We start from the raw sequence: 115,343 nt of genomic DNA on the forward strand, positions 1-115,343 counted from the left end.
ATTTTTGCCCAATTTGCTTGACCTAGAAAATGCGATGGATAGATTGGATCGCTTTTTTGCGAAAAAACGTAAGCAGTTTGGTACCGAGTAAATCGTCATACGTCATTAAAAAACGCTTATCGGCCTGATGCTGATAAGCGTTTTTTATGATGCTGAGATAAGCTTTATTGATGGAGTCTATAGCTTAAAAAATATTTACCAATATGAGATAGCTAATTGCAGACATTGAGGCTGCCGCAGGAAGGGTAATAACCCATGCTAGACCAATTGGCTTCATAAGCTTCCAGTTAGTGTCTCTATTGACGATACCGATACCCAATACTGCACCTACCAAGGTATGCGTGCTCGATACAGGCAGACCCATCGTTGACGCGCCCATTACGACAGCAGCGGCAGCCAATTCAGCTGAAAAGCCAGAAGCTGGATGCATCTTCGCCAGATTGGTACCAACGGTCTGAATCACTTCTTTACCGATGAACCAAAGACCCACAATCAATGCGACGCCAAAGGTTAGCATTACAGCTGGCGGAACGGCTGCCTGTGAGGAAATTTCATTGGTACGGATAACGTCCATAATGGCCGCAAAAGGACCTACCGCGTTGGCAATATCGTTTGAACCATGGCTAAAAGCAAAAGCTGATGCGGTAAATACCTGCATCCAGCTAAACATAATAAACGTGGCTTTGGTCAAATCTTCTTTATGCTTACCACGGATACTCTTGGTATAAATATAGGTTGCAAGCCATACTAGCGCCGCAATCATGCCCATGATTAAAAAGCCTTGAAGCGTCGTCATGTTATTATTGACGTTTTTCAGACCTTTAAAGACAACTAAAGAGGCCATGACCGCGCCGCCTAATGCAGCAATAATAGGTACCCATTGTTTCAGCGCTTTTAAGGTATCAAGATTGCTACGCTCATTTTCGATTTCATAAAGTTCTTTGTAGTAATCGGTTTCTAAATCTTCAACGACGCAATCATCATCTTTGTAGATTTCTTGGTCACGTAACATCGCTGAGGTATAAGCCAGCTGCTCCGACTCTGTCAGGCCATCCAAAAAGTCTTTATGATTTTGCTTTAACACCTTTTTATTGGCTTTAAGCTCAACAATATGCGCTTCTGTTTTATCATTATACTCAATGATATTTTTCTTGATCTGTCCATATAGCAAATAGGACAAAACACCGCCTAGTAGCGGTGATAGAACCCAAGAGATGGCGATAGTACCAATCTTGCCCCAATTGACAGTTGATAACGCCATTTCAGTTCCACCTAAGGTGATACCCAATACAATGGAGCTACCAACCACGCCGCCAATAATTGCGTGTGTGGTCGAAACTGGCAGACCTTTTTTGGTGGCAAATAACAGCCAAAAAGCAGCAGCAATGAGCGCTGAGAGCATGACATAAATAAACTGGTTGGGCTCGACTGAAAGGCCATCTAGATCAACAATGCCGCTCCGGATAGTATCGGTTACTTCACCACCCGCAAGTACGGCTCCCGAGACCTCAAATATCGCCGCTACTCCTAGCGCCTGAGGAATGGTCAACGTCCCTGCACCCACTGACGTACCAAAGGAGTTGGCGACATCGTTACCACCGATATTGAATGCCATAAAGACACCAAAAGCGGTTGCCACAATAAACAGCGTCGTTTGCTGACGCATTGTGTAATCTAGACCCCACCACAAGAAGTAGCTGGTCATCGCAATCAATAAAATGGCAAAAAATAGATTTATTCTCATAGAGCCGACTGATTTGGTTGGCTCTGTAGAACTGCTGCTAATACCCATACGTTAATACGTCCTGCGTAAGCTGATTGAAATTATAGGCGATTGATGACATTGCGCAGTTATCAATATGGATGTTGACATCTCACACTGAAATAACATTATATAAATGCGCAACATGCTTCTTAAACAATGGAGCTTTTAATATTTGTTTGCTATCGTATCCACAGTCAAGCATCACTATTTGACGTTTGATTTAAGCTGTCGATATATGCTCTTTACTAAAATACGTCATTTCACATATCACAAAGCCGCAAGTCATATTGCCAAATCATCTGATTACAGCATCTTGCGGCTTCACAACTTTATGGTGTTACGATTATTTCAGGTTGCTAATATTACTCTATTGGTCTACGCAGCAATATTTTTATATACTTCTGCATCAAACAAAATAACCGCTATCTGTTAGGATAATCGGTTGCGTCATAAAGACCATAATGCGCCTATTATATTAAATATAAGCACACAATGCATGATGATATTACAAAATTTGTAACCGCACGTTTATGTTGCTTATCTTATTCGTTTCATGGGGCAGATCAAATCGTTTTAGACAGTATAGTAATACTCTATAAAAGAGTGACCGCGTGAGCCGCGCTTGAAGTATCACCTATACATCTGTACTCGGTTGCCTTGACGCTCTTTTAAACTGAATCAACGATAGACCGAACAATCAGTATTTTACCAAAAAAACCTCAACATTCTTAGCTATCGAAGCGTATAAACGGTCAATAACGCTGAACCATCAATCAGGATACTATTTGTCTTTGGACAATAACGATAGCTGCTCAATAGCATGATCCAAAACATCCAAACGTGCTTGATATTTTTCGTTGGTCGCGATTATACACCATGGTGCTGTCTTTGTGTCTGTACGTGCGAGCATGTCAGCGGCAGATTGCACATAGTCCGACCATTTGTCACGGTTACGCCAATCATCATCCGTCAGTTTAAATTGTTTGTGCGGTGTTGCTTGCCGAGATTTGAAGCGTTTGAGTTGTTCTTTTTTATCAATAGCCAGCCAGTATTTTATGACGATTGTCCCTGCATCAGCCAAGTCTGCTTCAAAACGATTGATCTCAGCATAAGCGCGTTGCCATTCATCATCAGTTGCAAACCCTTCAACACGCTCAACCAGCACTCGCCCATACCACGTACGATCAAAAATAGCGATACGGCTGATATGATTCGTTTGCTCATCAGGCAACTTTGTCCAAAAGCGCCATAGATAAGGATGCTGCGTCTCATATAACATGGGGGCACCAATATTGTAAATCTGATACTCGCGTGGATCGAGCGGCGCCACCAACCTTTTGATTGCGCCACCTTTGCCAGCGGCATCCATGCCCTCAAAAGCAAAGACCACATGATGGCCGTCACGTGCACGTAACAGCTCAGCGAGGTGCGCTTGTTTCTCTGCTAGCGCTTTGCGATAGTCGGACTTACTTATTTTAGCGTCATCAATAGAGGTTAGTTGCTTAGGTATCGGTACAGGCTCAAACATGTCTTGTTGTGATTGTGATTCAGACTTTTCAGCTTTGAACTTACCCTTACGCTTGTTCTTATTTTTAGACTTAGCATGATTTTTTGTAGTGTCATGAGCTGCTATTTCACTGCTTGCCAATGCTGTTTGCATTGCATATAAAACCTCGTGACAAAAGTTATCCGCTGCCGTTGACTTATCGTCGCCATCAATGATAACCCAATCATCCTGCGTCTGTAGCAGTGTTGCAGCCACTTCGTTAAAGGTTTCAATCACTTGCTTGTTGTTCCAGTCAATTTGATACAAAAACTGTGGGTCTGCTTCAGTGTCCTTTAGACGGCGGCACAACATCTCTATATCGACATGGAACCAGCATTTCAGTAGTTTTGTTTGATTGGCTGCAAGGTCTTTCTCAAACGCTTTTAGCTCATTTAATTGCTGATGCAGATAGTCCTGCCATTTGACACTAGGCAATGCGGACGCATCAACCTGTTTGTTATTTTTTGGCTGATTCTTGGCTTTTTTATTATCCGACGTTGCTAGTCGCATGACATTGTATAGCAAGTCCGCATACCAATTGCCAAAGTACACCATTACCTCACCGTGACGCGGCAACTCACTGGTATGGGTTTGCCAAATAGGCTGATAACTTAGCGGTGAATGGCCAATGGTTGCCTCAACTTTAAGCAGTCTCGGATCGACCCATTCCCTCAGCTGCTTAACCGCCATACCCTTACCCGCCTGCTCCATACCATTGACGAGCACGAGAAGCCCTGTTGGCTTGTTTAGTGTCTTTGGCGTGGCTGTTGGGGTTTGTTGGCGAGTGGCTCGAAGGGCATACTGTGCGGTGACCAGTGCCAGTCTTAGGGCGTTCTCATCCATCGAAAACTGACTGAGCGGATTGGGCACTAAACGCCGCTCAACGACTTGCTCACTAAATTGTGCACTCACCCCTTGTGGTACCTTTGGTTCAGTAGTATCATTTTTTTGAGACATAATTGCACTCACCATAGTAATTGTTGTTGAGTTAACAGCGGTTATGGAGCTGTTTGGCTATCGTTTAATCATAGCACTGAGCCAATCGAGTAAATAATAGTGCTATGTAACAGTTTGGCATTTGTATTCTTATTTATTTTCTTTTATGGTGAACACCATTTTGCACACTTATTAGGATAGATAATCAAAAATCTATTACACTGTCCAGTACATCAAGTGACTTTAGCCAATTAACCTTCAATTCAAAAAATTATCTACTTCTATAGGATTTACTGCCATGACTGCTTTAGCTGATTTACAACAGCATTTGACTCGTTTTTGGGCCTTGCCACATCATCAAGATGACGAGCTAAACACCAAGCTCAAAGACGTACAATCATGGCAACAAGCACGACTTAAAAAAACGCATCGTGCCTTATTTGAACAACCAAAAAATCAGCTGATGGCAGAATATTTTCTCACACAATTATATGGTGGTGAAGAGTTCAAACTGTTGGCCGAGCAATTGGCACGTATTCTCCCAAAAGCCAAAAAGCTAGAACGTCTTGCCAAAGAGTCTGCGTTAGAGGCGGGAAGCATGGGTATACAAGCAGCGATTTATGCGATTGAGTTGGATCTGCATTTGGCGCAGTGGCTACTTGACCAAAACTTGCCAGTAGATGAAGACAACATGCTAGCTGCCTACCGTGCGGTCAATGAAGAAAAAGAGCGCCGAGTACAAATTGCCAATCTAAAGGATGTCTGTTATCGCACGGACAAACACTTAAATTCGTTTATGCTCAAAAAAGCCTTTGCATTAGCGAAGAGCACGGCCTACCGTCATGGCTATCAGCCACTTTATGATTTTATGGATGCAGGCTTTAAGGCCATGAAGCCGCTCAAAAGTGTCAGCGATTTCATCGAACCGTTTTGTGAGCGTGAGCTGATGATTATTGACCAAGTTCATGATACGGATAATGGCAGTAAGCCAGTAGTGTTTGATGTATCATAGGGTCAATACCTTATACTATGGTTTGCTCGGCTGATAAAACAGCTTGCACACCACCTGATACAGACAATCATAAAAAACAAATTCTAGGACTATGCAATGACCGACACTTCAAGTAACAACACTGCTAACTCTGAACATTCAGTGACGACCAATGGCCATCTGCAAGACAAGCTGGTCAAAGACAGTATCGCCCACAATCAGCAAATCAGCGCGCAAATATTACGTGCTCAGACAGCGGCATCTCATACAGATGATGGTCAATCTACTAGCAACAACGACTTTACCAAAGTTCAAGACCTACCAACCGGAACGCCGCAAGGCCAACAGACCACTATGCCAAACAGCAGTGAAAACAATACTTCTACTAATAGTGCTGCGCAAAGCATCAAACAAGCGCTATTTAACCAGCGTGATGACATCAATAATCCGCATACGCTAGAAACTGACGGTGCCGAAGAAACGCATTTTGGCTATAAAACAGTTAATAAAGCCGAAAAACAAGCCCGCGTGGCCGATGTCTTTACCTCTGTTGCTAAGAAATACGACATCATGAACGACTTGATGTCATTTGGTATTCATCGTCTGTGGAAACGCTATGCCATTAGCCTGTCAGGCGTGCGTGCTGGACAGCATGTACTCGATATCGCTGGTGGTACAGGTGATTTGGCCAAAGTGTTTAGCCGCGAAGTCGGTAGAAATGGTCATGTAGTATTATCCGATATCAATGCAGCCATGCTAGAAGTGGGCCGTGAGCGCCTGATCAATGCAGGCTGCAACAACGTCGATTTTGTGTTGGCGAATGCTGAAACATTGGCACCATTTGATGATAACAGCTTTGATTTGGTCACCATTAGCTTTGGTCTGCGTAATGTCACGGACAAAGATGCGGCGCTCAAATCCATGTACCGCGTCCTAAAGCCAGGTGGTCGTCTATTGATTTTAGAATTCTCAAAGCCAATATTTGAGCCACTATCTAAAGCCTATGACTTGTATTCGTTTACCGCATTGCCAGTGATGGGCAAATTGATTGCCAATGATTCTGAAAGTTATCAATACTTGGCAGAGTCAATTCGTATGCATCCTGATCAACAGACGCTCAAACAAATGATGCAACAAGCAGGTTTTGAGAACTGTGATTATCATAATTTAACTGCTGGCATCGTCGCTGTACATCGTGGCTTTAAAGCATAATGCATCATTAGCAAGGCCATATTAGACCTAACCTTAATACCTCATAACCCATGCGCTGATGCTGCTAATGCAGAGGCGCTCATTTTACGATGCGAGAGCTTTATGCTGACTGTCTTACTATTGGCTAGTGCCGAAAAGCTGATTAACATTGCCATTGCTAGTGATGAGATTACCAAAGTGGGCCTCGCACCGCTGGCAGGTAAAGTGTTGCGTCTCAATATGGGATTGCCTGATATTCATTTAGATGTACTATTCACTCACGAGCGTTTACGCTTTGAACCCGTTACAACGGAGAGCGTGTTTGAGCCAAGTGGCCAGATGAATGAACGCCAAAAAGCCAGTATGGAGCGCGCCCGTTTGGGTCATAGCCGTCCGGACTGTACCATCACCGTAGACAATCCCGCTCAACTGCTCAACCTGATGCGCGGCGCGGAAGGTAACTTGCCAATTGAGGGTGATTACAAAGTACTGATGCAGCTAAAACAGCTGGTGTCAGGCTTTGACCCTGATGTGGCAGGCCAACTTGAGCCTTTTATTGGCAAGCCAATGGCCAGCCAGTTGCATCTGCTCATCTCTCATCTCAAAGGCAGTTGGCGTCATAGTGCCAAACGTGCTTTTGACGATGTCAGTGACTGGGCCAATGATGTGGCAGGTAACAGTACACCTGATCCTACTGAAGTCGCTGAAGTAAATGACCTCAAACAGCAACTCCTAAAATTGCGTGCTGATGTCGAACGTGAAGAAGCCAAGCTTGCTGCTATCAAAGAAGAGCAAGCACGTTTTCTCAACAACGCGTTTCATCAGTAATCTGCTTTATTAGTAGCGTATTTGATTAATCGTAGGCAAACGCTATTACTGATAGTGTTGTCTATCGTTAAAAACAGTGTCTACCCTATTTTCGTTTTTGTCCAGAGTACCTAACCTCATGCTACTATCCCACCGTGCCCGTCTACTTGAACTTTGGCGTATTGCCGCGACGTATCGTATTGATACCCATTTTTCTGTCGAAGAAGCACCGCAGCTACAACCTTTAGCGCGCTTGATTCGGTCGCATCCTGCAGCATGGGGTAAGAAGCACCAACCAAATGCCATCAAGTACGCACTTGAGGATATGGGCACGCTGTTTCTAAAATTAGGCCAACTCCTCTCAACGCGTCGCGATTTGGTACCGCCTGAGATTATTGCTCAGTTGGTTCAATTACAAGACAAAGTTAAGCCTTTTGACGCTGATATCGCTGTTGCTCAAATCCAGCACCCTAAATATGGTCTCGGTCAGTCTATCGACACATTGTTTGCTCGATTCGATATCAAGCCACTAGCAGCTGCGTCTATTGCACAGGTACATACCGCAGCCTTGCATGATGGACGTGAAGTGGTTGTAAAAGTGGTTCGTCCTGATATCCGTACTGTGATTGTTTCTGATTTTGAGCTGCTACGAGAATTGGCAAGCTGGGCATCCGCGCGTATTGAAGCGGCGCGTGCTGTGCATATTATCGATATTGTCGAAGACTATCGCCAAGTCATGCTTAATGAGCTAGATTTGACGCTCGAAGCTGACAACACGACGCAGATGCGCAATAATTTCTTAGGTTCGGCATTGATGTATGTGCCTGAAGTCTATGATGCGGCCAAAAATGTGATGGTGATGGAGCGTATCCAAGGTGTGCCTATCTCGCAAGTTGAGATGTTCGATCAGTTAGGTTATGACCGTGCAGCACTCGCAAAAAAAGGCTTAACGATATTTTTCACCCAAGTCTTTCGTGATAATTTCTTTCATGCTGACATGCATCCGGGTAACGTGTTCGTAGAGACACCACCTGTGCAAACATTGCATGCAGGTATGGCAGCGGTTGATTTGGGTCATGAACCACGCTATATCGGACTTGATTGTGCCATCATGGGCACACTATCAAAAGACGATCAGCTCATCGTGGCGCGGATGCTGCTGGCAGTAATGAATAATAACTTTACTGCAGTGGTCGATATCGTGAGCCGTGCAGGCTGGATACCACCCAATGCCGATAAGCATGCTCTGATGCGTGATATGAAACGCACCGTTGGCCCTATGCTACAAAAATCAATTAATGACATTGATTTTGCAGGCGTGCTCATGCAAATTTTGGACATTGCTCGCAGGCATCATATGAGTATCCCGCCACAGCTAATGCTTTTGCTCAAAACTTTGGTCCATGTTGAAGGACTCGGCCGCGATTTATATCCTGATCTGGATATCTGGTCACTGGCCAAACCGATTTTGAGTAGCTGGATCAAAGAGCAGCTTGATCCTATGCGTAATCTTCAGCAGCTACGCCAGCAATTGCCTGAAATGCTATTGTCTACCACTGATATCCCCAAGCTACTGGACCAAGGGCTACAAAGCCTTGCTTCACAAGGGTCACGTCAGGACAGTCAACTTCGCGAAATACAGCAAATACGCGCCGATATGCTAAATGACCGTCGTCGCGATTGGCTAGCATTAGCAGGATTTGCCATCTTCATCGCTATCGCGACGCAAGTCGTCGGTTGGCTATCACCTATCTTTTATATATTGGCTATCTTGGTAGTGGTTTGGCGAATTTTGGCTTAAAGGTGTTAGCTTAAACGCCTAGCAGTCGCCTGTATTAAAGGCTTATCAACATGCTTGAGCGCATTTTTATGGTCGTTCACAATTGAAGCTTTAACGGCTTCCTTATCATACGATAGCAACCAGTATCCGAAAATAAAATTAAAGCTATAGAGTCAAAAAGAAGCCCCTGCTTTTGATTAAAAGCAGGGGCTTCTTTTTGACTGAATACTGAATACTGAATACTGAATACTGAATACTGAATACTATAACATCTGATCAATCGCCATTTGGGTCAATACGCGACCGCGAGCAGTACGCAGTACATAGCCTTGCTGAATCAGATACGGCTCGATCACATCTTCAAGCGTGCCTCGATCCTCAGCCATTGCCGCTGCCACTGCTTCAACACCAGCAGGACCACCATCGAAGCGCTCTTGTAATATCTCGATATAACGTCTGTCTAAGTGATCAAGCCCTCGTCTATCCACTGCTAACATATCTAGTGCACTACCTGCAATCGCACCATTGATGCTACCGTCGCCTCTCACTTCAGCATAGTCACGCACACGGCGCAATAAACGGTTGGCAATCCTTGGTGTACCACGTGCACGGCGGGCAATCTCAATCGCACCATCTTCACTCATGGGCACGCGCATCAAGCGTGCTGCCCGACTGACAATCGTCGTCAGATCAGCAATATTATAAAACTCAAGGCGCTGCACGATACCGAAGCGATCACGTAAGGGTGAGGTCAATAGCCCTGCTCTGGTCGTTGCTGCCACCAAAGTAAATGGCGGTAAATCAAGCTTGATAGAACGCGCAGAAGGACCTTCACCAATCATGATATCCAGTTGGAAATCTTCCATCGCTGGATAAAGAATCTCTTCAATAACTGAGCTCAAACGATGAATTTCATCGATAAAAAGTACATCGCCCTCTTCTAAGTTCGTCAGCATGGCTGCCAGATCACCTGGACGCTCAAGCACAGGCCCTGAGGTCGAGCGCAGATTGCCACCCATTTCACGAGCAATTATATTCGCCAGTGTGGTTTTCCCCAGTCCTGGTGGACCGAATATCAGCGTGTGATCCAGCGGTTCATTTCGGCCTCTAGCAGCCCCAATAAACACCTCCATCTGCTCACGTACGACCGGCTGACCAATATATTCAGCCAACAATGCTGGACGAATATTGGCATCAGGCGCATCGCTTGCGCCTTCTAGCGGGTTAATTAAGCGATCTTGCATCATAGAATTTATCATTATATTAAAAGTTTAGGTAACAAATAGCATAACCAAACGCTGCGCATAAGTCATGCAAAACCTCATCAAGCAGGTGCTAAAACGAAAATAAGCGACACTTAATGTCGCTTATTTATTCGATATGTATTAATGCAATCATTGATAGCAACATTAGCCAAAACTACTTAAACGTTGATAACTGCTGTAACGTGGCTTTTAATAAGCCTTGAGTATCAGCGAAAGTATCGCCATTACTCTTGGCCGCTTTAATCGCTAGCTGCGCTTCTTTTTCTTTGTAGCCCAGACTGATAAGCGCGCCCTCTACTTCAGCAATGATACTGCCTTCATGAGAAACCGTTACCATCTGAGGCGTCAGCTCAAGCGAGCTATTATCAACCTCGATGTTTTTTAGCTTATCTTTTAGCTCAATCAGCAAACGCTGCGCTGTTTTTTTGCCGATACCTGGTATGCGAGTCAATGCCGTTTCTGAGTCTTGCTCGACGTGCATTTTTAGCTCAGCCGCTGACATTGCAGACAGCATGGCCAATGCCATTTTTGCCCCAACACCATTGATCTTGATCAATTGGCGAAAGACATCGCGCTCTTTACGGTCGATAAAACCATAGAGCAATTGTGCATCTTCACGCACATGAAAGTGCGTCCAGATACTTGCCTGCTCGTTCAGCTGTAGTTGGCAAAATGACGGCAATGGTAGCTCGATATCATACCCTACGCCAGAGGTGGTCATGATACAGGCCATCGGTGCCATCAAGTACTGCACCTGCCCAGTAATCAATCCAATCATCGCTTGCTACCTCTTATAGGGATTATTATAAAAATGACACTCGCTACCATTACACGACATATAACTGAACCATATCAGCATAGCTTCACTATCAATATCGCTTAAATTAGCGGCGAGCTAGTAAAAGTTCACCATGCCTTCTAGGCTAATTGGGCGAATTTTGTGCGCCTGACCTGCCGAACCGAATGCTTCAAAACGATTGGTACAAATATCTGACATCGCGACCATAGAGGCTTTAAAGTATTTACGTGGGTCAAATTCGCTCGGATTTTCTGCAAGAAACTTACGAATAGCGCCTGTCGATGCTAGACGTAAATCTGTATCGATATTGACTTTACGAACACCGTGCTTGATTGCTTCTACAATCTGCTCAACTGGCACACCATAGGTCTCGCCGATATTGCCGCCATTTTCATTAATGACTTTTAGCCACTCTTGCGGTACTGATGACGAACCATGCATCACCAAATGGGTGTTAGGAATGCGTGCATGGATCTCTTTTACACGCTCAATAGACAAAATATCGCCTGTCGGTGGACGCGTAAACTTATAAGCACCATGACTGGTACCAATCGCAATCGCAAGTGCATCGACATTGGTGTCTTTTACAAACTGCTCAGCTTCATCAGCGCTGGTCAATAGTTGCTCGTGGTCTAGTACGCCTTCAGCGCCAGAGCCATCTTCTTCGCCTGCCATGCCTGTCTCAAGACTACCCAAACAGCCAATCTCACCTTCGACAGACACGCCGCACGCATGAGCCATCTTGACCACTTCGCGAGTGACATTTGCATTGTAATCATAATCCATTGGTGTTTTGCCATCTTCACCAAGTGAGCCATCCATCATCACTGATGAAAAACCGAGCTGGATTGAGCGTTGGCAAATAGCGGCTGACATACCATGATCTTGATGCATCACCACTGGGATATGTGGCCATTCTTCGATAGCAGCAATAATCAAGTGACGCAAAAATGCTGACCCTGCATAACTACGCGCTCCTGCACTGGCTTGAACGATAACAGGTGAGTCACAAGCATCCGCCGCCATCATGATTGCACGCATTTGCTCTAAGTTATTGACGTTATAAGCAGGAACACCGTAGCTGTGTTCAGCAGCATGATCTAGAAGTTGACGTAATGATATTAAGGCCATAAAACGCTCTCTGATTGGATTTTGAATGGTATTTAAAAAATGCTTAAAAGGCATACATGATAATAATCACGTCAACATCTACCCAGCCACACTGATGGTATATAGGTTCGTGATGGCTGAATTGATTTGGTTGTGATTATTATGCGCCAATTATAGCAAATATTACGTGCTCTTCGTAGCAGTTGCCTGACTATTTGTCAGTCTATACAGTCTTATCGCTCAAATTTAGTCTATATATTAGTCTTTATCGAACAGACTATCTAATTGGTTTTACCAAAACATATAACGCAAAAAGCCTTGGTAATCACCAAGGCTTTTTTAGTATTTTGAGGCTTATAAAGCACTAACAATGACTACTCGTAAAGGTACGCTATCGATAGCGCCCCAATAAATCAGCCATTATAGTGCTTAGTCATTGTATAGCTTAATACTGTTGCTCTGCATCAACTGCAACATCATTTGCGCCATCAGCAACAGCAGCAGCACCGTCAGCAACGGCTGAAGCAGTGCCTTCAACGGCAGTGTTAGTGCCTTCAGCAATAGTATCACCAGTGTTTGCTAGAGCGTCTGTTGCAGCAGCACCAGCAGTGTCAGCGCCTTCAGCGATTTCAGCACCAGCGTCTTGAGCAGCAGCTTCAGCTTCAGCAGCAGCGGCGTCTGTTTCAGCAGCAGCAGCATCAGCGTTAGCAGCGGCATCGTCGCCCGCAGACTCAACAGCAGCTTCAGTGTTTTCTTCTGTTTGTTGGCTACATGCAGTGATTGCAAAAGTACCAGCAAGTACACTAGCAAGTAATAAATGACGTTTTAACATAATAAACCTCTCGTAAAGAATGCATGTCAAAATACATGGTCGCGCTATTTTATAGAGTGCGAATAGGACATGCAATAATAATTTTCAGTATATAAACAAATAATTAACGCTTAATAATCAATGACCACCACTTTTTGCTCACCAAATAAATTCAGCAAAATGACAGTCAAAACATTACTTCCACAGACTACCTGAGATACCAAAGGTTAGTTGTACGTCTAATGTTACCAAAATCCTGAATATTGTTAGATGTTTAGGCATTGGTTTGCAGAGCTGCCACTGCAGGAAGTACTTTACCTTCAACGAATTCTAAAAATGCACCGCCACCCGTTGACATATAACTGACGCCATCCGCAACTTGATATTTATCAATAGCCGCCAACGTATCACCGCCACCTGCGATTGAGAATCCGTCGCTGTCTCTTACTGCAGTTGCTAGTATTTGTGTACCTTGACCAAAAGCATCGACCTCAAAAACACCCACTGGACCATTCCATAAGATGGTTTTTGCATTGATAATCGCATCGGCAAGCTGTGTTGCACTCTCTGGTGCAATATCCAATATCATGTCATTGTCACCAATCGCATCAACAGACTTGATCGTTGCCGCCGCCTTTTGCAAAGAACCCGTAAAGTCAGCAAAATCAATATCACTCTTATCAGCAACGACGACATACTCAGGCAATAAGATCTCCGTCTTGGTCATGATGTCACGCGCCGTATCGAGCAAATCTGCTTCGTATAGTGAAGCGCCAACGCTATGCCCTTGCGCTGCTAAGAAAGTATTGGCAATACCGCCACCAACGATAATCTGCGTGCAGACTTCAGCCAAGCTATGTAACACTTCTAACTTGGTAGACACTTTCGATCCACCAACGATGGCAATCATTGGCTGTGCGGGTGTTTCAAGTGCGAGGCTTAAAGCATCAAGCTCAGCGGCCAATAATGGGCCTGCACAAACCGTCTTATCTGCTTGACGCATTGCTTGGGTGACACCTTCTGTCGAAGCCTGCGCACGGTGAGCCGTTCCAAAAGCATCCATCACAAAAACATCGCACAAATCAGCATATTTTTTCGCTAAAGTCGCATCGTTTTTCTTTTCACCGTCATTAAAGCGTACGTTTTCTAGCAATACTACTTCACCAGATTTTACAGCGGCACCTTGCGTCAGATAGTCAGTATTAAGACGTACGGGTGTTGACAATTGCGAGCCTAATTTGTCCGTCAAATAATCAGCGACTGGTGCCAATGAGTATATGGCTTCAGGATTACCTTCTGTTGGACGTCCTAGATGTGAGCAAACAATGACAGCAGCACCTTTTTCCAGTGCCATTTTGATCGTAGGTAGGCTGGCTTGTAGGCGAGCATCACTCGTGACCTTGCCGTTTTTGATAGGTACGTTTAAGTCTTCTCTAATTAATACCACTTTATCGGTTAAGCTCAGCTCACTCATACGCAAAAAATTCATTACCTGCTCCTATGCATCACTATATCTGTTAATTGACGATTGCTATTATGATTGATATGACCTAACGATCATCTACCATATGTATTTTGACAATTGGGCTTATTACGCTTCATTTTTACTATTTTTATCACTGAGCTCTCATACTAATGATCCACGCACGTTACTGGATCAAATAAGTAACTAGAAATCAGCGGCGGTGTATTCTATCAGCTTTCTATCACAGGCTCATGAGCAACCTGCCAAAATTTTAGCAAGAATACTGTATTGAGCCGATATTTCTAGACCCTGATTTCAATGAAACGATTATAGTTAAAAGCGTTGGGATGATTCAATAAACAGTAACATTTCGTGGTGGTACTCAGCAGTCAGGCTCTTTATGATAGAGGCGTTGACAATAAAAATAATCCTTTAGGAGAACACAATGAGTATTAATTTAGACACTGCTAAGCAAAACCTATTAACACTCAAAGATGAATATGAGTCACGTATTGACAAAATTGAAGATCATATCCAAAACCCACAAGATGATCTCAATAAGCACTGGGAAGATCAAGCCATATCTTATCGTCAAAATGACATGCGCAAAAACTTAATGGCCGAGGCACGCCAGAGTCTAATTTATGTCGAAAATGCTTTGAGTCGTCTTGAAAGTGGTACTTACGGTGAATGTGAAGTATGCGGCAAGCAAATCGAAGAGCAACGCCTAGAAGCATTGCCCTATGCTACCTTATGTATGGAACATGCCGAATAAAGCGTCATCCTCCTTTAAAAGCACGTCTTAAGCAGGCGTATTCCATTTGGACAACGCCTGCTGCCATTCATTACAGCGCTGAGCTATTTTCTCAACTGGCAAATCCATAATATCTCCCACGACGGCTATCAGCGCAATTGGTAAGTCTGCCAGCTCCACGACGTTTTCTGCCGTTAATCCTCCTATCACACATATTGGTATGCCTTGTTGACATCCTTCGATGAGCTGCTGGCGCGAGATCGTATCGGCATTTGGTTTGGTGGTAGAGGCAAATATAGCGCCCATCGCAGCATAGCTTGCACCATCGTTTTTTGCGGCTCTTATTAGCTCAACATCCTCATGACAAGTACGACCAATGATTTGATGCGGCGCAAGCACTTGCAACGCATCATTTATCTGTCCGTCCGTCTGACCTAAATGCACACCAACGCCAAGCTTTGCCGCAAGCTCGATATCATCATTGATGACTACTGGCACATTATACATTTTGGCCAATTTGGTAATTTCCTCTGCTTCCTCAAAAATCTTCGATGCGCCATTTGGTAGAGCAAGCGTTTTTTTACGCCGAATTTGCAAGAGGGCAACCAGTCCGGTTGCTAGCGCCCTATCCAGTTTTTGATACAAAATAGCAAAATCGTCATCGTTGGTTAGCAGATAGAGCTTCGGTGCAGTAAGTGCGATTGGTGACTGAGTCATAATGTATGTCCTGATTTATTAAGTTCAACACATTGACTTCCTCCCCTCCCTAAAAATGAAGGGGATTCCTACTAAAGACGGTCAAGCCCGACCGCGAGTATATTTTTGGCTCCATTAACGTCGCGTTGATGGACAGTTTGACAAGAACTGCAAAACCATACTCTTACACCAAGCGCTGATCTACCTTTCGGACTGTCTTGGCGAGAACCGCAACACGAGCAGGTTTGGGTTGTGTACGCTTCATTTACTTCAATATAGTGGCAACCTGCGTTCGCGCATTTGTAATCCAGTTGCCGCTTAATTTCAAACCAACCAGCGTCATAGACGGATTTGGCTAGATTTGTTGAAGTGAATGATTTTGATTTTATCTTTCCAACAACGATTAAGTTATTGGCTTTAACTAATGTATTGGTAAATTTATGAATCAGGTCTTGGCGGGTGTTTTTAATCTTGGCGTGGATCGCCTTTACTCGCTTTTTATGCTTAGCGCGTTGGGCGATTGCTAGTTTTTCAGCGTACTTATGAGTCAGCTTAGTGGTCAAAACATCACCATCACTGGTGACTGCTGAATCTTTACAGCCTAAATCAATACCAACTTGACCAGTACCACCACAAGCGGTTTTTGGAAACTCTTTAACAGTGATGCAGGCGTACCAGTTGCCGCGAGAATCTTGCACTAATTCACACGTATTGATGCTGTAGAGCGAGAGGTTGTAGCTGTCCCACAAATCAATAATCAGCTTTTGACCTTTAGCTAAGCTGAATTGCAGGGTGGTTTTCAAGCTTTTCTTACCTGATTGACGGGTTGCCAAGTGTTTGATAGCCGTCTTTTTAAAAGGAATCCAACCAAGTGACTTGCGTTTGGCTTTTGGGTTATTGGTGCGCCAATTGAGTTTGGCTTTTTTAAACTGTTTACGAGACTTAGCGTGGGTTTCAGTTATAGCTTGCAAGGTTTGGCTGTGCAGGNAGTTATAGCTTGCAAGGTTTGGCTGTGCAGGTTCAGGTATTCACCTGCGCCTTTGGTATAAGCAGCTAGATCATAAGCTGAAAAGAAATGAGATGTGCGCTTAAGGTGTTTGAAACTCAACTCATTGACGTAATTCCAGACAAAATTAACCGCACCAGCCAATATATTTAGCTGATTGGCGTGTTTGTCTTTGATGCGTAGTTTGAGTGTTTTCATGAGTTAAGTATGGTTGTGTGTTATATCAAAATCAATAGCCATTAACAGCTATGCGACAACTACTGACGCCTGATATCCACGCCCTAGAAGTGACGTGGTTTTACGGCGCTATTTGATAATAAAAAAGCCGTTATATAATATAACGGCTTCTCATATATTCGAAATAGCAAGATATTTAAAGCATCAAACTTATACCGTACGGCGGGTGGCCAAACTGTTTAGAATATTTTTGGCATCGCCCCATCGTGTCGCTGAGCTGTTTGCGCCTAAAATCACAATAATTGCTGGACGGTTATTCACACGGGTCTCCATCACCACGCAACGTCCTGCTTCATTGATAAAACCAGTCTTTGAGATACCAATTGGGTAACTGCCATCACGAACCAACGAGCTGGTATTGTTGGCTTTGTAAGTACGGTTACCACTTGAGTAGTTTGAGACAAAGAAGTCATAGCTCTTGGTCGTCGAAAAACGACGAATCACATCATAGTTACCGGCTGCACGTACCATTTTTACCAAGTCATTTGATGAGGCAACGTTGCGCTTATCTAAGCCTGTTGGATCACCAAAAAATGCCGTATTCATACCCAAGTCTCGTGCTTTGCGGTTCATGGCACGCATAAAGGCATCATAACCACCTGGATAGTTACGCGCTAGGCTCTTTGCAGCTGGATTTTCAGACTTCATTAACGCCATCAATAAAATTTCAGCGCGGTTCATGCGATCACCAGATTTTAGGTTAGAGCTGGCACGCTTAGGACCGACAAAATCTTCTGGATCCAAAGTAATCTCTTCGCGCATATCAAGACCGGCATCAAGCACGACCATGGCGGTCATTACTTTGGTGATACTGGCCATGGGACGTGCGATATCAGCGTCTTTTTCATAGATCGATTCACCAGTTTCCGCATCAATCACAGCGACACTACGAGAGTCCGTGCTGATAGGAATCATATCGCTGCTACCAAAAGCACCACGATAGGTCGTGTTATAGCGATTACTGTTGCTATTGTTACTGCTACCAAAGCTGGTCGTATTTGTGATATTGGTCGTACCAAAGCCATTATCGACTTTCTTTATAGCAGAGCCGCTGGACGTATACATGATGTTGCGAGCTTCAGATAAGCTATCAGCACCGCCCCAACTCATACGGGCACTAGAGCCTGTATCAGCGCTACCATTAATAGTAAGTGCCGCTTGTGCAACACTGCCCAAACTCAATGAAATCATAGCAGCGATTAATTGCTGTTTGGTTAATGGTAGTTGCTTCATAATGTCTCCTGCTGTCGCTATTACGCCAGTTACAGTGACTGACGCCAAGAACGTACGTAGCGTTTATAGGTGTGTTTGTAAGTACTCACATAGAGTTTTTGTATTTTTAGTGTATCATGGTTTACATTTAAGTTTAATCTATCAAACTGATTTAACGGTTTTTTTTAGTGTCGTTCAAACTTTGCTACAACCACTTGATGTTATAGAAACATTGATTTACATCGTAGCAATATAAATTAACGTTGAACAGTATGCTTGTTGTTATGTTATGAACATTGGTCGCACGTAATTGTAAGTGTATTACTGACTCTGTTTCGCAATGAATATGGATAGTTTGCAAGCGATGTATGCAGATATACTGACCATTAATACTTAGTTTTACGATAGCTTAAACATCTTTTATATTTCATTTAACAGTTATAAAACATTCATTCTGACAAACAATAATAAAGAGTATGGTTATGATTAAAGTATTGGTGGTTGACGATCATGATTTGGTGCGAATGGGCATCAGCCGTATGCTGTCAGACAGTGCTGATATCGAGGTAGTTGGCGAGGCTGATAGTGGCGATATGGCGATCAAGATGGCCAAACAACTGCGTCCTGATGTGGTATTACTGGACGTCAACATGCCTAATATTGGCGGGCTTGAAGCCACTAAGCGTTTGATTCAACTTGATATGGGTATTAAGATCTTGGCCGTTAGTAGCATGTCCGCACAGCCTTATCCTTCCATGCTGATTAAGGCAGGGGTGAATGGTTATATCACTAAGGGGACGCCGCTCGATGAGATGATACGCGCGGTTAACAAGATTTATCAAGGAGGTCGATATTTTAGTCAAGATGTCGCCGAACAGCTGGCCGATGTCTTACTCTCTGATAATGCTAACTCTCCTTTTGACTTATTGAGCGATAGAGAAAAACAAGTGGCCATGATGGTTGTCAACTGTCAAAGCCCTCAACAAATCGCCGATCAACTTTTCGTTAGTGTGAAAACCATCAACACTTATCGCTACCGTATCTACGAAAAAGTCGGGGTTGATAGTGATGTCAAACTAACGCATCTGGCCATTCGTCATGGCTTGATTCAGCCATAAATCAGCTTGGTCATCACCCTATTATTATGGTCAATCTATGAAGCCTGCTAGCAGCCTTGTCTCTGCCATTATTCGTTATGCACATCATGATGACACTCTATCGCTGCCGCAATTACGCAAGCTAGGTATCATCTATAGCAGTTATCGATTCGTCGTTAGCCTGTTTTCGATGCTCATGCTATACATTGCAGCACGTGCTGATAGTAGCGCATCTTTGCCGAGTTTTTTGCAGCAGACGACGCTGAGCTTTTATGTACTTTTAAGCTTGATTTTGCTCGGTTTGTTCTATGTGGTTAGAACTCAGATGCGGCGGCAGCTAGCAGTTGGACTGGTCTTAGACGTCATTATATTAAGCTTGTTACTCTATACAGCAGGTGCACCCGATTTACAGCTGACTATGCTATATATGGTGGTGGTTGCCGCAAGCTTTATGTTATTGCATAGCTCACAAGCGCTTGTCATTACCTTGCTTGCGATCATCTTTGTTATCTATCAGCAGTTTTTTTATGCCATTGCCAATAGCATGAGCTTAAACAACTTGGGTGATGCCTTATTAATGTCAGCCAGTTTTTTGGCCGTTGGCGGCTTGAGCTGGTCGATCTCACAACGCTTAGTACAGCTAGAAAAAGTCGCGGCCAACCACGCTAAAGAGGTTGAACGACTGAATGTCATTAATCAAGAAGTCATTACTCAGATGGTCAATGGGGTCATTGTCATTGATCGACATCATATCGTCTTAGCAAATCTGGCCGCTCACCAATTACTCAGTATTTCACTCAGTCCACTGCGAGCCACTCGTAGTACGTCTAATAATGAAGACGAGATTCTAGACAACGCACAAAGCACGCTTTTATCTCACTTTGAACAGCAGCTTACCCAGCAACATTCGCAGCTGTTCAAAGCCTGTTTGTCTGTTGCGACAGGACAGTCGCGCACCTTCACCTACGATGTACCTGCCATAGCCAACGCTTCTATATTCGGTAAATTACGCGTCCAGATTATTCCACTAAAGGACGATAGCAAGTTAATCCTACTAGAAGATTTACGCCGTGAACAAGCCAGCGCCCAGCAACTGAAACTGGCCTCTTTGGGACAGTTAACGGCCAGTATCGCTCATGAAATTAGAAACCCCCTAGCAGCCATCTCTCAAGCCAGTCAGCTGTTAATGGAAGACATCGTACAAGTCGATGTAGAAAGCACAACAGATGATGGTCTATTGGCAAGCAGCATGCCTGTTGACCTGGCTGGCAATCATGAGCTTTATGAGATGATATTCTCGCAGACAAAACGGGTAAACCGCATTATTGAAGACATTTTGAAACTGTCGCGCCAGCAAACCGCCACTCAGCAGTCCATTGTTTTGGCGCAGTGGCTACCAGAGTTTTTGGACAATCATTTCCAAGGTCACGATATTTTTCTGCGTGTAAAGACCCAGCCAACCATATCATTTGACACGCATCAACTAGAACAGATATTAATAAATCTCATTAATAATGGACTGCGTTACAGCAGCTATGCCCATCCTCATGCCTACGTAGAGATGGACATTTACTGTGCAGACAACGATGTTATAATCGATGTATTGGATAATGGTCATGGTGTAAGCGAGGCGGACCTGCCCTACTTATTTGACCCGTTTTTTACCACAGACAAAGCGGGTACAGGGCTGGGGCTGTATTTGTCACAGGCATTTTGTGAAGCCAATCAAGCACGCTTACTCTATATCCCTGAACACCCAAAATCCTGCTTTCGTTTAGTGGTACCTGCCGTCAACCCTAAAGACAACGCTCAAATATCAGAGTAAGTTTTTAATTGATATATGGCTATTTTTAAAAACTCAGGATGGGGTTTTATTATGTGCTGCTATAGTAAATGGATGACAGGCCCTACCCTGAGTACCAATATTTTGTAACCATCGAACATAATGAGATGATGTATGACAACACGTGCGCTAGTCGTCGACGATGAAGTAGATCTGTGCAGATTGATGCAAATCACGTTGACCAAAATGGGCATCAAGAGTGATGTGGCCTATACTTTGTCACAGGCAAGATCATACTGGCAGGACAATGAGTATGATTTCTGTCTGACCGATCTAAATCTGCCTGATGGCTCAGGTCTGGAACTGGTCAAAGAGGTTAGCAGTAGCTCTAACACACCAATCGCTGTCATTACGGCCCATGGTAGTATGGATCTGGCCATAGAAGCCCTAAAAATTGGGGCTTTTGACTTCGTTAATAAACCGCTTGAGCTACCACGCTTACGTCAGTTAGTCGAAAATGCGCTAAAAGTCATGCATCAGGACAACAATGCGGAAGCCACGCCCGAATGCTCTCCTGAACAAAAAATGTTAGACACTAGGCTGATTGGCAACTCCGCTGTGATGCACCCACTCAAAAACACTATCTTAAAGCTGGCACGGTCACAGGCACCTGTTTTTTTATCGGGGGCTTCAGGTACGGGTAAGGAAGTCGTTGCCAGACTGATTCATGATCTGAGCCCGCGACGAGATGGTAGCTTTGTACCTGTCAATTGTGGTGCGATACCCTCTGAGCTGGTAGAGTCTGAGTTTTTTGGTCACAAAAAGGGCAGTTTTACAGGCGCCGTTACTGACAAACAAGGACTGTTTCAGCAAGCCAATGGTGGTACGTTGTTCTTAGATGAGGTAGCAGATTTGCCATTGGCGATGCAAGTCAAACTACTGCGTGCTATCCAAGAAAAAACCGTTCGAGCCATTGGTGACACCAAAGAAATACCCGTCGACATTCGTATCTTGTCCGCCACTCACAAAGATTTGAATCAACTGGTACAAGATGCTGCGTTTCGACAAGACTTGTACTATCGCATCAATGTCATTGAGCTAAAACTGCCTACTCTCAATGCACGCCGTGATGACATACCTGTTTTGGCAGAGCATTTTTTGACCATGATTGCTGCTGAGTGGCAACTTGAAGCAACGCCCTCGTTGACGCATGAAGCATGTGAGCGTCTACAACGTCATGACTTTGCTGGCAATGTGCGTGAGCTTCGAAACTTGCTTGAACGTGCAGTGACCCTTGCTGAGACCTCTCAGATTGATGTCAGTCAGTTGGGACTTGCTGATATTGAGCAACCGCTTGAAAACCCGCAACCCCAAAACGAAGTCACGCCTATTCATCAGACGCAACCGGCTGACCCTAGTATAGAAAACCTAAACCATCAGAGCAGCTCTCAATCAACACATCCTCTCAGTGGTCAATCTGCCAGCGATGCAATGAGCGCGCATACGAACCAAAGCACCACCAATTTACATCCCTATCGTACCAATACCAATCATTACCCTTCAATGATGCAGCGCTCATCATCTACGCACGCTAATGTTTCAGAAGCATCAACCAATCCAATCACGATTGATGAAAAAGAGCCAACCGTTGAAACTGCTCAATTTGCAGTCGATGATACCATCAATCTACAAGAGCTGTCAGATGGTCAACTGCCACCCAAAGGGTTAGAACATTATTTACAAGAGCAAGAAAAACAACTGATCATCACTGCCCTTAAGCAGACTGGTTGGAACAAAACCCAAGCAGCTGAATTGCTAGGAACCACTTTTCGCTCTCTGCGCTACCGTATGAAAAAACTAGATATTGATGAAGATCAAACTTGATGGCCATCTTTTGATTGAAAATTTGAATAATAAAAAAAAGCCTGATTACTAGAGATAGTATTCAGGCTCTTTTGATAGACAGATTAACAAGGTTAAGGTCTGTTGAGTTATTCACTACGTTTAAATCTGCCAGCGCTCCCTTAACTATCTTGTCCATCAAACTACGACTACTTATTTGTCATAATACGGTTTTAATAGTGAGCCATGCGCTACTTGACAGTCGGATCAATAGTCGTGGCCTTACGAATAAATCGAATACCTGAATCAAGGGCACGCGCTTTTAACAAGTCTAACGCCTGCTGCTCCCACGTGCTCTCACTACCTGATAAGGTCACATCAGGCGTGACACCGATACCATCAATCTGTTTGCCTGTCGCTGTCACATAGTTGGCAACCGTCAGTTTGACCGCTTGCTCATCATTTAGTGGTATCACTGACTGCACCGACCCTTTACCGTAACTGACTTCACCGACGATTATGGCGCGTTTTTGTGCCTGTAAACTACTAGATAATACCTCTGCTGCTGATGCTGAATAGCGGTTCTGTAACACCACCACGGGTAGCGGTTTGAGTATCGCAGTGCCTTGGGTGGATAGCACGCGCGCTTTACTCTGACGTGCTTGTACTTGTACCACATCCGTATCGCTCATAAACAAACTGGCGACACTCACCGCTGATGTCAGTACGCCACCTGGGTTATCGCGCATGTCTAATAAGATACCTGACACAGGCGCATCAAGATTAATCAGACTCTCTAGCACCCTTTCACGACTATTGTTTTGAAAGGCGGGCAGTTTAATAATCGCAATGCCGTCTACAATTTTGGTCTCAACAAGCTGAGGATGACTGTTATTTCGCTGTAATGTGGTCGTATGCTTACGTCGGCCAGCTTTAGAGGTCACGATGTCGACTTGTGTCCCAGCAATACCTGTCAACAGCTGCTCAACATCATTCACTTGTCGTTCCTCATCAAGCTTGAACTCATCAACTTGGTGTAAGTAATCGCCAACAGCGATGCCTTTTTTGTCCGCAGGTGAATCATCGATAACGTCTGTAATGATCCAATACCCATCCCTTGGCTGATAAGCAACCTTAATACCGATATCGCCTACATCACCCTCTGTAAAAGCGCGCAAGTTCTCATAAGCCTCTGCATCCAAAAACTCAGCATGGCTATCAAGCTTGGTCAACATACCGCTCATTGCATTGTTGAACAGCTCTTCATCATTGACCGCATCTACATACTGACGGCGTACTAAATCCACCACTGCCACAAAAGTCTTGAGCGTTTCAGGAGAAATCGCATTCAATGATACTTGTGCCACTTCTGCTGGAATACTGGTGTCAATCTCATTAGCATCATCGGTTAACGCGCTTTCATCGGCGATGCTGTCTATCGAATCATCAGGCTCATCAGCGACATCCAGCATATCTGCGATATCTGATAAGCTGTCATCATTCTCCTCTGCAGCGATCTCATCGGCATTCAAGCTAATAAGCTGTAAGCCATCTGTAGGGCTAGTGGCCTCTGTAGAAGTCGCCGCGTGGGCATGCATCGCAAGCGCACTGATGCCAAGCAGGCTGATGAATAAAGCAGGCTGACAGAGTGTCGTCATTATAGAGACCGTTGAGCGCTTGGCACAGATAAAAGACATAAAAAACTCATTTAAATAATAAAAAATATGAAGTAATAGTTGATTCAGTTTAAAAGAGAGTCAAGGTAACCGAGCGCAGAGGTAACTGTGATACCTTAAGTGAGGTTAACGCTGTCACTCTTTTATAGAGGATTGACTATATTATAATTATATATTGCCGCTTCAATATACGTAACATGTAAAGCGACCGAGTGGCCATGCCTCATTGCCTCATTATAATGCCCGTCGGAATATCTGATAAATCCAATGAAGAAATAGCGATATAAAATGTACCACAAAAAAGGAAGCGATAATTCATATCGCTTCCTTTTTATTTTTCATTCCAACCGACCTACTCTGACCATCGAGAGCCAAATTACGACATTGGAAGCAATAGCGTCTTTCCAGTCATCTCAGCAGGCGCATCGATATTCATGAGTGCTAAAATGGTTGGCGCAATATCACTCAGCTTACCACCCTGACGCACGTGCAGTTTTTGCTCACCCACATAAATCAGCGGCACATGCTCGGTTGTATGCTGTGTATGTACTTGACCGCTTTCATAGTCCTGCATCTGCTCACAGTTGCCATGATCTGCGGTGATCAGCATATCGCCACCGGCGGCTCGCACCGCTGATTCGATGCGGCCCACGCACACATCTAGCGCTTCTACTGCTTTTACTGCAGCATCAAAAATACCAGTATGCCCAACCATATCACCGTTTGCATAATTCACCACAAGCACATCATATTTACCAGACTCAATCGCAGCGACCAACTTATCAGTCACTTCCGGCGCGCTCATTTCAGGCTGCAAATCATAAGTAGCAACATCAGGAGAAGGTACTAAGATGCGTGTCTCGCCTTTGTACTCTTCCTCACGGCCGCCGCTAAAGAAAAACGTCACATGCGCATATTTTTCAGTCTCGGCGATACGTAGCTGTGTTTTACCTTGATTCTGTAGGTACTCTCCCAATGTATTGGTCAAAGACGTCGGATAATAAGCAATGCTGGTTTTTGCATTATCCGCCAAGACATCTGAATACTTAGTCAGCATCACAAATGCTGCAAGTTTTGGTTGCTTTTGGCGGGCAAATCCAGAAAACTCATGGTCTGGTAACACAAAGGCTTGAGCAAGTTCACGAGCACGGTCAGCACGAAAGTTCATAAATATCAGCGCGTCATTATCTTCAACAGTATATGGCACTTCATCACGACCAATAACGGTCGTTGGACTAATAAATTCATCCGTCTCACGGGCTTTATACGCGGCTTGAACCGCACCATCTGCTCGAGTTGACAAGCGATCAGCTTTGCCCTCAGTGATCAACTCATAGGCTTTTTGTACTCGATCCCAGCGGTTGTCTCGATCCATCGCATAATAGCGGCCAATGATACTGGCAATCTGTACGCGGCCACCTTCATAGTGTGCATTGAGCTTGTTGATGTGCTCACGCAAACGATTGATATATTTATCAGCGGATTTAGGTGGTGTGTCACGACCATCTAAAAAACAATGGATAAAGACGTTCTTGGCACCATGGACGAGCGCTGAATGGCACATTGCTTCGATATGATCTTGGTGCGAATGCACACCGCCATCAGAGAGCAGACCCATAATATGCACATTGCCGCCCAACTTATTGGCGGCTTTTACGGCATTGACCAATGCCTCATTTTTATAAAACTCACGATTGACAACCTCGCTTGAGATACGAGTAGAGTCTTGATAAAGAACACGGCCAGCGCCCAAGTTCATGTGGCCGACTTCTGAATTACCAAACTGACCATCTGGTAGACCCACGTCTTCCCCTGAGGCAGAAATCAATCCATGAGGATACTGCTGATAAATCTTGTCTAAATTTGGCATGTTTGCCGCCGCAATGGCATTGTCTTTATCTTCTTCACGATGACCAAAGCCGTCCAAAATCATTAAGACGTGCGGTGTTTTCTTGTTCTGTGCGCTATTGTTATCGTTACTAGCACTGTTGCTGCTAGTGCTATGCTGCGCTTGTGTATCATTAATAGATTCTGATGCTTGCTTGGTACTGGTCATATATTACCGCTCCTCACGTGAATGAACGCCTATCGTGCTGTATTGGGATATCGAAAGCCCTCTATATTAACACAAATCTCAAAATAGCTGAAAAACTGACAATCTTTCACTTATATGGGAATAATCCAATAGAGCAGCAATACCATGATAGCTATAATCAGCGCATTACCAACACTGCTGATAAGTGACGGTACGTATTAATCTGTAAATCATACTTGCAATCACTCATTTCATTGGTTAAGATAATTATATTCTGAAGTGTTGGCTAGTAGATGTTTATTCCCTGAGCCGATAATGCTTTACCAGGATGTGGTACCTATTGTCTCATTGTGTATGCCTGCACCGCTTGCGGTGTATCAGGAAACCTGCAGAGGTAATGACGCATCCGCCCTGAACTTCACGGTTCATGGGTCACCATCTTACAGCGGCACTTCGGTTGTTTCATTCGGTTTGTAATTATATTGCCTATAATCAATATGTTCACTGCCACTAAAAAGCCCCTTCCGTCATTGACGGAAGGGGCTTTTTTTATGTCTACTATTTGAGTTATTGACTACTCATCATTGGCAGACTTCGTGATTTTCTTGACATCTTTAGGAATATTTTTGGCAGTGCCATCAACCGTGGTATGTTGTTTGAACACATCACCAAATGGGTTTTGCTGCTGTTGACCAAACGGATTTTGACTATTCATACCATTTGCGCCGCCAAATGGGTTTTGTCCACCCATGCCACCAAATGGATTTTGACCGCCCATTTTTCCGCCCATCTGCTTTGCCATCATTTCCATCATTTTTTGTTGATTGTTCATGACATAATTATTAGCAAAATCTTTTAACTTCTTTTGTACTGGTGGCAATATCACCAATAGTGCGAGCAGATCACTGAGCACACCAGGGATCAGTAATAAAATACCAGCGGCAGCCATCGCGATGCTCTTAATCATGGTAGTCTCTGGCGGACGCATCGCAGGATTCATCATGCCACCCGCTTTCATCTGCTGGGCCATTGGATTGAGCGATGCCATGCCCTTACGTATGAGTGAGATACCAATGACGGCAGCGATAATAAACCACATGAACACCCACCAGCCACTCATAAATTGAGCAAGCAAATACCACAGTAGCATCTCGATAATAAACCAAACGATGGCTATACCAACTATCTGACCCATAAAGTGTCGTCCTATAAAATAAAAACCAATAAATTGAGCGCCATGCAAATTAAAATGGCTAACATATGATGTATATGGGGATTGGTTGCTATACTATCAAACTTAAGGCTAATTTTTAAGCCATAAAACAAAATGTAAGCAAGATGGAATACTATGGCAATTATTATCGGGATTGACCCAGGATCACGCATGACGGGTTATGGCATCGTGCAGCAGACGGGAGATAAGCTCACCTACATCGATGCTGGGACGATTCGCACAGATACCAAAGAAATGCCTGAACGTCTCAAGCGTATTTTCAATGGCTTAACGCGCATCACACAGCACCATTTAAAATATGCTGACGAACCCATTTATACGGCAATTGAGCAAGTATTTATGGCAGAAAATCCTGATTCTGCGCTTAAGCTTGGGCAAGCACGGGGTGCTGCGATTGCAGCCATGGTGGCATTGGATTTAGAAGTATCAGAATATACGGCTCGTCAGATTAAGCAAGCGGTATGCGGCTATGGTGCGGCGGCTAAAGAGCAAGTACAGGAGATGGTCTGCCGGATACTCTCACTAGACGTTGTACCCCAACAGGATGCGGCCGACGGTCTGGCCTGTGCCATTTGTCACGCACACTCAAGCCATTCCATGAATAAACTACTACTCAACAGCTCTATGCGAGGACGCGGTGGTTCTAAGAAAAAAGGACGCTGGCGTTTGACTGAGGAAGATTTGGGTAACCTACGCTAAAATTGGAATAGATAGGCAATAAAAAACACGCGCTATTGAACGCGTGTTTTTTTGTGAGAACAATCATGGTAGTTTTCAATCTTTAAAGTGCTAAATGATAGCAAATCACTCTGCGACTTCGCTTTCAATAACAGCGTCTAATACATAAGCATACTGTTTATCATCGGTATCATCTACTGATGACTCATCGATGGCTAATAAATTGCCATTGTCTAGCTGATAGCGCTGCACGCGTAACACTTCTTCATGCCTATTATCATGCTGATAGCCGTCAATTTCACCAGCAAACAGTCGCCATTCTCCTTCATGAATTTTGATGCCTTGATCGTTATAGGTGACGGGTTTAATTTGCAAGCACTGCTGGTCGCCATGCTCTTCACAAGCTAATTTTTTGGGGCTGACTGCCAAAAACACCGTCTCGCCCTTGCTATTGTATTTTGCTTGAGAGGTGAGCCTACCATTCCAAACCAAAGTGACATTCTCATTGGTAAACTGCGTCAATACTGGATGCTCACCTTGCTCAACTTTTATTTCACTGCTGCCTACCATCAACGTATTCAGAGTGCTTTCAGCTTTATCAAGATCGCCACAAGACATTTTGGTACTCATGCCATCCTCAATAGTCAAAGTCTGACCTTGTAGCTGATAGGCTGCACTAATCAAGTTACAACCTACGCTAAAACTTAGCGTGTCTTGCCCTTGATATTGGTTAAATGCGAGCGTTACCTGACCGTTAATCTTTGCAAACTCAGCCATAGAATTATGGTTCGCATCTATCGCACTCGTCAATGTCCAGCGATGTTGAGACAAAGTCGTTATCAGTTTTCTCTCAGGCGTGATTTCGGTCGAATCAACTGCACTTGTTATAGGACTCACATTAGATGCTAAGCTTTCGCTAGCCACCGCATCACTAGGGTCAGTGATACCTGATGCATCGTCTTCGCTAGATAATGATTCAGGTACTGTTTCTTTTTGACAAGCGCTTAGCATCAAACTTGCGGCCAATACGCTTGGCAATAAAAACAGGGTCATTGCTGATTGTTTGGCTCTACCTACCATATGATGTACCTCTTAGTAAGCGTGTATCACTTTTCTCTGTTGCTTTTCTCTCATACTTGCTTTTCTTTCGTCTCTCAAATGACTGTTTTGAATTATCATTAGAGCCTGTCTTCATTTTGAAAATGGTAATAAAAATGAGATAAATTGCCATCAAACAAGGAAAATAGCACAAATAATATCGAGATATTAGTCAGCTATTTGACGCCGTTTGGCAAGATTTAGCCGTTTTTAAACCAGTTAGATGTCTATCGATTGGATTGAAGACACTCCCTAGTATGATAGAGACAGACTAACCACTATAACCTTGACGCTATTACCTTATGTAATGAAATGTTGATTTTTATTATATTTCAAATAGGGAGAGTAACGCCGTAGCCGTTTAGTCGTTCTCTGACTGTATCTATCTATTGGTTAGCTAGTCATGTCATCAATAGAAAAGGAGAGCCAACATAAAGTGTTTGCTCCCCTTGATATCGTCTGTGACAAGTCATCCTCTAAATATGAGTCAATCTTGCCAGCTGTCTGTCTATTTATCTATTTAATCGTTGGCTACGGCAGGTTTGGCTTTTGCCATATTTTTAATACTGAAACGCTCATTCATCATTTGATAAAAACGGGCCAAGTTTTCACCTTGCTCATTCGGATTGACTTTCAATACTTTGCCAAAATCCAATCCCAAGTACAATACGATGTCAGCAAAGCTTAATTGCTCGCCCACCAAATACTCACGGCCTTCTAGTATATTTTCAAAATAAGCGAGTGTTTTAACTCCCCGTGCAATAGAGGGTGCAACGAACTCTGGCACTTGCTCAACACGCTGGGCTTTGGCTGGGTTACTGTGTTGAAACGCCAACATGAAATTATACAGTACTTCAAACTCGGCAATGCGGCGCATAGAGCACACTTGCGCGCGTTGTATGACATCATTGCCCATCACCGATCGCTCACCATAGACGCGGTCAAGGTATTCGCAAACGGCCTGTGAGTCATTAAGTACGGTGCCATCAGACAATTTCAACACTGGCACAGTACGCATAGGATTCATTGCAGTGAACTCGTCTGAGTTCTGTTCATTAGCGGCAAAATCAATATCAATGACATCAATGTCGTCCATGTCATCAACATCAATTCCTTTTGATGCTAATAAAATTAGTGCTTTGCGTGGGTTCGGTGCAGTACGAGTGACGTATAATTTTTTCATGGCAAACTCCTTGTAAGATGATTAAGCATTAACTTAATACAGTTAGTTTTTATGACTATTTTCTTATAGTGAATAACGCTTATCGAAAATATATCATTCAAAAACGATATTACCTAAAGATAATTGATGACTTTTTATCTTCATAGCAAAAAACCCCATAACGTCACGTTACAGGGCTTTTATTTTTAGCCAAAGGACAATAAGAGCTTTCAGCTTACTTGTTTGGCGCAGGTGTAGTACGTAGATAAGGCTTCACTTCTGTATAACCTTTAGGATATTTCGCAGCGATGTCTTCGTTTTTGACACTTGGTGGAATGATGACATCATCACCATCCTTCCAATCTACTGGCGTCGCGATGTTGTACTCATCTGACAACTGCATCGCATCAATGACGCGGATGATTTCATCAAAGTTACGGCCACAGCTGGCAGGGTATGTGAGCGTCAGGCGAACCTTCTTATTTGGATCAATGATAAAGACACTGCGTACGGTATGCGTGCTATCGGCATTTGGGTGCATCATGTCATACAATTCAGCGACTTTTTTATTCGGGTCAGCGATGATTGGGAAATTCATCTCTGTCCCTTGGGTCTCGCCAATATCACTCGCCCATGCTTTGTGGTCTTCTAAGCTATCGACAGAGATACAAATTGGCTTGACGTTGCGCTTTTGGAACTCGCCATTAAGGGCGGCTGCGCGGCCAAGCTCAGTGGTACATACTGGGGTAAAGTCTGCTGGATGCGAGAAGAAAACCACCCAATGATCACCTGCCCACTCGTGGAAATTGATATCGCCTTCTGTGGTTGCCGCGTCAAAATTCGGTGCGGTATCGCCTAAACGTAAATGTGCCATGCTTTATTCCTTAGCTATGTTGATGAGCGCTTGTATCGACCTGTGGCCTCGCGCTCTATTATTATCATCGACGTGCTCACCATAAAAAAGCAAAGCACATCCTTAAAAACTGACTTTATCTTATCAAACTGGTTATGAATGTCTTGTGACGGATTGTAATGCCATTATTCCGTTTGCAAATAAGATCACAATGAATGATAACGACTCATTAGCTTATCAGCGTATTACTCAATGCTAGCCAGATTTAAACATAGGCGCACCATTAATTTTTAACTCAACCTTATCACCCTTCCATGCCAACTGTGGCGTTGCCTCACTCATACGCTTACTGGTCTCCCCTGAATGTTGCAAGGTAATGCCCTGCTCATCAATAATGGCGATGCCAATGACGTAGGTATATACGAGATTGCTTTTGGCTTTAGGGGAAGCTTTTATGTTAAAGACACATTCTATAATTTGATCTTTATATTGCATTCGCATTTTGGGCTGCAAGGAGGCGATGGAGACTGCGCCATTGGATACAGCGGAATAGACTGAAAATACCAGCGCGACTCTGCCGCCATAATGTTTAGCAATGTCTGAGCTGACCAAAACGGTCTCTTTTCCTGGCTCATTGGCACTAGCAACCTTAATATCGCCTTGATGCTCAATATAAGGCATACGGCTCAAACTACCGCTTTGCTCTGGTGCATGGACATAGCTAATGGCTTTACCATTCTGTGCCAGTATGCCAACACGTAAATCCAAGTCATCATTATTGGCGCTGGCATCACCATTATCTATCCATATTGCTTCTACTATTAAGTGATCACTACTTCCTTTAGTAAGGTTAATTCGATGCTCACTACCAGGTTTGTCTAATGTGACTTTCTTTAAATTAAAAGGTTTTGACTGACTGTCGGGAATATCAGTAGACAGCGCGCTTTCTGAATGAGGCTGTGTCGAGCGACTATTATCATCCGCCACTTCACCACCGAAATGGGTGACCAACGCACTCAAGCCACCGCTAAAACCTTGGCCAATCGCGTTAATGCGCCAAACCTCATTTTTGCGATAGACTTGTAATAGCATGATGGCGCGTTCACTATCAAAGCCGCTGCCATCGAAATGGTAAGTGGCTAACGTTTGCCCTGCTTGCTCTAATATTACTTTACTAGCACCAAGCTCTCGCATGGTGGTTTGCCCATCAATGGTCGCGGTCAATACCAAATAATCTATCGTATTGGGCAGTTTATTCAGATCTATATCGAAGCGCTGCTGCTGATTTGTCGCTTGCCAACTGACTGCCCCACATGGCGTCTTTGGCTGATTATAAAAAGTCATATAATCATCACTTGCCAGCTTTTGCTGACTATCTAGCCCAAAGCAGGCTACGTCTATAACCGCGCTATTGGTCATCAATTCTACCACCAAAGTAAACTGCTGTGCGATTCCTACATCCGTAAACTTAGCTTTTTGACCCGTAATGAGATTGAGCATTATATTCATCCTAAAAATGAGGGTAAGTCCGTTTTAATATCTACTCTTAGCTAATTAGGGCGTGTCTTCATTTTAAAAATGGTAATAAAAATGAGATAAATTGCAGTCAAACAAGGAAAATAGCGCAAATAATATCGAGATATTAGTCAGCTATTTGACGCCGTTTGGCAAGATTTAGCCGTTTTTAAACCATTTAGATGTCTATCGATTGAATTGAAGACACGCCCTAATACTACGCCATTGAATCGACTGCTTTGTACTAATTTTAAAGACTTAAACCACCATTCCAGAATCCCATAAACAAAACTCGCCGTTATAATCATGTACAAAAAAACCCATCCCTAGCGTACTAGAAATGGGCTTATTTGCAAACTACTATTGTTCAGTATTATGTCAAAACATCTGTTTGAACAATGATATTTCTATATTGAACCAATACAAATTAAGCTGGCTTATAGCTGTCACGCAAGCTAACGATTTGGTTAAATACAGGTTCATCAGTGCTGTGATCTTCGCTGTCAGAGATAAAGTAACCCTCACGCTCGAACTGAAAGCGCGTGCCTGCATCCGCATTGACCAACGATGGCTCAACCACAGCATTTAGCTCAGTCAATGAGTTCGGATTTAACGCTTGATGGACGTCAGCGACGCTACTTGGGTCTTCAACACTGAATAGCTGCTCATACATACGCACGGTGGCTGGGACGCCTTGACTGGCCGATACCCAGTGAATCACACCTTTCACCTTGCGGCCTTCAGGATTTTGACCCAAAGTAGTCGGGTCAATCGTTGCTTTTAGCTCAACGACATTACCAGCGTCGTCAGTAACATGCTCGGTCACTGCAAGCACATAAGTATTGCGCAGGCGGATTTCTGGCTTTTCTGGTGACAAGCGCTTATACCCTGCTGGCGGCTCAATCTCGTAATCGCCTTGGTCGATATAGATGGTCTCAGTGAATGGAATTTCACGCTCGCCCATATCGACATTAGGATGATTCGGCTGAGTCAACCAAAGCGTCTGAGTTGCATCATCAAAGCGTGCAATAACGCTATCAGCTTTTTCAGATTCCCAGCTGCTAGCCGCTTCTGCAAAGTTCGTAATGGTCACTTTTAGTGGCTTTAAGACTGCCATGCCACGTCCCGTTGTCGTCTCTAACGACTGACGAACGCTAAATTCCAATAAGCGAAAATCAACCACGCTATCGGCTTTGGTCACACCTACACGCTCACAAAAATCACGCAAACCCTCTGGCGTATAACCACGGCGACGCATGCCAGCGACAGTCGGCATACGCGGATCATCCCAACCGCTCACGATACTTTCATCGACGAGCTGCTTGAGCTTACGCTTGCTGGTCAATGTATGGTCAACATTTAGGCGGCTAAACTCATACTGATGCGGCGGCACATCAAAGCCTATTTTTGCGATAACCCAGTCATAAAATGGACGATGATCTTCAAACTCAAGCGTACACAATGAATGGGTAATGCCTTCTAGCGCGTCAGAGAGCGGATGCGCAAAATCATACATCGGATAGATGCACCATTTGTCGCCCGTTTGATGATGTGATTGATGCATAACACGGTAGATAACAGGGTCACGCAAGTTCATATTTGGGCTTGCCATATCAATCTTGGCGCGCAAAATAGCCTTACCTTCCGCATACTTGCCTTCTTTCATATCATTAAAAAGTGCTAGGTTTTCCTCGACACTAGCATCACGCTGCGGAGACGGTGTACCAGCTTCAGTGAATGAGCCACGGTTTTCTTTGATCTGCTCAGCTGACTGTAAATCCACATACGCATCACCTTGCTTAATCAATTGAATTGCCCATGCATGCAACTGATCAAAGTAACCTGAGGCATGATGTGCATCCCCTGCCCACTCAAAACCAAGCCATTTGACATCGTTTTCGATATTATCGATGAAATCTTGCTTTTCGGCAGTCGGGTTGGTGTCATCAAAACGCAGGTTGCACACACCGCCGAACTCTTTGGCCACCCCAAAGTTTAGGCAGATAGATTTGACATGACCTAAGTGCAAGTAGCCATTTGGCTCAGGAGGAAAGCGCGTGACAATTTGTGGGTATTTTTGCGCACTGACATCATCACGAATGATATTACGGATAAAATCGTTTTTTGGTTCGTCTTTTTGTGCATTATTGTTTGAGTGTTCACTCATCGGGCATTGCTCCTAACGCAAATTATCAGCTCATGCTGCGTGCCATCACGTAGCACGAGACATTCAAACTAAAGTATTAAAATAAAATGGAAATATAAAAATTCAGACAGTGCGACCGCATTATCAAAATTCATCAGAAATGGGTAAAGTTGCGTTATTCTATCAGGTTTCACAAACGCATTAACAGCCTGATACATGACACGGGATAAAAAAGCCGTTAGACTACCCGTAACTTTTTATCCACCAACTTTTTACCCACCACTTGACAGTGTCATTTAAGGCGCTGCAATCAAAGAGGAATATCCCATGGTAGACATGCCACCAGTAGTAGAACTTGAAACCAATATGGGTGCGATCGTTATCGAACTCAACGAAGAAAAAGCACCAAAGACTGTCGAAAACTTTTTGAACTATGTAAAATCTGGTCAGTATGACGGTACCATTTTCCATCGCATCATTGATGGTTTCATGATTCAAGGCGGTGGAATGGACGCTGAGATGAATGAAAAACCAACCAACGCACCTGTTGAAAACGAAGCGGACAACGGCCTAAAGAATGATAAAGGTACGATTGCGATGGCACGTACGCAAGATCCGCATTCAGCGACTAGCCAGTTTTTTATCAATGTAAAAGACAATGACTTCCTAAACCACACTGGCAAAAACATGCAAGGTTGGGGTTACACCGTGTTTGGTAAAGTCACTAGCGGTATGGACGTTATCGAAAAAATGCGCGGCGTACCAACAGGCCGTTTCGGTATGCATGCTGATGTGCCAAAAGAGCCAGTCGTGATCACTTCAGCGACCATCGTTTCTGAATAACGATTGTTTCTAAAAGAGCATTGCCACAGCTACCTAGGTACATAGCGTTACCAAGGTAGCAACCATGATAAGGACACCAATAAATGCAAAGTTTTAATCATTTAATCACAACCCGCCCGCATCAGGTGCGGCAGGTATTGATTAGCGATTTGCATTTATCACCTGAAGAGCCTGCCTTAGTGCAGGCTTTTTTGGCGCTGCTGGATGACTGTCTTGCCCTGCCAGCGCTCAAACGCTTATTCATCTTAGGTGATTGGTTTGAGGTATGGCTGGGCGATGATATGTATCTGTCCCTATTAAAAGAGAAAGGGTCAGAGGACGAGCAGCCAGAGGGTGAACAAAAAGCGCATTGGCTGACCCCGCTTATCGTGAAGCTCAAGCAGTTACGAATCAATGGGTGCGAGATACTGGTCATGCATGGCAATCGTGATTTTCTCTTAGGTCAGCCGTTTTGTAGTCTGTTCGGTGGTGAGCTGATTTATGAGCCATACAACTTGACTGTTGGACAGCAGAACTATCGCTTGGAACACGGCGATGCACTCTGTACCGATGATAAAAAGTATCAGTTTTTTCGCAAAGTCATGCGCAACCGTTTGACCCAGTGGTATCTGCTCAATAAATCACTAGAAAAACGCTTGGCTATTGCAGACAATATGCGCCAACGAAGTCAGCAGAACAATGCCAATAAAGCGGCGCACATCATGGATGTGAACGATGAGGCCGTCCGTCAAGCCATCACGGCTAGCGATGCGCTATTACACGGACATACCCATCGTCCAGACATACATCAAGCGACCGCTGATAAAAAACGCTATGTGCTTGGCGACTGGCGCTTATTAGACAAAGATACTCGCCAGCCAAAGGTAAGCGCTGTGATTGGCACTGTGACAGCAGATGATGGTTTAGGTAATAACGACGCTCAGTTTGAGTTGTTTGAATTTAAATTTCTTACTTAAGAGCTGCCGTTATAAATAGCGTTTGGCTGTTTTTAACATAAGATAGTTTAAATAATATTCCTTGAACACAAAAAGGGTCTGTTGAATTGTCAACAGACCCTTTTTGTGTTGGTCATAGTAGAGGCTCATACGGCTTTGCCATCTAAAACCTTTCTAACTCGACTCTAAATTTACACAATTAATTTAAACAATCAATTTGAAAAAGTGCTGACGATAGTGCTTTAGCTCACGGATTGAATCGCGAATATCATCCAATGCTAAATGACTGCCACCTTTTTCAAAGTTTCTTAAGATGTCAGGACGCCAGCGGAAACACAGCTCTTTGATAGACGACACATCCAGATTACGATAATGGAAGAAGCGCTCGAGCTCTGGCATTTGGCGCGCCATAAACCGGCGATCTTGACAGATAGAGTTGCCACACATAGGCGACTTACCACTATCGACCCATTTATTCAGGAATTTGATGGTTTCCGCTTCCGCTTCTGCCAAAGTCACCGTACTACGGCGCACACGGTCGACCAATCCTGACTGACCATGTTGCTTGGTATTCCAATCATCCATCTTATTTAGGACTTGATCTGATACTTTGATCGCAAAAACAGGCCCTTCGGCAAGCACATTCAAATCTTCGTCAGTGACAACGGTAGCAATCTCGATAATCTCATCGTTTAAAGTATCAAGTCCGGTCATTTCTAAATCAATCCACACCAGCCCTTTTTTGCCTTGATTTCTGATTTTAATCTTATTGGGATGGTCACCGATGGTCATAAAATATCCTATGGTCAATAAATTGTGAGACAGTTTTAAAAAAATATACGGCGCAAAAATGTGGTGCGCAGACAGCATGATAAGCGTTAATGAGTGGCTAAAATCTCGCCGACATCTAAAACATTACAAAACCACTGCCTGTCACAGGCGCTTTAGGCTGTATGTTAGCAAATTTTCACGCTACACTTAGCAATATTTTTATAATAGGTTCAAACCCATGGCATTAATCCGGCAGCGCAAACTGACTAAACAACAGATTCGTCGCATTGACAAGCAGCAATTATTAAGTCAAGACAGTATCGACGACAGCTTGATGGATGGTGTGGTCATGGCGCATTACGGTAAGCAATTAGAGGTGCAAGTCACCAGTTTGCCTGCGGTGATACCTGAGCAGCCAGAGATTGGGCCTGATGATCCTGAGCCGTTTTGGCAAACGCTTGAGCTGGGTGATATTTGGCGTTGTCATGTGCGTACCAACCTGCCGATGCTAGCGGCAGGCGACCAAGTGCGCTGGAATGCTGACTCCAATACAGGCTTTGGCCGTATCGAGTCCGTCAAACCACGAACCTCGCTCGTCTCTCGCCCTGATCGTTATCATAAGCTCAAACCAGTCGCCGCCAACGTCGATATTTTGGCCATTGTCTTTGCCCCACTGCCTGCTGCTGCCCCCACACTGATTGATCGCTACTTAGTGGTTTGTCATCTTGCTGACGTAACGCCATTATTGGTGCTTAATAAAGCCGATTTACTGGCGCAAGAAAATGGCGTCGATACCAATGAGTTATTAGCGCAATATGCCGCACTCGGTTATGAGAGCGTCTTAACTTCCGTTGATTGTCCTGAAAACGTCGCGGATAGCGATGAGCAAGAAGGACTGGATGAGCTAAAACGCTACATAGATAAAAAGCTGGTTATCTTTGCGGGACAGTCTGGTGTTGGCAAGAGCAGTCTAATCAATGCGCTACTGCCAGAATCTGGTCAAGTGGTAAATATCATCTCTGAAAACTCGAAGCTCGGTCAGCATACCACCACCACCAGCCGTTTATTACCGTTTAATCCAGACGACTTGACCCAAGGTGGCATCGTCGACACCCCCGGTATCCGTGAGTACGGTATTTGGCATTTGAGTCCAGATGACATTATATCGGGCTTCGTCGAGCTGGCACCACTGGCTGGTTACTGCCAGTTCCGTGACTGTCGTCATACCCACAACAGCAAAGGCTGTGCGCTATGGGAAGCGGTGGCTGCTGGTGAAGTGTTACAGCGCCGTGTCGAAAATCTCGTTACATTGAGAGAAGAGGCTGATACTAAGCCCTATTAATCGCGACGTTATTAGCAGATGCTTTTTAGTCGATATTTTTAGTCGATATTTTTATGAGGCTCATAGGTAAAATTACTGCTCAGTTATCGCCCGTTTACTATAGATGACCTTATCGGTATAATAGCGCCTTGTTCGATATCGTTAGGCTGTCTGTTCAGCTTAACAGAACACTTATTTTTTGGAGGTATGGTTTGGATCGTGCGCTGGAATTTGTGGGCAACCACCCGTTTTTATTTGGTATATTGGCCGTACTTGCGATACTGTTCTTTACGATTGAGAACAAACGTAGCGGCAGAAAAATATCGCCCAACACCCTTGGCATGATGGTCAACTCTCAAAACGCGCAGCTGATTGACATCCGTGCCAAGAAGAAGTTTGAATCAGGCTATATTCAAGGCAGCCGCAACATACCTTTTACTGACCTCAAAGAGCGCTTAGAAGAAATTCGTGCGATTGAGCATCCAGTAATCATCATCTGCGACATGGGCGTGCAAGCAGGCGCTGCCATTCAGATGATTGGCAAAGCTGAAGTCTATCGCCTAGAGGGCGGTATTGGCGGCTGGCAAGGCGCTGGCATGCCATTGGTGGGTATCAAAGACGCCAAGTCAAAAACCAAAGGTAATACAAAACCAAGTCTAAGTAAATAGCGAATCAGTATAAGTGCTTGAATAAAACGTCTTTTATAAAGTTTTTGATTTAAGTACTTATACAAGATGCTCAGCTTATATTGCTACTGGCTCATTGACAACATAAAAAAAGACACCTTATAAAAGGTGTCTTTTTTTATGGCATTTTTAATGCTATAAAACGTTTTAAGTTAAGACGTCTTGAATTTGTCATGGCCATCCCCACTTTAGTAATGAGCATCACCGAATACCGTTGCACTTTATTGATTGATAACAGACTATATCTATAATCTCGCTGTTATCGCACACATTTATAAATAAGGATTTATCATGACTGTTTCTGTTAAAGTTTATACCACGCCAATCTGCCCATACTGCTCAAACGCCAAACAACTATTAAAAACCAAAGGCGTTGATTATGAAGAGATCGGCATGCACGACATGAGCCGTGAAGAGCGCCAAGCACTGATGGCCAAAACCAATAACTATCGCACTGTGCCGCAAATCTTCGTCGGCGATACCTTCGTTGGTGGTTTTGATGAACTCAATCAAATGAACCAGCAGGGCAAACTTGACGAGCTATTGGCAGGTTAATCTGCTACCTTGCTTTACTGTCTGTCTTTGTTTATACAAAGACAGACAGTAGCGAGAGTGGAAGTCATCAAAAGACATCAAGCTAAAAAATATCGAGACAATATCGAAAAATAGTCTCTACTTATATTACAATGACCTTTGATTAAAGTGACCTTTTCCCAATTATTTGATTCGATTTTAGAGGATTTATCATGGCTGAAGAACAAGCACAACCACAATTGGCACTAGAGCGTATCTACGTAAAAGATTTATCACTTGAAGTACCAGGCGCTAGCGTATTCACCAAAGAGTGGAACCCAGAGCTGGATATTAACTTGTCTAGCAATGCAGAAAAACTGGATGATGACCATTATCAAGTCATCTTGACCGTCAGCGTGACTGCAAAGAATGCTGATGAAGCGGCATTTATCGCTGAAGTGCATCAAGCAGGTATTTTCTTGCTAAAAGACATTCCAGAAGACCAAATCGGTCAAATCTTAGGTGCATACTGCCCGAACGTGCTATTCCCATACGCTCGTGAAGTCATCAGTGACATCGTGACACGTGGTAGCTTCCCGCAATTGCTACTAGCCCCTGTCAACTTTGACCAAGCTTACGCACAGAGCCAACAGCAAGCGCAAATCGATGCTGAAGGTAATGCATAAGTTTTAAATCATAAGTATGCTAGCGTTATAAATAGCATATTTTGATAAAAAGCCGTTTACTTTTTATAAGTGAACGGTTTTTTTGTGGCTGCTGTTTAAATAATTATTTAACTTTAGTCCAAGAGTTGATTTTATTCCAAGAACTGAAGAATAACTTTTAAATTAAGCATAAAAAAACCCTGCTAATAAACAGGGTTTTTTTATGTCTAATAGACTATCGATTATTTACAATCAACCATTAGCCTTTTAGTGCAGACAAGATTTGCTGCTTAACATCATCAATGCCTTGCGTGCCATCAAACTTATCATACTTAGGCGCATCAGCACCTTTGCTAGCTTTGTCTTGATAGAAACCAACGAGCGCTGATGTCTGCTCATGATACGTCGCTAAACGGTCACGAATGGTCGATTCTTTGTCATCTTCACGCTGAATTAACGCTTCACCAGTCACGTCATCGATACCGTCGACCTTTGGTGGATTGTGATGAACATGATACACACGGCCTGAACCTGGATGCTGGCGACGACCAGAGAGACGGTTGACAATTTCATCATCAGGTACGCTGATTTCTACCACGTGGTTGATTGCAACGTCAGCATCTGCAAGCGCTTGCGCCTGTGGAATCGTACGCGGGAAACCGTCAAAAATACAACCATTGACACAATCAGGCTTAGCGATACGCTCTTTCACTAGGTTGATAATGAGATCATCAGAAACCAGACCACCAGCATTCATGATATCTTTGGCTTTTTTGCCAAGCTCGCTGCCTTCTTGGATTGCTGCACGCAGCATATCGCCAGTTGAGATCTGCGGAATATCATATTCTTTAGAAATAAACTGGGCTTGGGTACCTTTACCGGCGCCTGGTGGACCTAGCAAAATAATACGCATCATTATACGAGTCTCCTCAATAGATAGGATTTTAGGGATTAATAAAACTTAGGGATTGGTTGTTTGCAAGGCTACCTTACCTTGTGGCTTTGCAAACCTCAAGTATTTTAATTATTGCTGCAGTGTGTGTCTATGACTTACCTGTTCATATAACGCAGTTGCGCCTTGATGGTCTTAGCAATGAAATCAATGGCATCAAGGCTATTAATGTCATGGGTTGTGTCGTTGGGTCACTTCAAAATTAATACTGTACTATCGGTATATTAATTTTATTTCGAACTTACTATATCAGCAACAAACCAATAAGCCTGTGGTCGGTCACATCTAAAAGAATGAAGCATCAACCGAATGCAGAGTTCATACTGCAAGCAAGGGCAACGCTGTCACTCTTTTATAGCAAGTTGGCTATAGCTATACTATGGGATTTGTTGATTAATCTCAACATTGACCTGAGTTTGATCAGCACTAATCACGACAGGATTGCCTGACAGATCTCCTGACTCAGCGCTCGCTGTCCCACTATGACTGATACGGGCGATGACCGCTAACTGTACCTTATCTGAGCGAGCAGATCCCAGCGTACGCTCTGGCATCATCGCATCCAAATCACTTAGGCTAATAACAACTTCACCTTGCTTAATAGCAGTAATCGGCAAGCGTTTGGCAGCAAATGGTGGACCACCGTTGACATCACGAATGGCCACAAACAGTACATCATCAGGTCTGACCAAGGGTAATAAACTTGCATCAATTTTAACCGTTACCTCGACACCTTCAGAGGCTTGCTGCTTCTGAACCGTCACATTAGCACTCAGCTCATCTAGGCTTGACAAGGCCTGCGTGTGATCGCCTGGTTTGGCAGAGATACTATCACGTAAGCGCTTGATCCAGCCCTGTGCTTGGTCAAAGTTACTGGCACGTGCTTCACCCATTGCCATCAGCATTTGCGCGCCCTCATGAGCTGGGTTCTTAGCCAGTACGTCTTCTAATACGCGGCGTGTATTGGCATCTAGCTGACCTTTATTGGCAAAGAAGCTAATCTGTGCGTACGTCGTGGCAATCTCTTCGTTATCAGGCGATAGACGATAAGAGCGTGACAGTGCCTCTAATGCCGAATCGGTGGCTTCTAACGATAAGAAAAGCTCTGAGAGGCGCATCCAGCGATTGTAATCACCTGCATGACGATAGACGTTGGTCTGCATGGCACTGATCAGCTGATTACCATCTTCGATGGCCCAAGCCGGTGGCTGATCAATTTTACCCGTTAATAAATCGTCAGCCACTTGACCGACTTTGTCCTCAGCCGCCCACAACTCAAATACAGGCGTACGATTACCAACCATGAGGTATGCCATTGCTGCCAGCACTGGTACCCAAACCATGATAATTAAACGGCTTTTTATACCTGGTGTGACCATTGGCGCAACTTCACGCTGAGCATCTAATAGCTGGCGTTCCAGCTCAAGCTTTTGGTTGTCATAATGATTGTCATCAATGATACCACTGTCTTTATCTGTTTTTAGCTCTGCTAGCCGCTCACGAAACACAGCGACATTGATGTCTAACAACTGATTGTCGACAGATTTGCTATGCGTGCGCGGGGCTCTTAGCCACGGTACGATCGCAATCATAGCGAGCACTAAAGCCATGAGTAAGCTTAACGCAATGAATAAGCCAATAGTAGAAAATATGGTCATTTTTTGCCCCCAAGGCTGGTAATATCGTGATCATCTGTATCGTTATCAGCACGTGATAATAGACGATCAAGTTCGGCTTTTTCGGCAACAGACAGTGCTTCTGATGGGCTATCTATCTTGCTCCCGCTTGCGCCACTAGCGACCAGCTGACGTCGTTTGCTTTGCCAAAACCACCCGACTAATAGAAAGATGAGCAACAATGGCGGGAAAAACCACAGGATCCATGTTGAGGGACGTACAGGCGGCTTATAACTGATAAAGTCACCATAGCGTTCCTGCATGTAAGCTCGAATCTCGCCATCACTACGACCCTCTTTTATTAGGTCATAGGTTTTCTGTTTTAAGTCTTGAGCAATAGGGGCGTCAGACCCTGCCAGATTTTGATTTTGGCATTTTGGACAACGTAGCTCTTCGATAAGGCCACGATACTGCGCCTCTTGTTGCACAGAGTCAAAATCATAAACATCAATCGCTGCAAAACTGGCCATACTAAAGAGACAGACGATGATAATGCTTGCGAGCTTTACCATTACAGATTTCATTTGATACGCTATCATTGACAAGCCTCCGCAACCTGACTCGGATCTGGGCTGACATTATTACTATTAGCGTCATTGAGCACCATCAAGCAAGGCGCGATACGACTTTGCCAATTGCTCTCATTGATCTCACCAATGATATGCTGACGAATAATGCCTTCTCCATCGACAATGAATGTCTCAGGTGCACCCGTCAGACCCAAATCAAGCGCAAACTGACCAGATAAATCTTGAATAGACATCGAAAACGGATCACCGCCTCGGTTCAAGTACCCAAAGGCATCGCCAATCTCATCTTTATAATTGACCCCTACTAGATTGACACCGCGCTCCTCAAGCTTCATCAAAAAAGGATGCTCGATGATACAAGTGGGACACCAAGAGCCCCAAATATTCATCAAAAACGGCTTATCAGGCAAATTGTCATTGGTCATGATACGACTGGTGTCTGACAATAATGGCAGCTCAAACGCAGGGACAGGACGCTCAAGCGCAGTATTGGTGACGATATCTGTCGGCTTACCCAAACGCATATATAGCATGGCAAGCAAACCAACAAAGATTACCAAGGGAATCAAAAATCCAATTTTCAGTGACTTTTTGCGTTTGACCTGAGTAGTACCACTCGCTTTATCATCAGGCGTGTTGTTTGAGGTAGTCATATTAACGCTCCCCTATCTTTGTAGCTGACGTATCCAAATCTGCAACCGTAGCAAAACCTGTTTTTTTGGCAGCGATTTGTGCTGGTGTTTTGGTTTTTTTGATACGGTAACGATGGTCTAGCATGCTGAGCAATGCACCAAACGCCATAATAAGCGCACCTAGCCATATCCAGCGAATCAGTGGTTTGACGTAGATACGAAACGCCCACTGGTTGCTGTCTTCAGCAATTGGCTCACCTAGGGCCACATACACATCACGCATGAGACTGGCATCAATTGCCGCCTCGGTCATTGGCATCATGCTGATAATATAATTGCGTTTTTCAGGATACAAGGTAGTGACATCTTGACCGTTTTTGCTGACCGTCACTTCTGCTTGTGTGGCATCAAAGTTACTGCCTTTCACTTCACTAAAGCCTTTAATCGTAAAATCGTAGCCTTGGACATTGACACTGTCATTTGGTCCTAGCGCTACATCTCGCTCAATACTCAACGTGCTCGTAAAGGCGATACCAATAACTGCCACGATGACACCGATATGGGCAGTCTGTTGACCCCAATAGCTGAGATGCAATTGACGTAGGCCCCTCAGTCGGCTTGGTGCATTTTTGGTTTTGTCTCTGAAATCGACCACCATCCATAGCAACACCCAAAAACTAATCGCCAAGGTCACGCCAATATTGAGCATGGCTGATGGGCTAGTAAAGTAGGCAATGATTGCGGCCAATACCAGACTGCTCGCTGCGATGACCATGCCGACGCCTAGTAAGGGTCGACTGTCTTTTTTCCAGCGGATGTTGGAGCCCATACCCATTGCCACTAGCAGCAGCCATGTCAAAGGAACAAACAGCGCATTAAAATAAGGAGGGCCAACGGATACCTGACCCAAGTTAAAGGAGTCAGCAATAATAGGATAGAGCGTACCGAGTAGTACCACTAAAGTTGCAATCAAGATAATGACGTTGTTAATCACTAAAAATGACTCACGTGAGATCAGTCGATACTGACTCTCAACGGTCAAACGCCAGCCGCGTACCGCGAACATCAATAGACCACCACCGATAATCACACCAAGTATGGCTAAAATGACTAGACCACGCGTTGGGTCAGCAGCAAATGAATGCACGGATGTAATAACGCCTGAGCGTACGAGGAATGTACCCAGCAAACTGAGTGCAAAAGCAAAGATTGCTAGCATAATCGTCCATGCCTTGAATACACCACGCTTTTCGGTCACCGCCATCGAATGAAGCAATGCCGTACCTGCCAGCCATGGCATCAATGAGGCGTTCTCTACTGGATCCCAGAACCACCAACCGCCCCAGCCAAGCTCATAATAAGCCCACCATGAGCCTAGCGCGATACCAACTGTCAAGAAGCCCCAAGCAGCTAGTGCCCATGGGCGCGACCAGCGAGTCCATACCGCATCCAAACGCCCTTCCCACAGTGCCGCCATACAAAAAGCAAAGGGCACAACCAAGCCCACATAACCCATATAGAGCATCGGTGGGTGAATAATGAGACCAAAATCTTGTAGCACAGGATTGAGATCGGCCCCATCCACAGGCAAATTGGGCAATGTGCGATCAAAGGGCGATGAGGTAAAGATCAGCATCGCCAACATCATCATCTGCACGCCTGCCAATATCACCAGCACGCGCGCGCGCATAGACAGCGGTAGACCACGGCTAAAATAAGAGACCAGTGCACACCAAGTGGCCATGATGGTCATCCATAGCAGCAATGACCCTTCATGCCCGCCCCACGTCGCTGACAGCTTGTAATACCAAGGCAGTAGCGTGTTGGAATGCTGAGTGACATAGACGAGACTGAAATCATTGTAATAAAAACCTGCCATCAGTGCAGCAAATGAGGTAATCATTGCCGCAAACTGCGCCCATGCTAGGCTTGGTGCCAAACGCTGCCAAGCCACGTGGTCACGCATGATGCCAACGGTTGGTAGTACTACCTGCAAGATCGCCAATATAAAAGCGGCCAGCAAAGCAAAATAACCCAATTCTGTGATTAACATACGGTCTAACCTTGTTTACCTTGGATACAATTAAAGGCTCACCGATGGCATTGCTAGCCACTGGTAAACGCTAAATAGTCCTTTATGCGGTCATAAGTTTACGATTAAAAACTGAGGTTTCAATGGCTATAGAAGCACCCAAAACCCGCTACTATCATGGTGATATATCAATATGAATAACTGATACAAACTGCTTGTCTGTCAGGGGTACTGATAATACTGACAGGGAGGTGCTAATACTAATGTGTTCGACAGTGTTCAACAATGTTAAATAGTCATCGACTAACGGTATTAAACTAAAAAAAACAATGTAAAATTGAGCAACAATAAAGGGCGATTAATGCCTCATTGCATTGAAGGAAAAAACACCAATACCAAATGCAACCAACCTGCCAAAAACCCTGTCAAGCCGCCCAATACAATCAAGGTCATCTCATCCTCACGAAAGGCTGGACGCAACAGGTTCTGAAACTCATTGGGTGTCAACGCACGTATCCTATCGCGGAACAAACCAAATATCTTACTGGCTCGGCTCTCATTTAGCTCAGGGTCACGTAATGGCACCATCGTTGCGACAATCGATTTATCAATGATGGTGTTCTTCAACTGACCATAATCACGGCGACCCAGTCCGACACGTAGCGTGGTACTGATCACTGGCGACTCTAGCACGTCGTACAAATGCGATTTCATGAGCTCACGGGTTTGCGCGGCTTTATCACCGTACATCATCTCATTCATGATGTTCTCTAAAGTGACCAAATCTCGTACGACAATTTCAGCGAAAACCTCAGAGACTTCCTCTTGGCGCTTCATAAAGCCGCCCTGCAAACGATATCGTGCGATATGCGGCATCACTGGCTTGATAAAGGGGAAACGACTCTGTACCGCAAACAACTTTAAATAAGGAATAAAGTGCGGCTCAACGGGATTAAAAACCATCCAAATCGCAATCCAGTTGGTGAGAAATCCCCAAATAGCTGCAAAAAACGGCACGGTCCAATGCTGCGGCACCACTAAAAATATAAACATTTGGATAATACCGAATATCAGACCAATCAGTGCACTGATATGCCAAATAAAATCAATTTCTTTTTGACCGACTTTTAGGAACATATTGACCATCAGACGACGGTCTTTTTCCATCGTATTGACGATCATTTTGCGCATATCGACCAAATCTTCGACATGGTGGGTCAAATCTATCACTAGCGACTGCATGATGCTAGGCAGCTCTTTATGCGCTTGGGCATAGACGCGGCGCTTTAACGCATAAGGCAAATTACCCCACAGTGCTGGTGAGTGATCGAGCATAATTTCATCAATCAGTGGCTCGAGATTTTTGTCCACGGTGTCGGTGACAAATATCGCCATTTGCTCAGGCTCCATCGCCTGAAAGAACTCATCGAGCGAGCCAAGCTTTGAGAGCGTCTGATCAACAATCACGCCAGATATCTTACCAGCCTTACGCGGGACGATACCCTGCCACCCAATACCCGGCAGTCCAAAAAATGGAAAATTGGGAATACGGATGCCCCAAAACTTAACAGGATAAAACAGCATTTTAAGCGCCATCCATACATGTATCCAAGTGACAAATGCCGTCACTGGAGGAATGGTTAGCATGGCGAAAAACTCTGGGTGTTCAGCTATCGTCTGCCACAATGAATTTACGTCCATGACTTAACTAGTCCCTGACAAGTTGATGGTCGTTGCTAATCAAATGTGCTTAGCAAAATTAGAACGTTTCAAATTGACGCTCTGCTCATAATAACCGCGATAAAATAAATCGCCTGATTTTAGCACACTTTGCCATTTATTAGCACCCTGTAGTAGTGCCTAGACAGCTGTGATCATTTGTGACTCAGGTGCCTATTTTATCAGTGCTTTCTATATGGCCGCTTTATGGCGGCGTTCCAATACGCCTACTCCTGCGACGATTTATACTGGCGTATAAAATAGCAACCTACTTACTGCGCCCTCGCATTTGTTCTGTTATAATTTGTAGTGAGACCACAAAGCGTTGATGTGTGTAAGCTGATGCTGTGCTTTTTGACTCAAATCATCCTATGTGATTGAAAACCTTTGATTTATCCTTTAAACTCGCCGCACTTTGGTTGACTCAACCATCCCTCCATATTTTTTACTGACTCATGTCTACTGACTCACTGACCGTTTGGGCGCTGACTTTCTATGAATAAACCGTTAACTCCCAACACCGAACAAGCCAATAGTGTTTTTACCAATCGTATTATTATTTTTGGCATAATCATATTGCTTGGTTTGGGCGGCTTGATAACGCGTTACGGTTATTTGCAGGTGTATGCTCATGATAAATACACCACGCAAGCAGACAACAATCGCATCAAACTGATATCTGCCCCACCTAGCCGTGGCTATATCTATGATCGTAATGGCGTGATACTGGCGGACAATCAGCCCGTGTTTACTGCCATGATGAGTCCTGACGAAATCGACAATCCTGAGCGCACACTGAATCTGCTTGCCCCTATCTTTGATTTGACAGAAGAAGACATCACCGATATTTTGGCGCGGCTGAGTAAGAACAAAAACGATCCCGTGACCATAAAAATCGATTTGACCGATGCACAATTGGCGCAGTTCAGTGAGCGTAAGCCTTTTTTTCGCGGTGTCTCTATTCAGAGTAAGCTGACACGTGACTACCCTTATGATGAGCTGTTTGCTCATGTAATCGGTTACGTCGGCCGTATTAACGATAAAGAGTCCAAGCGCATTGATAAAGACCGTTATGCTGGTACAGATCTGATCGGTAAAATCGGTATCGAAGACTACTATGAGGACATCTTGCTTGGGCAGCCAGGCTATCAATCGGTTGAAACCGATGCTCATGGCAATATATTACGTCAATTAGATACCAAGCCGCCAACCGCTGGCAATGATATCACATTGAGCCTAGATTACGGTTTACAGACGATCGCACAGCAGCAGCTGGATGGTCGCCGCGGCGCAATTGTAGCGATAGACCCCAAAAACGGCGATGTACTAGCGTTTGTTAGTAACCCAAGCTATGACCCCAACCCCTTTATATCTGGTATCTCCTTCAAAGACTATGACGGTCTGCGTGAAGATCTTGATCAGCCTCTATACAACCGTGCCCTGCAAGGCACTTACCCACCTGGCTCTACCATCAAACCATTTGAGGGTTTGGGCGGTATTCATTATGGTCTACGCAACTGGGATACCACCATTTATGATCCAGGCTATTTTAGCTTGCCTGGGGACTCGCATCGATTCCGCGACTGGAAACGCGGCGGTCACGGCACGGTAAACTTAAAGAAATCTATCGCGATGTCGGTTGATACTTATTATTATAAACTGGCTTATGAGATGGGCATCCAACGCTTGCATGACTGGATGGCGCAGTTTGGCTTTGGTGAAAAAACAGGTATCGATCTGCCTAACGAAAAATCAGGGATTATGCCATCACCGAAGTGGAAAAAAGACACCTACGGTAAGGGTTGGCTACCAGGTGAAACCATCTCCGTCAGTATTGGGCAGGGTTACTTTTTGGCGACGCCGCTACAGATTGCCAATGCAACCGCCATGACAGCCAATAAAGGCCATCATATCACCCCACATTTATTAAAAAGCAGCGATGGGGCCGCAGAGGTTAAAGTCATTACCAAACCAGATGGCAAAATTAACTATAACGGCAAACCCTCTGACTGGCTACGCATGCATGATGCCATGGAGAGCGTGGTAAAAGAGGGTACAGGGCGCGGTATATATACGCCGCGCTATCGTATCGCTGGCAAAACAGGGACGGCACAGGTAAAGTCTATCGCTCAGGGCAAACGTTATGACAAATCAGCAATCGATAAGCGCCACTGGGATCATGCGTGGTTCAATGGTTTTGCACCAGTAGAAGACCCAGAGATTGCACTTGCGGTCTTGGTCGAAAATGGCGGCGGTGGTAGTGCCGTTGCCGCCCCTATTGGTCGCGCCCTATTTGACTATTGGATGTTGCAGCGCAAAACCGACCCTATCCTGCCACCTTCTGCTGATGAGCTAAAAGTCATCAAACGTCAAAAAGCCTTTGACAAAGCATTACGGGATGCTATACGAGACAAAGAGGCCAAAGCATTAGAAGAAAAAGAAGCGGCAGAAGCAACAAAGCAAGAGAACATTGCTGAATAATAGTGCTGAACAATCATGACATCTAACTAACTCTATTTACCGATATTGAACTAATGTTACTGAGCCGAGCTAAAGATATTGAAATAGTTTGAGAGGCGCTAGCCTGAAACTACATAAGCAGCGCTATCTCAATAGCCATGGTCAAACAATATAAAGATAAATAATAAAAAGTGAGCGAGACACGATCATGAGAAAAACCGCAGGCATGAAGAGTACTGCAAACGGGCGCACAACGAAACATGGCACGACTGACAAAAAAGCAGCGGCAGGTGACGTACGTATCATCGGTGGGCAATTCAAACGTCGTGTCGTGAGTTTTATTGATGCCGATGGCTTGCGTCCCACACCAGATCGCCTACGTGAGACCTTATTTAACTGGCTACTGGCTGATATCCACGGCGCACATGTGCTCGATAGCTGTGCTGGCAGTGGCGTATTGGGGTTTGAAGCATTGTCTCGCGGCGCTGCACACACAACTTTTATTGAAGTAAATAACGCACAAGCTAAGATGTTACGTCAGAGTGCTGAGCAACTACGGCTCGATGAGACGGCTTATCAAATCATCACTGGTACTGCTGAGCAAGTACTGAGTCAAGGGCATCTGACTGCCCGCCCCTTTGACATCGTGTTCATCGATCCACCTTATGCTCAGGATCTGTGGCAGCCTATTTTAACTACTTTGATTGATCATGATTTAGTGGATGCCAATACGCTCATTTATCTAGAAGCGGACAAAGATTTGGCCACGCAGTTGCAGCAATTGGAAGAGACACTTAATAATAATCAAGATACCTCATCAGGTACTACTCAGCAAATAATCCGCTTTGAATGCTTGAAGCAAACCAAAGTCGGACAAGTTGTTGCTGGACTTTATCGCCTATCATCGTCATAATTGCCTAGTTAATGAAAGCCGTTAACGACTTTTATAAATGTTTAGAACCGCTAAAAACTGGCCAACGCTGCAGTTTAATGTATATAAGGCGAAAATAAACCCCAATGCAGCTTGCAAGCGTAGGCGCTACTGCTTATAATGTGCAGTCTGTTTTTTGAGAGCCCCGTTCCCAGCTAAACTCTCAACGAATTCTAATTTTAAGGTTTTATCATGAAAACACTTAGTGCAAAACCAGCTGAAGTGACCCATGACTGGTATGTCGTAGATGCTGACGGCAAAACCCTTGGTCGCTTAGCCACTCAAATCGCTAGTCGCTTACGTGGCAAGCATAAGCCTTCTTTTACGCCGCACGTTGACACTGGTGACTTCATTGTTGTCATCAACGCTGACAAAATCACGGTAACGGGTAAAAAAGCACAAGACAAAAAGTACTATCGTCACAGTGGTTACCCAGGTGGTATCAAAGAAACCAACTTCAGTAAGTTGCTTGCACATAAGCCTGAAGATGTTCTACACAAAGCAGTTAAGGGTATGCTTCCAAAGGGCCCTCTTGGCTATGCGATGATCAAGAAGCTAAAACTTTATGCGGGTACTGATCATCCACATGAAGCACAGCAACCTAAAGCACTAGACATCTAAGGATACACTTATGGAACGCAATTACGGAACTGGTCGTCGTAAGACTTCTACTGCTCGTGTCTTTTTATCAAAAGGTACTGGTAGCATCGTCGTTAACGGCAAGCCGCTTGACGAATACTTCAGCCGTGAAACTTCACGCATGGTTGTTCGTCAGCCATTAGAACTACTAAACTCTGGCAACGCATATGATTTATATGTAACTGTTGCAGGTGGTGGTATCAGTGGTCAAGCTGGCGCAATCCGCCACGGCATCACACGTGCATTGATCGAAGCTGACGAAACTTTGAAGCCTGCCCTAAAAGCAGCTGGTTTTGTTACTCGTGATTCACGTCAAGTTGAACGTAAGAAACTGGGTCTACGTAAAGCACGTAAACGTCCACAGTTCTCAAAACGTTAATCAAAACGTTCTCTTATTTCTTTGCTGCTGTGTGCTTTTTCTCGGAGCCAATGCAGCAATACTAAATAAGAGTACAGTTTTGCAAAACCTTATAAGCTGGTCACAGCTTATAAGGTTTTTTTATGTCTAGGTTTTTTATGCTTAATAGTCTCTAGCAATGCGATGGTCGAATGTTCATCACATCCTATCTTCTTATGCTGAGTGCTATTAATCAGTACGGTATAGTCAATAGCCCATCACATTCTAACTTGCAAAGCGTTTGACGCTACCCCATCATATTGATAACTTTTTATCATTAGCCGCGATGTTATAGACAATGCTGTAGAAGGATATTATGAAAGCGCCTGAACAATACGACCCAAGCAAGCCATCTACCGATGGCGTGCCACCAAAGAAACAGCGGTCTGCCCAGTCTCATAGGTCGCCCGCCATACCGGCTGGCACTCCAACGATTACGCAGAATCAAAAACGTACTGCTCAGGCAGATTACAAGCCTTTTCAGTGGCAGTTTTTATCTCCTAAATACTGGGGCATTTGGTTACTGTTTTTGGTCATGCTGCCGCTGATATATCTGCCGCTACGTTGGCAGTTCTGGTTAGGTCGCAAGCTTGGTATTTTGATTTATAATGCTGCAGGCTCTCGCAGACGCGACACGCTAATCAACCTCAAACTGGCTTTCCCAGAAAAGCCAGAAGCTGAACGCGAATTGATGGCCAAGCAAGTCTTTGTTAATCAAGGCATTGGCGTGTTTGAAACCTTGTGTGCTTGGTTTCGTCCCAATGTGTTTACCCGCACGGTTTCTATTTCGGGGTTACAGCATCTCGTCAATGCGCAAAATGAGCAGCGTCCAGTTATCCTGCTAGGTGCACACTATACGATGCTTGATTTGGGCGGATTATTATGTGCGCAGTTTTTCCCTGTAGACTGTATGTATCGCACGCAAAACAATCCTTTACTTGATTGGTTTATCTATAATGGTCGTACCAACATATTTGGTAAGCAAATCTCCAGCCGAGACATGCGAAACTTGGTGACCTCTATTAAGGCAGGACACGTTATTTGGTACTCGCCAGATCAGGACTATGGTCTAAAGCAAGGCGTCATGGCGCCATTCTTTGGCGTGCCTGCAGCAACGATTACCGCATCTCGTCGTATGGCAAAACTGGGTAGCAAAACGCATCCGCCTGCTGTTATGGCACTACATACCTACCGTCAGACACCTGACAATCTGCCACGTGGTAAGCGTCCACATTATCATCTGACGATTACGCCAGAGTTAGATCAGTATCCTAGCAATGACGAGGTCGCTGATGCCACTCGGGTCAATGAAGTATTAGAGGGGCTGATTCGTATCGATCCTACCCAGTGGATGTGGTTTCATCGTCGCTTCAAACATGGGCCTACAGGCCGCAGCAATATCTATAAGTAGCGCTTTATTTCCAAAAATACTGGTAAATTTTGCTATACTTTGCAGCTAATATTTAGTGTCTTAAATAGCGTATAAGTAGCAACGAACTGATAATAATTTGATAAACCAAATAACGGATTTTCCATGAGTACTAACAGCACCTCTGACAAGCAAGCTTCTGATATCTCAGCCCCAGTTAAACGCATTTTGACGGGCATCAAGCCAACAGGTACGCTACATTTGGGTAACTATGTTGGTGCAATACGTCCTGCCATCCAAGCTATTCAAAATAGTGATGATGAAGCGTTTTTCTTTTTGGCAGACTATCATGGCATTATTGGCTGCTATGACCCTGCGATTATTCATGAATCGACTAAAGCTATTGCCGCGACTTGGATCGCATGCGGTCTCGACCCTGAGCGTGTGACTTTTTATCGTCAATCAGATGTGCCTGAGATTCCAGAGCTGGCTTGGGTGTTAAATTGCTCATGTGCCAAGGGACTGATGAACCGTGCCCATGCTTATAAGGCGGCTGTCGATATCAATATGGAAAAAGAAGATGTCGATGCTGACCAAGGTATCAACATGGGGCTATTCGGCTATCCTGTACTGATGGCCGCGGATATCTTGATGTTCAATGCCACGCACGTCCCTGTTGGTCGTGATCAAATTCAGCACATTGAAATGGCGCGTGATATCGCTGGTACGTTCAATCACCGTTACAAAACGCTCTTTACTCTCCCTTCAGCGGTCGTTGACGATAATATCCCGCTATTAACGGGGCTCGATGGTCGTAAGATGAGTAAGAGCTATAGCAACACCATTCCCCTATTTGGTGATTCAAATCCGCAAGTGAGTGCTGAGAAACAAATGCACAAAGCCATTATGAAAATCGTCACCAACTCTCAGCTGCCTGATGAGCCAAAAGATCCTGATGACTCAGCCATCTTTGAGATTTATAAAGCCTTTGCCACCCAAGAAGAGATTGCTGATATGCGTGAGAAGTTTGTAGCTGGTATTGGTTGGGGAGACGCTAAGCAAGCGCTATTTGATAAAATAAATGATGAAATTGCCCCATTCCGTGCACGTTATGAGGAACTCATGGCCAATCCAAAAGAGCTGGAAGAAATCTTGCAGATGGGCGCAGATAAAGCCCGTCGCCATAGCCGTAAGCAATTAGACAAGACTCGCCGCGCTATTGGTATTCGCCCGCTTGCCAAACTTAAATAATTCATTGGATACGAGTCATTTTTCAAGTATGAAACCGGTATCTGTCGACAGCGTTCATGGTATGTCATTACGTATCTATCAGACACCGGTACAGCACCTGCCAGATGACCTGTATGTGCCACCGCAGGCCTTTGCAATTTGGTTAGAGCAGTTTGCAGGGCCGTTAGATTTTCTGCTGTATTTGGTCAAAAAGAACAATGTTGATTTGACGCAAATGCCAATACTACCAATCACTGAGCAGTACTTAGCCTATATCAGCGAATTGGATACCGAGCATTTTGAATTGGCAGGTGATTATCTGCTGATGGCATCAACGCTCATTGCCATCAAGACAGAGCTGCTATTACCAGCCCCTGAAACACCGACCGACGAGCGTGACCCAAAAGCAGAGTTGATTGAGCGCTTAGAAGCCTATGCGCAAATTAAAGTGGTTAGTCAGCGCTTAGATGATTTAGTACGTTTAGAACGTGATGTGTTCTTAGCGATGGTCAGTATGCCTGGCCAAGACATCATGAATGCAGAGTTACCAAACTACTCGGCCAATCTGCTGATTGATAGCTTGTTTAAGATGCAACTACAGCCCGACTATCAAATGCATACTATTAAGATTGATGCTGTACCACTTGCTGATCGCATTGCCAGCATCAGTCGGCAACTGAGTACTCAGGGTACGCGCTCCTTTTATGAGTTGCTAGATAAAGCACAAGGTAAAATAGGCGTGGTCGTGAGTTTCGTGGCGGTGCTTGAGTTAATCAAGCGGCAATTGGTTGGTGTGGTTGGCACCGGCGACCACCTTACTGATGCAGATGATATTGGTAATACCGCTGACAGCGCCAGTCTTAGTTTATCAAATCCAGACAATGAATCCTCAAAGCTTACCTTACAATGGCTTGCTTAGTAATCAAGGTTGACCTCAAAGGTTCGACCAGTTATTCGCTTTTGAAGATATAGTCGATAGAAGAGCCTACTCACGATGACAGATATTGACGATACAAAACTGCTTAATGATACGCCACCATCTATATCAATAGCCAAAAACCATGCTTTTTTTGAAGAGACAAGCAAGCATATTGAAGTGCTGCTGCACGCCTCAGAAGCGCCGCTCACTGCCCACGCCTTAAAAAAGCACTTGTCACTGTCTACCAAAGAGTTGCAGCAGGCATTAACGCTACTACAGCAACGCCTAGATGCAGGTGTACTCCATCTACATGAGACTGCCAGTGGCTATCGTTTGCAAATAGCGGATGACTATAGTCGATTGATTCAGCGTATATTCCCGCAGCGTCAGGAGCGCCTTAGCCAAGCCCTGCTTGAAACTCTGAGCGTCATTGCTTACAAACAGCCGGTGACACGAGGTGATATCGAACAAGTACGCGGTGTCACGCTATCGAGTAATATATTGCGGCAACTGTTTGATAAAGGCTGGATCTTAGAGAAAGGCTACAAAGACACGTTAGGTCGCCCTGCACTGCTGCATACCACGCCGCAATTCTTAGATGCATTTGGGCTCAGCCATTTAGATGAGTTACCACCACTGCCAAACATGGCCGCTATCAGAGCATTGCCATAGATACCGTCACAGCGTCTACTAACATAAATCTTATCTCACAAAAAAGGACAGACCGCATAGGATCTGTCCTTTTTATTAAATCACGTCATTAAATCACTAATATAAAGATATGCCCTAGCATGTCTCTACTGATTAATAACATCAACCCCTTTAGGCGGCGTAAATTTAAACTGGCTGCTGCTGATACTTGGATTGAGCTTAATGCCACTAAACTTGATAGAAGTTGTCTGACCTAAGCTATCGTTTAGTACCATCATGACAGGCTTACCACCACTAAAGCTCATTGATAAGCTCTTAAAACTGGCACTGTCTGATTTTGGATACAGCACATAGTAATTTTTGTTGTCGTATGGCTGAGTAATCTTAAAGTTTTTGTCAAGTTTACTTGGGTCGCCTGACAATAATAGCGCTGGCGTATTGCCCACTTGGCTGTCTACATTTTGCTTGGTGGCTTGCTCTAAATCTTTGTCATAGACCCACATAGAGTTGCCGTTGGCAATAATGAGCTGCTCTGATGGTGATTTGGTTTCCCAGCGGAAATTGTTTGGACGTTGAACACTCATAGAGCCGCTAAACGTGCCACTGCTTGCGCCTTTGGTCGTTTGGCTAAAATTGGCCGTCATGCTTTTCGTATTGGTCAGCAGTTTATTCAAACGTGTGGCTGCGGTGATATTGTCCGCTGGGGCTGCTGTAGCAGACTGGGTCAATGCCATCATAGGCGCTGCCACACCAAGCGATGTCATCAATACACCCGCTAGCGCACCACTCATCATTTTTTGTTTGGTTGATTTTTTCGTAGATAAGTTCATCATAAATCCTCTCTAAAAAAGCATAATCGCTTTAAAGTTGTTGCTAAAAATAAAATGTTCTATTGAAATTTTTGTTTTCTATAAATACTGACCTTACCAAGCTAAAACTGGTAACCGTCAGCAATGGCAACAGTGTGCCAGTTTTTTTATTACGCGCCTAGTCACGATTTGCAATCTTTACTACGGCTGCCATACACGCTTGTAACCAATGCCGTTACACAATAGCAATTTGCATATATACCAACAGCTATCACAGATATTGGACGCTTTGACATACTAACTATTTGACAGTATTAATATTAACCATTATCTATAAAAACAATAACCTTACAAACGTAAAAAACCCCTACTACCATAAGGCAGCAGGGGCTTTTTTAATTATCCAATCACTTCATTCAAAGAAGAAAATGATTTAAATAGATAATTATGCGTTTTCAACCGTCACATAACGACGGTTAAATTTGCCTTTGGTCGCAAACTTTACAACACCGTCATTCAGTGCAAATAAAGTATGGTCACGACCCATGCCAACGCCTTCGCCTGCGTGGAATTCTGTACCACGTTGACGAACGATGATGTTACCAGCTGTGATAGCTTGGCCACCAAAGATTTTTACGCCTAGCATTTTTGGGTTTGAATCACGACCGTTACGGCTCGAACCGGCAGCTTTTTTATGTGCCATGAGAAAATCTCCTTGTTAATTTGACTTACCGCTGATGCGATAACTCTTAAGCATTTAGTGCACTGTTTAGCAAAAATTGCTAAATGGGTAATTAGGCATTAATGGCTTTGATTTTTAACAAGGTATACCATTGGCGGTGACCTTGTTCTTTGTGATAATGCTTACGACGGTTGTGCTTGACGATACGGATTTTTTCGCCGCGACCATGCTCAACAACTTCAACTTCAACGCTAGCGCCATCAACAACAGGCTGACCGATTTTGACGTTATCGCCGTCAACAACCATCAATACGTCTTCAAATTTGATTGTTTCGCCTTTTTCTGCTTTTAGTAATTCTACTTTAAGCAATTCATCGACGACTACACGGTGCTGTTTACCACCAGTTTTGATTACTGCGTACATATATGACTCCGTTTAACCCGTGTGCCGTGGATGATATTATACCAACGCTTTTACGACGAACACGACAGGGAAAAATTAAAGGCAAGATTTTACGGCTTTTTGCTCAAAAAAGCAAGCCGCTCATCTCGTTTTTGTAAGGTGGTTATCTAAATAACGACCATCCATACTGCCGCCTATACGACAAATGATAGAGACGCCATCGATGGCGATCTACATCAGCACATATAAAACAGTCAATAAAAATAATAGCCTGTGCCCAACAGGGGCTATTATAACTTATGCAATCAGTTACTTACAGCCTTTTATCACTCATTTATTAAGCGCTCTATTCAATCAGTCAATTGGTCATTCTATGTCATGCCTGCGTTATGATTTATCAGTAATAATACCTATCAAAACGAGACGCTCATTTTATTTATGAGACGTTTTAACGCACAATTTTGAGATATAGCTATGCTATCATAAGTAAAATAATGCTTTCCTTATGTGTACTCATAGTGAAGGCAATAAAAACCTTCCTTATCATTATTAATATGACTATTTATTATGACCAGTATCTCTTTAAATAACACCCCTTCCAAATCTCCATCAACTCCTAGCTATGCTGATATCCAAGGTATCGTGGCAAATGACTTTGAGGTAATGGACAAGCAAGTATTCGGCAGTCTGAACTCAAAAGTACAACTCGTTATGAGCGTCTCTCAGCATGTGATCAATGCTGGTGGCAAACGTATGCGCCCGCTCATCACGTTGTTGTGTGCCCGCATGTTTGATGACAATCCATCAGAACAAGCGATGCATCTAGCTGCCATTACTGAGATGCTACACACCGCAACCTTAGTCCATGACGATGTGATTGATGAGTCAGGACAGCGCCGCGGAAAGCCAACGGCCAATGCCACTTGGGACAACGCCACTGCCGTACTGGTTGGTGATTATCTGATTGCCCGTGCCTTCAATCTGTTGGTTGGTTTTCAAAGCTTACCATTGTTGCAAGTGTTCTCAGACGGCACCTGTGACATTGCCGAAGGCGAAGTATTACAGCTACAGCATCAGCATAACCCTGCCGCGACAGAAGAAGACTACTTGCGCATTATCGATGGTAAAACCTCACGATTGTTTATGATGGCAACCCAAGGCGCTGCTATTTTGCAAGATAAAACAGAGCACATGGCGGCATTGGGCGATTTTGGTCAGCACTTTGGCAATGCCTTTCAGATTATCGATGATGTGCTTGATTATAGTGGTGATAGCGATGTGATGGGCAAAAACCTCGGGGATGATCTGGCAGAAGGTAAGCCCACGCTACCTACCATCAAAGCGCTTGAGTTACTAAAAGACAGTGATACCGAAGGCTATGAGCAGCTCCGTATTGCGGTGCAAACAGGTAAAACACCAAATGCAGCTCAGCTTATCGAGCTGGTCAGTAAATCAGGCTCATTAGATTATTGCAAACAGCGCGCGTTGGACGAAACCAAGTTGGCACAGCAAGCACTTAGCAGCTTGCCGGACAACCGCTATCGTCAAGGGCTATATCAACTGACAGAGCTTGCCAGCGCACGCTTAGTATAATTAAATAGGAGTCGTCTTTATTGTTGATCAGACGACTCCTTTTCTAACAACGTTTTTTAGTAGCATTTTCTAGTGATTAGCATATGAAAAGCCAACAACCAAAAAACCAGCCCTTTAAAGACTAATTTTTCAGCTAAATCGTTACCTTTCTTTAAGTTTCATAAATCCTTGCAGTACTATAATCGTGTAAGTGTTTTTTTGACGGTCGGATGATACTGGATCACGTTTAATAGAGACTTGCAGACAGTTACTTTTTATGGCTGTAATTAGGGGTTGCTAAAATTGTCATTTTGTTGACAAACCACTATTCTTACCACTTAAAGACCTTTATACACCTAGGGCTTTATAAAAATAACAAAAATTTACACTAAGCGGTAACAGTATCTTGTAGAGCCCTCTATTAGCTGTTAGCTAACGCGACACTTACCATAGCGGTATTTTTTGTATCCGTAAAATGTAATATGGCTGCCTCTTCCCAATCCCTCTCTCTTAAATCGCTTGACTGTGGGGTTACCCCAATAGTTTATAATATGTCACCAAATTTACGAATATACTTTGGGTTTTATCTACAACTTCGCTGCATAAAAACACCGCATTGGTGTTTGATGCATGGGTCTTTGATATATCAGTATTAGATACCCTACTATCGTCTCTCTACCAAGTTGATTTATCCAAAAATGCACTTGGCAGAGAGGTTATTGGTGCGTAGTCTAAATGAAACATAATAAATAGAGATTTCATACTCAATACATCAAAATTTATTGATTCACTTTTTATACAGTCATTATTTATATATTGCCGAGGACCTTGATGAAGCATTCTTATCTTGCGCTTGTAATAGCATCTGTACTATCTACAGCGGTACTGGTTGGCTGTGACAAAAACGATGACGCGGCTGGTGAGCAGGCCGCGCAGCAGCAAATGCCCCCTGCGGTTGTCAACGTTCAGACCGTCACTTTTGAGACCGTCCCTCAAGTACAGACTTTTTCTGGACGTACAGCAGCCTATCAAACTGCTGATGTACGACCGCAGGTCAATGGGGTGATTGACGAGGTGTTGTTCCGTGAAGGAAGCAACGTCAAAAAAGGACAGCCACTGTACCGTATTAATACGGACAACTATGCGTCTTCTGTCACAAGCGGACAGGCGTCAGTACAGCAGGCAGAGGCCAACTATCAAACAGCACTGGCCAACAATGCCAGTGCGAAAGCTGAAATGATCAGTCGTCAAGCGTCGCTAGCACAAGCACAGAACGATTTGCAGCGTTTGCAAGGCTTAGTCAGTATCGACGCCATCTCAAAACAGCAATATGACCAAGCACAAACGACCGTTCGTACTGCACAGGCCGCTGTTCAAAGCGCTGCAGCAGCTGTTGGACAGACACAAGCCGGTATCGAAAGCGCCAAAGCTGGTATTCAAACGGCAAAGTCAGGCCTAGATGCCAGCACCTTGGACCTTAATCGTACTATCGTACGTGCGCCTCTTACTGGTCGAACCGATCGCTCTAGCGTGACCGCTGGTACGCTGGTTAGCGCTGGTCAAGCTGATCCACTGGTGACCATCTCACGCCTAGATCCTATCTATGTCGATATCAGTCAGTCCTCATCTGAGCTGTTGAAACTACGTCAGCAGATTGCTGATGGTAGCGCTCAGGCAGGCATGAACTCTGTGGAATTGGTACTAGAGGATGGCTCAGTCTATCCCGTACGCGGCAAGCTTGCTTTGTCTGAAGCTAAGGTTGATGCGTCAACTGGCGCTGTCACCTTGCGTGCTATTTTTCCAAACAGCAACAATATCTTGCTGCCCGGTATGTATGTCACTGCACGCCTGACACAGAGCGTGATTACCAATGCAGCCCTTGTGCCACAGAGCGCGGTCACACGTACGCCTAAGAGTGAGACACAAGTTTATATCGTTGATGAAAACAACAAAATCCAAGTTCGTCCAGTCACCATTAATGGTACGTATGATGGACAATGGGTGGTCACTGATGGCTTAAAAGCTGGTGACAAGGTGGTTATCATTGGCGGATCTAAGGTCAAACCTGAGCAAGAAGTGGTCGCAAAGCCATTAGAAAGCGCAAATCCAGCACCATCTGTAAAAGCTGCGCCTAATGCTAAAACACCGCAACAAGCGGCAAAGACCGTGGATAAAAAGCCAGCTGGTAATGAGACTTCTAACGCAAAATCAACAGAAGCCGCTGCTAACTAATTCCATTCAAAGACAGGAAGACTTAGGGATATACTATGTCACGTTTTTTTATTAATCGCCCTATTTTTGCATGGGTGCTGGCTATATTGGTCATGCTCATCGGGGTGTTATCGGTTCTTAATCTGCCGATTGAACAGTATCCACGTATTGCACCACCGACGATTTCGGTCAGTGCAAACTATCCTGGTGCTAATGCAAAAACCGTTGAAAACTCAGTCATTCAGGTTATTGAGCAACGTATGAAAGGGCTTGATGGCCTGATGTACATGTCATCATCGAGCTCATCAAACGGTAGTGCGTCAGTGACGCTGACCTTTGAAAACGGTACAGACTCTGATACCGCTCAGGTACAAGTACAGAACAAATTACAAGCGGCAATGAGTGCCTTACCTGAATCGGTACAGCGTCAAGGTGTCAACGTCAATAAATCATCTAGTAGCTTCATGATGGTTCAGGCATTCATCTCTGAAGATGGCAGTATGGATCGATCAGATATTGCCGATTACATTAACTCCAATATCCTTGACTCAATCAGTCGTGTGGAAGGTGTGGGTGACGTTCAGGTCTTTGGTTCTACTTACGCAATGCGTGTTTGGCTTGACCCTTCGCGCTTGCGTAGCTACAACATGGTGCCGTCTGATGTCGTTGGTGCGATACAAGCACAGAACGCTCAAGTATCTGCGGGTCAGTTAGGACAAGCCCCTGCTGATACCGACCAACAGGTCATCAACGCGACCGTTACCGTTCAAAGCTATCTACAAACCCCTGAAGAGTTCAAAAACATTCTGTTAAAAACAGACACCTCTGGTGCACAAGTGCGCTTAGGCGATGTGGCTAGAGTCGAGATCGGTAGTGAAAACTACAGTGTTTTGTCTTTGTATAATGGACAAGAAGCAGCTGGTTTGGGTATCTCACTTGCTGGCGGTGCCAATGCGTTAGAGACTCGCGAGGCCGTTGGCGCGCGTATGGCAGAGCTTGAAAAGAACTTCCCAACAGGTCTTGCCTCAGTCGTTCCTTATGACACCACGCCTTTCGTACGCTTGTCTATCGAGCAGGTGGTCCATACGCTGATCGAAGCCATTGTCTTAGTATTCATCGTCATGTTCATTTTCTTACAGAACTGGCGTGCGACTATTATTCCAACGCTTGCGGTACCTGTCGTGCTACTTGGTACGTTTTCCGTGCTGTATATTGCAGGCTTTAGTATCAACGTACTGACCATGTTTGCCATGGTACTCTCCATCGGTCTACTGGTCGATGATGCGATCGTTGTGGTAGAAAACGTCGAGCGAATATTGGAAGAAGATCCTGATATTTCTATCAAAGACGCGACCACCAAATCCATGGGTGAGATCAGTAAGATCGTTATTGGTATTGCGCTGATTCTATCTGCAGTATTTGTACCGATGGCCTTCTTTGGTGGCTCAACTGGTGTGATTTATCGCCAGTTCTCGATCACTTTGATTACCAGTATGGTGCTATCAGCCATGGTTGCATTGGTGTTCACCCCTGCTCTATGTGTGACACTACTCAAACGTGGCAAGAGCCATGAAAAAGGCAGTACTGAAAAGCAAAAAGGCTTCTTTGGTTGGTTCAACCGCGGTTTCTTTAAACTTAGCCGCTCTTACGAAAACTTCGTTGGTAAAAGTATTCGTTTTAAATGGTTATATATGATTGGTTATGCAGCCATTATCGGCATCATGGCGGTTGTATTCTTACGTATTCCTGGTTCATTCTTGCCAGAAGAAGATCAAGGTATTATGTTTACCTTGGTTCAGTTGCCTGCTGGTTCTACATTAGATGAAACCCAAGACGTACTGGACAAAGTCAGAAACTATTACGACACCCAAGAAACAGACAACATCGCTTCTGTCTTTACCATTGCAGGCTTTAGTTTTGCAGGACAAGGACAAAACATGGGGCTGGCGTTTGTTCGTCTATCAGACTGGGAGGAGCGCTCTGGTGATGAAAATACTGCCCAAGCGGTGGCTGGACGAGCAATGGGTTATTTCTTTACCCAGTTAAACGAAGCACAAGTCTTTGCGATTGTACCACCTGCTATTACCGAGCTTGGTAATGCCAGTGGTTTTGATTTAATGCTCCAAGATAGCGGTAACCTCGGACACGATGGGCTACTTGAAGCCCGTAATATGCTACTGGGTATGGCCGGACAAAACGACCAAGTCGCGGGCGTCCGTCCTAATGGGCAAGAAGACTCACCACAATTAAAAATCAACATCAATCAAGAACAAGCCGCCGCTTATGGCTTGTCGCTAAGTAGTATCAACAGTGTCATCTCTACTGCGTGGGGCTCAAGCTACGTCAATGATTTCATCGACCGTGGCCGTATTAAGCGCGTCTATGTACAAGGTGAAGCGAGCAGCCGTACCAATCCTGATGACATCGGCAAATGGTATGTACGAAATGACATGAATAGTATGATTCCGTTCGATGCGTTTTCTAGCAGTGAATGGCAATCAGGCTCACCGCGTCTCACACGTTACAATAGCTTACCATCCATGAATATCCAAGGTAGTGCTGCGCCAGGCCTGAGTACTGGTGATGCAATGAGCTCGATGGAGGCGATGATAGACAAGCTCCCTGAAGGTATCAGTTACGAGTGGACAGGCATGTCGCTAGAAGAGCAAAAGTCAGGTGCTCAGGCGCCGATGCTTTATGCGCTTTCAATCCTAGTCGTATTCTTGTGTCTAGCAGCGCTCTATGAGAGTTGGTCTATCCCAGTCTCTGTCCTACTAGTGATACCACTTGGGGTACTGGGTGCGGTGATATTTACCTGGCTACGCGGTTTTGCCAATGATGTTTACCTGCAGGTCGGTCTATTGACTGTCGTCGGTCTGTCCGCCAAAAATGCCATCTTGATTATTGAGTTTGCAAAAGAACATCAAGAGGAAGGCTACAGTCTAAGAGAAGCGGTCATGACTGCGGCACGCCAGCGCTTACGTCCGATTATTATGACCTCACTTGCCTTTGGCTTAGGTGTTGTGCCATTATTCTTGGCAAATGGTCCAGGTTCAGGCAGTCAAAACGCTATCGGTACCAGTGTGGTTGGCGGTGTGGTAACCGCAACGCTATTGGGTATCTTTTTTATCCCAATGTTCTACGTCTGGGTACGTAGTGCGTTCCCGCACAAATACGACAACAACAAGCCAAATGACAGAGACGGTGGCAATACGCCTGACTCACACCCAACGACTTCTGAGAGTTATCAGCCTGCAAGCCTTGGAGACAACACACAATGAGTGCTCAAAAAACAATTACCTCTAACGCATCACCGGTCGCTATGACAGCGACCGTTGTTCAACCCGCATTATCTCGGATTCGCAGAAACAGCGGTCGTTTGCTAGGGCTAACCGCTCTTGCGATGAGTATGGCCGCTTGTAACACGATTCCAAAAGCGGACATGCGCCCTGTCCTAGCTGAGCCGAACATTGCGATGCAGCAGAGCTATGGCGCATTTGACAAAGAAACGGTCAGCTCAGTCGAACAGCCAAGTATTGCCAGTCAACGCTGGCAGAGCTTTTATAATGACGAACGCCTCAAAGGCCTCATCGCCTTGGGACTTGAGAACAACAAAGACTTTGAAAGTGCTCGTCTAGCGATTGAAAAGGCGCGTGCGCAGTATCAAATCACCGATATCAATGACCTGCCAGCCATCAATGGCAGTGCAGGTTATACGCGCCAAGCGCAAAATCATACGGATCGAAACGCCAACAGTAGCTACAACGTCAACCTAGGTCTTGCCAATTACGAGCTAGATTTTTGGGGTAAAATATCTAGCCTAAAAGATCAAGCACTACAGAACTTTTTGGCAACCACTGCGGCCAAAGACGCGACCCAAATCAGTCTGGTCAGCAATATTTCACAAAGCTATGCCAATCTAAGTTATAGCTTGGCTCAGCTAAAGCTGGCTGAAGCAACCGTTGAGAGTCGTGAACGTTCGCTGTTTATCGCAAACAAGCGTTTTGAAGCAGGTATTGATCCTAAGCTGCCATCACTGCAAGCCAGTGCGTCGCTTGAAAATGCCAGGCTTGCCGTATTGCGTGCACAAAGCAGTATCTTAAAGGCACGAAATGCACTGCAATACTTGGTCGGTGGTCCGATTCCAAGCGAGCTGATTCCGACGCCTGCTGTCAGCAATATCACCAATCAGCAGATCTTTAATGCAGGTCTGCCAAGTGAGCTGCTACGCTATCGTCCTGACGTGCTACAAGCAGAATATAGCCTAAAAGCGGCTGGTGCCAATATCGAAGTGGCACGCGCCTCTTACTTCCCCTCTATTAGTTTGACCAGTAGCGTGGGTGTCAGTAGCGGCAGTTTGAATGATTTGTTTAAAAATGGTTCTGTTGGTTGGTCGTTTGGCCCAAGTGTTAGCGTGCCGATTTTTGATGCAGGACGTCTAGACGCCAATTACGACGTGGCTCAGATCGAGCGTGACCAAACGCTGACAAGTTACGAAGCCTCTATCCAGACGGCTTTTCGTGAAGTGTCAGACGTACTGGCTACTCGTGCCACGCTTGGTGAGCAGTTAGAAGCTCAGTACCGCTTGCAAGATAATTTTGAGCAGACCTATCAAATAGCCGATGCACGTTTTAAAGCGGGTCTTGATAATTACTTAGACGTGCTCGATGCACAGCGCTCGTTGTTTTCTACGCAACAAGGCATCTTGGATTTAGAGCTACAAAAAATCGTCAGCCAAATCGAGCTATACCAAGCGTTAGGTGGCGGTGCCAATCTGGATGTACCAACGGCTATCCCTGTACCGCAGCATACCAATTTGGCTCAAATTGTCACAGGCTCTGTGACGAGTGCCAAAACCAAGGCGACAAATGCGATTAAGGCCGCAGGTTCAGCACGTGTGACCTCTACGCAAGAGGCTGTCGCCATTAAGCAATCGCAAGGGGTCGAAACCACGACCTTCAAACCGACTGCTATCGTTGATGTTAACGATGATGGTAGAAAAGATGCAGCAGTAGGTGTGATGACTGAAGAGACTCGCTATGATGGCAATATGGTCGAAGCGGTTCCTGTTACACAGATTGTTGAGCCATAAGAGTTTATGGTTTGTGGTTCATTGAGTCGTCATTCATGAAGTTATGAAACCATCACTTATGAAACTACTACTTCGTGATACCACAGTGTCATTATATTGACAGTCGATAAGTACAACTTGCCCTACCAGCTGAACGTGGTAGGGCTTTTTGCTTTTTATCACCGCTTTTGGGTATAGTGTAGCCCTCATCTGTTTACATAGAAGCCGTTTATACATCAGTGCTTTTTAACTACATTGTCTATAAATATATGACTGTTAATGTCCTATAAAATCGATATATCAATAGCGACATCTCTACCAAGCAATACCATAACTATTAAAAAACAGTAAGGAATTCATATGAGCTATACCTTTAATCGCCAATACCCTGCCACTCGCCTGCGTCGCCTACGTTATAACGATAATGTACGTGCCATGATTCGTGAAGTGGAGCTACATCCTAAGCACTTTATCGCACCCGTCTTTGTACTAGAAGGCCAAAATCAGCGCGAAACTATCGCTAGTATGCCAGGTGTTGAGCGTCTATCAATTGATTTGCTCATTAACTATGCCAAAGAGTTATTATCAGAGGGTGTCACGACCATCGATATTTTTCCTGTCATTGATAACTCACTAAAGACACCGGATGGCAGAGCTGCTTATGACGAAAACGCCCTGACTGCACGTACGATAAAAGCGGTCAAAGACGCCGTACCAGAAATGGTTGTGATGACTGACGTCGCTTTAGATCCTTATACCTCACACGGTCAAGATGGTCTACTCGATGACAGCGGTTACGTCATCAATGATGCGACTATCGAAGTATTGGTCAAGCAGGCACTGGTGCATGCTCGTGCTGGTGCTGATATCATCTCCCCTAGTGACATGATGGATGGACGTATCAAAGCCATGCGTGATGCGTTTGAAGCTGAAGGTTTTGTCAATACGGCTATCATGGCCTACTCTGCCAAATATGCGTCTGCTTACTACGGTCCATTCCGTGATGCCGTTGGCAGTGCTGGCAACTTAAAGGGTGGGCACAAAAAGCAATATCAAATGGACTTTGGTAATCGTGCTGAAGCCTTGCATGAAGTGGCCATGGACATCAATGAAGGCGCTGATATGGTGATGATTAAACCTGGTCAGCCGTATCTTGATTTGATTCGTGAAGTCAAAGACACCTTTGGCGTGCCAACCTTTGCCTATCAAGTCTCTGGTGAATACGCCATGCATATGGCTGCTATTCAAAACGGCTGGCTCAGTGATGCCGTCATTTTAGAGTCTTTGATTGGTTTCCGCCGTGCGGGTGCTGATGGCATCTTGACCTACTTTGCACTAGAAGCTGCCCGTCAGCTAAACAATGCTTAGTATTTAACCTACATTCTATATCTTAAAAAAGCCCCAGCTACTAACAAGCAGTTGGGGCTTTTTTTGTGCTGACACTCTATTAAAAGAAAAAGATTTATTGCGTGTACTAACTATGAGTATCTACAGCTGCTCACGATCATGCGCTGTCGTAAAATCAATCACAGGGCCGACAGGGACGATACGCGTAGGATTAATATTGGCATGACTGGTGTAATAATGCTGCTTGATGTGCGTCATATTTACGGTCTCTGCGATACCTGGTACTTGATACAAATCACGCAGATAGCCCCAAAGGTTTGGATAATCAACAATACGACGCAGATTACATTTAAAATGCCCAACATAAACGGCGTCGAAACGTACCAAAGTCGTAAACAGTCGCCAATCGGCCTCAGTGATCGTACTACCTACCAAATAACGCTGAGTTGCTAAGCGACCTTCAAGCGTATCTAGTGCTGCAAACAACTCAACCACTGCCTCTTCGTAGGCCTCTTGTGTGGTCGAAAATCCAGTTTTATACACGCCATTATTTATCGTAGAATAGACAAAGGTATTGATATCGTCGATTTCTTGCAATAACTCTGCTGGCACAAAGTTACCTGCTATTGCACCAACTTCATCGAAAGCTGAATTAAACATACGGATGATTTCTGACGACTCATTACTAACGATCGTATTGGTCTTCTTATCCCATAAAATAGGTACCGTGACGCGACCTGTATAATCTGGCTTGGCCTTGATATAGAGCTCATAGGCATTCGATGCATGGATATTCGGATCGCCAATCCCCCCTTCTCCCGCTGCAAATGTCCAGCCATACTCTCCCATAAAGGGATGCACTACAGATATCGGAATGATATCCTCTAAGCCTTTAAGCTTACGATAAATCAAAGCACGATGCGCCCAAGGACAGGCGAGCGACACATACAAATGGTAACGATTGGGTTCCGCTTTGAACCCTCCTACGCCCGACTGCCCTGCGCTACCGTCTACCGTGACCCAGTTCCTAAAACCGGCATCCTCACGTTTGAAGCGGCCACCATTGGCTTCTGTGTCATACCATTTGTCCTGCCACTGTCCATCGACCAATAAGCCCATGTTATTCTCCGACTATGTCTCGTTTCTATTCAACGCTGTTAGGCATGACTGACTCTAAGTCATTATTATTATGACTCTCATTTCAGTTAGAGAGATATCATACCAGTTATAGGCTCTTATCCATTAAGGTTCGCTCTCTTATTAACAATAAAAACTACACCAATTAAATTAAATATTTAGAAAAAATACACGAAAAGCTTTAATATAAGTCTCAGTATCAAATATTATGATAATAAATTAGAATTACGATAAAAAAGACTTGCAAAGTCTGAGAAACTTGCTAAAATGCTCAACCTAAATAGGCGTATAGCTCAGTTGGTTAGAGCGCTACCTTGACATGGTAGAGGTCAGCAGTTCGAGTCTGCTTATGCCTACCAAATATTTAGAAAGCCCCAATCGTGAGATTGGGGCTTTTTTTGTCTGTAATATATGGGCTGTAGGGGAAAATTCTTGCTTGCATCGACTCGTAATCATGATTATTTAATCAGCTTTAAATCATTTGAAAAAGCGACGGTGACCAAATGGTGACCAAAACGTGACCGACCCTTAAAAACAATTAAAATTAAAACCCTCTTTTTGACCTCTACTTCAAACTCTAGGCTAGAACCTATTTCTTAGTATTTTTCTCTTTATCCTCTTTTACATATTCAAAAATATCTCCTACCTCTACTTCTAAATAGTCGCAAAGCTTATCTATAGTATCGAAATCAATTCTAGATGATTGATCGTTATATATCTTGTGCAACGTCGTTTTGCTTACTCCTGTCGCTCGTACAGCATCCGCTACTTTTAGCCTTCTTTCAGCTAACAAGGTTGGTAGATGGTTAACTATCATCCCATAAACTCCAATTATAATTATAAAAAGTACTTGCATAGTTATAAATTTATGGTAAATTACAACCATGGTATTTAAAAGTACCATTATGGTTAAACTTTATATAAGGAACATATTATGTCACATACCTACCTAACTACCCAAGAGCTTTCTGAGCTCATCAAATACAACCCTCGTACTATCCGTAATGAGCTTAAAGATAGTGTGCTTATCGAGGGCATTCATTATATACGCCCGTTCGGTGGTCGTAAGATTTTGTACATTTGGGAGGAGATTGAAAAAGATATGCGCACTGGCGTCGCCGGTAGCATCAATGCCATGGCACTTCAATAAGGAGAAATAGGATGGCTAGTATCAGAAGTAGATACGGTAAGCTGGTTGTCGATTTTTATTACATGGGTATACGCTGTCGGGAGACGACAAACCTGACAGACACGCCAGCGAATCGCAAAAAGCTTGATAAGGTGATTGAGAAGATGGAAGCAGAAATCATCCTAGGTTTGTTCAACTACGCTAAGTACTTTCCCAAAAGTGACAAAGCAGCAGAAATGGTAGCATTGAACGATCGCAAGGAATGCATTAATACCAATACACCTTACTTTGAGCAATTTGCAAAATTATGGTTTTCTGAAAAAGAAATTGAATGGCGTGATACTTACAAGCGCAAAATAAAGGAGATTATTGATATGTACTTGATTGTTAAGTTTGGGACTAAGCCCATTCATCTCATAAAAAAGACAGATGTATTAGCCTTCCGTTCATCGCTCGCCAAAGTAACGTACGGAAAAGCTAACAAACATCTGTCAGCGGCACGCATCAATTCGATCATGGTACCTTTAGGTATGATACTAAAAGAAGCAGCTAAACGCTATCAGTTTGACAACCCTTACTACGATATCAATGCACTCAAACAGCCTAAGACAGATATTCAACCATTCACACTGAATGAGGTTTGGACGTTTATTAATGGTGTGAGAGCAGACTATCGCAATTATTATTTAGTACGTTTTTTCACAGGGATGCGTACGAGTGAAATTGATGGGTTGACGTGGGAGAACATTGACTTTGATCGACGTGAGATTGTGATCAAACAAGCTTATGTTAAAGGCAAAATTGTTCCTCCTAAGACTCAAGAGTCTTACCGTGCGATTCAAATGTCACCTTGGGTCTATGACGCTCTAAAAGAGCAACAAACGATTACTTATGGACGCTCTGATTATGTGTTTTGCGCGCATACCGGTGAACCACTTGATTATAACAATGTGAATAAGCGTGTTTGGCATCCTACTCTTAAGATTTTGGGTCTCAAGAAGCGTAATGCCTATCAGAGCCGTCATACCGCAGCAACGCTATGGCTAGCTGCTGGCGAAAGTCCTGAGTGGATAGCCAGCCAAATGGGACACTCTACGACCAAGATGCTATTCAACACTTATAGCCGTTACGTACCGAACATGACTCGGCAGGATGGTAGTGCATTTGAAGCATTGGTCAATCGCAGTCAGATTGCTCAGGTATCTACTGACAAGGAGACGTCACGATGAAAATGATTGATTACGATAAGCTGCATGCAACGTTCAAACCTAGTGGCTATGTCAGTAATGGTGCAGATAATATTGCTAACTATCTCATTTGTGAGCTCTGCATTCAGTCAGGTAGTGGTTTGGCTCGTTTCTTAAATGTGGATAGCTGCTTTGATAATCATATGGCGCTGCGCATATGGGTTCAGAAGCGCTTAGACGCTAATCTCGGCTATGCCGTTGATGATATGTGTAGTCAGCTACAGAGTGAGCTTTACGGACTTTTACCACACACTGGCTATGGATACTAAGGAGGATATTATGAGTATGAACTTCGTCTTTGGTTTAGCTCTAGGGGGTGCAGAAAAGCATTTGTGCCATGAGTATTGGTCTTATGTGTCCCCTAGTGATTATATAGCGCATTTGGAACTGCTTTGTTACGACCACGACATGGAGCTTGATGCATTGTTTGCTACGCTTACGAAATGTCAGGTTTATTTAGATGACATACACTGTGAGTACTGTGGTCGTCCCTATCAATTAGATGTCCCAGCAGATGTACCTTATGCAAGGAGATTAAACTCTTGGTTCTGTGACGGGTGTATCAGCTTTTCTGGTGGACAGCTTGTCTTAGGTAGGTAGAGCTTTAGATAGTGAGGAGTATCTGCTAGATTTGAATCAGAAAAATAAAAAAAGCCTCAGCTCATAAGTTGGGGCTTTTTCAGTTTAATCAGTTCAGCTATATTTTAACTAGAACTTTTATAAGATTACACTGTACAGACTACGCTAGCTTCTTTAGCCTTATCATAGACCCCGTAAGCATCTATGAGGAAGTCATACCATTACTAGATTGATTTGAATAACCTAAAAGACCCATCTCGGCTAGTACACTTATCGAAAAAATGGGTGCTAATTTCATTATCAATTCCTTTTGATAGTAGTCATAAGTTCATTAATTTAACTTACGTTTTTATAGTATTTGACGAGTAAGTTAAATACACCATTAGTAGTGGTTATACATAGGTAGGTCAATATGTACTTAATGTACACTTAAATACTTACCTGAAATTATCAACTAAAGTAATAGCTGTCAAATCATTTAATGACTATTCTCTGATGTTTATGCTAATGTAATATCTTACAAACATCGGCTATCTAGGCGATCTAAGAAATTCAGACGTTGCATACTTTTTCTGGTATCTAGATTCTTTTAACGCGTTATTTTAGTCATCCACTGCAAGCAATGTTTTTATAAAAAATGTATTGGAGATAAAGAAGTTTAATGAGATAAATAGGTGCCTAGTACCATTAAAATGCATTGATGCCTTATAAGAGGCTAATCGATATAAAAGCATTCTTACTGTGGCATTGATTGAATTTAAGAAAAAAATATCTAAGTGTATATATATCAAGGAAGAACAGAATGACAGGGATTGAATTCTATACTAATGGTCATATTCTCAGCGAAGCTGACAGCATGCGCCAAAAGCTAGGTGTTTTAGCAAAACAATATTCTGCAACATCAGCCATCATTATTACAGATGCTGGTATTTCCGAATTAGGCTATGTCGATATCGCTCAGCAATCCTTACAGGAAGCCGGTGTTAATGTCGTTGTGTTCGATAATGTCGTTGCAGACCCACCTATTGAAATTGTTGAAAGCGCTATTGAGCTTGCAAGAGACAATCAATGTGACTTGATCATTGGCTTAGGGGGCGGAAGCTCTATTGATACAGCGAAGATTGTCGCCTTGTATCCAAACGACTTTCAGTCCGTTAATGATATTTTGGATAAAGATATTAGTGGTTTCAAAAAACTGCCACTATTTGCCATACCTACTACTGCTGGTACGGGCGCAGAGTCTACCTTTGTCTCCGTGATTACCGCAAAAGATGGCAGTAAAAAAGCCATTTATACTCCTAAAATCCTACCTGACGTCGCCATTTTAGATGCAACATTAACACTAAAATTACCCCGTCATATCACTGCAGCAACTGCGCTTGATGCCATGGTGCATTGTATTGAAGCCTATACCAGTCGCACTAAAAAGAATCCTATTTCAGATGCACTAGCCCTAAAAGGCTTACAGATGCTTTGGAATAATTTTGAAAAAGTGTTAAACCAAGGTGACGATATTGATGCTCGTGCCGATATGCTGTTAGGTTCCACACTGGCAGGCATCGCCTTCGTCAATGCCTCTGTAGCCGCTGTTCACGGGCTCTCATATCCCCTTAGTATTAACTTCCACATTCCACATGGACATGCTAATGCACTCGTCATGTGCGGTGTTTTTACATTTAACTTATCAGAAGCTGCTCCTCTATACGCAGAGCTTGCTCGTGCTGTCATGCCTACTCAAACAGCTGGAATGGCAGATTTAGATGCAGCGACTTCATTTATTAGTCAACTAAAAATGTTTTTGGAAAACAGTGGTCTTAAATACCGTTTGAGTGAATTGGATATTACAAAGAACGATATTCCTGCCCTAGCCGACATAGTTATCAATACCTATGCACGGCTAATCGCAACCAATCCCAAAGACATGACTTTAGAGGAAGTCACTGCAATATATGAAGAAATAGCCTGATAAGAAATATTGTTTAAATAATTTTGTCTATCAATCAAGGAAGATGATTATGTCGAAATATGAAATAGAAGTGGCTGTTGATGGCTTTCACTATTTAGAAGGGCCTCGCTGGTATCAAAATGCGCTATGGTTTGTCGATTTCTATACTCAAGGCGTTTATCGAGTTAACGATGAAGGGGTAGCAGAGAAAATCATTCATGTTGAACAGCAACCTTCCGGTTTAGGATGGTTGCCTGATGGGCGTTTGCTGGTCGTATCGATGAAAGACCGCAAAGTCTTACGACTAGAAAATGATGGTAACTTGGTCATTCACGCTGATATTTGGGAGCATTGCGGTGGTCATGCAAATGACATGGTGGTTTCAGCCAATGGCAATGCCTATGTCGGCAACTTTGGTTTTGATTTGATGGGTGGCGCTGACCATGAAAACACAGGGCTTGTGTTGGTTAAGCCTGATGGAAGCTCACAGGTTGTCGCTGAAGGATTGGCATTTCCGAATGGCATGGTTATCTCTGCAGATCAAAAAACATTGATCGTTAACGAGCTATTTGGCAATAAAGTTACGCAATTTGATATCAAAGAAGATGGTAGCCTCGGAGAAAAACGTGACTTTGCTAATTTTGGAGAACTAGGTGATGAGCCGAATCTTGGTCTACGTATAGGAAATGCCAGCATATTACCTGATGGTTTGGCCTTGGATGCCGAAGGTGCTGTGTGGATCGCAGATACCATAAATCAGCGAGCAGTACGCATAGCAGAGGGTGGTGAAATTTTAGAAACTATCGATACTGCACCTGATGGTGTCTTTGCAGTCGCACTTGGCGGACAAGACGGCAAAACACTATTCATGTGCGCGGCGCCAGACTGGGATGAGGCCTCTCGCAAGGCAGAAACTAAAGGACGTATGTTAGCTGTGCAAGTTAAAGTGGGACATGCAGGTACGCCATAATTAGAAATTTTTTCAGAACATAAATAAAAAGCAAGCCACCTCTAGTGGCTTGCTTTTTATTTCTTAGTCTATATCTCCTGAACAATATATAAAAACGTACAACTAATATAGTTTTTTCTTATTTAACCTTCAAGATGTCGAAGGTCGATACTGACGGTATTTTCTATTTTAATAACTACATACCAATCTGAGTCACTAGGAAATATACAATAGTGCCTACATAATTTCCAATGACATAGCCTACCGTACCGATAACCAAGATAGGGCCTACTAAGTTAGTCCAACCCTTACTAATAGCTAACGCTGCCGCAGTCGTCGGACCACCAATATTGGCATTACAAGCCAGCACTACTTCTTCAACGCTAAACTTGAACAATTTACCCACACCCATGGTGATCGCTAAATTGACCATAGCAATTATCAAGACAAATACAAACAGCAGTGGTGCTTGAGTCACTATCAAACCAATTGATGCTGGAATGCCGATGACTACAAAGAACAAGTAAATGCAGTAAGTACCCAACTCTTGACTACCATTAAGCTTTTCAAAAGAGCTTTTAAAGATAGAAACTATTATAAACGTGATTGTCGTTAACAAAAGATACTTATCAGTAATCAAACTAATGATAAGGCCAACTACAATATTATCGCTAGTGCCCAATAGCGCCTGTAAAAATGCTGATAGCTTGAACGAAATTAATACGATTAGCATTGAAGCAGCTAAGCAAATCGCAATATCTTTTAAAGAAATAAGATTGGGCTTCCAGAATGCTTCCGACAATGTACGACTGTTTAACATTTCCGGATTTTTCTCAATTGCATCAGTATGTGGCGAACTCCATATGCGACGTACAATAGGTATTCCAGCTAAGCCAATTAATATCAAGAAGTAAAAAGCCATCATCATATTGTCAGCCACAATAGTAGCTGCATTGATGCTTTCACTTGGTGCTAACTTGGCTGACATGGCGGCGTAGTTCACCCCTCCACCACTGTATGACGCTGAAATCATGCCACTTACTTTGTCTAATTCTGGAATGTAATGACGTAGAGCCATAAATGCAAGAATAGTACCAACCATAGTTGCCATAGACGAAGCTAAAAACAACAGTAATAATTTCCAGCTCTCTTTAATAAGAGACTGTATATTGGTTTTGAACAATAGCAAAGGTATTGCTAGTGGGACAATATAACCCCAAACGATGTCATATGTAGGTGCATCTGTTGGGATGATTTTTAGGTTGGATGCGGCAATGGCAATCAATAGTGCAATGACCGCACCTGGAATTTTACTTGCCCATTTATAACGTTGTTCGATAAAAATAGCAGAGGTTGCTGCGACCATAACAAAAGCCCATAAGGCTAAATGATCATCTGCTTGAATCAATGTTTCCATAATGTCCCTCCTTGAACTTGATATAGATACGTCTCAAAATAGAGAAGTAGTAACCATTAATGGGTTACAGCATCCCAATGAGCGGCGCCATAAACGGCATGATTTTGTTGGTTATAATAGGCCCAAAGTGGATTTCCATAATCAAAATGCCACCATTCAGTGGGTAAGTTGGTGAAACCCACATTACTCATAACTGAATATAACAAGCGGCGGTTTTGACAAGCAGGATGCTCAGGCTGATCTTCATAGAAATGAGTATGTGAGCGTTCTGTAGGTTCATCAAAATCAGCACCCATATCTAGCCACTCACCTGTCTCACGCTCAAACAAAGTGATATCTACAGAGCCCCCTGTTAAGTGCGGGCTAATAAAATCTGCTCGCGCGGGCGCAACAAAATCTGATAGAAGCTGTTGTTGCTCACTGACACTAAGATGTGGGTACTTAATCTTAATAGTATTACCAACTTCTTCTTGAATGGCTTTTTGAACAGCTCGAGAACGCCAAGCATCAAGTACCAAAATACCTAGATGGTCAGGAAGTAAGTTAGCAGCTTGCTGTAATCTTTGGGTAACAGAATGCCTAGCAACACAAATATTGATGGCATGAGGAATATTATGATCAAAATAAATGGGAAATTGCTTTAGGTTTTCCGTATTTGGGATGGTTAGCAATGACTCATTTGATTCAATAATAGAAATATTTTCTATGTTTTTCCAGCTATGCTGGGTAGATGTAGGTATGGAAGATATAAGCATTTCATTTCTCGAAATAGTCTTGTAGCTGTTTTTCTAATAGCGCACTGTAAAGATGCAGCTGATACTTAGATCAAGTCAACTGGCAGTTATAAAGTAAGATAAAAAGAGCTGTTATAAGACAAAAGGTGAAATCAATTTAGCATTCATGATAATTTTCTAAGGGATCTAAAATTATCGCCATCAATCAACAATAAAGACATTTGTTTGTTCTTATACAGCAGGCAAGTATACCAATAATATATATATTAGTAACCTAGAAAAGGGAGGATTATAGAAAATTAGAATGCATTTTATGAAAATCTCGATAGATGGGACTGTCTATGATCCTAGAGTCATTGCTGTAGCAGCAATGACTAATACTCACTCATTCAAATAAAGCTCAGCCATTCCATCAAGCCTAGCTTTCACCTCTTTCCAGTTCGGCATTACTTGCATTAGTAACCGCCAGAAATGCTCGCTATGGTTGTGCTCAGCGATATGACAGAGCTCATGTAGTATCACGTAATCGATGCATTCCTTTGGTGCTTTAACCAAATGAGGATTAAGTATTAGATTGCCTTTAGTAGAGCAGCTACCCCACTGCTTTTTCATAACTAACAGTCTGAAAGCCGGCGTACCAGTTACCCACGCTGCTTTAGGTAATACCACCTCTCGGCGTTCTATAAAGATGAGCTTGGCTTTGTTTTTATACCATTCATCAATAAGGTCTTTAACTATCATAGCTCGTGCTTCGAGGTCTAATGTAGAATCACTTTGAGACAATTCTACATTTAACTTACCGCGACTGAGCTTCACCGTGCTGTTTATTCCATCAGCAGCTTCTGCATCCGTTATTATTTTTAACACATAACGACGACCTAGATAAAATTGGGTCTCACCGCTGACATAACGCTTGGGCAATACATGATCTTGTTGCTTGGCAAAATCCTGTAGGCTTTGCCATATCCAGCGAGCACGCTTCATCATGGCATCATAAATCATCTCATCCGTCGCATCGACAGGTGCAGTGACGACCACACGCTGATCAGGATGTACTTTGATGACTACTTTTCGAGGTTTGCTAGGTTTAGTCTTTTCAGTAATCAGCTCATCGCTTTCAGGCTGGTTTATCTTTTCTTTATCAGTTACTTCTTTACGCACAACTTCATAATCAATTTTATCTTGACCATAATAAAACACACCATTCTCAGTCATTGCCTACTACCCTCTTGCTGCTCTTAGGCTACTTGTCTCTTGAAAGTCCAAGACGGGTAATCTTTAGCACTTCCTCGATGAGCTGTTGCGCTTTATCGATACCCAAATCCATAAATAACATCGGTAGCAATTTGACACTAATAGCATTTTCTATTTCTGCTGGATTGATAGAATACTCAGCCACTGCTGTCTTGACGATCTTATCAATCTCAAAGGCATAAGCAACTAGCTTGTCGTTATCTAACTCTTTATCTATCAAGAAATCAGCATCAAATAAATGCTTAAACAAACCAAAATATGCCTGAGCATGTTTGTTTAACTTACCACTATCATCGATAAACTCATTTGGCACATCAGCGACCTCACGGTCTTTGACGGCTTGCTCAAAGTCAGCAAACATCATGTACTGCTTCACGGGTGCATCGAACATCGCCTTAGCTTCTTCAATGGCTTTTTTTAGGAGCTTAGAGAAGTACTCTTGCGCATACGGATCATCAGCCAGATCTTGTTCAATCATCTTAGTGACACGACCAGTGATTTTATCGGTTTGGTTACGAGCTTCATCGTCACTCATCGCTTCAGGCTTAACATCCTTACCTAAATTATCGACTAGGTAAACGCCCTTTGCTTCACGAACTTCGAGCCCTGCGATGTGCTTATCGAGTAAGCTACGAATATCAGCCTCATACTCATCGTAATCGATGGTTTCATCAGCATCTTCGCGCACTTGCTTGCGTAGATTAACAAAGGCTTTTAGATCTTGTTTATAACGATCACGTTTACTATCAAATGATTTGTCTTCAAAGAAAGACGCTGATTGTAGAGCAATTTTCATAGCGTTAGAAAACTCGGTCAAAGCCGCATAAAAGTCATCACGTTCTTTGAGCTTGGTATCAATTACTCTGCCATCTACTTCCTGCATCTTTGGCGCAAGCACTTGTCTTAACGCTTGCCCATCCTGTTTATTTTTCACCGATGAGAATATCGCCCACAGCTCACTATGCAGTCTAGGTAGCTGCTTGTACTCAGTATCCATCGCGTTATACAGACCTTTAAGGTCTTCGATATCAAAGCCACCTTGCGTACGTTCCGCTAAGTCTTGGTATTTCTCAATGGTGATATCCAGCTCTTTTAAAATGCCGCGATAATCAATCAAATAACCAAAACGCTTCTTCTCATGCAAGCGGTTTACCCGTGCAATTGCTTGAATGAGGTTGTGCTGTTTTAAAGGCTTATCGATATACAGCACGGTATTCTTTGGCTCATCAAAGCCCGTTAGTAGCTTATCAACGACAATCATAATGTCAGGGCCGTCATCCTGACTAAAGGCTTCTATGATGGCTTTGGTATAGGCTTTTTCATCACCGCCATACTCTTTGGCGACATTGGCTTGCCACCAGTTTTGTACGATGTCTTTTGATTCACCATCAACAGTGTCATGCCCCTCACGGGTATCAGGTGGTGACATGGCAACCACTGAGGTGACTTTGCCAATCTTATCTAACGCCATTTTATAGCGGATAGCTGAGGCTTTAGAGTCACAAGCCAACTGGCCTTTTAAATTCTGCTGTTTAAAGTTTTGGAAGTGATCAGAGATGTCATGAGCGATCAGCTCAATACGACCTTCAACCTGATAGATTTGACCTTTTTGGGAGAACTTACGCTTGAGGTCAGTTTTTTGATCATCGGTAAGCTTTTGGGTAATACGGTCAAACCATGCATCAATGGCTTGGTCATTGGTATTGAGTTCAGGAATACGCTCTTCGTATAACAATGGGGTAACGGTTTTGTCTTTGACCGCTTGCTGCATGGTATAGGAGTGAATGATGCTACCAAATTTATTCTCAGTCTTATCATCCTTTAGCAATGGCGTACCTGTAAAAGCAATAAAAGCAGCGTTTGGCAGTGCTTGCGCCATACGAATATTATTCTCACCGTTTTGGCTACGGTGACCTTCATCGACCATGACGATGATGTTTGGGCTGTCGTTATAACATTCATCATACTTAACGGCTGAACCAAACTTATTAATAATAGAGAAGATAACGCGCTCGTTACCGTGCCCGATTTGCTGCGCTAGACGGCGACCGGAAGTTGCCATGGCATCGGATTTATCGCGATCACTGAGCACACCACCAGAAGCAAAAGTTTGACTAAGCTGAGTTTCTAGATCGACACGGTCGGTGACGACAATGACGCGGCACTTGGCGAGATCCTCTAACCAAATAAGTGCTTTGGAGAAAAACACCATCGTAAAAGACTTACCACTGCCTGTGGTGTGCCAAATGACACCACCTTGCCGACTACCCGACTTACCATCAGGGCCATCAAAGGTACTGATACGTTCAATCAAGGCTTTGATACCAAAGACCTGCTGATAACGGGCAACAATTTTGCCCACCTTTTTATCAAACAAGGTAAACATGCGCGTCATCTCAAGCAGACGCTGTGGCTGTAAAAGGCTGATGATTAAGTGGTCTTGGTCGGTGACGACTAGATCACCGCCACCAACTAATGACTGATATTCCTCTTTGATAAAGGTAGGACGATCACCAAACAAATTCTCAATTTGCTTGGGACTGAGCGCTTGGTTCTTTAAACGATGAAACTCAGGCTCAGAGATTTCTTCTTCGACCCATTTTGCCCAAAACTTTTCAGGCGTACCGCAAGTGGCATACAAACCGTCATTACCATTGATGGCCAGTAATAACTGGCTATAGGCAAATAGATGCGGGATTTCTTTTTGATGTTGATTGCGAATATGCTGGGACACCGCTTGTGCATTGGTCGATTGCCACTCTCTACTGGAGTCAGGGCGTTTGGCTTCGATGACTACTAAAGGCAGACCATTCACAAAGCAGACGATATCAGGTCTACGACTACTCGTACCCTCACTATTGAGTACCACCAGCTCTTCGGTAACGTGAAAGCTATTATTGTCGATAATATTCCAATCTATCAAACTAATGGTCTGCGAGGTTTTTTTACCGTCGATAAACTCAGTCACCGTCACGCCATACAGCATAGCGTTATATAGCGCCTTATTTGCTGCCTGCAAGCCTAAGTTCATGGCAGGGTTCAGCTCATGCATGATCTTATCAATGGCGCTGTCTGATAAATGATACGCCTGACCTTCGAACATAAAGGTTTGCTTTGCTAAAAACGCACGCATGATGGGTAGTAACACCACTTGATTGGTGGCTTTGTTTGACGCTGCTTTTGAGCGCATGGCACTGCATTGGTTGGGCGAAATAAACTCGTAGCCTAAAGTAGTCAGCAAAGTTAAGGCAGGAAGCTTTGAGCTGAACTCTTCTGCAAAGTTGATGCTTGTACTGGCGCTAATATTAGAGATTGGATTGGTCATATCTACCACTTTAGACATATGTTTGTTTGGTTGCTTATTTAGTTATATCGATTGTAGCCGATACCACTGTAAAAAAGGCAACAAAAAACCGCCAATACTGCGCGTTACCCAAAGGGCACTAAGAGTGGCGGTTATGTGAAATGTTAGTGCTTATCTACCTTCTGGCCAACAGTCTGTTGAACCGCAAGGTCGACTTTTTTTCTTCCAAGGCCAGTGCCATCCTTCTTCTTTATCCATTTCAACATCATTTGAATTATGGATCGCTTTTGGTTTTTCGCCCATGTGGTCATTTTCATTGTGCATTTTCATGGTGGATGGTGCAGCATCATTGACACTCATCATAGAGGTTTCTGAGATACGTAAATTTTGGGTATCAATATCTTCAGCATAAGAGACAGCCGCTAACGGCAAAATACAAATGCTGACTAAAATAGCTTTTAATAGTTTCATCGTTATAGTCCTTTATAATTAATGAACTAACAGCACTTTGCTTTCTCTACATGTTTTACTTTTTTCTTTTGCCAAGGCCAACGCCATCCTTCTTCTTTATCCATTTCAACATCATTTGAATTATGGATCGCTTTTGGTTTTTCGCCCATATGGTCATTTTCATTGTGCATTTTCATGGCGGATGGTGTCGCTTGATTGACACTCATCATAGAGGTTTCTGAGATGCGTAAGTTTTGGGTATCAACGTCTTCAGCGTAAGAGACAGCCGCTAATGGCAAAATACAAATGCTGACTAGGATAGCTTTTGATAATTTCATAGTTATCGTCCTTTATGGTTGCTTAACTCCAATACATGAGATTAAAATCCATATAGCCAATTAATTTGATTAGTAAAACTAACCAAATTAATTAGTATAACTAGGTATATCAGAAATACTCATCATTTTCCATGAATATATTTTATGTGGTAGATATGGTTAACATGTCTGAAACCAGATAATAAAATGATGCGTTAACCTTACCCATCAATCAAAATCCGCTTCTTACCCGTCAACAAAACCTGCATCAGCGCCTTTTTCTCTTGCTGCAAATCAGCCAATTGCTGCTCAAGCAACTCTATTTCTTTATCGGCATTGGTTAATACGGTGGCGATTTTTTGTTGTTCTTTAACTGAGGGCAAGTTTATTGGCATTTTCTGGAACATTGGCAATCTCAAAGACTTAACAGTACTACCAACGGCTTGAGATAAGAAATAATGGCGATAATAACCAATGTAATAAAACAGGAATTTACCATAAGCATTTTCAAAATCCATAATGGCATAGGTACGTTGATGAAGGTCAAACTTACCCTCAAAATACTTTGGCACAAAATCTTGCCCTTCGCCACCTACAATTACTGCCTCAGCATCAAACAAAAATATTCCGCTAGTTCTAACATCAATAGAACGATCAAAAAAAGCATATTCACCTGTCAGGGAAGAATCTTCTCTGTTTGAGCTTCCAGTAGTGATATGACTTATATCGCCCAGTAATACACTGCTCCACTCACCATCAAACCTTTTTCCCGACTCATCAAGCAACCGCTTTTTCCCCGTTAGCAATTGCTGCATCAGGGCTTTTTTCTGCTGGGTACTATTTTCAATCAGGCGCTCAGTCGTGCTAATCGCTTTATCCCAAGTAGATAGGATTTTGGCGATTTTTTGTTGTTCTGAGAAAGGTGGAACGAGTAGTTCAACTTTAACCAAGTCTTTTTGACCAATATTTGCTCTAACAGCCCCTTGTCCAAGCTTTATAACTTGCTTTCGAAAATTACTATCTTGAAAAGCATATACAGTATATTTAGGGTCTAGATTATTTGTTAATGGTCGCCCTCTAATCACAAAACCACCAAAGGTTGCATCTGCATCATCTAAATACACAGCCGACATTGCTATTTCATCGAAGGTTTCTGAGGTTCTATTAAATAGTACATCCCCATACTCCAGTCTATTATCATCCAGCTTTTTGTCTGAAATACTAATTCGACCGATAATTTTAGGTTCGGTTAAAATATTATTTCCAAACACATCCATGACGTTAACAAATTTAACCCCCTGTCCATACTGGCTTTTATCAGCATTAATACCATTTCTAAAATCGAAAACCTCACCTAATAAAACATTCTCCCATCCATTAGGCACCATAACCCAACTCCTTTAAAAACCCTGCCATCTCAACTTCTAGCGTATCGAGTTCAGCTTTTAACTCAAGACGCTCAGTACGTACCGCATCCAAATCAATCTCCGCCTCTTCCTCAAATGTATCGACATAGCGTGGAATATTAAGGTTAAAGTCATTTTCTTTAATTTCATCAAAGCTCGCTAAATAAGCATATTTATCAACGCTTTCACGCGCCTTATACGTCTCAATGATCTTAGCAATATTATCTTCAGTCAGCTGGTTTTGATTTTTACCGGATTTAAACTCATTGCTGGCATCGATAAACAGTACCGTATCATCGGTCTTATTCTTTTTAAACAGCAAAATAGCGGCTGGAATACCTGTCCCAAAGAACAGCTTTTCGGGTAAGCCAATCACCGTATCGAGTAGGTTTTCTTCGATGAGTTGCTGACGGATTTTGCCTTCACTTGATGCGCGGAACAGCACGCCATGCGGTACGACCACACCCATACGGCCAGTGCTTGGCTTAAGCGTTTCAATCATATGACTGATAAAGGCATAGTCACCCTTGGTCTTGGGCGGTACACCGCGATGGAAGCGACCATAGGGATCGCTGCTGGCATCCTCATGACCCCATTTATCCAGTGAGAACGGCGGGTTGGCCGTCACCACATCGAACTGTAATAAGTGCTTGCCATCGTTACCCAGTAGCAGCGGATTACGGATGGTATCGCCCCACTCGATACGGTGGTTGTCCTCACCATGCAAAAACATATTCATCTTCGCCAGTGCCCATGTCGAGCCAATGGCTTCTTGACCAAATAGCGCATACTTTTTAGAGCCCGAGTTTTTGCGTACCATCGCCCCGCACTTGATGAGTAGCGAGCCTGAACCACAGGCAGGGTCACAGATTTGATCGCCCTCGACAGGCTCAAGGATAGTCGCTAGCAAATTGGACACTTCAGGCGGTGTATAGAACTCGCCAGCCGTCGCCCCACTACTGGCAGCAAAGTGTTTGATTAAGAACTCATAGGCATTACCAATCACGTCCAAGCTACCAACGCGCTCAACGCTTAGATTGAGGATGTCTTTGCCAAAATCTTCTAATAAATGGCGTAGCAGCTCATTCTTTTGCTTTTCTTGACCCAGTTTGTCAGTATTAAAACTGATGTCTTGGAAGACGTTTTTGAGCTTGGTACCGTTGGCTTCCTCTAACGCATGTAGCGCCTCATCGATGCGCTGACCATTGCCTGGCTGATGACGCTGCTCGTACAAGTCCCAAAAGCTCGCACCCTCAGGCAACACAAAACGCTGCTTGGACATCATGGCATGAATCAGCTCAGGATTGTCGCCATACTGCTCAACCAGTTTGTTGTACTCATCGCGGTAAACGTCTGACAAATACTTAAGGAACAGCATGGTTAAGATAAAGTCTTTATAGGTATCAGCGCTGATGACCCCGCGAAAAGTATCGCAGGCGTTCCATACGGCTTTATTGATATCGTCTTGATTGATTTGGGTAGTATGACTGGCAGTACTATCGGGCATTGGTTATTCCTTAACGCGCTGGAAAATTGCTGGTTGTTATAGTGATGTAATGATAGCAGGGTCTAAGATGGTTGGCAGATGTCATTGCTGAAAAATTCGATTATAGTAGATATTTATAGTAGGGCATGTCCTCAATTCAATCGATAGTCATCTAAATGGGTTAAAAATGAGGACACGCCCTAGTTGATCAAACAAACTGAAGGATGAAACCATGAAAACACTAGGATTGTGCATTGTAGCAGGACTAGGATTAAGTGCTTGTGCTAGTGGCATAGGTGGCGGGATGACGGTTAATACCAATCCAAACAATGTAGTGACTCAATACCCCGTTGAGACGGCTATGCTCAACATCTATACCAAACAACGTAGTGAAAAATTGGTTGCTATTGTAGACAATCAAAGTGCCTCGGCAGACATTCAAATCACTCCTAAGGGCAGCCTTCAATTCAATAATAAAGCGGTGCAGGGTGCCGAAGTAAACACCATCAATAAAGTGAATAATCGAATCACTAATCAGTCAGTCGCTATCAATTACTTTACCCTGAATCCACTCGTGTTTCATGGCTTTACAGAGAGCACGGGCACATACTCACTATCGAGCCAGACAACCGTCATTCCTAAGATGGCTACCGTCGGCGACTCAAGTAAGCTCATGACTGAAACCGTCTATGCCGGTAGCAGTATGCGTAAAAAAACAGGGTCGTATGAGCAAGATTGGTCTCTGACACGAGACACCAATAGCACGGCATGGCTCTGTATAGAAAACTCAAAGAACTTATCACTGAGCTCTGACCCTATAGGCAGTTCATCAGAGTGCTACAAGATCAATGCCAAAGGCGATGTCTTAGCGAGCAAGGTCACACTAAGTCAGCCATCTGCTAATGGTACTAAGACAGTGGTATTTACCAGTCAGTAATTTATGCATATATCGTTAAATATAGAATATGTATTGGATACTCATACACATGGTGCATTTACCTCTAAAATATGACCTTTCGTTAGTCTACACAGACAACCAATATTGACGCTGTTTGCTGCTATTGATATAGGGCAAACAGCGTCAATATTTTTAACCTCCTATAGTCGTCTCACCTCATATCATTTGTTTGACTATTTAGATGACACTTGCCTCGCTATAGTCAATCAATGTTAAAAATGGTACAAGGCGGACGAGCGCAAATACTACAGTAGTAGGCTAAGTGAGTATAACGCCGTAACACTTTAATAGTGGTTCGACTGTATGTCTAATTGCTGAGCCGCCACACGCACATCATCGTTGTTGCCAACTATATTTTTGATGGCTTCTGCTATTAATACAGCGCTGTAGCTTTGATTTTTCTTAATCATGGCAAACTCATCATCACATCATTAATTCACCAAATCTGCCTCTGTGATTGCTTCAGCATAGTGCAGTCTGCATAAAGCATCATGTACTACAACTTACTGTTTTATGAAGACTATAGTTTTCTAGATATCGCATGAAAATGAAGCGTTAATACTATTGTAGTGACAGTGTTAAAACTGAAACTTTGTTTTGCAATTTTATATACCTTTAACTATTATAACTTTCTTACGGGAAGCTAACGATAGGTAACAATATGCAAATTAATAAGTTATATGCCAGTATCGCATTGAGCAGTGTTTTAGTGCTCACAGGGTGCGGCGGTGATGATGATAACGGTGAATATATAGTAGGCAGTATCGATAATAGTGGCCCTATCATTGACAATGAGCTGAGCTACACGGTATTCGATGCTTTTACTGATGTGTCAAATAATGAATATATAGAGGGATGGGGCAAGCTTGCCTACAAATTTAGTAATAGTAGCTTTACAGAAACTGTCTCTACCGTTGTGGGTAGCTCAGCTACTGCCTATCAAAACAGTAGAGGTAGTGAGGAAGATAACTCAAACTACTATGTTGGTAATAAAGTATTTGTAAAAGTAAGTGATAATTTTGACAGCCGATTCCACAAGTTGAACTTCATCGATAATGACAGCTTTAAGTTAAGAATTCAGACCGATAACGCAGCCATTGACAGCATTTATGACATCGAAACTTTAGACCTTAGCGGCATTAAGAAGTTAGCTCACAATGCTGATACTGGTATTAGTACTGTCTTAGACTATGACTATTTCCCAGACAATATTGCTTTCCCTACTGGTTCTCAATGTTATATTTTTCAGGAGACACCGTCTCAGTCCTATTACTATTTTTATCAGCAAGCCTCTAGAGACGAAATTACTATCAGTGAATGGATCGCTGACCAAAAACAAGACAACGTGGTCAAAAATCTCGTTGAAGAAAAAGTTGGTCGTAATAACGAACTGTCAGCTGCTAGATATACTGATGAGGATGGAGATATCGTTGCGGCTGTTGAGTACAATGGTTTGGTCTATGATTCTAGTTTTTATCAAAAAGGCGTTAAAGAAGACAGTGATACAGACTTTACGGCCGATGTTGTCAATTGCGATCTGTACAATACTGTTGCGGCTGATTTTGTAGAACAACAAATCAAAGCCAATTATTAAAAACAGCTGTGTGTTGAGAGGTAGCTTTCATATCGCTAGTTTTTAGCACTAAGCAATCATGCTCTTGCCTCATAAAAATGAAATAAAAAATAGCGCCTACAATGGGCGCTATTTCAGTGAGTCTAGTAAGGACTCATTAATCACATTTATAAATATTCACAGTTAGACACCAGAATCACTACCGCTTCATTGATTACTTTTCTTTTTATACTCTATAAGCATACATCACCATAAGGGCTCAATGATTGGTCCTGTATATAGTTTTAAGCAGATAACGACTTCACTATTCTGATAGCGTGCCCACCACAAACTCATCCAAAAATACTTGCCAATCTAAATTCACATCATTTTCAAAAACTGATTATCCAAATCCAAGATTAAAGTTAAATGTATAGCAAACCTCAATAAGGGCGAATACTCGTAATTGGAGACTTCAATGTTGCTATTTTTCTTTGAATTCTTTTTGCTGTTCGGATTATGTATACCTAGACTAATAATATTATCTGGTTTATACGTTTCGAACTTTAAGCCAAAATAGCCTGCTAGCTCTTTTTTAAATAGTGAAATTATCTCTTTATTACCTCTTACAAGCCAGTACTTATCTTCTATAAGTTCAGCCCCAAGCTTTATAAAATCTACTGCTGCATTCATATCTTTTATAGAGAAATTGATACTAGGACGCGAAGTGCTCATTTTAGAAGCCGCAACTATAATAAACTGATTCCATTGTTCATTTTTTTGGTCTCTAACTGTAGTAGCGTTCGTAAAAAACTGACTTAAGATCTTCTGCTCACGACTACTCTTCAGTAATGATGGGGTTAACTTAATAGTATTTGTTTCAGCGAAAAACCGCTTTTGGCCTCTTGTTGATAGTATGTTATGGACATTCATAGCATTATCAAAATACTGCTGTGCGTGTAACCTATTAATATCATATTTTGCAGCTACGTTATCAACGTTTTTATCCTCTACCATATCTTCTAAAAATCCAATAACCCTTCGTAGACCATACTGCTGTAATAGTATGTTTCTACTATTATCTTGTGCATTCGCTACTACTGCATTATTGCGATTTTCTTGAATAGCAAACTGCTTTGGATTTCTATAATCTTTGTTCAATACTTGTCGATACAATAGTTTTCGTATCTTTTGCAGATCTATGTTATTGGTATCACCTTTATATCCATTCTCTTTTAATTGCTTTTTATCTATACCAGTAATATTTTTAAATGTGCTATAAGGCAATCGGATACTCGCTTGACTAAGACTATAAGACGCTATTAGCCAAGCGGTATGATTGTAATATTCGAAACCTCTATCAGGTGATAAGTGTCCAAAAAGATGAGCGCAGCTATACCACAAATCTGAACCACAAGTATTTTCACCCAGTAATCCCTTTTTAATACGTTCAATATCCTCTTTATTGTAATCAGTCATACTCATGACTAAGTCAGGATGACCTTGCATGACTAATGCTAGATTAGTCATCGCTGTATGCCTAAATCCATGAAACGTCATACCTATATGATCAGATCCTCCTATATCTTTATGCAGTAGCTTGAGCAGCTTGATTGGAACATGGTCAGCAAGAGGTATATGTGAGGATGACAGTGTAAAAATAAAACGCTGATCATTCTTCGTCTTGTTAACAGTAATAAACTTAATAAACAGTGCCAATTCAGATGGCTTTAACAGTGCAAATAGCGGTACCTCTCTGATGCTTTTGTCTGTTTTTATTGAACGATAATGATTTGGACGTATCATAACTGACGGTTTGTCACGCTGCATTCCCTCGATATCGGCATACTTAAGACCTAATATCTCTTTTTTACGCATGCCAGTACGATACGCGATAGTGAATAAAATAGTGAGCATATCGGCTTCAACAATATCAATACCAATACGCATTTGTTCTATAAGTGCTGAAAATAGTTGTGGAGAAAACCATTCAGAGCGAATTTTACGCTGCGATGACGTAAGAGGCACTTTAACCTTTGGGAATCCATATTCTACTTCAGCAAACTTATGTATTGCTTGTAGACGTTTTGCCGGGTAACTTAAATCTTTGACAGCCATATCATCAAGTATTTCATCATATAGCTCTTCAAAGTATTCAGTTGTCCAACTCTCAAGCGGTTGGTCTTTGGTAAACGTTAGCCATTCATAACCTATAGCGGTTATATACTTGCTAATAGACTCATTATTAATTCCCTTTTTTTCTACAAGAGATAATACCCAACGTATTAATATTTTATAGCTCAAACTTGAAGAATCATGTGATATTTTTAATAGTTCGTCGATTATGTTGCTTTGAGACTTGGACTTATTCTGATGCTCATACTTTTTATGTAGTATATTTTTAAGCGCTTTAATAAGATCAAGCTCATCATCCGCCTGACGGCGAGAGGGTTTATTTTCATCTTCAACATTGGAAGCAATGATTTCAAGATCCAAAAACTCTTTGTTCTCATATACTTTTTGAATAGGCTGGTACTTCTGATGAAGTAATCGTTCAAACGATTTTTTTGTGAGTCCAACGGTACCCTGCTTGCCTTTCATAACGGTTACTAATGCCTGATCTACATTCACATTAGGTAGCATCTCCCAAATATAGCTACTATTAGAGAGCATGAATGCCAACGTTGGTGTCTTGATACTCTGCTTAACTAGGAGTGGAGTTAAAGTGGTTTTTAATATACTTTCAATGCTCGTTTCAGTCAGCGTTTCGTGTATCAGCTCATCAAGCACTGATATCACCCTAGCTTTACTATGACAGTCATTTAACCGTATCAACCAACACCGTGTGACAGGATCTAAAACAATCTGCTGATTGCAATACAAGTCATCAGTAATATACTCGTTGCCATACTTTCTGTTCTTATAGTGTCCATGACTAATAATATTGAAATTTATAAAAGGCTGGCATTTTGTCGGTTCTCTAATAGTATTTATATAGCTTACAAGCGTCTTTTTATCATTGATTCCTCCATATATCATTGCTGAAAATATGAGCCACCCTATAACCTCGGTTTCCGTATAACAATCCGTATCTAACCAATGGCGATTAACAACTGTCAAAATACTACTCACTTTCTTACCGTTTTTAATCCAGTCAGAATCAAAACTTGAGGTATTGACTTTAGCTTTAACTGCTTTTGGAGGCATTGGGTATGCAGTCGTTTGGGTCTGAAAATTATTATTTTGGTAAGCGATAAATTCATTCAGCAGTGTATAGGCCTGTGTTAAAGGATATGCTTGATAGCAGTAGGTAGGGATACTCGACGTCATCTGACTATAAAACACTTCCAGGTCTTTATTAGTTATTCGCTGGCCTTTAGTTATTGGACACATTTTGGCCTTATCGAACAAAGTATCCCAATTTTCTTGAAACATTAGTAGAAGGCTACGTTTATTTAACTCTAGAGGTGTTAGCCGACTCTCTGAATCAATTAATTGATAGCCTGTAGATGATTTGATGAAAAATTTATCAGTAATTCGTTCATTTGGATTTATACAAACTCTAGGTTCTGTGGTTTGAATATCAGACATGTTAAGCATCTCTCAATTGTTTTAAGCGTTCTTCTACGATAGAGGCTAATGATTTTATGCCAATAGTTTGTGCAATAATTTCAAGAGTAGGACCTACTTTATGGATCTGCTGCTTAGAAATCGAAGAATACTTGTTCAACGCCTCTTGATCACGCTTTTCGTGGCCAATAATTGCATTGATCAGCGGTATTGGGGTGCTGAGTCTCTCTAGCTGAGTACGCACAAAATGCCGAACCCAATAGGGATCAATATCTAACTCATGAGGCGTCGCTTTAGTAATATCTCCACGTTTAATGGGATTTAACTGGTGCATAGACTCTAAAAGATTAATAACTGTTGATTCAACGTTATCATCTAGCGTCTCGGTGATAAGATCAAATAACTCTCTATTTTCAATAAAGGTCACCCTAAAGGTTCGTAAGAAAATTTTGTAGTCTATTATTAGTTGTTTGGCACTTGCACATAGAGGTATTAATCGATCTGTCTTACTACTACGATTAGGCTTGTCATCTACGATCAACCAGCCCATTTCTTCATCTATTTGATTGACTGAACCTGGAATACCGTTATTAGCTCGAATACCTGTGGACAAACAAATGGCATACCATGTATAGATACTATATCGATTAAATAGCTCAAATGCTGTTTCACTGTTAGAAACCCATAACATTAAATCTAAGACTAGGTTTTTGACATGTTCAATATTTAGCACCTGTAGGCTACCTGTAGAGAAATTTAGTACTGGCTTATCAAAGTAGCCAAGATTGTAAGTTGACCCTGCACTTAATGAGATCAAACAATCTTTATAAACAGAAATGATGTCATCGTTTGGATGGCTACTGTAATAAATTGCAGGTGCGATAGAGGCAGGTGTGCGGCAAATTAAATCTGCATAATGCTCATTGCCTGATGATGTAAATCGGCGGATATACATATGTAATATTTTTGATATGCGAGTATCAGTAAGATAAACAATTTCCAGCTGACTTTTCATGGCTTTAATAAACTCTTTTACTTTCTCCATCGTTAGCTCTGACGCACTAACCTCTGCTAACTTGCAGGTCAGATCTATAGGTAGTGGTAGATAAATGAGATCTGACTTATTTTCAAAACAAGAAGTCTTAAGCTCTACCCTATCACTCACGCCTAATCTATGCATAATAAACATCTGCTCGTTATCACACTCAAGCAATGTGCTTTTACTGAAAAAATCAGGAATCAATAATGTTTTGATAGGTAAACCAGTGATCAAAGAAAAAAGCAGGAGAGCTGCTATTGGTTGTTCGCTGTAGGTTACTAAATGATTAAACACTGCCTGACAGCTCACTTTTGAAAGATAGCGAACATTAGTAGCAAGCTCAAAATCATGCGCTGCCATGTAGGTTTGCTGTACCGACTCATCATAGTTATGAAGTGGTGCGGTACGTTTAGAGAGATCGGGCTGTGGATAGCTGAAAAAATAATCTGAATTATAAGCATCTACCAACTCTTCAACAGAAACACTTTCCTCAGAGAGAGATGGTCTTTCACAAAAAGATATCAATTCTGTTGGATTATTATCAATAGGATCAGAGACGTTGTTAGTATTGAAAGACCCATAAAAATGAGGCTGTGCGTTAACAGGTATAGGTTCAGCTTTAAGATTTTGCCAAGGTTTATCTTTTATTTTGTCAGGTTTATCTGGCTTAGAGTTGCTGTTATCAATCGTCCCTGCTTGCTCTTTGTCTTTTTTACTACTTCGTCTATATTTTCTTTCAGGATAGTATGCCCATTCTATTATCTGATTGATTTGCTCGATCTGACGCGCACGTTTCTTATAGTTATTAGTATCGTTTTTTTCCCACCGTGCATTCGCTAATACTTCAGCACGCTCATTAAGCTCGTCTATTAAGGCTTGTAAATATTGTGGGTCAAACTCTAGTCTTGAGAGTGGTAATATAGTTTGAAAAAATTCATGACTCCAAAACCACTGATAGTCTGCAGTTTGTGTATAACCATATATTTTAAATTTCTTTAATATGCTTCTAGCCTGTACAGGGTTTAGATGAATGTGTGATAACACACTAAGATAAATGACGAACCCTAACCACTCTCTAATCAGCTCATAGTTAATATTAGAGTCAGCTAAATCTTCAAAATTGTGTTTGATCAGGGCCAATAACCAGTGAATATCTGCTCTCTTATGATTTCTTCTGGGTCTATCATAATTTGGAAGAGTAGAAACTAAAGTATTGAAGTCTAAGCACTGATGAGTGTTCGAGTGGTAATGATAAAAGATACATCTAGCTACTCTGAACTCATCTATATTGTCGTAAGAAATATCGTGCGGTAGCAATTGCTGTAATGCAAAATCGATTTTAACTTCATCCATCGTACGACTCCTCTAAAGGAGTTTTTTTGCGCGAATTGTAGTAACCGGCTTCTGAGAGTCCAATTAAGTTGATAAATACCTTTGTCGTTAATTTCACACTGTTAAACAACCTCATACAATCATCCTCAGACAGCTGCTTTTTCAATTGCTGATGGCACTCGGTCAGATCTAATACACCCTTATACCTGATAATAAAAAATATTATCTCATTAAGAGCGTAATACTTAATTTGAGAGTCAGTTAATTTTTTGCTAACGCTAAAATTTAATTCGGATTCATAGATACTGATATCTTGTATATCGGTAGTGAGACAATAATTCAGAATAAAAAAATTGTCGTAGAATAAATATCCTCTACTACCTTGCTTTTCCACTTGAAGCACTTGCGAACACTGAATTCGAGTCCAAAATTCAATATCACTCTTTAACATGTAAGGCAAAATAAGTTGATTAAATATTTTATAGTAGCCAATATTATCTTTATGAACACTCAGCTTTTCTTGCTTTATATCTTTTAAGTAAGTCTTTATCATAAATAGTTAAATCCAATCATACTTGCTGAAATCTTATATAATTCAATCTACTATTATCTACAGAAATTGCAAGCAATTATTGGAAAATATTAAGTAATTTCAGTTACTTATACCAAAATATACCTGGATATACCAAAATACACCTATTTCATCTGAGTTTAGTTTCTACACTACATACTTTAAAAATAAATGATAACCATCCTGACATAAGAGGGTTGACGTAGCTGGTAATATCGATAAACGCAAAAAGCTACGATTCATATAGAGTCGTAGCTTTTATATTAAATTATTTTTTAGAAAGAACAGATTGCCAAAAAACTACTACCTTTGAAATGTTGGCTAATAAGTAGCGACGAAGCCTTATTTATGAGGACAATGTTATTTGTTGACTATCAAGACATTAAACAACAATCTAGTGATTCGATAAACGCTCTTCATATAGTTGCTGCTAGTTAGAACCACAGAGACCAGACGAATAGATAGCGATACTCACCTCTACTACAGTTTTTTGTGCATATGATGCTGATCACTGATGAAAAGCTACCTATTATGAAGTCAGTCTTTTATCTCAAAACTTTTTAACATAACGTCCGTTATGGGAACATGTTCCGCTTGCCATACAGGTAGTGAGGCATTGGCTATATAATTAGCATTCTTTCGTCTATCATCCTAAATTGTACGAAATTAATTGACCACAGACTTTGATCATAGGAAAGAAAATGTCGTTCTTTTATCCTAAAGATGTAGATTTTATGGAGATGTTTGGATGCGAGAGTCATATAGATAATGATGGTTTGCTAGAATCCACATTCATTGATACACAAAATAAAAAAATGGTTTTTTCTATCAGTGATATGCAGAACTCAATATCTGCTTATATATATCAAGATGAAGCATTGATATTTAAGATATATGAAGAAGGAGCGATGAGGGTCATGATATATGAAAATCAGATCATTATAGAATATCTGAATTATCAGGATTTATACGCTAAAAGACTGACTATTATTGATGTGTATCCGATATTTAAAATTGACCACTCTACTCTGATAGACAAGGATATGAGCCAACTAAACTAACTGTCTTAAAGGTATTGTCATATTAAGACATACCTACACCGAAACAATCAGGTACTTTTACTGGTTCGGTTCCCTAGTGAGGACTTGAAACTTGGGCTGTAGGCTAATGATATCGGTACATTTAGTTATTTAGGCAGTTGCAGTGTACTTCGTTGTGTACATACAGTGAGCTTTTGGATCATTATTTTTATTTACCATAAGCGCTGTTATGCTAAACGGTTTTGACTAAATTACTCTGAGACGAAGATCATATGAAACAAGAAGAAATTAGAGAAAAAATGACCATTCTTATTGATAAGTTATTATCAAATACTTTAAGTGAGCAAGAATATGACAAAGTTTTAGATGAAATCAGTCGAATTTCTCCATATCAATATTGGAGTGATTTAATTTTCTGGACTAACGACTACGTTGATGAGATTGATGGAAATCTTAAGTTAAAGCACGACGAGTTTTTTGATGAGGTATTTAACGGTTCTAAATTAAATGAAGAACAGAAAAAACAGAAAATCAAAGGACTGTTGGCACATTTAATAACAAATGATTTTTCAGGTTTGCCGATACAGTCTAGCATCGCTGTAAGCGCTGAAATTGATAGACTATCTCCTGATAAGAATTGGTGGGCAATCCTATATTCGAATACAGGTGTTTTGAATCCAGAGTTTTTGGATAGAGAAGGTGATTTTAATTATGAACTGTTTGTTGAAAAGCTATTTGATTAGCATGAGTTTATGATTTGAGAGCATAGTTTCCATGTAGGGTATCGAACCAGCGAAAGCACCCAATTGTTAGCCAGAGGTATATCCCAGCGGAACCATCTAAAAAGGCTCATTAATAAATTAATAGACTACTCATAGCAGACTACTATATTGGAACCACTTAATGAGCAGTGGTTAGTTTAGCTCTTTCCTTGGCCACATCAGCGATCAGATGCCGTGAGCACTTAGCCATTTTTTGAATATCAGAATAGCTATGACCTGATTCGAGTAGACTAGCGATGATCTTACGTTTTTCAGTATCTTTTCTACGTCCTAAATACTTACCTTCTGCCTTGGCACGAGCAATACCTTGCATCTGACGGTTACGGCGATCCTCATAATCTTTTCGAGCAATAGCTGCGAGCATATCTAGCATCATAGAGTTAATGGCCTGTAATATACTGCTCATAAATTCAGTGCTGCTTTCAGGTTGAAGTGCCATATATGAGGTCGGCAGCTCTTTTGATACGATTGATAGCTTTTTTTCTGATAGCATTCTTTTAAGTGTATCCCAATCAGCTTGGTTCAAACGCGCCAAGCGATCAATCTGCTCAACTAAGATAACATCACCCTTATGAGCATCTTCAATCAGTTGCATAAGCTTGGGTCGCACCAAGATAGCTCCTGATTCATTTTCGACATAGAAAGCGGCAATCTTGTGGCCATGGTCGTTGGCAAATGCTATGAGTTCGCTTTTGGCACGCTTAGCGTCTTGTTCTTTGGTAGACGCTCGTAGATACGCTCTAATAAACATAAACACCTAAAATAGTCTGTTATAAGTGGTTCCATTATACCAGTCTGTTTTAAGTAGTCTGTTAATGGGTTTAGAGTGTAAAATAGCTGGTTCCGCTAGGGTATACCCTGTGATAATAGGAAATCCATCGCGGATGATAAAACTTGTTTAGCTTCTAGACGTGATCGGCTTGTCGATAGTATGTAAGATAAGTCGGAAAAGTGAGTAGAGTGTTAGATTATTCATACTGGGACTAAATTGAATTTTTTTTTTGCGGTTAATTTCTGCTCGATGTGATTCATTTTTCGCCATAATGAATCATGGCGGCTTGTGAGTTAATCAGGAAAATTAATCTTGAGTAATAAGGTAGGCTTGCAGAATTTGCAGCAGGGTTTGTTCTAGACTTCTTTACTTACGCTTTTTTGTAGATTATTTTTTAGTAAATGATCAAATATAAACGGGCCAAACGGTAAGAGTGATCCGAGTACGCCCGCAGGTATTGCCCAAAGAGGCATTTTTATTTTTATGACTGAGCCTATAAGTATTATGACATAGGCAATAAATAATATACCGTGTGCCATACCGATGTATTTCACACCTTCTGGAATATCCATCATATATTTTAGCGGCATGGCGATACAGAGCAATAATAAGAAAGAGGTGCCTTCTAGGTAGCCTATAATGGTTAGGCTTTTTAACGCGGTCCTTTGTTTTTTTCTAAGGCTGTGAATTTTTTCAATAGTTGGCTGAGCCTGTGACACTATATTTTCCTTTTGTTATTATCAATAAATAATTTATGAGTTATTCAATGTCGCCATAATAATGGCTCTACGCAGAGCTTTGAAGTATTGTGTTTTAAGAGCTAAAATGAGTGAGTACCTATACCAGTCATACATTACCTTCCAGTTCACATTTTTATAAACATACTCAAGTATAAAAAGTATTTTTCCGTATAGAGCGACTAAGACGCTAGTTCATTTTGTTTGTGCTAATCGACATCAATATGCTTATTTATTACGCTTACTTTCAAAAAATATCATATCAATAATAATCAATGCGACACCGACACAAACACCTATATCTGCAATATTAAAAATAGGATAATTCCAGACATCAGCATAATGCACATGGATAAAGTCAACCACTTTGCCAATTCTTAAACGATCGATTAAGTTGCCAATCGCACCACCAAGCACTAAGGCTAACCCCACAGACAATAGCTTGGCTGTACGAGGCGCTTTGATTAAATAAACCGTCAAAAAGATAGCCATTATAAAAGCTAAGCCTGAGAAAAACCATTTCTGCCAACCGCCAGCATCGGCTAAAAAGCTAAATGCTGCGCCATAGTTATAAGCGAGTGTCCAGTTGAGAAAGGGTTCAATGACCGGTACGGGATCATTGAAAGATAACTTGGTTTGGGCCAACCACTTAGTCCCTTGATCCAGTATTAATACCATTAGCGCCAGCAAATACCAAATAAAAGCGCGACTGCCATTGGCAACCATTTTTGGCGTTTTGTCCAACTGACCTTTAAGCGTTATCGATTTGCCTGAAGTCACGTACGTAGCTTCAGGCGTATGACTCATAGTTTCAGAGTCAATCCGTTGATGAGTGCTATTCACAGCTGCTTTATTGTCAGCAATATTAGTACTAGTCGATTCAACGCTATTTAATTTAGTACTATCTAATCTGTCGATAGGTTTAGTCATAGTTGTTGTCTTTATCTGTGTTTATACAATGAACAATGTTAAACGTATATGTTTTTGGTATACGACTATTAATAGCGCCACTTTCAAAAACTGCTCCAATTACCGCTCTGGTATTATGAAACTTACGGTAATAATTTTTTATTAGGGAATCTGTTGGTTGATTTCAACATTAACCTGAGTCTGTTCAGCGCTAATCACTATCGGATTACCCGATAAGTCGCCTGACTCTGCTATGGCATTACCGCTATGACTAATACGAGCAACGACTGCTAACTGAGTTTTGTCACTACGGGCGGAGTTTAACGTGCGCTCCGGCATCATCGCATCAAGATTACTTAAGTGGATACTGGCTTCACCTTGCTTGATAACACTAATGGGTAAACGTTTAGCAGCAAACGGTGGGCCCCCTTTAACGTCACGAATAGCAATAAATAGCACATCATCACCCTTTACTAACGGCAATAAACTGGCGTTAATCGTCACTGTCACTTCAATACCTTCTAGTGCTTGCTTTTCTTGCGTGCTAACGTAGGCGCTTAACTCATCTAAGCTTGCTAAAGCTTTAGTATGGTCACCTGGTTTGGATATAATACTGTCTTGTAAACGTCTAATCCAACCTTGCGCTTGGGCAAAGTTACTACTGCGCGCCTCACCCATTGCCATTAACATTTGAGCTCGTTCATGCTGCGGATTTTTGGCTAATATAGCTTGTAATACACGGCGAACATTTGCGTCTAACTGACCCTTATTAACAAAAAATCTAGTCTGAGCATAAGTGATTGCAACTCCTTCGTCATCAGGCGCTAAACGATAGGCGCGCGACAAGGCTTCTAATGCAGAATCAGTCGCCTCCATAGATAAGAAAAGCTCTGATAGGCGCATCCAACGATCAGGATCATTAGCATTACGGTGGACATTGGTTTGCATAGCGCTAATCAACTGACGACCGTTTTCAGTCGCCCACTTTGGTGGCGTGTCGATCTTAGCCGTTAATAAGTCATCAGCTACTTGTCCTACTTTGTCTTCAGCCGCCCATAGATCAAACACGGGCGTACGATTGCCTATTAATAAATACGCCATCGTTGCCAATATTGGGATCCAAGCTGCGACAATTAGACGGCTTTTAACATTAGGGGTGACCATTGGCGCTATTTGACGCTGCGCATCTAATAGCTGACGCTCAAGCTCCAGCTTTTGGTTTTGATAATGGCTGTTATCAATAGTACCGCTGTCTTTATCTGTTTGTAGCTCAGCCAGACGTTCGCGAAATACCGCAACGTTAATGTCTAACAGTTGGTTATCTATCGGTTTGGACTGCGAGCGTGCGGCTCTTAGCCATGGAAAAATAGCAATCAGCGCAAATATAAGAGCAATCAATAAGCCTAGAGCTATAAATAAACCAAAAGTAGAAAATAGGGTCATTCTTTGTCCTTTGGGATAGTAATGTCGTGGTCAATATTCTCAGCTTGCGATAATAGACGATCAAGTTCAGCTCTTTCCGCAGGGGTTAGAGCAGTGGCAGTATGGTCTACTGTGACGCCGCCTTGACCACGAGCGACAACTTGGCGACGCTTGCTTTGCCAAAACCAGCCGATGACTAAGACGAGCAGTAATAATGGTGGAAAAAACCACAGTATCCATGTCGATGGTCGCATAGGCGGCTTATAGCTAATAAAGTCACCGTAGCGCTCTTGCATATAGGTGCGTATTTCAGCATCACTACGTCTATCTTTAATTAAATCATAGATTTTTTGCTTTAGATCTTGGGCGATAGGTGCATCAGAGCCTGCAAGGTTTTGATTTTGGCATTTTGGACAGCGAAGATCTTCTATTAGTCCACGGTACTGAGCTTCTTGCTGTGGTGAGTCAAAATCGTATACGTCAATAGCTGCATATGTCGTCATGCTAAGTAGACACGCTAGTATTAAGCTTGCTAGTTTTAAAACAATATTAGATTTAAGAGGAGCTTTCATTCGAGCAACGTTCATTTGCATACCTTTTCAAGTTGACTCGGATCGGGGCTATCGTTGTTCTTGTTAGCCTCATTAAGCATTGTTAGGCACGGCTTAACACGCTGTTGCCAATTGGCTTCATTGATCTCACCAAGAATATGCTGACGAATGATACCGTCTCCGTCCACAACAAAGGTTTCGGGCGCACCCGTTATGCCTAAGTCTAGAGCAAACTGACCCAATGAATCTTGAATAGACATAGAGAAAGGATCACCACCTCGGTTTAAGTAGCTGAGCGCATTGCCAATCTCATCCTTATAATTCACGCCAATGATATTGACGCCGCGCTCTTCTAATTGCATTAAGAACGGATGCTCGATAACACACGTTGGGCACCATGAGCCCCAAACATTGATCAAAAACGGCGTATCTGGCAAATCATCATTAGTAATGATACGGGTAATATCTGCTAATAACGGCAGCTCAAAAGCAGGAACCGGACGCTCAAGAGCGGTATTGGTCACAATGTTTGTTGGTTTACCTAAGCGCATGTACAGTATCACTACCAAACCAAAAAAGACGATAAGCGGAATTAAAAACCAGACTTTAAAAGGTTTGCTCTTTATTGTCTTATGACGACGTTTATGGTTTTGACTGATGTTTTGATTGGAGGAGTTATCAAGTTTGCTCATATTACTTTTCACCTACTGATGCGGCTGATATCTCAATTTTAGTAGACGTATCAGCTTCAACTTGATCTAGTGCTTTGGTCTTTTTAATGCGATAGCGCTTGTCAAGCATACTCAATAATCCACCTAAAGCCATAATAATTGCGCCTAACCAAATCCAGCGAATCAGCGGCTTCACATAGATACGTACGGCCCATTGATTGCTGTTCTCAGCGATAGGCTCACCAAGTGCTACGTATAAATCACGCATGAGACTAGCATCAATAGCAGCCTCGGTTATCGGCATCATACTGATAATATAGGTGCGTTTTTCAGGGTATAAAGTGGCGACCTCGCGACCCTCTTTCGTTATCTCAACTTGTGCTCGCGTACCATCAAAGTTACTTTCTTTAACTTCTTTAAAGTCAACAAGTTTGAAGTCGTAACCTTGTACATTGACTGTATCGCCAGGTGCCATCGCCACATCGCGCTCAATACTTAAGCTACTGGTAAACGCCACCCCAATAACTGCTATTAAGACACCAATATGTGCGGTTTGTTGACCCCAATAGCTGAGACGTAATTGACCCAAACCGCTAAATATATTGACCGAGTTTTTAGTCTTATCTCTAAAATCAACCACCATCCAAAACAGTACCCAAAAGCTAACCGCTAAAGTGACACCAATATTAAGCATAGATGATGGATTGACAAAGTAGGTGATAATTGCGGCTAACACCAAGCTAGCGACTGCTATAACCATTCCAACGCCTAATAAGGGACGGCTATCTTTTTTCCAGCGAATATTTGAACCCATACCCATCGCTATTAATAACAGCCACGTTAAGGGTACAAACAATGCATTAAAGTAAGGGGGGCCTACCGATACCTGGCCTAAATCAAAGGCGTCGGCAATAATTGGATAAAGCGTACCGAGCAGCACTACTAATGTCGAAATCAAAATGATGGCGTTGTTGATTACTAAAAAAGACTCACGTGAAATCAGCTGATATTGACTCTCAACGGTCAAACGCCAACCGCGAACGGCAAACATTAATAAGCCGCTACCGATGATAATGCCAAGAATAGCTAAGATGACCAAACCACGCGTCGGGTCAGCTGCGAACGAATGCACCGAGGTAAGAACTCCAGAGCGCACAAGGAACGTGCCAAGCAAACTTAATGCAAAGGCAAAAATAGCCAGCATAATGGTCCAAGCTTTAAAGACTCCTCGTTTTTCGGTGACTGCTAAAGAATGCAATAATGCCAATCCAACAAGCCATGGCATAAACGAAGCGTTCTCTACCGGATCCCAAAACCACCAACCGCCCCAACCAAGCTCGTAATAGGCCCACCATGATCCTAAAGCAATACCGACTGTCAGAAAGCCCCAAGCGGCTAGCGCCCATGGTCGTGACCAGCGTGTCCAAGCAGCATCTAAACGCCCTTCCCACAATGCCGCCATACAAAAAGCAAAAGGTACTACCATACCGACATAGCCCATATATAGCATGGGTGGATGAATGATTAGACCAAAATCTTGTAGGACAGGATTTAAATCAGCGCCATCGACTGCTAGATTGGGTAAGGTGCGCTCAAATGGTGACGAGGTAAATATCAGCATTGTTAGCATCATTAACTGCACACCGGCCAAAATCACTAATACCCGCGCGCGCATTGATAATGGTAGACCACGGCTAAAATAAGATACCAGTGCACACCATGTCGCCATGATGGTCATCCACAGCAGCAAAGAACCTTCATGTCCACCCCATGTCGCCGATAACTTGTAGTACCAAGGCAACAGAGTATTGGAATGCTGAGTGACATAAACTAGGCTGAAATCGTTGTAATAAAAGCCTGCCATTAAAGCGCCAAATGACGTTATCATAGCGGCAAACTGTGCCCAAGCAAGGCTTGGGGCTAAACGCTGCCAGGCCACTCGATTACGCATAACACCAACGGTTGGTAGAACCACTTGCAATATTGCCAACACAAAAGCAATCAGCAAGGCAAAATAACCTAATTCTGTAATTAACATACGGTCTAACCTTGTTCGCTTTAGTACAGTCACAGCTTACTGTGGCTAGCGCAATTTATAATATTAAAAGCATCCAAAATCTATAGCCAGTTATCGCCAATGGATCCTATAGACTTTCATTTAACTACTTTAGAAGGAGTTACCAGTGGAGGCGCGCCTTTAAAGCGCAGTAAACGCAGCGCATTGAGAGTGACGAGCACTGTTGCGCCAGCATCAGCCAGCACCGCAATCCATAGCCCAGTAATGCCGAATACGGTGGTGATTAGAAAAATGCTTTTAAGCCCTAATGAGAAAATGACGTTTTGATGAATATTGCGCATCGTTGCGCGCGACAGTGCAATCAGATGAGCCATGTCCGTGACCCGGCTTTTCAATAAGGCGATGTCGGCTGTTTCAATGGCCACATCAGTACCGCCACCCATCGCGATGCCGACATCAGCAGTTGCTAGCGCGGGCGCATCATTGATACCATCACCTACCATCGCTATTTTGCGATTATTCTTCATCTCGTTAAGCAGGCGCAGTTTATCTTCGGGCAACAGCTCCGCTTTCCACTCAATATCTAAATTACTGGCAAGCGCCTGAGCGGTTAAGCGGTTGTCGCCTGTCAGCATAACGGCGTTCACACCCATCGCTTTGAGCTGAGCCACCCCTTCATGAGCGTCGTCTCTTAACTCGTCTCGTAGGGCAATCAGTCCAAGCGCTGCTCGACTTTGCTCATCGAATAGAACTGAGACCGTCTTACCTTGATTTTGCAGCGCCTCAATTTGAGCCTGTTGTTCAACTGAAATTACCGCCTCATCAGCGGCATAGACGGGCGAGCCGATAGCTAGCGTGCGGCCTGACACAGTCGCATGCACCGCTTTACCCGCAGTAGTGGAAGCTTTAGAGGCCACAGGTATGACCACATTAGCAGCTTCAGCATGACTGACAATAGCTTCAGCAAGCGGGTGACTAGAACCGGTTTCCACACTGGCGAAGAGCGCCAATACCTTATCTTTACCTTGAGAACCCGCATACTCTTGAGTAAAGGCAATAATGTCAGTAACGCGTGGCTTACCCTCAGTTAAGGTGCCGGTTTTATCAAAAGCGACTGTCTCCACTTTGCCGATGGTTTCTAAAGCACTACCCCCTTTAATCAGCAATCCGCGGCGCGCACCGACCGCCAGACCAGAAGCAATAGCAGCTGGTGTTGAGAGCACAAGGGCACAGGGACAGGCAATTAGCAACAGTGCCAAACCGCGATACAACCAAGTTCCCCAATCGCCGCCCATGGCTAACGGTGGCACGACGATAATTAATGCGGCAATAGCCATCACTGCTGGAGTGTAATAGCGACTAAACTTTTCAATGAAACGGGCGGTAGGCGCTTTAGAAGCTTGTGCTTGCTCTACCAGTTCAATAATTTTTGCAATCGTATTATCGGCAGCCGTTTTCTCCACCCGTACTTGTAACACGCCATCGATATTAATCGACCCTGCAAATACATTGTCACCCGTTGTCTTGGCAACAGGGACCGACTCTCCGGTCACAGGCGAGTCATCTAGGCTAGATGCACCTTGAACAATCTCGCCATCGGCAGATACTCTATCGCCAGGACGGACGAGCACAAGATCATTCACTTGTAGTGAGGATGCTGGAACGTCACGTTGCCCCCCTTGCGCATCGAGTAAAATTGCAGTCTTTGGAACCAGCGATGCCAAGGCTCTGATACCAGCGCGAGCACGATCAGCAGCAATACTTTCAAACAGCTCACCAATCGAAAATAAGAAAACTACCGCTGCGGCCTCTTCAGCCTCACCAATGATAAGGGCACCAAGCACGGCGACGGACATCAGCGTTTCAATGGAAAAAGGTGAACCCGACTTAGCCAGTGCCACCGCTTTGCGCACAAATGGAAAGACGCCCACGATCACGGCGATGGCAAATATCCATACCCCGTAAGCGGGGAAAAGTAATGACAATAGGTAAGCACCGCCCATCAGAACACCGAGACCAACAACCTGTTTGCCTTTTTGAGTTTGCCACCAACGCTGACGTTGCGAGGTCAACGGATTGTCGCTGTCAATATCAATAGCCGATACAGTCTGTTGGCCTGTATTAGCAGAGATGCCAAACCCTAGGCTTTTAATGGTTTTTTCGATATCACTGACCTGAGTTATAGCCTCAGGGTCTAGCGTCAACTCTAGTGATTCTGTAGCAAAATTTAGCTTAATATCAGAAACCCCAGGCATACGTATCAAGGCTGTTTCAATCTTGCCGATGCAACTTGCACAGTCCATACCTTCAATACGATATTTCATAATATTCTGCCTTTCAAATAGTGTTATTATGAACCCTCTAGTAGGTTCAGAGTCAAGGGCTGTATCTACAGATTTATGAGTTTTATTTCTCCAACATCAAGCTTAAAAGTCACTTCAACGTTCTGAACCATCGAGGTTATTATGTTAATCAAAATTGGTGAGCTTGCTAAACGCACAGGTGCCACAGTAGAGACCATTCGCTATTATGAAAAAGAGCGTTTATTACCTGGGCCTGCTCGCAGCGAAGGAAACTATCGTTTATATAATGAGGAGCACATGGATCGTCTACAATTCATCCTACATTGCCGTATGCTTGACATGGCTTTAGATAAAGTGCGACTCTTACTTGATTTTTGGGAATCTCCTAGCGAGGACTGTGGCGATGTGAATACCTTGCTAGATGAGCAAATTCACGCCGTGGAAATACGGATGAAAGAGCTGACGCACTTAAAACAGCATCTCACGGTTTTACGTCATAAATGCACCAGCAGTGTACCAACGACATCCTGTGGCATACTCAATGCCCTTGCTGATAACTCTTGTCATTAATAGCATCTATTTTTACTAGTCAAATTCTGAAAGATTGAAAATGGCATAATAGCAAGCACAAAAAAACCCAGCAATGATAGTAAAATCACGACTGAGCTGGAGAAAAATCATAACTATGCTGCGTTAATTTATTAGGACTGTGTTGACTTATTAAATCTTATTTGTCAGCCATAGCAAGGTAGATGCCACGGTCCGATGCATCATCAACGAATTTTGAATCGCGCCATGTCGTATAAGCATAGACACCGCTGTATGGGCTGATGCCATTCTGACGAAAATCAGAAATCCAATTGGTACCATCAAAGATTTGGATATGACCATGCGGACGCTTTGATGAGCGATCATAGACGATAACGTCACCTACTTGGGTCGGCATGTCATTGCTGATTTTGCTGAAACCTGCTTTATCAAGTGTGCCACGAGTAGCATACTGATAGGCTGAAGGGTTCGGTGTAAACTCGTAACCTGCAGATTGTAGCGCTTTACGTACATAGCGGGCACAATATCCAGAGCTGCCAGATAAAGCGACTCGTGAAGCACGAGCGGCGGCGCGAGCAGGTGCTGAATTGCTATCAGGAACCGTATTGACTTGCTGCTGTTGTTCAGCATATAAGCGGCTGTTTAATGATGAAAGCTGATTCTCTTTTTGCTGGGCCTGCGCACTTAGATTGCTAATTGCTTGACTGATTTCGTCATTATTTGAGACATAAGCACCGCTTTTTGTGCTATAGAGGTTCTTTGATGAACCGTAGTTTGATGCTACAGAAGTATTAGTGATAGTATTATTGGTTTGAGAGATTGTTATAGCAGCACCACTCGTTTGTGCTATGCCCATACCCAGTGCTGATAAAATCAATAAAGCCTGTTTCATAAAGTTACTACCTAAGGTTGATACAAAATAGCCTGTCATCAATAACAGAGCAGTCAATTAAATTTCAACAACTCAAGCATATACACGTCATAGTGAGTAATACTTATGCTGCAAAATGCTTATCTAAAGCAGTTAGTAGTGCTGGCAACCTTGTTAAAGTCTTATGAAGCTATTGAAAATCAGGTGGTTAGCCAAAACACAAAGCCGACTTTAGCATAGGCTATAAGACATGTCACCACTAATAAAAATCTCAAAAACACTCTTGTATTACTGATGAGATGACCGAAGACCCCTATTTTACAATGTAAGTTTGTGTATCTTTTAAGAGATATAGCTAACCAATTCGATATGTTTTTTATTATTTTATGAGCAAAAAAAACGTCTGATTGTTAAATCCAAATTATGGATTTAACAATCAGACGTTTTTTTATTAGGTGAAGCAATCATGCTACATAGAGTTTAACCAATTATTATGATTATATAATATATTTATAGTGTAAATTTGAATCTTAATTCCCTACTGGCTTATGTAATATTACGTAATTGTTACGATACATCGTGTATTTCCTTGTATTAATTTCTTAGTAGTTAGCTACTCTGAAGGTAAATAGTCGATAAAACAGCTTACATTGTCATCAAAAGTTACAAATTCGAAGTTATTTTTGGCTTTTAAAGTCTCAGTAGCTAACGAATTTTTTGATAAATAGTTATTTTTATAAGCAATAGAACAGTCTTATACCTTTCTTATTTGCTCTTAACGCTAACACTATAGTCAATTATTCTTATTTTCGAACATCTTATAGTTGCTGTTCTACAGATTCAATATCAACATAAACTTGGGTCGTTCCGTCTTTATTAAGCTGCATGATCTGATAAGGCATGAATTTATTTTGATACTCCATACCTGGGCTACCTACAGGCATACCGGGCACAGCAAGACCCATTGCTTGTACTGGCGGATTTTCTAAAAATTGCTCCATATATTTAGCGGGTACATGACCTTCAAAGACATAGTCATCAGTAGTGACTACCGTATGGCAAGAACGCATCTCAGTTGGCACTTTGTAGCGGTCTTTAAGGGATGACAAGTCTTTTGGGTGCTCAGCCGTCGAGCTCAATCCATTACTTTGTGTATGGTCAATCCACCCCTTACAGCAACCACAATTGGCATCTTTATAAACCGTCGCTGAGACGTTTTTAAGTAAATCTGGATTACTTACTGGTGTTGTGATCATAGGGGCACTTTCAATTTTCGATTCAGCTTTCTCTAAAGCAATAGCCGCTGAATTTTCGGTTGGTACTGGTGTTGAGCTTGCATCAGATACGCCACTATTCGATTGATTACAAGCAAATAGTGATGTGGCGGCAAGTAATACCAGCGTACCACGCAACCCTTTAGACAAGTGACGATCAAACATAAGTCTATATTTTAGTTTTAAGATTGTCATAATGCTCTCTTATATATTGTGAATATTGTAAGCCATATAAGGCTAAGTGACCCTTCATATCGTTTGATAATGTAGCATAATAACCCATCAAATAAGGTATGCAAATTTATCCATTGAGTAGTGCGGACTGGTATTATAGGCAGATTTTATTTTGAAGTACTGTCTGTAGTAATAAAGAGTCTATCTAAGTCTTAGATTTTGACTGAGAATTTAAGACTCATATTTTTGGATAATTTGCGATGCGCCTGTCTACTATTAATCTACAAAAGCGTCTGAATACTAAGTCAAAGCCGCTGCCACTATTGCTTATGCTGACAACAGCCTGGCTTGCAGGGGCTGTTTTCTTATTAGCGCTAGCACCTTATGGGTTCTGGCCGCTAGCAATAGTGTCACCAGCGATTTTATATTCGCTATTAGTACCACAAATGAGTGGTCGCCGCGCTTTTATTATTGGTGAAGCTTACGGTATGGGACTATGGTGTGTCGGTGGCTTTTGGTTATATACAGCCATCCATGATTATAGCGATACCCCGACGTGGCTTGCGTTGATTCTGATTGCGTTGATGGGTCTCGGTATGGGGCTGTTTCATGGCTTTTTAGCACTAATCTTTAACCGAATGGTAGGCAAACAACCCTTTTCCTTTGCTGCGCTTTGGGTGTTACAAGAATGGCTAAAGACTTGGCTGTTCACAGGCTTTCCGTGGCTGTTTGTTGGTTATGCATTTACTGAAGAGTACTGGTTGTCGTCCTTAGCACCTATTGCTGGTGTTTTTGCCGTCTCTTTTGTTGCCATACTATTGGCTGCAAGTTTAGTGGAACTACTGCGTCGGCGCAGTAGTTATATCGTCGTTTCTGTAATGTTATTAGCCATTAGCACATCACTATGGCTAATCAATCCACAATGGACGAAACCTAAGGGCACACCTGATCTGTCTGTTTCATTGATTCAAGGCAATATTTCACAAGATATAAAGTGGCTGACTCAATATCAAGTAGAAACCCTAAAGATTTATGCAAAATTAACGCGCACTGAGTGGGGACGTGATGTTGTGGTATGGCCTGAATCATCTATTCCGATGTTTCAGGATGAGGCTACCGGCTTTATTAGTGAAATGGTAGAAATGGCTAATACAACTAATACGACATGGATAACCGGTATTCCTTATAAGGATAAAGCGGCTTTCAATGCTAGTACTGATGCCAATACTGACAACTATCCTCCATTTTATAATAGCGTGATGGCTTTGGGCGCAGAAGCCGATGGTCTCTACAAGAAGCAGCGCCTGGTACCGTTTGGGGAATATATTCCATTCGAAGGCGTGCTTGATGTTTTCCCTAATCTGGCTGGTAGTCAGGATATTAAGAGCTATAGCCGCGGGAGTGATCAACAATCACCGCTGCAGGTACGTGGACATACTATAGGTACGGCTATCTGTTATGAGGTCGCCTATCCAGATACCACGCGCAAAAACGCAATGAATACTGACTTTTTATTAACGGTCTCTAACGATGCCTGGTTTGGCACTTCAGCAGGCCCATTGCAACATTTGCAGATGGTACAAATGCGTGCGCTTGAGAATGGTCGCTGGTTTATACGTGCGACCAATACTGGCGTTACCGCTATTATCAACCACAAAGGACGTATCGTAAAACGCGCACCACAGTTTGAGCGTACTGTATTGCGCGGTGAAATACAGGCACGGGTTGGCAACACCCCCTTCATGATTATGGGTAATTACCCTATTTTGATAATAATAGCGCTGCTATTACTTCTAAGCTATCTTGGCAGGCGTTCAAAATCAACAAGAGATTGAAAGAGTATTTTTCATACTAAAAACTTATCTGAAGTAGTAAACGAAAAATAAAAACGTCTTAAAGGGTACTATTTTATTATGTTAGAGGTACTGTTACTAGCGCTAGCGCTAGCACTGGCTGCGGATGCGTTTGCCGCATCAGTCGGTATTGGCTCCACTCACAGGGTCGACTCTAAGCCGCAGTTTATAAAAATGACCTTACTGGTTGGTTTATATTTTAGGGTTGCTCAAGGAGTGATGCCGCTGATTGGTTATGTGCTTGGCTCTACCATGCTAGGCTGGTTTGCGGAAGGGGCGGCTTGGATTGCTTTTGTCATACTAGTAGTGCTTGGGATCAAGATGCTCTATGAGTCGCGTTCCGTTAACGATGATGATACTCGGATCAATTTAAGTCATAAAACATTACTGTCGTTGGCGATTGCCACCAGCCTTGATGCGATGGGCGCAGGATTAACTTTAAATCTATTACCAGTCAATGCTTATTTAGCATGTTTGATCATTGCACTCACGACAGCTATGTTAAGTGTTTTAGGCGCTTATATAGGACGTAAATCAGGAACATGGCTGGGTAGTTGGGCAGAAGCGCTAGGGGGTTTGGTTTTGATAGCCATTGGTAGTGAATATGGTGGTTTAAAGACAGTCTTATATTTAGGAGTTACAGCGACTAATTAAAAAGATGGATATGCCGCCATTTCATCTTGAAAGGTACACTGCTATGTACACTGAGCTGCTATAAGTAATTTTTACTACCGATACCAATAGCCTACAGCCTAGTATTCAAGTCCTCACTAGGGTACCGAACCAGCGAAAGCGCCTGATTGGTTCGCCATAGGCATACCCTGCGTCAATATAGGGAATAGCGGCATTCAATACGTTTATTAAATTAGTAACCAACATCAAAAAATCGAACTGACCCAGCTGGAACAGTAACTTTCATTTTATTATCCATTATATGAAAATCTTCTTTAGATAAAATATCCTTTACCCATTTAACTTGTTTATGAAAATGTATAGTTACATCTCTATCTTGAGGGTCAATATAGCCTTGATCTACTAAAATAATACGGCTATGTTTCTCGTCTAATTTAACCACAGACCAAGCAGATCCTTCGACACGTATAGGTAAATCCTGTGCTCCGAGATCAATAGATTTTTTCATCATTGGATAAAACTCTTCTGCAGCTATCTCTTTATCATCACTAAAACCGACTCTTCCATTTGATACAAAATAAGGGATATCTTGTTTTTTTAATTGCGCTGCTGATTCTATAGGGGCGATTGGGATCATACCATTAGGCATCGGCGGAATGAAATTCAACCATCTATAGGGTATACCTAAGGCCGCTCTAGAATAATCATATGTCGGCAAGTTAGTGCCCGCCCACTGAATTTGTCCCAAACTCATTACAGCATTTGAGTCATTTTCGCTATAGTGATTCATTTCATGATGATTGGTTATTGACTGCGCTAATTCTGCATCTACATCTTTTATTAGCATCCATGAACCAATTGATTGCATTGCATCTTTTTCAACAATGGGTAAGACACCCGATTTCATTAAGGCAAATAGAACATTTAGCCCTGGCTGCTCGGTGTAACGGCTATCAAAAATAATGCCCATTCTTGAACCGTACGCTGCTCTCAACACTGCAGATCTAAGATAAGGGGATACACTGCGCTGTCCACCGGGACTGAGAGGGCGCCAACTGGTTGGGTTATCATCCACAAGTCTCATTGCATAATCATTAACATAGCCACCTAAGAGCATGCCTACTCTACCGGTAAAATTTATATCTTGCGTACGTGATGTCGTATCTTCAGCAGATGGAACTAAAATATCAGCATACTTCCCAGAGAAAAACATATCTTTCCAAGGTTGCTGCTGAGAGGTTGTAGCCCAAAAAACATCTTTATATCTAAAATATAACTTTGCTTTACCTTGCTTACGCATCGCTTTGGCCAAACGTGGCATATACTCTGAGATAAAATAGAGTACTCTTGGATCTTTCGGGTCATGCATTTCAGCATACAAAAAGCCAAGAGCGGTATTCGGAGCCGCTTCTAATATAGCCTCCATTGTATCAATACTGACTCCAAATGGGTCTGTACCATGACCAGACCAAATAACAAAACTTTGTCCTCTGGTCTCAAATGCCTTCGCTTTTTCAATCAACTGTTCTCGCGTATCTTTGTATTTCTCTCGCCGATCTTGTTTAAGCGCAATTTTGCCTATTTCTTCGACTAATGGGGTACGATCCCATTTTTCAGTCCATCGTTCTTGGGTTACGCTAAGGAAATCTGCACCATCAAGTTTTGCCACATCACTATTTAGTTCTGCGGCAGTCAACATTACCCAAGGTTTATCAGATTTCTTTTGGTAACTTGGTATCTCAAAAGCTAAAGCTTGTTCATACAAATCATTAATATTTTTTTCAACTTGTGCTAAACGACCTGTTAATTGATGAGGAATGTCTAACCAATCTTTATTATTTAAATCAAAACTATAAATAGTATTGCCACCACCAACTTGGCCTGCCGCAAACAGCTTTTCGTGAGTGGCTGATAACTCTATATCATTAAAAATAAGGCCTTTGTATTTTTCACCAACTTGCTTTATTAACTTTCCTTTCGCATCGACTAAATAAGTAAGACCTCCAAATTGAAGTACTACTTCGTTATACTTAGGTAGTAGCGATGTGCCATACACATGCGCATAACGCTGTCTCTGTTCAGAGGGTATTTCAAAGTTTGCAATTTGTTTAAATTTGCTATTGTAACCAAAAAATGATGCAGCCGACTTTTGGCCACTTTTATGATCACCGAAAAGTAATAAATCGTCCAAACCATCCTGATCTAGATCTGCAACATCAATGTCCGTTATCATCATATTTTTAGAAATATCTTTAACATTTTGATCTGCTGTGCTGACTTCACTAATTACATTCTTTGATTTAGGGTCAATGAAGCCCATAAATTCCCAGCGATATTGATCATGCCCTAAAGTGAAAACAAATAAACTGTCTTTATCGCTAGATAGGAAATGGCCCGTTTCTATTTTGCGAACCACGCCTTCTAATTTTGTTTCGCTGAGAAGTTCACCTTTGCTATTTAATTCATACAAAACAGAGTTATTTCCTCCTGCATAAATTCGCTTCTCACCATCAACAAGCGCTACTGCCACTTCACTGAAACGAACTTTTTTAGGTGGAGTAAACTTCCAAAGAGGAGCTACATTGTTTTTAGATATGGTATCCCATGCATAAATGCTTCCATCAGCACTTGCTGCTATTAGCTCATCAGATTTGTCATTATTTAAATCCGCACTATTTATCTCAAAAAGCACTGCTTTCTCTTGAGTTGCGCTTCGCCACAGCTCTTTACCATCTGGACCATAACTTGCTACAGCACCATCTAATTCAGATGTATAAACAATGGGTTGACCATTCACTGTACCACTCGAAATTTGACGCAGACCATTGCCTTGTGTCGTAAAAGAGTCTTGTGAAACTTCAGTTGCAAAGCTGCTAACAGAAAAAAGTAACGTTATTGATGCTGCACTTAATTTATTAAAAAAAAATTTCATTTTTATATCCTCACCTTTAGG

General features: G+C 42.8%; 93 protein-coding genes, 1 tRNA gene, 1 other RNA gene and 2 pseudogenes (1 of these 97 running past the window's edge). 44 read left to right on the forward strand and 53 right to left on the reverse strand.

Features of this window, described 5'->3' with window-relative positions:
- On the forward strand, nucleotides 1-91 hold the 3' portion of the coding sequence (locus tag I6E86_RS10025) for an aminotransferase class I/II-fold pyridoxal phosphate-dependent enzyme (RefSeq protein WP_197177349.1). 1,538 nt of this gene lie to the left of the window's left edge; only the last 91 of its 1,629 coding nucleotides appear in the window; the start codon falls outside the window, past its left edge; the stop codon is at nucleotides 89-91.
- Between the two features lie 93 nt (nucleotides 92-184).
- Here I6E86_RS10025 and I6E86_RS10030 read toward each other — a convergent pair whose 3' ends face one another.
- Both I6E86_RS10030 and I6E86_RS10035 read right to left on the reverse strand, forming a co-directional pair.
- On the reverse strand, nucleotides 185-1,792 hold the full coding sequence (locus tag I6E86_RS10030) for an inorganic phosphate transporter (RefSeq protein ID WP_197177350.1): 1,608 nt from the start codon (nucleotides 1,790-1,792) through the stop codon (nucleotides 185-187).
- Nucleotides 1,793-2,546: 754 nt separating this feature from the next.
- Nucleotides 2,547-4,268 carry an ATPase gene (locus tag I6E86_RS10035; protein WP_197177351.1) on the reverse strand — a complete coding sequence of 574 codons (1,722 nt, stop codon included), beginning with the start codon at nucleotides 4,266-4,268 and terminating at the stop codon, nucleotides 2,547-2,549.
- 277 nt (nucleotides 4,269-4,545) lie between these two features.
- On the opposite strand from I6E86_RS10035, the gene I6E86_RS10040 reads away from it, so the two are divergent.
- The 4 genes from I6E86_RS10040 to I6E86_RS10055 all read left to right on the forward strand — a co-directional run bounded on the left by I6E86_RS10040 (nucleotide 4,546) and on the right by I6E86_RS10055 (nucleotide 9,037).
- A complete protein-coding gene (locus tag I6E86_RS10040) occupies nucleotides 4,546-5,259 on the forward strand; it encodes an FFLEELY motif protein (RefSeq protein ID WP_197177352.1) in 714 nt (237 codons plus the stop codon).
- A gap of 96 nt (nucleotides 5,260-5,355) precedes the next feature.
- A complete protein-coding gene (ubiE, locus tag I6E86_RS10045; RefSeq protein WP_197177353.1) occupies nucleotides 5,356-6,450 on the forward strand; it encodes a bifunctional demethylmenaquinone methyltransferase/2-methoxy-6-polyprenyl-1,4-benzoquinol methylase UbiE in 1,095 nt (364 codons plus the stop codon).
- Between the two features lie 102 nt (nucleotides 6,451-6,552).
- Nucleotides 6,553-7,257 carry an SCP2 domain-containing protein gene (locus I6E86_RS10050; RefSeq protein WP_197177354.1) on the forward strand — a complete coding sequence of 235 codons (705 nt, stop codon included), beginning with the start codon at nucleotides 6,553-6,555 and terminating at the stop codon, nucleotides 7,255-7,257.
- A 118-nt stretch (nucleotides 7,258-7,375) separates the two neighbouring features.
- Nucleotides 7,376-9,037: an ABC1 kinase family protein gene (locus I6E86_RS10055; protein ID WP_197177355.1), complete on the forward strand. Its 1,662-nt coding sequence runs from the start codon at nucleotides 7,376-7,378 to the stop codon at nucleotides 9,035-9,037.
- A 242-nt stretch (nucleotides 9,038-9,279) separates the two neighbouring features.
- Here the strand turns inward: I6E86_RS10055 and ruvB are convergent, their stop codons facing one another.
- The 5 genes from ruvB to I6E86_RS10080 all read right to left on the reverse strand — a co-directional run bounded on the left by ruvB (nucleotide 9,280) and on the right by I6E86_RS10080 (nucleotide 14,490).
- Nucleotides 9,280-10,260, reverse strand: coding sequence for a Holliday junction branch migration DNA helicase RuvB (gene ruvB / locus I6E86_RS10060; protein ID WP_194364158.1), 981 nt, complete (start codon nucleotides 10,258-10,260; stop codon nucleotides 9,280-9,282).
- Between the two features lie 175 nt (nucleotides 10,261-10,435).
- Entirely contained in the window at nucleotides 10,436-11,059 is a 624-nt protein-coding gene (gene ruvA / locus I6E86_RS10065) for a Holliday junction branch migration protein RuvA (protein ID WP_197177356.1), read from the reverse strand.
- A gap of 117 nt (nucleotides 11,060-11,176) precedes the next feature.
- Nucleotides 11,177-12,211 (reverse strand): class II fructose-bisphosphate aldolase, encoded by a 1,035-nt coding sequence (fba, locus tag I6E86_RS10070; RefSeq protein WP_194363904.1) that lies wholly within the window; start codon nucleotides 12,209-12,211, stop codon nucleotides 11,177-11,179.
- Between the two features lie 424 nt (nucleotides 12,212-12,635).
- On the reverse strand, nucleotides 12,636-13,022 hold the full coding sequence (locus I6E86_RS10075) for a hypothetical protein (protein ID WP_197177357.1): 387 nt from the start codon (nucleotides 13,020-13,022) through the stop codon (nucleotides 12,636-12,638).
- A 253-nt stretch (nucleotides 13,023-13,275) separates the two neighbouring features.
- Nucleotides 13,276-14,490 (reverse strand): phosphoglycerate kinase, encoded by a 1,215-nt coding sequence (locus I6E86_RS10080; protein WP_197177358.1) that lies wholly within the window; start codon nucleotides 14,488-14,490, stop codon nucleotides 13,276-13,278.
- Between the two features lie 421 nt (nucleotides 14,491-14,911).
- Here I6E86_RS10080 and I6E86_RS10085 point away from each other — a divergent pair, with 421 nt between their 5' ends.
- Nucleotides 14,912-15,241, forward strand: coding sequence for a TraR/DksA family transcriptional regulator (locus I6E86_RS10085; RefSeq protein ID WP_197177359.1), 330 nt, complete (start codon nucleotides 14,912-14,914; stop codon nucleotides 15,239-15,241).
- A 27-nt stretch (nucleotides 15,242-15,268) separates the two neighbouring features.
- On the opposite strand, the gene thiE is transcribed toward I6E86_RS10085, so the two are convergent.
- The 3 genes and pseudogenes from thiE to I6E86_RS10100 form a co-directional block, all read right to left on the reverse strand.
- Nucleotides 15,269-15,937, reverse strand: a complete 669-nt coding sequence (thiE, locus tag I6E86_RS10090) for a thiamine phosphate synthase (RefSeq protein ID WP_197177360.1) — start codon at nucleotides 15,935-15,937, stop codon at nucleotides 15,269-15,271.
- Nucleotides 15,938-15,961: 24 nt separating this feature from the next.
- Nucleotides 15,962-17,120, reverse strand: a pseudogene (locus I6E86_RS10095) (RNA-guided endonuclease InsQ/TnpB family protein).
- Between the two features lie 189 nt (nucleotides 17,121-17,309).
- Complete coding sequence (locus tag I6E86_RS10100; protein ID WP_197177361.1) at nucleotides 17,310-18,392, reverse strand: serine hydrolase; 1,083 nt, start codon at nucleotides 18,390-18,392, stop codon at nucleotides 17,310-17,312.
- A 461-nt stretch (nucleotides 18,393-18,853) separates the two neighbouring features.
- Here I6E86_RS10100 and I6E86_RS10105 point away from each other — a divergent pair, with 461 nt between their 5' ends.
- From I6E86_RS10105 to I6E86_RS10115, 3 genes are all read left to right on the forward strand, one after another.
- Nucleotides 18,854-19,489: a response regulator gene (locus I6E86_RS10105; RefSeq protein ID WP_194363898.1), complete on the forward strand. Its 636-nt coding sequence runs from the start codon at nucleotides 18,854-18,856 to the stop codon at nucleotides 19,487-19,489.
- Nucleotides 19,490-19,526: 37 nt separating this feature from the next.
- Entirely contained in the window at nucleotides 19,527-21,293 is a 1,767-nt protein-coding gene (locus I6E86_RS10110) for a sensor histidine kinase (protein ID WP_197177362.1), read from the forward strand.
- A 132-nt stretch (nucleotides 21,294-21,425) separates the two neighbouring features.
- Entirely contained in the window at nucleotides 21,426-23,135 is a 1,710-nt protein-coding gene (locus tag I6E86_RS10115) for a sigma-54-dependent transcriptional regulator (RefSeq protein WP_197177363.1), read from the forward strand.
- Nucleotides 23,136-23,344: 209 nt separating this feature from the next.
- Here I6E86_RS10115 and I6E86_RS10120 read toward each other — a convergent pair whose 3' ends face one another.
- Both I6E86_RS10120 and gpmI read right to left on the reverse strand, forming a co-directional pair.
- Entirely contained in the window at nucleotides 23,345-24,790 is a 1,446-nt protein-coding gene (locus tag I6E86_RS10120) for a S41 family peptidase (RefSeq protein ID WP_197177364.1), read from the reverse strand.
- A 355-nt stretch (nucleotides 24,791-25,145) separates the two neighbouring features.
- Nucleotides 25,146-26,825, reverse strand: a complete 1,680-nt coding sequence (gene gpmI, locus I6E86_RS10125; protein ID WP_197177365.1) for a 2,3-bisphosphoglycerate-independent phosphoglycerate mutase — start codon at nucleotides 26,823-26,825, stop codon at nucleotides 25,146-25,148.
- Between the two features lie 247 nt (nucleotides 26,826-27,072).
- Between gpmI and ssrS the strand changes: the two genes are divergently transcribed.
- A non-coding RNA gene (ssrS, locus tag I6E86_RS10130) (6S RNA) lies at nucleotides 27,073-27,268 on the forward strand.
- Between the two features lie 110 nt (nucleotides 27,269-27,378).
- Here the strand turns inward: ssrS and I6E86_RS10135 are convergent.
- Nucleotides 27,379-27,999: an FxsA family protein gene (locus I6E86_RS10135; RefSeq protein ID WP_194363893.1), complete on the reverse strand. Its 621-nt coding sequence runs from the start codon at nucleotides 27,997-27,999 to the stop codon at nucleotides 27,379-27,381.
- Nucleotides 28,000-28,152: 153 nt separating this feature from the next.
- Here I6E86_RS10135 and ruvC point away from each other — a divergent pair, with 153 nt between their 5' ends.
- The gene (gene ruvC, locus I6E86_RS10140; protein ID WP_068034835.1) at nucleotides 28,153-28,737 is read left to right on the forward strand and encodes a crossover junction endodeoxyribonuclease RuvC; all 585 of its coding nucleotides are present in this window, start codon (nucleotides 28,153-28,155) and stop codon (nucleotides 28,735-28,737) included.
- 105 nt (nucleotides 28,738-28,842) lie between these two features.
- Here ruvC and I6E86_RS10145 read toward each other — a convergent pair whose 3' ends face one another.
- The 5 genes from I6E86_RS10145 to I6E86_RS10165 all read right to left on the reverse strand — a co-directional run bounded on the left by I6E86_RS10145 (nucleotide 28,843) and on the right by I6E86_RS10165 (nucleotide 35,511).
- Nucleotides 28,843-29,796, reverse strand: a complete 954-nt coding sequence (locus tag I6E86_RS10145; RefSeq protein WP_227680622.1) for an META domain-containing protein — start codon at nucleotides 29,794-29,796, stop codon at nucleotides 28,843-28,845.
- A 538-nt stretch (nucleotides 29,797-30,334) separates the two neighbouring features.
- On the reverse strand, nucleotides 30,335-30,997 hold the full coding sequence (locus I6E86_RS10150) for a glutathione S-transferase family protein (protein WP_197177366.1): 663 nt from the start codon (nucleotides 30,995-30,997) through the stop codon (nucleotides 30,335-30,337).
- Nucleotides 30,998-31,211: 214 nt separating this feature from the next.
- Nucleotides 31,212-31,850, reverse strand: coding sequence for a peroxiredoxin (locus tag I6E86_RS10155; RefSeq protein ID WP_194363891.1), 639 nt, complete (start codon nucleotides 31,848-31,850; stop codon nucleotides 31,212-31,214).
- A 234-nt stretch (nucleotides 31,851-32,084) separates the two neighbouring features.
- Nucleotides 32,085-33,329, reverse strand: a complete 1,245-nt coding sequence (locus tag I6E86_RS10160; RefSeq protein ID WP_197177367.1) for a TerD family protein — start codon at nucleotides 33,327-33,329, stop codon at nucleotides 32,085-32,087.
- A 442-nt stretch (nucleotides 33,330-33,771) separates the two neighbouring features.
- Nucleotides 33,772-35,511, reverse strand: a complete 1,740-nt coding sequence (locus I6E86_RS10165; RefSeq protein ID WP_197177368.1) for a glutamine--tRNA ligase/YqeY domain fusion protein — start codon at nucleotides 35,509-35,511, stop codon at nucleotides 33,772-33,774.
- Between the two features lie 306 nt (nucleotides 35,512-35,817).
- Here I6E86_RS10165 and I6E86_RS10170 point away from each other — a divergent pair, with 306 nt between their 5' ends.
- Complete coding sequence (locus tag I6E86_RS10170; protein WP_194363888.1) at nucleotides 35,818-36,333, forward strand: peptidylprolyl isomerase; 516 nt, start codon at nucleotides 35,818-35,820, stop codon at nucleotides 36,331-36,333.
- A gap of 83 nt (nucleotides 36,334-36,416) precedes the next feature.
- Complete coding sequence (locus I6E86_RS10175) at nucleotides 36,417-37,289, forward strand: UDP-2,3-diacylglucosamine diphosphatase (protein WP_197177369.1); 873 nt, start codon at nucleotides 36,417-36,419, stop codon at nucleotides 37,287-37,289.
- Nucleotides 37,290-37,472: 183 nt separating this feature from the next.
- Here I6E86_RS10175 and orn read toward each other — a convergent pair whose 3' ends face one another.
- On the reverse strand, nucleotides 37,473-38,060 hold the full coding sequence (gene orn / locus I6E86_RS10180; RefSeq protein WP_197177370.1) for an oligoribonuclease: 588 nt from the start codon (nucleotides 38,058-38,060) through the stop codon (nucleotides 37,473-37,475).
- Between the two features lie 217 nt (nucleotides 38,061-38,277).
- Here orn and rsgA point away from each other — a divergent pair, with 217 nt between their 5' ends.
- The 4 genes from rsgA to secB all read left to right on the forward strand — a co-directional run bounded on the left by rsgA (nucleotide 38,278) and on the right by secB (nucleotide 41,245).
- Nucleotides 38,278-39,381: a ribosome small subunit-dependent GTPase A gene (gene rsgA, locus I6E86_RS10185; protein ID WP_197177371.1), complete on the forward strand. Its 1,104-nt coding sequence runs from the start codon at nucleotides 38,278-38,280 to the stop codon at nucleotides 39,379-39,381.
- Between the two features lie 191 nt (nucleotides 39,382-39,572).
- Nucleotides 39,573-40,028 carry a rhodanese-like domain-containing protein gene (locus I6E86_RS10190; protein ID WP_197177372.1) on the forward strand — a complete coding sequence of 152 codons (456 nt, stop codon included), beginning with the start codon at nucleotides 39,573-39,575 and terminating at the stop codon, nucleotides 40,026-40,028.
- 309 nt (nucleotides 40,029-40,337) lie between these two features.
- A complete protein-coding gene (gene grxC, locus I6E86_RS10195; protein ID WP_194363883.1) occupies nucleotides 40,338-40,601 on the forward strand; it encodes a glutaredoxin 3 in 264 nt (87 codons plus the stop codon).
- 188 nt (nucleotides 40,602-40,789) lie between these two features.
- Nucleotides 40,790-41,245 (forward strand): protein-export chaperone SecB, encoded by a 456-nt coding sequence (secB, locus tag I6E86_RS10200; protein ID WP_194364156.1) that lies wholly within the window; start codon nucleotides 40,790-40,792, stop codon nucleotides 41,243-41,245.
- Between the two features lie 238 nt (nucleotides 41,246-41,483).
- Here the strand turns inward: secB and adk are convergent, their stop codons facing one another.
- From adk to I6E86_RS10230, 6 genes are all read right to left on the reverse strand, one after another.
- A complete protein-coding gene (gene adk, locus I6E86_RS10205; RefSeq protein ID WP_194363882.1) occupies nucleotides 41,484-42,140 on the reverse strand; it encodes an adenylate kinase in 657 nt (218 codons plus the stop codon).
- Between the two features lie 413 nt (nucleotides 42,141-42,553).
- A complete protein-coding gene (ccmI, locus tag I6E86_RS10210) occupies nucleotides 42,554-43,834 on the reverse strand; it encodes a c-type cytochrome biogenesis protein CcmI (RefSeq protein WP_197177373.1) in 1,281 nt (426 codons plus the stop codon).
- Nucleotides 43,831-44,364 (reverse strand): cytochrome c-type biogenesis protein, encoded by a 534-nt coding sequence (locus tag I6E86_RS10215; protein ID WP_227680623.1) that lies wholly within the window; start codon nucleotides 44,362-44,364, stop codon nucleotides 43,831-43,833. Before I6E86_RS10215 ends, ccmI (I6E86_RS10210) begins: the two co-directional genes overlap by 4 nt.
- 23 nt (nucleotides 44,365-44,387) lie before the next feature.
- A complete protein-coding gene (locus I6E86_RS10220) occupies nucleotides 44,388-45,035 on the reverse strand; it encodes a DsbE family thiol:disulfide interchange protein (protein WP_197177375.1) in 648 nt (215 codons plus the stop codon).
- A gap of 1 nt (nucleotide 45,036) precedes the next feature.
- Nucleotides 45,037-47,067, reverse strand: coding sequence for a heme lyase CcmF/NrfE family subunit (locus tag I6E86_RS10225; protein WP_197177376.1), 2,031 nt, complete (start codon nucleotides 47,065-47,067; stop codon nucleotides 45,037-45,039).
- Between the two features lie 345 nt (nucleotides 47,068-47,412).
- Nucleotides 47,413-48,747, reverse strand: a complete 1,335-nt coding sequence (locus I6E86_RS10230; protein WP_197177377.1) for a hypothetical protein — start codon at nucleotides 48,745-48,747, stop codon at nucleotides 47,413-47,415.
- A gap of 513 nt (nucleotides 48,748-49,260) precedes the next feature.
- Here I6E86_RS10230 and mrdA point away from each other — a divergent pair.
- The 8 genes from mrdA to scpB all read left to right on the forward strand — a co-directional run bounded on the left by mrdA (nucleotide 49,261) and on the right by scpB (nucleotide 57,382).
- Complete coding sequence (gene mrdA / locus I6E86_RS10235; RefSeq protein ID WP_197177378.1) at nucleotides 49,261-51,246, forward strand: penicillin-binding protein 2; 1,986 nt, start codon at nucleotides 49,261-49,263, stop codon at nucleotides 51,244-51,246.
- 205 nt (nucleotides 51,247-51,451) lie between these two features.
- Nucleotides 51,452-52,138, forward strand: a complete 687-nt coding sequence (gene rsmD, locus I6E86_RS10240; protein WP_197177473.1) for a 16S rRNA (guanine(966)-N(2))-methyltransferase RsmD — start codon at nucleotides 51,452-51,454, stop codon at nucleotides 52,136-52,138.
- 210 nt (nucleotides 52,139-52,348) lie between these two features.
- Entirely contained in the window at nucleotides 52,349-52,777 is a 429-nt protein-coding gene (gene rplM / locus I6E86_RS10245; protein ID WP_194363875.1) for a 50S ribosomal protein L13, read from the forward strand.
- 10 nt (nucleotides 52,778-52,787) lie between these two features.
- Entirely contained in the window at nucleotides 52,788-53,174 is a 387-nt protein-coding gene (gene rpsI / locus I6E86_RS10250; protein ID WP_194363874.1) for a 30S ribosomal protein S9, read from the forward strand.
- Nucleotides 53,175-53,508: 334 nt separating this feature from the next.
- Nucleotides 53,509-54,603 carry a lipid A biosynthesis acyltransferase gene (locus tag I6E86_RS10255; RefSeq protein ID WP_197177379.1) on the forward strand — a complete coding sequence of 365 codons (1,095 nt, stop codon included), beginning with the start codon at nucleotides 53,509-53,511 and terminating at the stop codon, nucleotides 54,601-54,603.
- Nucleotides 54,604-54,726: 123 nt separating this feature from the next.
- A complete protein-coding gene (locus I6E86_RS10260; protein ID WP_227680624.1) occupies nucleotides 54,727-55,812 on the forward strand; it encodes a tryptophan--tRNA ligase in 1,086 nt (361 codons plus the stop codon).
- Between the two features lie 28 nt (nucleotides 55,813-55,840).
- Nucleotides 55,841-56,710 (forward strand): segregation and condensation protein A, encoded by an 870-nt coding sequence (locus tag I6E86_RS10265; RefSeq protein ID WP_197177380.1) that lies wholly within the window; start codon nucleotides 55,841-55,843, stop codon nucleotides 56,708-56,710.
- Between the two features lie 75 nt (nucleotides 56,711-56,785).
- Entirely contained in the window at nucleotides 56,786-57,382 is a 597-nt protein-coding gene (gene scpB, locus I6E86_RS10270; RefSeq protein ID WP_197177381.1) for an SMC-Scp complex subunit ScpB, read from the forward strand.
- A gap of 125 nt (nucleotides 57,383-57,507) precedes the next feature.
- Here the strand turns inward: scpB and lolA are convergent, their stop codons facing one another.
- The 3 genes from lolA to rplU form a co-directional block, all read right to left on the reverse strand.
- Nucleotides 57,508-58,194, reverse strand: coding sequence for an outer membrane lipoprotein chaperone LolA (lolA, locus tag I6E86_RS10275; RefSeq protein ID WP_413786999.1), 687 nt, complete (start codon nucleotides 58,192-58,194; stop codon nucleotides 57,508-57,510).
- Between the two features lie 421 nt (nucleotides 58,195-58,615).
- Nucleotides 58,616-58,873 (reverse strand): 50S ribosomal protein L27, encoded by a 258-nt coding sequence (rpmA, locus tag I6E86_RS10280; RefSeq protein WP_021813611.1) that lies wholly within the window; start codon nucleotides 58,871-58,873, stop codon nucleotides 58,616-58,618.
- 91 nt (nucleotides 58,874-58,964) lie between these two features.
- Complete coding sequence (gene rplU, locus I6E86_RS10285) at nucleotides 58,965-59,276, reverse strand: 50S ribosomal protein L21 (protein WP_194363869.1); 312 nt, start codon at nucleotides 59,274-59,276, stop codon at nucleotides 58,965-58,967.
- A 546-nt stretch (nucleotides 59,277-59,822) separates the two neighbouring features.
- Between rplU and I6E86_RS10290 the strand changes: the two genes are divergently transcribed.
- The 5 genes from I6E86_RS10290 (at nucleotide 59,823) to hemB (ending at nucleotide 69,477) form a co-directional block, all read left to right on the forward strand.
- Complete coding sequence (locus I6E86_RS10290) at nucleotides 59,823-60,848, forward strand: polyprenyl synthetase family protein (protein ID WP_197177383.1); 1,026 nt, start codon at nucleotides 59,823-59,825, stop codon at nucleotides 60,846-60,848.
- 810 nt (nucleotides 60,849-61,658) lie between these two features.
- Nucleotides 61,659-63,059, forward strand: coding sequence for an efflux RND transporter periplasmic adaptor subunit (locus I6E86_RS10295; protein WP_197177384.1), 1,401 nt, complete (start codon nucleotides 61,659-61,661; stop codon nucleotides 63,057-63,059).
- Nucleotides 63,060-63,094: 35 nt separating this feature from the next.
- On the forward strand, nucleotides 63,095-66,319 hold the full coding sequence (locus I6E86_RS10300) for an efflux RND transporter permease subunit (RefSeq protein ID WP_197177385.1): 3,225 nt from the start codon (nucleotides 63,095-63,097) through the stop codon (nucleotides 66,317-66,319).
- A complete protein-coding gene (locus I6E86_RS10305) occupies nucleotides 66,316-68,130 on the forward strand; it encodes an efflux transporter outer membrane subunit (RefSeq protein ID WP_197177386.1) in 1,815 nt (604 codons plus the stop codon). Before I6E86_RS10300 ends, I6E86_RS10305 begins: the two co-directional genes overlap by 4 nt.
- Before the next feature lie 339 nt (nucleotides 68,131-68,469).
- Complete coding sequence (gene hemB / locus I6E86_RS10310) at nucleotides 68,470-69,477, forward strand: porphobilinogen synthase (RefSeq protein WP_197177387.1); 1,008 nt, start codon at nucleotides 68,470-68,472, stop codon at nucleotides 69,475-69,477.
- A gap of 120 nt (nucleotides 69,478-69,597) precedes the next feature.
- On the opposite strand, the gene I6E86_RS10315 is transcribed toward hemB, so the two are convergent.
- Nucleotides 69,598-70,575, reverse strand: coding sequence for a glutathione S-transferase family protein (locus tag I6E86_RS10315; protein WP_197177388.1), 978 nt, complete (start codon nucleotides 70,573-70,575; stop codon nucleotides 69,598-69,600).
- Between the two features lie 300 nt (nucleotides 70,576-70,875).
- Between I6E86_RS10315 and I6E86_RS10320 the strand changes: the two genes are divergently transcribed.
- A tRNA-Val gene (locus I6E86_RS10320) sits at nucleotides 70,876-70,952 on the forward strand.
- 230 nt (nucleotides 70,953-71,182) lie between these two features.
- Here I6E86_RS10320 and I6E86_RS10325 read toward each other — a convergent pair.
- Nucleotides 71,183-71,410 (reverse strand): helix-turn-helix domain-containing protein, encoded by a 228-nt coding sequence (locus I6E86_RS10325; protein WP_197177475.1) that lies wholly within the window; start codon nucleotides 71,408-71,410, stop codon nucleotides 71,183-71,185.
- Between the two features lie 117 nt (nucleotides 71,411-71,527).
- Here I6E86_RS10325 and I6E86_RS10330 point away from each other — a divergent pair, with 117 nt between their 5' ends.
- The 6 genes from I6E86_RS10330 (at nucleotide 71,528) to I6E86_RS10355 (ending at nucleotide 76,463) form a co-directional block, all read left to right on the forward strand.
- Entirely contained in the window at nucleotides 71,528-71,743 is a 216-nt protein-coding gene (locus I6E86_RS10330) for a hypothetical protein (RefSeq protein WP_055123775.1), read from the forward strand.
- 11 nt (nucleotides 71,744-71,754) lie between these two features.
- A complete protein-coding gene (locus I6E86_RS10335; RefSeq protein WP_197177389.1) occupies nucleotides 71,755-72,951 on the forward strand; it encodes a site-specific integrase in 1,197 nt (398 codons plus the stop codon).
- On the forward strand, nucleotides 72,948-73,238 hold the full coding sequence (locus I6E86_RS10340) for a hypothetical protein (protein WP_197177390.1): 291 nt from the start codon (nucleotides 72,948-72,950) through the stop codon (nucleotides 73,236-73,238). Before I6E86_RS10335 ends, I6E86_RS10340 begins: the two co-directional genes overlap by 4 nt.
- Before the next feature lie 10 nt (nucleotides 73,239-73,248).
- Nucleotides 73,249-73,569: a hypothetical protein gene (locus tag I6E86_RS10345; protein WP_197177391.1), complete on the forward strand. Its 321-nt coding sequence runs from the start codon at nucleotides 73,249-73,251 to the stop codon at nucleotides 73,567-73,569.
- 781 nt (nucleotides 73,570-74,350) lie between these two features.
- Nucleotides 74,351-75,514 (forward strand): iron-containing alcohol dehydrogenase, encoded by a 1,164-nt coding sequence (locus I6E86_RS10350; RefSeq protein ID WP_197177392.1) that lies wholly within the window; start codon nucleotides 74,351-74,353, stop codon nucleotides 75,512-75,514.
- Nucleotides 75,515-75,563: 49 nt separating this feature from the next.
- Entirely contained in the window at nucleotides 75,564-76,463 is a 900-nt protein-coding gene (locus tag I6E86_RS10355) for an SMP-30/gluconolactonase/LRE family protein (protein ID WP_197177393.1), read from the forward strand.
- Nucleotides 76,464-76,638: 175 nt separating this feature from the next.
- Here the strand turns inward: I6E86_RS10355 and I6E86_RS10360 are convergent, their stop codons facing one another.
- The 8 genes from I6E86_RS10360 to I6E86_RS10395 form a co-directional block, all read right to left on the reverse strand.
- Nucleotides 76,639-77,859, reverse strand: a complete 1,221-nt coding sequence (locus tag I6E86_RS10360; RefSeq protein ID WP_197177394.1) for a DUF819 domain-containing protein — start codon at nucleotides 77,857-77,859, stop codon at nucleotides 76,639-76,641.
- Between the two features lie 56 nt (nucleotides 77,860-77,915).
- Nucleotides 77,916-78,614, reverse strand: coding sequence for a M15 family metallopeptidase (locus I6E86_RS10365; RefSeq protein ID WP_197177395.1), 699 nt, complete (start codon nucleotides 78,612-78,614; stop codon nucleotides 77,916-77,918).
- 360 nt (nucleotides 78,615-78,974) lie between these two features.
- Nucleotides 78,975-79,808 carry a M48 family metallopeptidase gene (locus I6E86_RS10370; protein WP_197177396.1) on the reverse strand — a complete coding sequence of 278 codons (834 nt, stop codon included), beginning with the start codon at nucleotides 79,806-79,808 and terminating at the stop codon, nucleotides 78,975-78,977.
- Nucleotides 79,809-79,836: 28 nt separating this feature from the next.
- Nucleotides 79,837-83,172, reverse strand: a complete 3,336-nt coding sequence (locus I6E86_RS10375) for a type I restriction endonuclease subunit R (RefSeq protein ID WP_197177397.1) — start codon at nucleotides 83,170-83,172, stop codon at nucleotides 79,837-79,839.
- 150 nt (nucleotides 83,173-83,322) lie between these two features.
- Nucleotides 83,323-83,622, reverse strand: coding sequence for a hypothetical protein (locus I6E86_RS10380; protein ID WP_197177398.1), 300 nt, complete (start codon nucleotides 83,620-83,622; stop codon nucleotides 83,323-83,325).
- 26 nt (nucleotides 83,623-83,648) lie between these two features.
- Entirely contained in the window at nucleotides 83,649-83,939 is a 291-nt protein-coding gene (locus I6E86_RS10385; RefSeq protein WP_197177399.1) for a hypothetical protein, read from the reverse strand.
- A gap of 200 nt (nucleotides 83,940-84,139) precedes the next feature.
- Entirely contained in the window at nucleotides 84,140-85,306 is a 1,167-nt protein-coding gene (locus I6E86_RS10390; protein ID WP_197177400.1) for a restriction endonuclease subunit S, read from the reverse strand.
- A complete protein-coding gene (locus I6E86_RS10395; RefSeq protein WP_197177401.1) occupies nucleotides 85,296-86,831 on the reverse strand; it encodes a type I restriction-modification system subunit M in 1,536 nt (511 codons plus the stop codon). Before I6E86_RS10395 ends, I6E86_RS10390 begins: the two co-directional genes overlap by 11 nt.
- Nucleotides 86,832-87,042: 211 nt before the next feature.
- Between I6E86_RS10395 and I6E86_RS10400 the strand changes: the two genes are divergently transcribed.
- Nucleotides 87,043-87,747: a hypothetical protein gene (locus I6E86_RS10400; protein WP_197177402.1), complete on the forward strand. Its 705-nt coding sequence runs from the start codon at nucleotides 87,043-87,045 to the stop codon at nucleotides 87,745-87,747.
- A 305-nt stretch (nucleotides 87,748-88,052) separates the two neighbouring features.
- On the opposite strand, the gene I6E86_RS13805 is transcribed toward I6E86_RS10400, so the two are convergent.
- Nucleotides 88,053-88,178, reverse strand: coding sequence for a hypothetical protein (locus I6E86_RS13805; RefSeq protein ID WP_265090686.1), 126 nt, complete (start codon nucleotides 88,176-88,178; stop codon nucleotides 88,053-88,055).
- Nucleotides 88,179-88,429: 251 nt separating this feature from the next.
- Here I6E86_RS13805 and I6E86_RS10405 point away from each other — a divergent pair, with 251 nt between their 5' ends.
- Nucleotides 88,430-89,362 (forward strand): hypothetical protein, encoded by a 933-nt coding sequence (locus I6E86_RS10405; protein ID WP_197177403.1) that lies wholly within the window; start codon nucleotides 88,430-88,432, stop codon nucleotides 89,360-89,362.
- Nucleotides 89,363-89,701: 339 nt separating this feature from the next.
- On the opposite strand, the gene I6E86_RS10410 is transcribed toward I6E86_RS10405, so the two are convergent.
- From I6E86_RS10410 to I6E86_RS10420, 3 genes are read right to left on the reverse strand one after another with little or no spacing between them, the layout of a single operon-like run.
- On the reverse strand, nucleotides 89,702-92,911 hold the full coding sequence (locus tag I6E86_RS10410; protein ID WP_197177404.1) for a site-specific integrase: 3,210 nt from the start codon (nucleotides 92,909-92,911) through the stop codon (nucleotides 89,702-89,704).
- A 1-nt stretch (nucleotide 92,912) separates the two neighbouring features.
- Nucleotides 92,913-95,282, reverse strand: coding sequence for a site-specific integrase (locus tag I6E86_RS10415; protein ID WP_197177405.1), 2,370 nt, complete (start codon nucleotides 95,280-95,282; stop codon nucleotides 92,913-92,915).
- A complete protein-coding gene (locus I6E86_RS10420; protein WP_197177406.1) occupies nucleotides 95,275-95,814 on the reverse strand; it encodes a hypothetical protein in 540 nt (179 codons plus the stop codon). The genes I6E86_RS10415 and I6E86_RS10420 overlap by 8 nt, the downstream gene beginning before the upstream one ends.
- 719 nt (nucleotides 95,815-96,533) lie before the next feature.
- Here I6E86_RS10420 and I6E86_RS10425 point away from each other — a divergent pair.
- Both I6E86_RS10425 and I6E86_RS10430 read left to right on the forward strand, forming a co-directional pair.
- The gene (locus I6E86_RS10425; RefSeq protein WP_197177407.1) at nucleotides 96,534-96,893 is read left to right on the forward strand and encodes a hypothetical protein; all 360 of its coding nucleotides are present in this window, start codon (nucleotides 96,534-96,536) and stop codon (nucleotides 96,891-96,893) included.
- Between the two features lie 251 nt (nucleotides 96,894-97,144).
- Entirely contained in the window at nucleotides 97,145-97,615 is a 471-nt protein-coding gene (locus tag I6E86_RS10430) for a hypothetical protein (RefSeq protein ID WP_197177408.1), read from the forward strand.
- 157 nt (nucleotides 97,616-97,772) lie between these two features.
- On the opposite strand, the gene I6E86_RS10435 is transcribed toward I6E86_RS10430, so the two are convergent.
- The 8 genes from I6E86_RS10435 to I6E86_RS10470 all read right to left on the reverse strand — a co-directional run bounded on the left by I6E86_RS10435 (nucleotide 97,773) and on the right by I6E86_RS10470 (nucleotide 107,057).
- Nucleotides 97,773-98,405 (reverse strand): recombinase family protein, encoded by a 633-nt coding sequence (locus I6E86_RS10435; protein WP_197177409.1) that lies wholly within the window; start codon nucleotides 98,403-98,405, stop codon nucleotides 97,773-97,775.
- 377 nt (nucleotides 98,406-98,782) lie between these two features.
- Nucleotides 98,783-99,145 carry a DUF3817 domain-containing protein gene (locus tag I6E86_RS10440; protein WP_110924233.1) on the reverse strand — a complete coding sequence of 121 codons (363 nt, stop codon included), beginning with the start codon at nucleotides 99,143-99,145 and terminating at the stop codon, nucleotides 98,783-98,785.
- Nucleotides 99,146-99,391: 246 nt separating this feature from the next.
- The gene (gene lspA, locus I6E86_RS10445) at nucleotides 99,392-100,093 is read right to left on the reverse strand and encodes a signal peptidase II (protein ID WP_110924232.1); all 702 of its coding nucleotides are present in this window, start codon (nucleotides 100,091-100,093) and stop codon (nucleotides 99,392-99,394) included.
- Nucleotides 100,094-100,234: 141 nt separating this feature from the next.
- Nucleotides 100,235-101,515, reverse strand: a complete 1,281-nt coding sequence (ccmI, locus tag I6E86_RS10450) for a c-type cytochrome biogenesis protein CcmI (protein ID WP_110924231.1) — start codon at nucleotides 101,513-101,515, stop codon at nucleotides 100,235-100,237.
- The gene (locus I6E86_RS10455) at nucleotides 101,512-101,997 is read right to left on the reverse strand and encodes a cytochrome c-type biogenesis protein (protein WP_245905729.1); all 486 of its coding nucleotides are present in this window, start codon (nucleotides 101,995-101,997) and stop codon (nucleotides 101,512-101,514) included. The genes ccmI (I6E86_RS10450) and I6E86_RS10455 overlap by 4 nt, the downstream gene beginning before the upstream one ends.
- 80 nt (nucleotides 101,998-102,077) lie before the next feature.
- The gene (locus tag I6E86_RS10460; RefSeq protein ID WP_110924229.1) at nucleotides 102,078-102,737 is read right to left on the reverse strand and encodes a DsbE family thiol:disulfide interchange protein; all 660 of its coding nucleotides are present in this window, start codon (nucleotides 102,735-102,737) and stop codon (nucleotides 102,078-102,080) included.
- A gap of 1 nt (nucleotide 102,738) precedes the next feature.
- Nucleotides 102,739-104,754: a heme lyase CcmF/NrfE family subunit gene (locus I6E86_RS10465; RefSeq protein ID WP_110924228.1), complete on the reverse strand. Its 2,016-nt coding sequence runs from the start codon at nucleotides 104,752-104,754 to the stop codon at nucleotides 102,739-102,741.
- A 116-nt stretch (nucleotides 104,755-104,870) separates the two neighbouring features.
- Complete coding sequence (locus I6E86_RS10470; RefSeq protein ID WP_110924227.1) at nucleotides 104,871-107,057, reverse strand: heavy metal translocating P-type ATPase; 2,187 nt, start codon at nucleotides 107,055-107,057, stop codon at nucleotides 104,871-104,873.
- Between the two features lie 141 nt (nucleotides 107,058-107,198).
- Between I6E86_RS10470 and cadR the strand changes: the two genes are divergently transcribed.
- Nucleotides 107,199-107,606: a Cd(II)/Pb(II)-responsive transcriptional regulator gene (gene cadR, locus I6E86_RS10475; protein WP_110924226.1), complete on the forward strand. Its 408-nt coding sequence runs from the start codon at nucleotides 107,199-107,201 to the stop codon at nucleotides 107,604-107,606.
- 157 nt (nucleotides 107,607-107,763) lie between these two features.
- Here the strand turns inward: cadR and I6E86_RS10480 are convergent, their stop codons facing one another.
- Complete coding sequence (locus I6E86_RS10480; RefSeq protein ID WP_110924225.1) at nucleotides 107,764-108,477, reverse strand: CHAP domain-containing protein; 714 nt, start codon at nucleotides 108,475-108,477, stop codon at nucleotides 107,764-107,766.
- Nucleotides 108,478-109,274: 797 nt separating this feature from the next.
- Nucleotides 109,275-109,925, reverse strand: a complete 651-nt coding sequence (locus tag I6E86_RS10485; RefSeq protein WP_110924224.1) for a DUF411 domain-containing protein — start codon at nucleotides 109,923-109,925, stop codon at nucleotides 109,275-109,277.
- A 239-nt stretch (nucleotides 109,926-110,164) separates the two neighbouring features.
- On the opposite strand from I6E86_RS10485, the gene lnt reads away from it, so the two are divergent.
- Both lnt and I6E86_RS10495 read left to right on the forward strand, forming a co-directional pair.
- Nucleotides 110,165-111,739: an apolipoprotein N-acyltransferase gene (gene lnt / locus I6E86_RS10490; protein ID WP_197177410.1), complete on the forward strand. Its 1,575-nt coding sequence runs from the start codon at nucleotides 110,165-110,167 to the stop codon at nucleotides 111,737-111,739.
- 78 nt (nucleotides 111,740-111,817) lie between these two features.
- Nucleotides 111,818-112,373, forward strand: a pseudogene (locus I6E86_RS10495) (manganese efflux pump MntP family protein).
- A gap of 249 nt (nucleotides 112,374-112,622) precedes the next feature.
- On the opposite strand, the gene I6E86_RS10500 reads toward I6E86_RS10495, so the two are convergent.
- Nucleotides 112,623-115,322 carry a hypothetical protein gene (locus I6E86_RS10500; RefSeq protein WP_197177411.1) on the reverse strand — a complete coding sequence of 900 codons (2,700 nt, stop codon included), beginning with the start codon at nucleotides 115,320-115,322 and terminating at the stop codon, nucleotides 112,623-112,625.
- Nucleotides 115,323-115,343 lie beyond the last annotated feature (21 nt).

Source organism: Psychrobacter sp. SWN149 (genome assembly GCF_015864565.1).
Classification (GTDB): domain Bacteria; phylum Pseudomonadota; class Gammaproteobacteria; order Pseudomonadales; family Moraxellaceae; genus Psychrobacter.

What these genes read in the sequence shown, in the direction of transcription:
- I6E86_RS10300 (WP_197177385.1), top strand. Translation starts at nt 63,095, where the DNA reads ATGTCACGTTTTTTTATTAATCGCCCTATTTTTGCATGGGTGCTGGCT.
- I6E86_RS10295 (WP_197177384.1), top strand. Translation starts at nt 61,659, where the DNA reads ATGAAGCATTCTTATCTTGCGCTTGTAATAGCATCTGTACTATCTACA.
- I6E86_RS10255 (WP_197177379.1), top strand. Translation starts at nt 53,509, where the DNA reads ATGAAAGCGCCTGAACAATACGACCCAAGCAAGCCATCTACCGATGGC.
- I6E86_RS10120 (WP_197177364.1), bottom strand. Translation starts at nt 24,790, where the DNA reads ATGTCTTTTATCTGTGCCAAGCGCTCAACGGTCTCTATAATGACGACA.
- lspA (WP_110924232.1), bottom strand. Translation starts at nt 100,093, where the DNA reads ATGACTAAACCTATCGACAGATTAGATAGTACTAAATTAAATAGCGTT.
- lnt (WP_197177410.1), top strand. Translation starts at nt 110,165, where the DNA reads ATGCGCCTGTCTACTATTAATCTACAAAAGCGTCTGAATACTAAGTCA.
- I6E86_RS10360 (WP_197177394.1), bottom strand. Translation starts at nt 77,859, where the DNA reads ATGGAAACATTGATTCAAGCAGATGATCATTTAGCCTTATGGGCTTTT.
- rpmA (WP_021813611.1), bottom strand. Translation starts at nt 58,873, where the DNA reads ATGGCACATAAAAAAGCTGCCGGTTCGAGCCGTAACGGTCGTGATTCA.
- I6E86_RS10085 (WP_197177359.1), top strand. Translation starts at nt 14,912, where the DNA reads ATGAGTATTAATTTAGACACTGCTAAGCAAAACCTATTAACACTCAAA.
- fba (WP_194363904.1), bottom strand. Translation starts at nt 12,211, where the DNA reads ATGGCCTTAATATCATTACGTCAACTTCTAGATCATGCTGCTGAACAC.
- rsmD (WP_197177473.1), top strand. Translation starts at nt 51,452, where the DNA reads ATGAAGAGTACTGCAAACGGGCGCACAACGAAACATGGCACGACTGAC.
- I6E86_RS10480 (WP_110924225.1), bottom strand. Translation starts at nt 108,477, where the DNA reads ATGAAACAGGCTTTATTGATTTTATCAGCACTGGGTATGGGCATAGCA.
- I6E86_RS10265 (WP_197177380.1), top strand. Translation starts at nt 55,841, where the DNA reads ATGAAACCGGTATCTGTCGACAGCGTTCATGGTATGTCATTACGTATC.
- I6E86_RS10225 (WP_197177376.1), bottom strand. Translation starts at nt 47,067, where the DNA reads ATGTTAATCACAGAATTGGGTTATTTTGCTTTGCTGGCCGCTTTTATA.
- I6E86_RS10355 (WP_197177393.1), top strand. Translation starts at nt 75,564, where the DNA reads ATGTCGAAATATGAAATAGAAGTGGCTGTTGATGGCTTTCACTATTTA.
- I6E86_RS10465 (WP_110924228.1), bottom strand. Translation starts at nt 104,754, where the DNA reads ATGTTAATTACAGAATTAGGTTATTTTGCCTTGCTGATTGCTTTTGTG.
- cadR (WP_110924226.1), top strand. Translation starts at nt 107,199, where the DNA reads ATGTTAATCAAAATTGGTGAGCTTGCTAAACGCACAGGTGCCACAGTA.
- hemB (WP_197177387.1), top strand. Translation starts at nt 68,470, where the DNA reads ATGAGCTATACCTTTAATCGCCAATACCCTGCCACTCGCCTGCGTCGC.
- I6E86_RS10150 (WP_197177366.1), bottom strand. Translation starts at nt 30,997, where the DNA reads ATGAAAAAATTATACGTCACTCGTACTGCACCGAACCCACGCAAAGCA.
- I6E86_RS10215 (WP_227680623.1), bottom strand. Translation starts at nt 44,364, where the DNA reads ATGGTAAAGCTCGCAAGCATTATCATCGTCTGTCTCTTTAGTATGGCC.
- I6E86_RS10330 (WP_055123775.1), top strand. Translation starts at nt 71,528, where the DNA reads ATGTCACATACCTACCTAACTACCCAAGAGCTTTCTGAGCTCATCAAA.
- I6E86_RS10400 (WP_197177402.1), top strand. Translation starts at nt 87,043, where the DNA reads ATGAAAACACTAGGATTGTGCATTGTAGCAGGACTAGGATTAAGTGCT.
- I6E86_RS10335 (WP_197177389.1), top strand. Translation starts at nt 71,755, where the DNA reads ATGGCTAGTATCAGAAGTAGATACGGTAAGCTGGTTGTCGATTTTTAT.
- mrdA (WP_197177378.1), top strand. Translation starts at nt 49,261, where the DNA reads ATGAATAAACCGTTAACTCCCAACACCGAACAAGCCAATAGTGTTTTT.
- gpmI (WP_197177365.1), bottom strand. Translation starts at nt 26,825, where the DNA reads ATGACCAGTACCAAGCAAGCATCAGAATCTATTAATGATACACAAGCG.
- I6E86_RS10375 (WP_197177397.1), bottom strand. Translation starts at nt 83,172, where the DNA reads ATGACCAATCCAATCTCTAATATTAGCGCCAGTACAAGCATCAACTTT.
- I6E86_RS10385 (WP_197177399.1), bottom strand. Translation starts at nt 83,939, where the DNA reads ATGAAATTATCAAAAGCTATCCTAGTCAGCATTTGTATTTTGCCATTA.
- ruvB (WP_194364158.1), bottom strand. Translation starts at nt 10,260, where the DNA reads ATGCAAGATCGCTTAATTAACCCGCTAGAAGGCGCAAGCGATGCGCCT.
- I6E86_RS10370 (WP_197177396.1), bottom strand. Translation starts at nt 79,808, where the DNA reads ATGACTGAGAATGGTGTGTTTTATTATGGTCAAGATAAAATTGATTAT.
- I6E86_RS10325 (WP_197177475.1), bottom strand. Translation starts at nt 71,410, where the DNA reads ATGATAGTTAACCATCTACCAACCTTGTTAGCTGAAAGAAGGCTAAAA.
- I6E86_RS10165 (WP_197177368.1), bottom strand. Translation starts at nt 35,511, where the DNA reads ATGAGTGAACACTCAAACAATAATGCACAAAAAGACGAACCAAAAAAC.
- I6E86_RS13805 (WP_265090686.1), bottom strand. Translation starts at nt 88,178, where the DNA reads ATGATTAAGAAAAATCAAAGCTACAGCGCTGTATTAATAGCAGAAGCC.
- I6E86_RS10305 (WP_197177386.1), top strand. Translation starts at nt 66,316, where the DNA reads ATGAGTGCTCAAAAAACAATTACCTCTAACGCATCACCGGTCGCTATG.
- I6E86_RS10340 (WP_197177390.1), top strand. Translation starts at nt 72,948, where the DNA reads ATGAAAATGATTGATTACGATAAGCTGCATGCAACGTTCAAACCTAGT.
- I6E86_RS10485 (WP_110924224.1), bottom strand. Translation starts at nt 109,925, where the DNA reads ATGACAATCTTAAAACTAAAATATAGACTTATGTTTGATCGTCACTTG.
- I6E86_RS10410 (WP_197177404.1), bottom strand. Translation starts at nt 92,911, where the DNA reads ATGTCTGATATTCAAACCACAGAACCTAGAGTTTGTATAAATCCAAAT.
- rplU (WP_194363869.1), bottom strand. Translation starts at nt 59,276, where the DNA reads ATGTACGCAGTAATCAAAACTGGTGGTAAACAGCACCGTGTAGTCGTC.
- I6E86_RS10175 (WP_197177369.1), top strand. Translation starts at nt 36,417, where the DNA reads ATGCAAAGTTTTAATCATTTAATCACAACCCGCCCGCATCAGGTGCGG.
- I6E86_RS10460 (WP_110924229.1), bottom strand. Translation starts at nt 102,737, where the DNA reads ATGAGCAAACTTGATAACTCCTCCAATCAAAACATCAGTCAAAACCAT.
- I6E86_RS10145 (WP_227680622.1), bottom strand. Translation starts at nt 29,796, where the DNA reads ATGGTAGGTAGAGCCAAACAATCAGCAATGACCCTGTTTTTATTGCCA.
- I6E86_RS10055 (WP_197177355.1), top strand. Translation starts at nt 7,376, where the DNA reads ATGCTACTATCCCACCGTGCCCGTCTACTTGAACTTTGGCGTATTGCC.
- I6E86_RS10110 (WP_197177362.1), top strand. Translation starts at nt 19,527, where the DNA reads ATGAAGCCTGCTAGCAGCCTTGTCTCTGCCATTATTCGTTATGCACAT.
- I6E86_RS10435 (WP_197177409.1), bottom strand. Translation starts at nt 98,405, where the DNA reads ATGTTTATTAGAGCGTATCTACGAGCGTCTACCAAAGAACAAGACGCT.
- I6E86_RS10220 (WP_197177375.1), bottom strand. Translation starts at nt 45,035, where the DNA reads ATGACTACCTCAAACAACACGCCTGATGATAAAGCGAGTGGTACTACT.
- I6E86_RS10390 (WP_197177400.1), bottom strand. Translation starts at nt 85,306, where the DNA reads ATGGTGCCTAATGGATGGGAGAATGTTTTATTAGGTGAGGTTTTCGAT.
- ruvA (WP_197177356.1), bottom strand. Translation starts at nt 11,059, where the DNA reads ATGATTGGATTGATTACTGGGCAGGTGCAGTACTTGATGGCACCGATG.
- lolA (WP_413786999.1), bottom strand. Translation starts at nt 58,194, where the DNA reads ATGATGAACTTATCTACGAAAAAATCAACCAAACAAAAAATGATGAGT.
- I6E86_RS10430 (WP_197177408.1), top strand. Translation starts at nt 97,145, where the DNA reads ATGAAACAAGAAGAAATTAGAGAAAAAATGACCATTCTTATTGATAAG.
- I6E86_RS10345 (WP_197177391.1), top strand. Translation starts at nt 73,249, where the DNA reads ATGAGTATGAACTTCGTCTTTGGTTTAGCTCTAGGGGGTGCAGAAAAG.
- I6E86_RS10160 (WP_197177367.1), bottom strand. Translation starts at nt 33,329, where the DNA reads ATGCTCAATCTCATTACGGGTCAAAAAGCTAAGTTTACGGATGTAGGA.
- I6E86_RS10415 (WP_197177405.1), bottom strand. Translation starts at nt 95,282, where the DNA reads ATGGATGAAGTTAAAATCGATTTTGCATTACAGCAATTGCTACCGCAC.
- I6E86_RS10115 (WP_197177363.1), top strand. Translation starts at nt 21,426, where the DNA reads ATGACAACACGTGCGCTAGTCGTCGACGATGAAGTAGATCTGTGCAGA.
- I6E86_RS10100 (WP_197177361.1), bottom strand. Translation starts at nt 18,392, where the DNA reads ATGAAGCAACTACCATTAACCAAACAGCAATTAATCGCTGCTATGATT.
- I6E86_RS10050 (WP_197177354.1), top strand. Translation starts at nt 6,553, where the DNA reads ATGCTGACTGTCTTACTATTGGCTAGTGCCGAAAAGCTGATTAACATT.
- I6E86_RS10260 (WP_227680624.1), top strand. Translation starts at nt 54,727, where the DNA reads ATGAGTACTAACAGCACCTCTGACAAGCAAGCTTCTGATATCTCAGCC.
- I6E86_RS10030 (WP_197177350.1), bottom strand. Translation starts at nt 1,792, where the DNA reads ATGGGTATTAGCAGCAGTTCTACAGAGCCAACCAAATCAGTCGGCTCT.
- I6E86_RS10135 (WP_194363893.1), bottom strand. Translation starts at nt 27,999, where the DNA reads ATGGGTCAGATAGTTGGTATAGCCATCGTTTGGTTTATTATCGAGATG.
- rpsI (WP_194363874.1), top strand. Translation starts at nt 52,788, where the DNA reads ATGGAACGCAATTACGGAACTGGTCGTCGTAAGACTTCTACTGCTCGT.
- adk (WP_194363882.1), bottom strand. Translation starts at nt 42,140, where the DNA reads ATGATGCGTATTATTTTGCTAGGTCCACCAGGCGCCGGTAAAGGTACC.
- I6E86_RS10290 (WP_197177383.1), top strand. Translation starts at nt 59,823, where the DNA reads ATGACCAGTATCTCTTTAAATAACACCCCTTCCAAATCTCCATCAACT.
- I6E86_RS10365 (WP_197177395.1), bottom strand. Translation starts at nt 78,614, where the DNA reads ATGCTTATATCTTCCATACCTACATCTACCCAGCATAGCTGGAAAAAC.
- ubiE (WP_197177353.1), top strand. Translation starts at nt 5,356, where the DNA reads ATGACCGACACTTCAAGTAACAACACTGCTAACTCTGAACATTCAGTG.
- I6E86_RS10080 (WP_197177358.1), bottom strand. Translation starts at nt 14,490, where the DNA reads ATGAATTTTTTGCGTATGAGTGAGCTGAGCTTAACCGATAAAGTGGTA.
- scpB (WP_197177381.1), top strand. Translation starts at nt 56,786, where the DNA reads ATGACAGATATTGACGATACAAAACTGCTTAATGATACGCCACCATCT.
- ruvC (WP_068034835.1), top strand. Translation starts at nt 28,153, where the DNA reads ATGGCAATTATTATCGGGATTGACCCAGGATCACGCATGACGGGTTAT.
- I6E86_RS10170 (WP_194363888.1), top strand. Translation starts at nt 35,818, where the DNA reads ATGGTAGACATGCCACCAGTAGTAGAACTTGAAACCAATATGGGTGCG.
- ccmI (WP_197177373.1), bottom strand. Translation starts at nt 43,834, where the DNA reads ATGACCATATTTTCTACTATTGGCTTATTCATTGCGTTAAGCTTACTC.
- I6E86_RS10425 (WP_197177407.1), top strand. Translation starts at nt 96,534, where the DNA reads ATGTCGTTCTTTTATCCTAAAGATGTAGATTTTATGGAGATGTTTGGA.
- I6E86_RS10500 (WP_197177411.1), bottom strand. Translation starts at nt 115,322, where the DNA reads ATGAAATTTTTTTTTAATAAATTAAGTGCAGCATCAATAACGTTACTT.
- I6E86_RS10035 (WP_197177351.1), bottom strand. Translation starts at nt 4,268, where the DNA reads ATGTCTCAAAAAAATGATACTACTGAACCAAAGGTACCACAAGGGGTG.
- I6E86_RS10075 (WP_197177357.1), bottom strand. Translation starts at nt 13,022, where the DNA reads ATGTTAAAACGTCATTTATTACTTGCTAGTGTACTTGCTGGTACTTTT.
- I6E86_RS10315 (WP_197177388.1), bottom strand. Translation starts at nt 70,575, where the DNA reads ATGGGCTTATTGGTCGATGGACAGTGGCAGGACAAATGGTATGACACA.
- I6E86_RS10470 (WP_110924227.1), bottom strand. Translation starts at nt 107,057, where the DNA reads ATGAAATATCGTATTGAAGGTATGGACTGTGCAAGTTGCATCGGCAAG.
- I6E86_RS10395 (WP_197177401.1), bottom strand. Translation starts at nt 86,831, where the DNA reads ATGCCCGATAGTACTGCCAGTCATACTACCCAAATCAATCAAGACGAT.
- rplM (WP_194363875.1), top strand. Translation starts at nt 52,349, where the DNA reads ATGAAAACACTTAGTGCAAAACCAGCTGAAGTGACCCATGACTGGTAT.
- I6E86_RS10230 (WP_197177377.1), bottom strand. Translation starts at nt 48,747, where the DNA reads ATGGACGTAAATTCATTGTGGCAGACGATAGCTGAACACCCAGAGTTT.
- thiE (WP_197177360.1), bottom strand. Translation starts at nt 15,937, where the DNA reads ATGACTCAGTCACCAATCGCACTTACTGCACCGAAGCTCTATCTGCTA.
- orn (WP_197177370.1), bottom strand. Translation starts at nt 38,060, where the DNA reads ATGACCATCGGTGACCATCCCAATAAGATTAAAATCAGAAATCAAGGC.
- I6E86_RS10040 (WP_197177352.1), top strand. Translation starts at nt 4,546, where the DNA reads ATGACTGCTTTAGCTGATTTACAACAGCATTTGACTCGTTTTTGGGCC.
- I6E86_RS10350 (WP_197177392.1), top strand. Translation starts at nt 74,351, where the DNA reads ATGACAGGGATTGAATTCTATACTAATGGTCATATTCTCAGCGAAGCT.
- ccmI (WP_110924231.1), bottom strand. Translation starts at nt 101,515, where the DNA reads ATGACCCTATTTTCTACTTTTGGTTTATTTATAGCTCTAGGCTTATTG.
- I6E86_RS10155 (WP_194363891.1), bottom strand. Translation starts at nt 31,850, where the DNA reads ATGGCACATTTACGTTTAGGCGATACCGCACCGAATTTTGACGCGGCA.
- grxC (WP_194363883.1), top strand. Translation starts at nt 40,338, where the DNA reads ATGACTGTTTCTGTTAAAGTTTATACCACGCCAATCTGCCCATACTGC.
- I6E86_RS10380 (WP_197177398.1), bottom strand. Translation starts at nt 83,622, where the DNA reads ATGAAACTATTAAAAGCTATTTTAGTCAGCATTTGTATTTTGCCGTTA.
- I6E86_RS10420 (WP_197177406.1), bottom strand. Translation starts at nt 95,814, where the DNA reads ATGATAAAGACTTACTTAAAAGATATAAAGCAAGAAAAGCTGAGTGTT.
- rsgA (WP_197177371.1), top strand. Translation starts at nt 38,278, where the DNA reads ATGGCATTAATCCGGCAGCGCAAACTGACTAAACAACAGATTCGTCGC.
- I6E86_RS10455 (WP_245905729.1), bottom strand. Translation starts at nt 101,997, where the DNA reads ATGACGACATATGCAGCTATTGACGTATACGATTTTGACTCACCACAG.
- I6E86_RS10105 (WP_194363898.1), top strand. Translation starts at nt 18,854, where the DNA reads ATGATTAAAGTATTGGTGGTTGACGATCATGATTTGGTGCGAATGGGC.
- I6E86_RS10405 (WP_197177403.1), top strand. Translation starts at nt 88,430, where the DNA reads ATGCAAATTAATAAGTTATATGCCAGTATCGCATTGAGCAGTGTTTTA.